Source organism: Pseudomonas piscis, from assembly GCF_009380155.1.
GTDB classification, from domain to species: Bacteria; Pseudomonadota; Gammaproteobacteria; order Pseudomonadales; family Pseudomonadaceae; genus Aquipseudomonas; species Aquipseudomonas piscis.
In genome coordinates, this window is sequence record NZ_WHUV01000006.1 from 112,614 (window position 1) to 222,962 (window position 110,349).

Genomic DNA, 110,349 nt, shown 5'->3' on the forward strand with positions numbered 1-110,349 from the left:
CCGCGGTAGTCAGGGGCTAAGGTTATCGTTTCCGGCGTCCTGCGCACACCAGCCACAGGCAAAGGGCCGGCCTATTTTTTCTGCCCGCCGCGCCGGGTCCAGGACCCAGGCGCGTGACTGCCATGGTGGCTGGTGGCGCAGGTGCTGGGTGTGGCCGCACGACAGTTCGACCACCCAGTGGCCGTCCTCGTCCTGGTGGAAACCGCATATTGTCGGGGGCTGCTGCATATTCCGTTTGTCCGGGTTCCGTTCGCTTTCGCGCGATTGCTTCGCTAAACTTGGACGTTCTTCATTCTTATGCAAAAGGTCTCGCCCCATGCTGATCGCCGCCAATAAGGCTGTCTCCATCGACTATACCCTCACCAACGACGCTGGTGAGGTCATCGACAGCTCTGCCGGCGGCGCCCCGCTGGTCTACCTGCATGGCGCAGGTAACATCATCCCAGGCCTGGAAAAGGCCCTGGAAGGCAAGCAGGTCGGTGACGAGCTTAAGGTTGCCGTGGAACCTGAAGACGCCTACGGCGAATACGCTGCCGAACTGGTCAGCACCCTGAGCCGCAGCATGTTCGAAGGCGTCGACGAGCTGGAAGTGGGCATGCAGTTCCACGCTTCCGCTCCGGACGGCCAGATGCAGATCGTCACCATCCGTGACCTGGACGGCGACGACGTGACCGTCGATGGCAACCACCCACTGGCTGGCCAGCGCCTGAACTTCCAGGTCAAGGTCGTTGCCATCCGTGATGCCAGCCAGGAAGAAGTCGCCCATGGCCACGTCCATGGCGAAGGTGGTCATCACCACTGAGTTTCTGCGCTAAGCTCAGGATTACTCGAAAGGCGCCCGCGGGCGCCTTTTTAGTCTGCGGCTTTTGGCTGTACTGTCGAGAGGCTGTCTTCTGCAAGAACACGGGAATTTGGAGTTCGTCATGAGTGCTTTTCACGACCTTAAACTGAAAGCCCTGGATGGTCAGGAACTGCCGCTCGCGCCCTTCAAGGGGCAAGTCGTGCTGGTGGTCAACGTCGCTTCCAAATGTGGCCTGACGCCACAATATGCGGCTCTGGAAAACCTCTACCAGCAATACAAGGCCCAGGGTTTCAACGTGCTGGGCCTGCCCTGCAACCAGTTCGCCGGGCAGGAGCCCGGGACCGAGCAACAGATCCAGGAATTCTGCAGCCTCAACTACGGGGTGACTTTCCCCCTGAGCAGCAAGCTGGAGGTCAACGGCCCGGAGCGGCACCAGTTGTACCGCCTGCTGGCAGGCGAGGGTGCGGAGTTTCCCGGGGACATCACCTGGAACTTCGAGAAGTTCCTGGTAGGCAAGGATGGCCGGGTACTGGCGCGTTTCTCCCCGCGCACCGCCCCCGATGATCCCGCAGTGGTCCAGGCCATCGAGAAAGCCCTGAGCTGACTCCGCGCGCCGGGCGCTCGCCCGGCCTGCCGCGCTACCTGTCCGACGCCGCTGCATAGCGGCGTTTTTGCCTCCAGATCACTCAAATCAATAGTGCTGTGCAGTGCCTTGGGGGACGAATATTATCCTCATCATAAGTGCGCCGGGAGCTATACCCGGCGCGGCCTTGTGCGTCGATCCTCGACTCCAGTCCTTTTCTGTCGGAGTGCAGCATGCCTGTCCAAGCCTTGTTCAAACCCTTCCGCCTGGGTGCGTTGGAATTGCCGACCCGTGTGGTGATGGCCCCGATGACCCGCTCGTTCTCGCCGGGCGGCGTGCCCAATTCCAAGGTCATCGAGTACTACCGCCGGCGTGCCGCGGCAGGGGTCGGCCTGATCATCACCGAAGGCACCACCATCGGGCACCAGGCATCCAACGGCTACCCCAATGTGCCGCAGTTCCACGGCGAGGCGGCACTGGCCGGCTGGAAGAAGGTGGTGGACGCGGTACACGCCGAGGGCGGCAAGATCGTCCCGCAGCTGTGGCATGTGGGCAACGTGCGGCGCCTGGGCACCGAGCCGGATGCCAGCGTGCCGGGCTATGGTCCGTGCGAGAAACTCAAGGACGGCCAGGTGGTGGTGCATGGCATGACCCACCAGGATATCCAGGAGGTGATCGCTGCATTCGCCCAGGCCGCCAAGGATGCCCAGGGCATCGGCATGGACGGCGTGGAGATCCATGGCGCCCATGGTTACCTGGTGGACCAGTTCTTCTGGGAAGGCAGCAACCAGCGCACCGACGAGTACGGTGGCGACCTGGCCCAGCGTTCGCGTTTTGCCATCGAGCTGATCCAGGCCGTGCGTGCTGCCGTTGGCCCGGACTTCCCGATCATCCTGCGCTTTTCCCAGTGGAAGCAGCAGGACTACACCGCCCGCCTGGTAGAGACCCCAGAGGCCCTGGAAGCCTTCCTCAAGCCATTGGTGGCGGCTGGCGTGGATATCTTCCACTGCTCGACCCGGCGCTTCTGGGAGCCGGAGTTCGAAGGTTCCGAGCTGAACCTGGCCGGCTGGACCCGCAAGCTCACCGGCAAGCCCACCATCACCGTGGGCAGCGTTGGCCTGGATGGCGAGTTCCTGCAGTTCATGGTCAAGACCGACAAGGTGGCGCAACCGGCCAGCCTGGAGAACCTGCTGCAACGCCTGGATAACGACGAGTTCGACCTGGTGGCCGTAGGCCGCGCACTGCTGGTGGATCCGGACTGGGCGCAGAAGGTCCGGGACGGGCGTGACCAGGAAATCCTGCCGTTCAGCCGTGACGCGCTGACAACCCTGGTCTAACCACCGGCTCCGGGTGGCGAGGGGGGCAACCCCCTCGCCACGCCGAGCGTCTCGCTGTCGTCCTCTACCAGGCCGGTCGCCCCGGCCACGGCCTGGAGGGCCGCCGTTGGCGCCTCTTGGCAGGCGCTGCGCAATTGCTCCTCGAACTGTTCGATCACCGTTGCCCAGCCTTGGCGGCTGGCGTGTTGGCGGGCGTTGAGGCGTACCCGGCGCAGGGTCTCGGTTTCTTCCAGCAGCCAGCTGGCGGCATCGCAGAAGGCATTCTCGTCACCCGGCATCGCCAGCACGCCGTTGTAGCCGTGACGGATATGTTGCGCCGCCGCAGCCTGATCGTAGGCCACTACTGCCAGGCCTGAAGCCAGGGCCTCGAGCACCACGTTGCCGAAGGTCTCGGTAAGGCTGGGAAACAGGAACACGTCACCGCAGGCGTAATGGGCCGCCAGGGCTTCGCCGCGCTGGCTACCGCAGAACAGCGCTTGGGGCAGGCTGCGCTCCAGGCTGGCCCGTTGCGGGCCATCGCCCACCACGATCAATTTCATCTTGCGCTGCGCATAGGTCGCCTGCAGTTGTTCGAAGCAGCGCTTGAGCAGGCCCAGGTTCTTTTCCGGCGCCAGGCGCCCGACATGGATCACCGCCAGGTCATCCGGCTCCAGGCCCCAGCTGGCGCGCAGCTCATTGACCCGTTTGGCCGGGTGGAACAACTGGCTGTCGACGCCCCGGGACAACAGGGACAGGCGTTCGAAGTGGCGCCGCTCCAGCTCCAGGCGCTGGCTGGCGCTGGGGACCAGGGTCAGTTTCGAGCGGTTGTGGAACCAGCGCAGGTAGTGGGTCAGCAAGCGCGTCAGCAAGCCCAGGCCGTACTGGCTGGAGTACTGCTGGAAATTGGTGTGGAAGCCGCTGACCACCGAGATCCCCAGGCGCTTGGCCGCCCGTAGCGCGGATAAGCCAAGGGGCCCTTCGGTGGCGATGTACAGCACATCCGGGCGCTGGCGTTTCCAGCGGCGCAGCAGCTTGTGCATCGACGACTGGCCCCACTGCAACCCCGGGTACCCCGGCAACGGCCAGCCCCGGCACAGCAGCAGGGCCTCGTCGCTGCGCCGGCTCTGGTCGCAACCCTGGCGCGGGCGCACCAGTTCCACCTGATGCCCACGGGCCCGCAGGCCATCGCACAGGCGGCCAAGGGTATTGGCCACACCGTTGATTTCCGGCGGGAAGGTCTCTGTGATGAGAGTGATATGCAGGGCTGTGCTCATGGCCCCAGTGTCGGCTGGGGCCATGTCGTCATTGTGACCTTGGGATGATGGATTTATGACCGCTCAGCGCTGCGGTTGCAGGGCGTTGCGATAGTGCTTCAGGGCGGTCTCGGTGCTCCGGCGGAAAAAATCCGCATACAACTCCAGGGTCTGGCGGGTCAGTTCGGGGCCGGCCAGCTCCGGGGTGCCGACATTGAAAGGTGCGCGAGGGTGGTACTCGATGGTCAGTTCCAACAGCTTGGCGATCTGCTCGCCCCGCAAGCGAGCCAGTACCATCAACGCCGTCTCGAAGGAGCCGGTGGCAGGGCCTGCACTGTACAGTGGGCCGTCGATCACTACTTCGCCACCGCTGACCGCCGTGGCACCGAATGCTTCCAGGGTATGGGTCAGGTGCAGGTTGGTGGTCGCCCGGCGTCCTTCCAGGAAACCAGCGGCGCCCAGCAGCAGGGCGCCGGCGCAGATGGAGATGACGAAGCGGGTACGTGGGCACTGTTCACGCAGGAACTGGATCAATTGCGGGTCTTCGATCGCCGCCGTGCCCACCGCACCTATCACCAGCACATCGAGGTCGGGCGGGCATTCGTCGAACGTCGTGCTGGCATGGCAGGGGAAGTCCGGCATGGCCATGACCGGATGGCGATCCTTCCACAGCACATGCAGTTCGGTATTGGGTGCCATGCCGAACACCGAGTGGGCGCCGGCGATATCCATCAGGGCGAACCCCGGGGCGATGAGAATCCCGACTTTTAGAGGTGTTCCTGGTTCGATCAGCATCTGAGGTTCCTTGGATTGTGCCGCGGCGGGTGCCGGGCTGGACGTACCTTAATCAGCCTGCACTTGGCGTTCTTGCCAAAAATGCGACAATTCACGCCAAATCCTTCCAGGTATCCAGGTCATGTCGCAGCCGCCCAGGCTCATTCAGTTTCTGGTGTTTCCCGCAGTGAACATGCTCGATCTATCGGGCCCCCTGCGGGTGTTCGCTACCGCCAATGAGCTGCTGGCATTCGCCGGCCAAGCCGCGGCCTATGACGTCACTGTGATTGCTGCCCAGGCACCATTGCTGTCTTCCGAGGGGCTGGAGCTCACCCCGCTGCCATTACCTGATGTCCAGTCGCCCTGCGACACTTTGCTGGTGATCGGTGGCCAGGGAGTGGGGGCGGCCTGCCGGGATGGCGCCCTGCCACGCTGGATCGGACAGAGGGCGCTGGTGGCGCGCAGGTTGGTGTCGATCTGTAATGGTGCCTTTCTGCTGGCGGCCGCGGGACTGCTCGATGGTCGGCGTGCCGTGACTCACTGGAGCCGCTGCGAAGCACTGGCCCGGCGCTTTCCCCTGGTCCGGGTCGAGCCCGATTCGATCTTCGTCAACGACGGGCCGATCTGGACTTCAGCCGGGGTCACGGCCGGCATCGACCTGGCCTTGGCCCTGGTGGAAGAGGACCTGGGTCATGAGCTGGCCTTGGAAATCGCCCGCTACCTGGTGGTTTTTCTCAAGCGCCCAGGCGGCCAGGCGCAGTTCAGTGTGCCGCTGTTCCTGCAGCACCGTGCTGGCGGTTTTGCCCAGTTGCATGCCTGGATCACCGAACATGTCGCTCAGGATCTGTCGGTGGCAGTGCTGGCGCAGCGGGTGGGAATGAGCGAGCGCAGTTTCCTGCGTCACTACCGAGAGCAGACCGGCACTACGCCGGCCAAGGCGGTGGAGCGGATCCGGGTGGAAGCGGCCCGGCAACTGCTGGATGAAACCCCGTGGCCGCTCAAGCGGATCGCCCTACGTTGCGGCCTGGGTAGCGAGGCGACATTCCGTCGTGCATTCCAGCGAGTTTTCGGCATCAACGCCCAGGATTACCGCCAGCGCTTCAGCTCTCGCGATGAGGCCAAAGCGCAGGTCCTCTGAGGTGCAGGAAGGGGTCAGCGTGGTTGGCCCGGCAAGTTATCCACACCGCGCTCGCGGACCCAGAACAGGGTCGCCCCGGCCACGGCGGCGGGCATCATCAGGATGTTGACGAAGGGAATCATCAGCGCCAGGTAGACGATGCCGCCGAAGCCCAGGCTCTGCCAGCGCTTGGCCCGCAGCCAGGCGAGCATGTCCTGCCAGCTCATCTTGTGGTTGTCCGCCGGGTAGTCGATGTACTGGATGGCCATCATCCAGATACCGAACAACAGCCACAGCGGCGCGGCCACCAGGTTGACCACCGGGATCAGCGAGAGGATGAACAAGCCGATGGCCCGGGGCAGGAAGTAGCCCAGCTTGCGCATCTCCCGGGACAGGGTACGGGGGATCATCGCCAGCAGTTCGCCCCAGCTGAAGGGAGGGAAATCATCGGTGCCGCGGACCACGGTCTCGACCTTTTCCGCGAGGAAGCCGTTGAACGGGGCGGCGATGATATTGGCCAGCATGGTGAAGCTGAAGAACACCATCAGCACTACCAGCACCACGAACAGCGGCCACAGGATGTAGCTGAGAAAGCTCAGCCATTGCGGCAGGGTCGGCATCAGGGCGTCGACCCAGAGGCTGAATTGATGACCGGCGAAATAGATCAATCCGACGAACAGCACCAGGTTGACCAGCAGCGGCAAGAGCACGAACAGGCGCAGGCCGGGCGTGAGGATCAACTTGAGGCCCTCGCGCAGGTATTGCGGGCCGGACAAGACAGGGGCGGGCATAGAAGGCTCCGAGCAGAAGGAAAACGCGCCGACCTTACCGGCTTTGCACAAGGGACGAAAGTGCGGCGCATAGGGCGACATCAACGGTAACAAAGACCTCTTCATACTGGTCTTCAGAAGATAGAGACCGCCTATGAGCTGGATTGTTAAACCGTATTTCCTTAATCTTCGCCCCCTCTATACGCTGCACCCATTATTTTTTGGACGGACGAGTTTTAGCCTTCCCCAAGGTTTCGCCGTCCTTTTTTATTCCAGCCGGCAATCCGGCGTTCCGCGCCAGGGCAGCCGGGCCGGTCGATAGGAGTGAGTCATGTCTGATGTACGTCATTCGCGTGTGATTATTCTCGGTTCCGGCCCTGCCGGTTACAGCGCCGCGGTCTATGCCGCCCGCGCCAACCTGAAGCCACTGCTGATCACCGGCATGCAGGCCGGTGGCCAGCTGACCACCACCACCGAAGTCGACAACTGGCCGGGCGACGTGCACGGCCTGACCGGCCCGGCGCTGATGGAGCGGATGCGCGAGCACGCCGAGCGCTTCGAAACCGAAATCGTCTTCGATCACATCAATGCCGTGGACTTCGCCGCCAAGCCCTACACCCTGACCGGTGACAGCGGCACCTACACCTGCGACGCCCTGATCATCGCCACCGGCGCCAGCGCTCGCTACCTGGGCCTGCCATCGGAAGAAGCCTTCATGGGCAAGGGCGTTTCCGCCTGCGCCACCTGCGACGGTTTCTTCTACCGCAACAAGCCAGTGGCCGTGGTCGGTGGTGGCAACACCGCTGTCGAGGAAGCCCTGTACCTGGCCAACATCGCCAGCAAGGTCACCCTGATCCACCGTCGCGATACCTTCCGCGCCGAGAAGATCCTGATCGACAAGCTTCACGCCCGGGTTGCCGAAGGCAAGATCGAGCTCAAGCTCAACGCGACCCTGGACGAAGTGCTGGGCGACAACATGGGCGTGACCGGTGCCCGCCTGAAGAACAACGATGGCAGCTTCGACGAGCTGAAAGTCGACGGCGTGTTCATCGCCATCGGCCACACTCCGAACACTTCGCTGTTCGAAGGCCAGCTGGCGCTCAAGGACGGTTACCTGGTCGTGCAGGGCGGTCGTGAAGGCAATGCCACCGCTACCAGCGTCGAGGGCATCTTCGCCGCCGGCGACGTGGCTGACCACGTCTACCGCCAGGCCATCACCTCGGCCGGTGCCGGTTGCATGGCGGCCCTGGACACCGAGCGTTACCTGGACGGCCTGCAGAACGCTTCGTTCTGATCGTCCTGAAATGAAAAAACCGGCGCAAGCCGGTTTTTTTATGGGTGATGGTCTTGCCGGTGTGGATCAGCGGCGGGTCAGCGGCTGGGCGTTGAACTTCACTCCGGCCAGGCCATGGGCGATCAGGGCGCGGATGTTGCCGTGGTCGCTGCCTTGCGGGGTGGCCAGCACCGAGCGATAGTGCTCGCCGAATGCCAGCAATGCTTCGGCGTCGCTCAGGCCTTCCAGCAGGGCCAGGCCCAGGGTCTTGCACGAGCCTTCGTTCTGCCCGGCGGCGTTTTCCACGCCACCATTGTTGAACGCCTGGGGCTGGTAGTCATAACCGGCGGCGATGAACGCCAGGGTGTCGGCAAAGGCGTGTTCGCCGCTGTTGAGGCTGGCGCGCAGGGTGTTCAGGTCAGTCATGGGGTTTTCCTTTGGCGAACGCCGCTTGCTGCTCGGCGCTGGCTTCTTTCTGATAGAGATTCTTCCACTCGGCGTAGGGCATGCCATACACCACTTCACGGGCGTCATCGAGGCTGACCTCGATCTGGCGCTGGTCGGCTTCGGCCTTGTACCACTTGGACAGGCAGTTGCGGCAGAACCCGGCAAGGTTCATCAGGTCGATATTCTGCACGTCCTTGCGGTTGTCCAGGTGGGCCACCAGGCGGCGAAAGGCCGCCGCTTCCAGTTCCAGGCGTTGTTGTTCGGTCATGGGATTCTCCGAGGGGGGACAAGCTCCTGGGGGGATATGGAGCTTGTCGCTTGAGGCGGTGGTCAGGCTGGATCGCGACTTGCCGCTAACGTGATGGATACCGATTCGGCAAAGCGCAGGGCGTGGGGTTTGTCCACTTCGACCTCGGCGTACTGCACCGAGGCGTTGCTCATCACCAGGTCCAGCAGTTCCTGGGTCAGGCGCTCCAGCAGGGCGAAGCGGTTGCCCTCGACGTGGGCGATGATGGCCTTGGTGATGGTGCGATAGTTCAGCGCGTGATCGATGTCGTTGTCGCGCACCGCATCTTGGGCGGGATACAGGATGGTCAGGTTGATCAGGACATCCTGCTTGTTGAGGATTTCTTCCTCGTTGATTCCGATGTAGGTCCGCAGGAGCAGGTCCTTGACTCGGATACGAGCCATTCCTGGCTGAAGTTGTGGCATTTACTTGCTCCGTCCAATCAATTGCAGGAATTCCTGGCGAGTGGTGCTCGATTCGCGAAAGGCGCCGAGCATCACCGAGGTATGCATGGTGGAATTCTGTTTCTCGACACCGCGCATCATCATGCACATGTGCTTGGCTTCGACCACCACGGCGACGCCGGCGGCCTGGGTCACGCTCTGCACTGCGTCGGCGATCTGCCGGGTGAGATTTTCCTGGATCTGCAGGCGCCTGGCGAACATGTCGACGATGCGCGCGATCTTCGACAGCCCCAGCACCTTGCCCGTGGGAATATAAGCCACATGGGCCTTGCCGATGAAGGGCAGCAGGTGATGTTCGCACAGGGAGTACAACTCGATGTCGGCCACTATCACCATCTCGTCGTTGTCGGAGGCGAACAGCGCGCCGTTGACGATTTCCTCCAGCGACTGCTCGTAGCCATGACACAGGTACTGCATGGCCTTGGCGGCACGCTTGGGCGTATCGAGCAGACCCTCGCGCTCGGGGTCTTCGCCGAGACCCTTGAGGATCTCGCGGTAGTGCTGGGGCAGGGAAAGGCTCATGCAAGGTCCTCGCGGGGCCGGTCTATTTGACGTGCCGCCCGCCGTTGACGGTCAGGGTGGTGCCGGTGACATAGGGATTGTCCAACAGGTAGCGCAGGCTCTGGTAGATCACTTGCGCGCCGGGCTCGATGCCCAGTGCGGATTTGGCCAGGGTCTTGGCGCGGTACGCCGCGTCGTCGTCGGGATTGAACAATAGCAGGGCCGGTGCGATGCCGTTGACCTTGATTGTCGGGGCGTACTTGGCGGCGAAAGACAGGGTCAGGCTGTCCAGGCCGGCCTTGCTGGCGCAGTAGGCGATGTGCTTGGCGCTGCCCTTGCGGGTCACGTCGTCGCTGATGTGGATGATGTCCGCCGGGCTGCAGGCCTGCAGCAATTGGGCGCAGTGCAGGTTGATCAGGTAGGGCGCCAGCATGTGCACGCCGAACATCCGGGCGAAGGCCTCGGTTTCCTGGCCCGGGCTTTCCTCGAGCCATTCCGAGGCGTTGTGGATGATCGCCCGCAGGCTGTCGGTGTGGGCCTTGAGCTCGGTGATCAGGGCCATGATCCCGGCCTCGCAGGACAGGTCGGCGAACAGCAGGGTCGCGCCCTGCTCACGCAGTGTTTCGAGCCCCGGGCGCTGGCTGCGGTAGGTGACGATCAGCCGATGCCCGTCTTCGAGCAGGCGCAACGCGCAGTGCAGGCCGACACGCTGGCTGGCGCCGGTGATCAGGATCGGTGCGGAGGAAGCGTTCATGGCGGGCTCGCGTCGGCGGGTAGGGCAGAACTATACCAGCGGGGGCGTCCGAGCGTGGGATGGATCGGCAGCAAGCCGGCACCGCTCCGTGGTAGGCGGTGGCCGGCTTGGGCGAGGCTCAGGAGTTCTGCGTCGAAGGCGCCACGGGCAGCCGGCGGGGCGGGGCGGCGTTGAGCCAGTTGGCCAGCAGCCGGGTGGACAGCGGGATGAAGAAGTAGACCATCAGTGGAGTCAGGGCCAAGGTGCTGACGAACACCCGGGGCAACATGCCCAGGTCGTTGAGCAGCGGGCCGAGGACGAAGTTGAACAGCAGCGAGACCGGGAAGAACGCCAGCCAGATCGCCACGGCCTGCTTCCAGCGCGGCGGACGCTGTCCGGCGGCGCCGAACCAGCCATCGATACCGCTGACCCGATGTTCCAGTGGATGGGCGAACAGATCGCTGCCCCGGGCCAGCCAGGCGGTACGCGAGGCGGAGTGTTCCCAGGTGTGCAGGGTCTGTTCGTCGGCGAAGCGGAAGATGATCTGGAATTCATCGTCGCCGGGCGGAGGGGCCAGGACGCCGGAGCCCAGGTAGCCGGGAAAGTCGGTGGCCAGTTGCTCGCCTTCGCGCAGCCAGGCGATCAGGTCCTGGTAGCGACCATCGGCAACGCGCCGGGCCACCATCAGGGTGACGGGTGAGGTAGACATCATGTATCTCCGTAAAACCAATACGCTGCCTGGGTAAGGCAGTCGTTGACGGGGCACCGGGGTGTCGGGCCGCACCTTGGACAAGCAAGGATTATTCCTGATTGGCACGGATGTACCAATGACAGTGGTCGGATATTCCCGCCCTTGAAGCTTCGGCACCCTGGGAGAGTAGAATGACGGCCATTTTGTCCATCGGTGTTCTCTCCCCCAGATGCCCGCCACCATTGCACCTTCCGTCACCCACCAGGCTCCGGACGCCCTCGCGCAGGACGAGCTGTTCCCGATCCGCGAGGTTTCCCGCCTGACCGGCATCAATCCCGTGACCCTGCGGGCCTGGGAACGACGCTACGGTCTGATCCAGCCGACGCGCACCGAAAGTGGGCACAGGTTGTATTCCATGCACGATGTTGAGGCGGTGCGCGAGATCCTCGGCTGGATCGAGCGCGGCGTGGCGGTGAGCAAGGTCGGGCGGATCATGGCCAAGAACCGCGCCGTCCAGACCCAGCTCAAGGCTTCGGCCGACGATGGCCAGCAGGATGAATACGCCCAGTGGCGCGATCAGTTGAAGCTGGCGGTCAATACCTTCGATGAAGAGCAGTTGGAGCGGATCTACGGCCAGGTGTTCTCCAGCTATGCCCTGCCGGTGGTGTTCCAGGACATCTTCCTGCCGTTCTGGAAGCAGCTGCTGCAGCAACGCGACACCTTCGGCCATACCAGCGAATGGCTGTTCCTGGATGCTTTCCTGCGCTCGCGAATCAGCCAGCGCCTGTTGTTGCAGCGCACAGACTCGCAGCCGCTATTGCTCACCGCATTCAACCAGCAATGCCGTGAGCTGGAGCTGCTGGTGGCGGCGCTGCTGCTGGGGCACGACCAGCTCGGCGTACAGGTGCTGGGGCCGGGAGTACCGCTGGAGGAATTGACCCTGGTCTGTGAAAAGCTCAAGCCCCAGGCCCTGGTGGTGTTCTCCAACCATGCGCCGACGGCCGAGCTGCCCAAGCGTCTCAAGCGCCTGGCGCTGACCCTGGATTGCCCACTGATGCTGGCCGGGGATGCCGCGGACCTGGCCCAGGACAGCCTGGCGGAGTCGCCAGTGGCCTGCCTGGGTGGAGAGGGGCGGTTGATGCAGCAGCGCCTGCGGCAATTCCTCGGCGGGCACCTGGATACCTGACACCGCGCGCGGATGCCTCAGGCGTGCAGGGCGGGGTGGGAATGGCGGTGTTGCTGGAGGATGAATTGGCGCAGGCGCTCGGTTTCCTCGGCATCGTCCTGCTCCAGGCGATAGGCGTAGAAACCCGCCTCGGTCTCGCGCTCGAAGTGCCCGCGCAGGGCGATCCGCTCATATCCCGAGGGGCTGAACCACTGGGCGAACTGCCTGGGCGGCCGGGTCTTGTTGCGGACCTCCAGCAGCACCCCCTTGAACGACACTTCCCGCACCCACAGGCGCCCGGGCTGGCCCTTGGCATTCTCCAGGGCCACCGGTTCTTCCAGGCCCAGGCGCCATGGCCGCACCATGGGGCCGTCCTCGAAGATGCTCGGTACTCCCAGGCGCAGGTGCAAGGCGTGGAATTCGTCTTCGACCAGGTGCAGCGGGAAGGTCATCTGCTGATTGTCGAAATGCGCCTGGATGGTGACCTTCTCGTTGGCCGCCAGGCGTGTCAGCAAGTCACGGATCTGCGAGCCGCCGTTGACCAGCAGGCTGGATGTGGTGTCGCGCACATTAAGGTGCGGGTTGTGCTGGATGCTCCGGATGAAGTCCAGTTCATCCTGAGTGAGAAGGGCGTCGCGCTGCATGATGTTGCTCGGAAGGTGGAAGACAAGTCAGCGGGGATACCCCTACGACCACTAAACCTGCGACTTATTAGGGCCGTTGGTCGCCTTGAGGGCGGCCAGTTCAGCCCGGGCCTCGGCCAGTTGCTGCTCCACCTGCGAGAGGCGCTGCTGGGCCTTGACCTGTTCGGTGACGTCCTTTTGCACCCCGATGAAATAGTGCAGCCGGTCGCTGTCGTTGAATACCGGGGTGATCGACAGCTCGTTCCAGAAGTGGCTGCCGTCCTTGCGATAGTTGCGCAGCACCTCGCGGCACGGCCGGCCCTCCTTCAGGGCCTGGCGGACCGCCTGCAAGCCTGGCTGGTCCCGATCGCCCGATTGCAGGAAACGGCAGTCCTGGTACAGCACTTCATCGGCGCTGTAGCCGGTCAGCCGCTCGAAGGCCGGATTCACATAGATCAGTATGGTGTCCTCGCCTTCCTGCTCGGCGACCACAATCCCGTCGTTGGAGGCGTTGATCATCCGTTGCAGCAAGTGGGCGTTGATCATCCCGGAGTTCCGTCTTCGATCGGCAAGGGCTGGATTCTAAGGCATGCTGGCATTGTGTCTACAGCTGCTTTGCAGCCTGAGGGCGAGCGAAGACGGGATTTTACTCCGTAGCTGTTAATATCCCAGGCTTTTAGTCAGCTTCAGGATCAGATTGATGAAAGTCGCCATCCTTTCCGGCACGGTGTACGGCACGGCTGAAGAAGTCGCCCAGCATGCCGCCAAACTCCTCGACGCCGCGGGCTTCCAGGCCTGGCACAACCCCCGTGCGACCCTGGCCGATGTCCAGGCGTTCGCGCCAGAGGCGTTCCTGGCCGTGACCTCGACCACCGGCATGGGCGAGTTGCCGGACAGCCTGCTGCCGCTGTACTCGAGCATTCGCGATCAACTACCGGCCGCCTGGCGCGGTTTGCCCGGGGCGGTGATCGGCCTGGGTGACTCCAGCTATGGCGATACCTTTTGCGGTGGCGGCGAGCAGATGCGCGAGCTGTTCGCCGAACTGGGCGTACGCGAGGTGCTGCCGATGCTGCGCCTGGACGCCAGCGAGACCGTGACCCCGGAAACCGACGCCGAGCCTTGGCTGGCGGAGCTGGTCAGCGCACTGCGGGGCTGACTGGCTGTTCCCGTAGCAGCGCCAGCCAGGCCTGTGCGGCCTTGGACAGGTAGGCCCCTTCGCGCCAGATGAAGGCAATGTCCCAGCGCAGGTACTCCGGAGCCTTCAGGGTCAGGCGTACCACGCCCGGGCGTACCAGGGCCCGGGCCACCACGCTGGGCAGCAGCACCACGCCCTGGCCCGCCGCCACCAGCGCCGCGAGGAAGTCCGCCTGGCCGCTGCGCCCACCTTCCCTGGGAGTGAACCCCAGCTGCTGGCAGGCCTGGAGCAGGCGGTCGTTGAGCACGAAGCTGCGCTGGTACAGCAGGAACGGGGTATCGGCCAGCTCCTCCAGGCGCACCTTGGCATTCATCGCCAGCGGATGATCGGCGGGCAGCAGGGCATCCAGCGGCTCATCGCAGAACGGCTGGTAGGCGAAGGCCGGATCCTTGGGAGTCAGGCTGCCGCCCAGTTCCAGCTCGCCGCTGCGTACCGCCTGCTCGACGTTCAAGCTGCCGCCCTCGAGCAAATGCACCTGGATATTCGGATAGCGCCGCCGGTACTCGGCGAAGCGGCTGGCGAACAGCGTATCGCTGCCCAGCATCGGCAGGCCCAGGCGCAGCTCGCCCCGGGTCATGTGGCTCAGGTCGTCCAGTTCGCTGAGCAGTTCATTGCGCAGACGCAGCATGCCCTCGGCCCGTTGTAGCACCACGTTGCCAGCGGCGGTCAGGTGGATGTGCGAACCCTGGCGCTCCAGCAACGGCGTGCCCAGGCTCTGTTCCAGCTGGGCGACCTGCTTGCTCACCGCCGACTGGCTGATATGCAGGGTCTTGGCGGCCTGGGTGAAGCCGCCCTGGTGGATCACTTCGACGAAGCTGCGCAGTTGCTTGAAATCCATGGTGGTAATTCCAGTTTGGAATGGCTTCCAGTCTAACAATTCGCTTCGGTGATGAAGGGGCTTTTCATAAAATAGGTCCCCGAGAGGACCGAACCACCATGAACATTCCCACCTTGAAACGCTTGGGCCGCCTGCTTTGCGAGCTGGCGGTGCTGCTGGCCATCTATTTTCTCGGCTGCCAACTGGCTACCTGGCTGCCCTGGCCGATTCCCGGCGGGGTCATCGGCCTGGCCATGCTGTTGCTGGCCTTTGCCCTGGGCTGGGTCAAGCCGGCAGCACTGCAATTGGGCGCTGGTCTCTTGATGGCCGAGATGCTGCTGTTCTTCATCCCGGCGCTGATGAGCCTGCTGGACTACGGCGGCCTGCTGCGCCAGGACGGCTGGCGGATCCTGCTGGTGATCGGCGTCAGCACCCTGCTGGTGATGCTGGTGACCGCGCTGACCGTGGAACTGGTGTGTCGCTGGAGGATGCGCCATGAAGCTTGAGGCGATGCCGATGTTCTGGCTGGCGCTGACCCTCGGCGCCTATCTGTTCAGCCGCTGGATCTACCGGCGCACCGGGCGCTACCTGTTGTCGCCGCTGATCCTGGTGCCGGCGCTGCTGCTGGCGGTCGCGGTGCCATTGCACACCGCCTACGCCGAATATGCCGCCAATACCCACTGGCTGATGCTGGTGCTGGGCCCGGTGACCGTGGCCTTCGCCATTCCCATCTGGCAGCAGCGCCAGTTGCTGATGCGCCATTGGTCGGCACTGCTGCTGGGCATGCTGGCCGGTAGCGCGGCCTCCATCGGCAGCTCCTTCGGCCTGGCCCGGCTCTTGGCCCTGGACAGCTCGGTGACCCTGTCGCTGGTACCACGCTCGATCACCACTCCGTTCGCCATGCCCCTGGCCCACGACCTGGGTGGCGTGCCTGAGCTGACGGCGGTATTCGTGATGTTCACCGGGGTCTTCGGCGCCATGCTCGGCGGCGTGCTATTGCGTTGGCTGCCCCTGCGCAGCGCCCTGGCCCGGGGTGCGCTGTTCGGGGTCGGCGCCCATGGCGCCGGGGTCAGCCGGGCCCACGAAGTCGGGGGCGAGGAAGGCTCGGTAGCGGGGCTGGTGATGGTGCTCACCGGGCTGTTGAACCTGTTCGCCGCGCCTTTGCTGGCGTCGTTGCTTTGACGTGAAGGCCCGGCGGCGCGGCTCGGCCGCCGGCTGACCCGCTCGGCCATCAAGCTGGCTGCCAAGGCGACTCCGTGGTGCGCCAGGGGTGTCTAGACTCCGAGGGTCCTCCTTCCAATAAAAGCCAACATGAGGTCCCAGCCGTGAGCCTAGCCCCCGTTCAATCCACTGCGAGTGTCAAGGACCAGGTCAGCGCCCTGGAATGGCAAACCCGCCTGGACCTGGCCGCCTGTTATCGCCTGGTGGCGATGCATGGCTGGGATGACCTGATCTTCACCCACATCTCGGCCAAGGTGCCGGGCACCGACGAGTTCCTGATCAACCCGTTCGGCATGATGTTCCATGAGATCACCGCATCCAGCCTGGTGAAGGTCGACCAGGCCGGCAACAAGCTGATGGACAGCCCCTACGAGATCAACCCGGCGGGCTACACCATCCACAGCGCGGTCCATGCGGTGCGCCACGATGTGCTTTGCGTGCTGCATACCCACACCGCGGCGGGCGTGGCGGTGTCGGCGCAGCGGCAGGGCGTGTTGCCCATCAGCCAGCAGTCGCTGTTCGTCCTTGCCAGCCTCGGCTACCACCCCTACGAGGGCGTGGCCCTGAACCCCGAGGAGAAGGCCCGGCTGCAGGCTGACCTGGGCGACAACAATTTCCTGATGCTGCACAACCACGGCCTGCTGACCTGTGGTGCGAGCATCGCCGACACTTTCCTGATGATGTTCATCTTCCAGCGTGCCTGTGAAATCCAGGTGCTGGCGCAGAACGGCGGTGCCGAGCTGATCGCCATTCCCGCGCCGGTGCTCAGCGGAGCCAAGGCGATGATCGCCGGGGTCACCCGCAGCGCCCAGGGCATGGGCGGGGTGTTGGCCTGGCCGGCCCTGCTGCGCAAGCTCGAGCAACTCGACCCGGGGTACAAAGCCTGATGCCTCTCGCCGAGATTCCCCTGAGTGTCTGGCGCACCCATGGGCAGGACTTGCAGTTTCGCGGCCAGGCCGTTCGTTACTGGGTGGCCGGGCAGGGCGAGCCGCTGTTGCTGATCCATGGCTTTCCCACCGCCAGCTGGGACTGGCACTACCTGTGGCAACCCCTGGCGCGGCGCTACCAGGTGATCGCCTGCGACATGCTCGGCTTCGGTGATTCGGCCAAGCCCCTGGATCACGACTACAGCCTGCTGGAACAGGCGGACCTGCAGCAGGCGCTGTTGGCGCATCTGGGGATCGCGGGGCCGCTGCACGTGCTGGCCCATGACTATGGCGACAGCGTCGCCCAGGAACTGCTGGCCCGGCATTACGAGGAGCGCATCGAGATCGCCAGTTGCGTGTTCCTCAATGGCGGCCTGTTCCCGGAAACCCATCGTCCGGTGCTGAGCCAGAAACTGCTGCTCAGCCCATTGGGCTGGATGCTCGGGCGCGTGTTCAGTCGCGAGGGCCTGGCCAGGAACCTGCAGCAGGTGTTCGGTCCGCAGAGCCAGCCCAGCGAAACGGTGCTGGACGACTTCTGGAGCCTGGTGCAGAGCAACCAGGGGCCGCGCATCCTGCACAAGTTGATCGGCTACATCCCGCAGCGGCGCCAGCAGCGCGAGCGCTGGGTCGCGGCCATGCAGCACGGCGAGGTGCCGCTGCGGGTGATCGATGGCGCCCAGGACCCGATCTCCGGGGCGCATATGGTCGAGCGCTATCGCCAACTGATCCCGCAGCCGGACACCGTGCTGCTGCCGGGCATCGGTCATTACCCGCAGATCGAGGCGCCGCGGGCGGTGCTCAAGCACTACCTGGCCTTTCGCGATGCACTACAGGCTCCGGTCAGCCGCGCCGTAGGCTCCTGAACCCTGCGGGGCACAGCCTCGCTGCGGCCCCGGCTCGACTATCCCGCTGTCTTATCGCGCACCATTCAGCTGCGGCCCTGTTCGTTGTAGGCCCCGGCCGGCTGGCCGACACTCGGATTCTTGTCCATTGGCCCTGCTGGAGTTCGGTATGAGTGAGTCTGTGCGCTTGGAAGACAAAGTGGTGATCATCACCGGGGCCGGTGGTGGCCTGGGGCGCGCCCACGCCTTGTTGTTCGCCCGCCACGGCGCCAAGGTGCTGGTCAATGACCTGGGTGGTTCGGCCCAGGGCGAGGGCGCCAGTGCCTCGGCGGCCGATCGGGTAGTCGCGCAGATCCGCGAGGCGGGCGGCATCGCCGAAGCCAACCACGACTCGGTGACCGACGGCGAGAAGATCGTGCAGAACGCCCTGGATGTCTTCGGCCGGGTCGACGTGGTGGTCAACAACGCCGGAATCCTGCGGGACAAGACCTTCCACAAGATGGACGACACCGACTGGGACCTGGTGTACCAGGTGCACGTCGAGGGGGCCTACAAGGTCACCCGCGCCGCCTGGCCGCACCTGCGCGAGCAGGCTTATGGGCGGGTGATCTTCACCGCCTCCACTTCGGGCATCTACGGCAACTTCGGCCAGTCCAACTACGGCATGGCCAAGCTGGGGTTATATGGCCTGACCCGGACCCTGGCGCTGGAAGGGCGCAAGAGCAATATCCTGGTCAACGCCATTGCCCCCACCGGCGGCACGCGGATGACCGAGGGCCTGATCCCGCCCCAGGTGTTCGAGCAGCTCAAGCCGGAACTGGTCAGCCCGCTGGTGGTGTACCTGGGCAGCGAGCAGTGCCAGGAAACCTCCGGCTTGTTCGAGGTCGGTGGCGGCTGGATCGGCAAGGTGCGCTGGGAGCGCAGCCTGGGCGCCGGCTTCGATCCGCGCCAGGGTTTCTCGCCGGAGGATGTCGCGGCCCATTGGCGAGAGATCTGCGATTTCGACGGCGCGGTCCATCCCAAGGACAACCTCGAGGCCCTCAAGGAGATGATGCAGAACCTGCAAAAGTACGCGATCTGATTGCGTCCGGCCGCCGCTTCGAACGCTTTCTCCCGGGCCATGTCCGAGCCCTGGAGCGGCGGCCGCAACTACCCTTCACGGGCGTCCTGCCCGGCCATTTTCCCAGGCATAAAAAAGGCCGCTGCAAGAGCAGCGGCCGAAGTAAGACGTTAGATCAAGGAGCTACAAAATCAACGTCAGTGAACCTGGGTGGGCGGCTTGGATCGAGTCGCTTCAAGCCTGCCGGAATCGGTTGCCGAGAAGCCCTGCACAGCACTTGTCTCGGTGGTGGAGCCAGGCTGTTTGCCGTGACTGCGAAAGAAGAATAAGCCCTGGCCGACCCCGGAAAAATAGCGATTCAGGACAAGGACTGTTACAGCCAGAGCAATAGTGTGCATTGATGCTCGCCTTGGTTATGAGCCTTGTATCGATGCCCGTGGACACTCTCGCGGTAGATCGACGAAGACCGCAGGCTGGTGGCCTTGGAGGGGCACCACGATGGTCGTGGCTATGTAATGGGGCACAGGGCGTGCGTGGGCTATCGCGACCAGTAGAGCCGGGCCCCAGTCGCCTTGCTCTCCGGCGCGTTGCACTAAGTGGCAGGCATTTGAAGCTGCACTTTCCATGGCCTGCTGAGCGCACTGACCAGAAGACAGCAGTGGTTTTAACGAACTCTTGGGGAAGCTCCCCGCGCACAGTAAGACAAGAGGGAATGGGCTGTTTGATGGTTGTCAGACGCTAATGGCCGCCCGCTGAGTCATAGGCCGTTTACCGTACGGCTGAGCGGAGTTTCGCCTTAGGCGCGAGGTAACCGGAATGTGCAGTAGATCTTATCGACCTTCCAACGTTGACAGATTAAACTCGCAGGCTTAAGAGGCCAGGGGTGGAGTGGCCGCTTGACTTGACAAAGCCAAGGTAAACCAATAGGGCGGATATTTTGTGCAAATTGTAGTTCCGATGTCGGGCTTTGGAGAGCGATTTCGTAATGCCGGATACTCTATCCCCAAGCCATTGATTGAAGTCGATGGAAAGCCCATCGTGGCCCATGTCATAGATATGTTTCCTGGCGAATTGAATTTCATCTTCATTTGTAACCAAGAGCATCTAGATGAGCCCGCTTATCGCATGAAAGACATTCTGAAGGAGTTCTGTCCTTCAGGGCGAATAGTCGGGATTGCACCTCACAAACTTGGCCCGATCAATGCTGTACGCCAGATAGAACATCTGCTTGACCCTAACGAGCCTGTGGTGGTCAATTACTGTGATTTCACTTGTTATTGGGATTGGCATCACTTTCAGCAATACGTCGTTGACACTGCTTGTGTAGGGGCTATACCCGCTTATAAAGGGTTTCATCCGCACTCACTAGGCAGCACGAACTACGCTTATATACGTGAAGTAGATGGTTGGGTTCACGATATTCAGGAAAAGCAACCCTATACAAGCAATCGAATGGAGGAATATGCCTCCAGTGGTACTTATTATTTCTCTTCAGCGCAAGTGATGCTTGATGCATTTCGCTTTGTGGTGGAGCAGGATCTGAATATTGGCGGTGAATATTATGTCAGCCTCGCCTACAAGTCACTTTTTAATGGTAAAGAGCCTGTAGTCGTTTACCCACTTCAGCACTTCATGCAATGGGGGACACCGGAAGACGTTGCTGAATACAATGTTTGGTCGAGTGCCTTCAAGGAATTGGCCACTCAGCCCGTAAACAGTACGGTGCCACAAGGAACTCTGGTCATTCCCATGGCAGGCCTGGGGCAACGTTTTGTTAATGAAGGATATGTGCAGACCAAGCCACTCATTCCCGTTTCTGGAGTGCCAATGGTCGTCCAGGCGACTCATGACTTACCGCCTGCCGAACAGCATGTCTTTGTATTGCGCAAGGATATGGTGGGATATGAGGGGCTGGCTCATGAGCTAAGAGAACTCTATCCAAGCGCGAACATAAAAACCATTGATCATGTGACTGAAGGACAAGCCTGCACAGCATCGATGGGGTTAGACGGATTGGAGTATAGAGGGGGGGAAGTGCCTGGCCCGATCACGATAGGTGCTTGTGACAATGGTGCGCTTTACAGCGCCGATGAATTCAACAGGCTTGTCAGTGATCCGTCAGTAGACATTATAGTCTGGGGCGTTCGAGGTTATCCTAATGCTTGCCGTCACCCAAAGATGTTTGGATGGATCGAGGCCGAGGGCAGCTTGATTCACTCGATATCTGTCAAGGCTCCATTAGATAAGCCTACGGTTGACCCCATTGTCTTGGGGACGTTTACCTTCCGTAAGGCAGAGTATTTTCATCGTGCCTTAGAACGGCTCATTGCCCGCGAAGGTCGAGTCAATGGTGAGTTCTACATAGACTCCTTGATTAATGATGCAATTGAGTTGGGCATGCGCTGTCACCTCTTCGAAGTGAGCAGTTACCTGTGCTGGGGTACGCCAAATGATTTGCGTACATTTGAGTATTGGCAATCCTGCTTCCATAAATGGGCTGGTCACTCCTACCGTTTGGAGCAGGATCGACGAGTTCCACGAGAGCAAGTTAGTGTGCTTGAGGAAAAGTATCAAAAGATGGTGCCTGAGTTGCCAAAGAGGCATGCATGATCAAGCGTGAGCTAGGTGTGTTTCTAGTTGTTGGTATCTTGAGTGTCCTGATCGATTTTTTCAGTTACCACGCTTTGCTTGGGCTCGATGTAAATATCGCAAAAACGGTAGGTTTTCTGAGTGGCGCATTGTTTGCCTACTTTGCCAACCGCTATTGGACATTCGGTTATAAGCCTCATGTGCCTGGTAGTATCTGGCGCTTTGCAATTTTGTATGCCAGTACTCTCGGGGCTAATGTCCTAGTCAACTATCTGGCATTGAAGTGGTTCTCCAATATATCTGCCCCCGTCCTGCTGGCTTTTCTTGTTGCGACAGGGGTTTCTGCTGGACTTAATTTTCTGGGTATGAAGATTTTTGTATTCAGAGCTCGTACTGCTTCGGAGCTTCAATGAGGCTTTCACTTGTTATCCCTTGTTATAATGAGGCAGCAAATTTGCCTCTATTGCTTGAACGTTGTAAGGAAGTGGTGTCTGGTTCGGATGTTGAAGTGATTTTAGTCGATAACGGCTCCACGGATAGCACTCCTGATGTTCTCGCCAAGTTGCTTCCTCAGTATCCAGGTTGCCGAAGCATTCGTGTCGAAAACAACAAAGGGTATGGTTTTGGAATTGTGTCCGGCTTGAAGGCTGCCAAAGGGCAAATTTTAGGTTGGACGCACGCAGACATGCAAACCGATCCGCAAGATGCACTTAGAGGACTGCTTCTGTTTGAGAAGTATGGCGATAATATATTTGTGAAGGGGCGGCGTTATGGGCGTCCCTTCATGGATGTCGTCTTCACTATCGGTATGAGCCTTTTTGAAACGGTTCTATTGACTAAACCGATGTGGGATATAAATGCCCAGCCGACAATGTTCTCTCGGGATTTTTTTAGCAGGTGGAGTGCGACTCCTGATGACTTCTCCTTGGACCTCTATGTCTATCATCATGCCCGACTGCAGAAACTGAAAATTTGTCGATTCCCTGTGAGATTCAGCGAGCGAGCGCATGGTGTTTCGCACTGGAATGTGAATTGGGCGGCGAAGTGGAAGTTCATTAAAAGAACCATTGGTTTTAGTCTTGAATTAAAAAGGAAGCTTTCAAAGTGAAACTAATTTCTCATCGCCGTAATACTATCGCTGAATTACAGGCAACTGATAGAAAATATGGCGTTGAAGTGGATATTCGCAGCAGTGGCCATGAGCTTATTATACATCATGATCCATTTGTTGTTGGTGAGTGCTTTGAAAAGTGGCTGGATTCTTACAAGCATGGAACCTTGATTCTCAATGTCAAAGAGGAAGGGCTCGAGGGGCGCTTGATTGATCTCATGGCATCGAAAGGTATTGAAGAGTACTTTTTTTTGGATCAGTCTTTTCCTTTTCTCATCAGGTGGTCGGGCAAGTGCGAACATCGCTGCGCTGTACGGGTATCAGAGTTTGAGTCGATCGAGACAGCATTAAGCTTGGCAGGAGTAGTGCGTTGGGTTTGGGTCGACTGTTTCACCAAGTTTCCGCTAAGTGAGGCTGATGCTGTACGTCTCAAGAGTGCTGGGTTCAAACTCTGTATAGTTTCTCCAGAATTGCAAGGGCGTGATGCCGAGACGGAAATTCCTGCCTTGGTAAAAGTTATGAATGCGCTGGCTATTGTGCCGGATGCGGTTTGTACGAAGCGCCTTGATATTTGGGAAAGTCTGGTAGTTACACAATGAGAAAAATGTGTTGGCATCCATTATTTTTCCTGGGACTTGCAATTCGTTTAGCTCTCATAGCCACTATGGCTCCTCTTGCAGTCTCCGACTGGTATGTTCCATTCTTGGGTGACAGCACTACGTCATTGACTATCGATCCTTGGTCAGTATGGGTCGCGGGTGGGGGAGAAGCGGGAGCCTTTCCTTATGGATATGCGATGTGGCTGGTTTTTTTGCCGATGGTATTTGTCAGCAAACTAATTGGTATTCCTCTGCAGTATGGCTACGAGTTGACATTGCTCATTGCCGATTTCTGCCTGTTCATTACATTGCATAATCTCCTGCCTGGGCGCCATCGGCTTTTACTTGTCGCCTATTGGCTTTCACCGATCGTCATTCTTGCGAGTTACATGCTAGGGCTGAATGACCTTGTTCCTGCTTTGTTTTTGACGCTGTCAATATTGTTTGTCCGGAAAGTCGAGCTAAAGAAGGCTGGGGTTTTTTGTGCAGCGGCTATTTCCGCTAAATTGAGCATGATCGTCGCACTGCCGATATTTATGATCTATCTGTACAACAATAAAGCTTTGCGGCAGCATATTTTAAAGTTCTTTTTTGGGTTCGCTGGTTGTGCATTGATTCTTGGTGTTCCATTTGCTTTTTCTGACGCCGGTATTCAGATGTTGTTCGGAAATCCAGAAATGGGAAAGGTTTATCGAATAGCACTGAATTTGGGTGGCGGAGTCTCTATTTATATAGTTCCGTTGATTTACCTGGTTATGTTGTATCTGGTATGGCGAGTTAGGCGTCTTAACTTTGATCTATTTCAGATAATTGTGGGAATGTCCTTTTTTCTGATTGTATTGATGGTTCCTGCCTCTCCTGGATGGTTCGTGTGGAGCTTGCCGTTTCTTGTTCTTAACCAAGCTACGAGTGGGCGTCTCTCTATGCTGTTGATAGGGGGGTTTTCTGCTTTATATGTAATAAGTACCCTTCTTGTCACACCACTATTGTTCTTCAATGGGGGCAGTTTCGATTTGAGTCAAATGCTCCATGTGACAGGGCATTCGGAAAATATGGCAGCCTCACTGCTGCATACCGCCATGGTGGCGATTGGCATGGTATTGGCTATCCGGATACTGCGTGAAGCAGTTACCCGCAATGACTTCTTCAGATTAAGTCGTAAGCCTTTTGTCATAGGAGTGGCGGGCGACTCCGGAGCTGGTAAAGATACCTTTGCTGATGCAATTACAGGTCTTTTCGGAGCCCACTCAGTCGTGAAGCTTTCTGGTGACGATTATCACCTCTGGGACAGACAGAAGCCGATATGGCAGGTGATGACTCATCTCAATCCCATGGCCAACGATTTGGAAGGCTTCTGCAGTGACCTTGTATCCTTGACCGACGGGAAGCTCATCCAGTCCAGGCATTACGACCATCAAACAGGAAAAATGAGTAAGCCGTTTCGAATTGCCAGCAACGATTTTATCCTGGCCAGTGGTTTGCATGCGCTGTATATGCCGATCCTCAGAGATTGCTGCAATCTGAAAATTTATCTTGATATTGACGAAGGCTTGCGGCGCTACTTCAAGTTGAAGCGGGATGTGCATCAGCGAGGTCATACTATTGAGCGGGTACTATCTTCTTTTGATAAAAGAGAGCCTGACTCCGAACGGTTCATTCGACCTCAATCGAGTCATGCCGATCTGATATTTGCATTACAACCGATTCATCCTCGGATGCTCGAGAGCTTTGATGACGAGCGCCCCTTGCGCTTAAAATTGATGGTTAAAACACGACATGGTTTCAATGAGCTTTGGTTGAACCGGATTTTAGTCGGTGTTTGTGGGCTGCATGTTGATATGGACGTCAGTAGTGATGGAGCAGAAGTTCAAATGACGATAGAGGGGGAATCATCTGCAGCAGATATGGAATTTGCCGCAAGTATGCTTAGTCCTCACGTCCTTGAGTTTCTAGATATCTCACCTGAGTGGCAGGATGGCATGGTCGGTTTGATGCAGTTGATCACCCTGTCACATATTGGCCAAGCACTTACAAAGCGATTTATATAATGAAAATAAATAATCAAGAGCGGTTTGCCCGCCTGCCTGATGCTATTTTGTTCGATACGGATAATACTCTATATCCTTATGATCCGGCGCACGCGGCTGCCCAAGCGGCAGTTCGGAATAAAGTTGTAGAGATGTTTTCTATTCTGCCGGAAGAGTTTGATAAGGCTTTTGATCAGGCTAGGGGGCAAGTTAAGGCACGTTTAAAGCACACTGCGTCTTCCCATAGCCGGCTGCTTTACCTTCAACGGATGCTAGAGATCATGGGCTTGGGGTCTCAGGTACTTCTAGCCTTGGACTTCGAGCAGACTTATTGGAGAACTTTTCTAAGTAATGCCATTTTGTTCGATGACGTAAAAGAACTATTGGACGATATTCGGCTTCTGGGAATTCCCGTCGCGATCGTCACCGATCTGACTGCGCAAATACAGTTCAGGAAAGTTGTGTATTTTGGGCTTGATCACTGTTTTGATTACATTGTCACCAGTGAAGAAGCCGGTTTTGACAAACCGCACGAAGCTCCTTTTCAGATTGCGTTGGAAAAAATCAGGCCAAAGGGTGACTGTATTTGGATGATTGGAGATAACCCAATAAATGACATTCGTGGTGCTAAAGAGCAAATCAAGGCCACTACCATTCAGAAAATACACAAAGGTGTAGTTGAAGGGGAGCGGGATTGCCTTCCAGATGCGAGTTTTGCAGAGTTTTCACAACTTAGAGAGGTTGTTCGGAGGCTGGCAAGATAATGGGTATTTCGCAAAGCCGCATTACGCGGGGCTTGGAGCGGGCTGCCTGCTTTCTACAGAAACATATTGGCATTCTGGCATGGATCGTAGGCGGGCTATTTCTCTTTTCCCTTTTTACGCAGGGGATTGCTAAAGGTGGGCGATGGGACCTTTATGAGGCCATTGCCATGGCAGATCAACTATCAGGTAAATTTGGTTATAGCCAAGGCTCTATAGACTGGTTCAAGCCTTCGACGCCTTACTTTCCAGGTGTATCATTTTTAGCTGCTCTCACTCGAACGTTTGGCGGTTATCAGGTCGAGATGCTGTTGTTCGCTGCGTCTGCATGTGTGGTTTTTCTGCTTTACTTATTGTTCTTCTTGTACAGAAGTGGAGGAGGGAGTTGGCCTCTTGCCCGCTTCTTTGTATTTTCGGTCGCGGTTTCTTATTTCTTTCTTCCTTCTTGGCTTGATTATGCAAAGGAGTTCAAGCCAGATGCTATATCGCTTGTGTTTTTTGTTGCGGGATCTTTAGCACTTCTAAAGCTTGAGCGAGGAGTGAATAGGGCAGTTCTGGTAGTTTCTCTGCTGGCTATTTCATTGCTGTTTAAACAGCAGATCGTCGCGCCGATGTTTGGTTTGTCATTGGTAAGCTTCTTGAAGCACGGCTCATATTTCGAAAAGATCAAGGATTTTACGTACATATGCTTGGGAGGAATCCTGGGATTAGGGATTGCTATAAGTGTCGAAGGAGGTCTTTTTTACGCGGTTTTATCTCATGTGGGAAGAGGTAGGGTATCTGTTGTAGATAAAGAGCATCTCCAGCTTTTTCTCGAAGTATTCGGAGTCGTTTTTTTTGCTTTAGCTGTTTTGGGTTTTAATTCCTTCAAGGAAAGACTGGCGGCTCTTGTTAGTAATGGAGCTGTTTTACTAATTCCCGCTATTTTTTGGTTTCTCGCCTGTTTTTCTGGGGCAATGAACTATGGCGGGAACATCGGAAATACTGCTGTTGGGATGGTTCTTTTCATACCCGCGGCGGCGATGTTCTATCAAAAAATAAATCCAGTGGTCATTTCTGGGCTTGCAGTTGTATTGATATGTTTAATCTCAACGGATGTCGCGACTAGTCATTGGTTGGAGGAGTATAGGGAAAGACTATCGCTCGATGCTGAAGTCGCCGAGAAAGTAGCGGACTATAAGCCTGAGTCTATTCTTGTGTCGGGTGATAGCTATATTTCGGTGCGGAATCTGGAGGTGGGAAGAATCTCGGAGATTGATACGTGGGCGCACATTCATCAAGGTGTAAATAGAAAGGAAGTTGCACCGGATGGAGGCTCTTTGATCGATTTTTTGAAACCCGACGCAATAGTCTGCGTACAAGGATGTTCGGTATTCGAGAAAGATTATTCCTTTCGGCCGCTTGATCATGGTTATAGGGAGGAAAGGATAGTTTCAGGTGGTAGAGATAAGGTTCTGTTTTTCAGGAGTGATTTGACTTCGGCTGCTCATCAATAGATGGCTTAGGTCTTTATGAGGGGTTTGGTTGCCTCAATGTATACCTATAGTTATCAAGGCTGGGGTTGCGAATAAGATGCACTTTGGCCTTGGAGTTGTTGAATTTCTGGAGAGAAGTGAGGATGTCAATGTTATCGATGGCTGAGCAGGTGAAAGCATATTGCGCTCGAGTAGGCGAAGACCCATTGCTAGTCCAGGGGGCAGGAGGGAATGCTTCTTGGAAGGAAGACAATTTACTTTGGGTTAAAGCATCTGGCACATGGCTGGCAAATGCTGAGAAGGAAGATATTTTCATTTCCGTTGATTTAGCTGACCTACGCGAGAGAGTCTCTAGTGGTGACTTCTGCTTGGTTCCAAAAGTCGTTGGTCAGTCAACGCTGAGACCCTCAATTGAAACAATTCTACATGGTCTGATGCCGCATAATGTAGTTGTGCATCTTCATGCAGTTGAAGTTCTGGCGTATCTGGTGAAGGAATCGGCTTTTGAAGAGCTGAGCGCGCGGCTAGGAAGCTCCTTGAAATGGTTGTTTGTCAATTACTTCAAACCCGGTGCAGACCTTGCCCGGGCTGTTCATGAACAGCTTGAAATGCATCCTGATGCCGATGTTGTTTTCCTCAAGAATCACGGGGTTGTGATTGGCGGTGCAAATACTCGTTCTGTTGAGCAGACGCTCGAAGAACTAATCTTGTATTTGCAAGTGAAGGCTATTCAAGCTACGGGAGATAGTCTATCGCCGACGCTTGAATTGACGTCTTTACCTAGTGGTTATGTTCGTTGTGTTGATGAAGAGATCAATCAGTTAGCAATAAACTCCAGATTGTTTTCCCGGCTGAAAAACGCTTGGGCGCTTTACCCGGATCACATAGTATTTTTGGGGGCGGAGGCATCTATTGTTGAGGCCGCGAGCGATTTTGTTTCTCTACAAGATACCTCGACCAGGCCACATTATATTTTCATTGCGGGCCATGGTGTGTTTGCAAATGAGTCGGTCGCTGAATCGCACCAGGTGCAGTTGCGTTGTTATTACGATGTGCTTGTCAGACAGTCGGAGTTTGAGGAACTGAGTTCGCTCACCTCTTCTCAAGTCGCTGAGTTACTTGGTTGGGATGCCGAGAAGTACCGGCAGTCTTTAGCTGTCTGAGCGATACCAAGAGCTCTGTAGGAGTGCAGGCTGACTTCCACGTTTGTCGTGTGGAGGGGAGCGCGCTTGAGTATGGGAGAGAGCGATGCATTTACATCTAAAAACGTATGGTATGAAAATTTCCCGTTGTTGGTTTACGAATGCTGCTTGCAATTACCACGATGTTCCGTTGTCCAGAGCCTCGCTCGTTTCTTCAGCATTTTTCCCTAGTCACCGGAGCCCTACCCTTGCTGGCTTTTGGGACGGCAAGCATTCTGCCCTGGGTGCGCGCCAATAATAGTGGCAGGATCGCGCCGCTCACCCGCTTGATTCAGACGCAGCAACCGGCCAGATAGTTTCGCCACAGCCGTGAGACCATTTGCTGAGTCACGACCACGGACCCAATGTGTGCTGGGGGGCGGCCTACCCAGAAGATGACTCAGGTCCGGCCTCAATGAGCTGAACGCTAGCCATTAGTTACTTCACCTGGGGCTGATAGCCCATGCGCCAGCTCACCGTACGACAGGCCGCCAGCAGGCGTTGCGCCGCCGGGCCGTTTTCGTCGGCATGGAACATCGAGGCCGGTCCGACCACCGTCAGCACCGCGGCGATCTTGCCGGTGGCATCGAACACCGGCGCCGACAGGGCATCGACCCCGGGCATCAGCAGCCCGTGGATGTGGTGCAGGCCGCGCTGGCGGATCTGCTCGGCCAGGGCATCGTGAACCTGGCTCTCGGCCAGGGGATGGGCGTCGGCCTCGGCCAGTTCCTCCTGGCGCAGGTCGAGGGTTTCCCGCAGCGGCAGGTAGGCGTTGAACACCAGCCCGGTGGACGAACTGAGCAGCGGCAGCACCGAGCCCAACTGGGTGACCACGGTCATCGCCCGCACCGCGGGCTCGATGTGCACCACGGTGGCGCCCTGGTTGCCCCACACCGCGAGGAAACAGGTTTCGTTCAAGTCATCGCGCAGCTCGGCCAAGGGCAGGGCGGCGACTTTCAGCACATCCATGCTGCCCAGCGCCGCGAGGCCCACCCGCAAGGCTTCGCGGCCCAGGCCATAGTGGTTGGTGGCGGTGTTCTGCTCGGCGAAGCCGCTGGCGATCAGTGCCTGCAAGTAGCGATGGACTTTGCTCGCAGGCATCTGCACATGCTCGGCCAGGCGCGAGAGGGACGTGGACGGCGAGAGTTCGGCAAGAGCCTTGAGGATGTCGGTGCCGACCTCGGCCGAGCGGACTTTCTGTTTACCGTTGCTGTCGCTGGTGCTGCGCGGCTTTTCCATGGAGGTGTAGGGGTCCCGTGACAAGTGGCGGTCTTTATAGCTTGACGCTCCTGGGCAATCAAATTACGTTATGCGTAATTGGATTACGATAAAAATAACCCAGGCGTGCCGATAACTCTTGCGAAGGAGTGGTGGGCCCCTGCCTATTCCAACTTCCAGGAGGCTCCATGAACCTCGATTCTTCGGCGTCCGCCCTCAGCTACCAATCCGGCTTCGGTAACGAATTTTCCAGCGAAGCCCTGCCAGGCGCACTGCCCGTCGGCCAGAACTCCCCGCAGAAGGCCCCCTACGGCCTGTACGCCGAATTGTTCTCCGGCACGGCCTTCACCATGACCCGCAGCGAAGCCCGGCGCACTTGGATGTACCGCATCCAGCCTTCGGCCAAGCACCCGTCCTTCACCCGTCTCGAACGCCAGTTGGCGGGCGGCGACCTGGGACAAGTGACGCCCAACCGCCTGCGTTGGAGCCCGTTGTCGATCCCGGCGGAGCCTACGGATTTCATCGATGGCCTGGTGGCCATGGTGGCCAACTCGCCGGCGCAGAAACCGGCCGGCATCAGCGTCTATCACTACCGCGCCAACCGCTCCATGGAGCGAGTGTTCTTCAACGCCGACGGCGAGTTGCTGCTGGTGCCCGAGCTGGGCCGCCTGCGCATCCTCACCGAACTGGGCGTGCTGGAGCTCGAACCGCTGGAGATCGCCGTGCTGCCGCGTGGCCTGAAGTTCCGCGTCGAGCTGTTGGACCCGCAAGCCCGTGGTTATATCGCCGAGAACCATGGCGCGCCGCTGCGCCTGCCCGACCTGGGGCCGATCGGCAGCAACGGCCTGGCCAACCCCCGGGACTTCCTGGCCCCGGTGGCCCATTACGAAGACCTGCGCCAGCCCACCGCCCTGGTCCAGAAGTACCTGGGTGAGCTCTGGGGCTGCGAGCTGGATCACTCGCCGCTGGATGTGGTGGCCTGGCACGGCAACAACGTGCCGTACAAATACGACCTGCGCCGTTTCAACACCATCGGCACCGTCAGCTTCGACCATCCGGACCCGTCGATCTTCACCGTCCTGACCTCGCCCACCAGCGTACCGGGCATGGCCAACCTGGACTTCGTGATCTTCCCGCCGCGCTGGATGGTGGCCGAGAACACCTTCCGTCCACCATGGTTCCACCGCAACCTGATGAACGAGTTCATGGGCCTGATCCAGGGTGCCTACGACGCCAAGGCCGAAGGCTTCCTGCCCGGCGGCGCTTCGCTGCACAGTTGCATGAGTGCCCATGGCCCGGATGGCGAGACCTGCACCAAGGCGATCAACGCCCAATTGCAGCCAGCCAAGATCGACAACACCATGGCCTTCATGTTCGAGACCAGCCAGGTGCTGCGCCCGAGCCGTTTCGCCCTGGAATGCGCCGAACTGCAGAACGACTACGATGCTTGCTGGGCTTCGCTGCCCGTCACCTTCAACCCGAATCGGAGATAACCCATGACCTTGTCCACCATCACCCGCAGCTGGGTCGAGTCTGCCAACGGTCACCCCGACTTCCCGTTGCAGAACCTGCCCCTGGGCGTCTTCAGTACCCAGGGCTCGGCACCTCGCAGCGGCGTGGCCATCGGCGAGCAGATCCTGGACCTCGAGGCCGCGCTGGATGCCGGCCTGTTCGAAGGCCCGGCCAAGGCCGCGGTGGAGGCTACCCGTGGTGGCCAGTTGAACGCCTTCTTCCAGCTCGGTCGCCCGGCCCGCGTGGCCCTGCGTGAGCGCTTGCTGGAACTGCTGGCCGAAGGCAGCAGCCTGCAAGGCAAGATCCAGGCCCTGGGGGCGAAGCTGCTGCCCCAGGCCACCGATTGCCAGATGCATGTGCCGGCCAGGATCAATGACTACACCGACTTCTACGTGGGCATCGAGCATGCGCAGAACGTCGGCAAGCTGTTCCGCCCCGATAACCCCCTGCTGCCCAACTACAAGTACGTGCCGATCGGCTACCACGGCCGGGCCTCGACCATCCGCGCCTCCGGTGCCGACGTGCGCCGGCCCAAGGGCCAGACCCTGCCGGCCGGGCAGAGCGAGCCGACCTTCGGTCCTTGCGCGCGCCTGGACTACGAGCTGGAACTGGGGATCTGGATCGGCCAGGGCAACGAGCTGGGCGAGTCGATCGCCATTGGCGACGCCGCCGAGCACATCGCCGGTTTCTGCCTGCTCAACGACTGGTCGGCGCGGGATATCCAGGCTTGGGAATACCAACCGCTGGGGCCATTCCTGTCCAAGAGCTTCATCACCAGCATCTCGCCCTGGGTGGTGACCGCCGAGGCCCTGGAGCCCTTCCGCAAGGCCCAGCCGGCGCGCCCCGAAGGCGACCCGCAACCACTGCCGTACCTGCTGGACAAGCGTGACCAGGCCAGTGGTGGTTTCGACATCGAGCTGGAAGTGCTGCTGCTGACCAGGACCATGCGCGAGCAGGGCTTGCCAGCCCATCGCCTGACCCTGAGCAACAGCCAGTACATGTACTGGACCGTGGCGCAGATGGTGGCGCACCACAGCGTCAACGGTTGCCAGTTGCAGGCCGGCGACCTGTTCGGTTCGGGCACCCTGTCCGGCCCGCAGAGCGGCCAGTTCGGCAGCCTGCTGGAGATCACCGAGGGCGGCAAGAAACCGGTCGAGCTGGCCACTGGCGAAGTGCGCAAGTTCCTCGAGGACGGCGACGAGATCATCCTGCGCGGGCGTTGCCGCCGCGAAGGCTTCGCTTCCATCGGCTTCGGCGAATGCCGGGGTACCGTCCAGCCAGCCCGCTAGCAGGCTGTTGAAAAACGTAGGCGAGGCAGCCAGCGCAAGGCAAAAACAGGCAAAAGCGCAGTTTACGAGTGGTAAATGAGCATTTTGAGTCTGTTTTTAACGCAGCGATGACAACGCAGGTAGATTTTCAACGGCCCGCTAAGGGGAGTGCAGTATGGAGCTTTATACCTATTACCGTTCCACCGCGTCCTACCGGGTGCGGATCGCCCTGGGCCTCAAGGGCCTGGACTACCAGGCCATCCCGGTCAACCTGCTGGTGCCCAAGGGCGGCGCCAACCGCCTGCCGGAGTACCTGGAGATCAACCCCCAGGGCCGGGTTCCGGCCCTGCGTACCGACCAGGGCGACCTGCTGATCCAGTCGCTGGCGATCATCGAGTACCTGGAGGAGCGTTATCCACAGGTGCCGCTGTTGCCCGAGGATCTGGTCGGCCGTGCCCGTGCCCGGGCCGTGGCGTCCATCATCGGTTGCGACGTGCATCCCTTGCACAACTCCAGCACGCAGAACCTGCTGCGTGAATGGGGCCATGAGGAGGCGCAGTTGCTGGTGTGGATCGACCACTGGATCAGCCAGGGCCTGGCAGCCCTGGAACAACTGATCGGCGATGCCGGCTTCTGTTTCGGCGAGCAGCCGGGACTGGCCGATGTGTTCCTGATCCCGCAGCTGTACGCCGCCGAGCGCTTCAAGGTGTCGTTGGAGGCCTACCCGCGGATTCGCCGGGTGGCCGCGCTGGCTGCCGAGCATCCGGCGTTCCAGGCCGCGCACCCGGCCAACCAGCCCGACACTCCGGCCTGACCCTGGACGCCCTGGCCCAGGGCGCACCCGGCCCCTGCAGCCGCTTTGGAGCTGCTGCAGGATCTTGAGTCCCACCACCAGAGGATCTGCCCAGGCGCCTCTCGCATCACCCTCCATAACCATAAGAAACCGAACAGGTACCTTGCGATGCAAAACCAGATTGCCAGCTTTCGCGCTGCGCTCGACGCCCGCCCGGTGTCCGGCTATCAGTGGTCGTTGTTGTTGCTCCTCGCCTTGCTGCTGGTCACCGATGGCTACGACGCCCAGGTCCTGGGCTACGTGGTACCGGCCCTGGCCCAGGACTGGGGCCTGGAGAAAGCCGCCTTCGGCCCGGTGTTCAGTGCCAACCTGCTGGGCCTGACCCTGGGCTCCCTGGCGGTGACGCCCCTGGCGGATCGTTTCGGCGTGCGCCGGATCCTCCTGGGCTGCGTGCTGATCTACGCCAGCCTGACGGTGTTGATGGTGTTCAGCCAATCCCTGGACAGCCTCATGGCCGCGCGCTTTATCTGCGGTATTGGCATGGGTGGGGCGATGCCCAGCGCCATGGCGCTGATGTCCGAATATTCGCCGCCGCGCCTGCGCACCCTGATGGTGACCCTGGCCGCCTGCGGTTTCTCCTTCGGTGGTGCGGCCGGCGGTTTCGTCGCGGCCGGCTTCATCGATCGCTTCGGCTGGGAGGCGGTGTTCCTGGCGGGCGGCGTGACCCCGTTGCTGCTGTTCCCGTTCCTGCTCTGGCGCTTGCCCGAATCCCTGCCACGCCTGCTGCGCGATGCGCCACCCTATGCGCGCCTGCGCAAGCTCAGCGCGCGCATGCTGCCGGACTGGCAGCCGCCAATGGCGAGCGGCGATGAGGGCCAGCAACAAACCGGTGGCAAGTTCACGGTGGTGGAGCTGTTCCGCCAGGGGTATGCGCGGCCGACGCTGCTGATCTGGTCGACCTTCTTCGTCAGCCTGATCCTGCTGTATTTCATGATCAGCTGGCTGCCGACCCTGCTGCTGGAAAGCGGCCTGGCCTTGAAGCAGGCCAACCTGGTGACTTCGATGTTCCTGTTCGCCGGAACCTTGGGGGCGATCTGCATGGCCTGGGTCGCCGATCGTCTCAAGCGCAAGGTGCGGCTGTTGTCCGCAGTGCTCGCCCTGGCGGCGCTGTGCACCGTGCTGCTGGGGTTGAACCACGACAACCCGCGGTACCTGGTGGTGTTCGTGTTCGCCGCGGGCTTTTGCATCATCGGCGGGCAGCTGACCCTGAATGCCTTTGCCAGCAACTTCTATCCGGCCCAGGTGCGTGCCACCGGTACCGGCTGGGCGCTGGGAGTGGGGCGCTTCGGTTCGATCCTCGGGCCGCTGCTGGGCAGCATGTTGCTGGCGATGCATATCCCGGTGCAGCAGATTTTCTTCTTCTGCGCGGTGCCGGCCCTGCTGGCCGCGTTGCTGATCATCCGGGTGCGTGCACCCTCCGAAGGGAGCGACGGCGGCACAGGCGCGGCGCAGCCGTTGCAGGCACCGCTCAAGTCCTGAGGGGAGAGCGGGTCAGCAGGCCAGGTGCTTGATCATCGGCACACAGGCCAGGGTCAGGCCCCGGGGTGACTGGTACTGGGCGACGCGCTCGCCGACGAAGCCGCACTGGCGGTAGAAGTCCGCGGCATTCAGGGTCGAGTCCAGGATCAGGTGCGACAAGCCGGCCTGCAGGGCCTGCTGTTCGAGGTAGTCCATCATCTGCCGGCCGATCCCGCGGCCCATGTAGGCCGGGTCGACGAAGACCGCATCGACCTGGCCTGACTCAAGGTCGAGGATGGCACTGGCGGCGACCTGGCCGTCGATGACCGCCACGTGCCCGTTGCTTTCCAGCCATTCGATGAAGGACTGGCCAAGGTTGCCAGCGGTCCACACTTGCAGGTCGGCAGCCGGGTAGTACCCCGCGCATTGATGGTTGATGGCCTGGTTACGTATGTCGAAGACTCGTTGCGCGTCGCCGCCGTGGGCTTTTCTGATCAGCATGCTCGGTCCATTCCTTGGAGTGGGCCGGCCATCATGCCTGGGCGCCAAAGGCGCTGTCATGCCTTGCCGTGCTCAGTGCACCACTTTGTTCGCCGGCGGCAGGTGCCCCAGGCGCTCGGTCAGGCGCAGGCGCTGGATCGGGTCCTCACTGAGCAACAGGGCGCGCTCCAGGTCGAAGCGTTCGGCATTGGGGCATTCCAGGCGCTGGTAGAGGCTGGCCCGGGCCAGGTAGTCGGCGGCGTTGCCATCGCCCAGTTCCAGCACCCGCTCGGCGTCGACCAGGGCGCCGAGCAAGTCGTCATGGGCCAGGTGCAACTGGCGCAGGTTGCGCGACAGACGCTGGAACATCTGTCGTGGTTCGGCGCTGGCCAGGTGTTCGGCCTTGAGCTTGAGGTGATCGCCGTATTGGCGTTGCAGCAGTTCGCGGCAGTCGTTGGGGTACAGGCGGCGCCCGCCGCAAGGGTCCAGCAGGTGGTCGGCGCCGGGCACCCGCAGCAGGAAGTGGCCGGGAAAATTCACCCCCACCAGGGGAATATGCAGCCGCTGCGCCAGTTCAAGGGCGATCAGGGCCAGGGCCAGGGGCTGCCCGCGACGCCGTTCGAGAACCTTGTCCATCAGTGCTGCCTGGGGCCGCAGCGGCAGGTACTCGTCCTGCTGGAATTCCAGGTCGTTCATCCGCCGCAGCAGGGGCTGGCCCAGTTCGCTGGCAGGCAGCGACGGCAGGCTGCCGCCGATCTGCTGCTGGATATGCTTGAACTCCTCCAGCAACTGGCCCGGCACCAGTTGTGGTTCGTGTTCGGCGGCGATCCATAGCGCGGCTTCCAGCAGGGCCGGTGGCGAGCGGTGCAGGCAGGCGAAAAAGGCTTGGCGCGGGTTCATGGCAACCTCCGGCGAATGCCTCGTTTTAGCCCCGTCCCGGCGCTTCGTCCAGTGTTGCGACCATCGCCATTGGTTATTTCCCCAAGGTTGCAAAGCCGGGCGGCTTATTCCTGCGCGGCGCAGCAATTTTCAGGCGCAAGCCTATACTGGCGACTACAAGAAGTGATTCGGGAGCCCGTCGATGTTCGCTCTCATGCACAGCACCCGCCTTGAATCGCTGCATCTGAGTATCGACCCCGCGACCGGGTTGAAAGCAGTGATCGCCATCCACGACAACCGCCTGGGGCCTGCCTTGGGCGGTTGTCGTTATCTGCCCTATCCCGACGATGCCAGTGCCGTGGCCGATGCCGCGCGCCTGGCCCAGGGCATGAGCTACAAGGCGGCGCTGGCCGGCCTGCCCCAGGGCGGTGGCACCGCCGTGATCATTCGCCCGGCCCATGTGGAAAATCGTGCAGCGCTGTTCGAAGCCTTCGGCCGTTGCGTCGAGCAACTGGACGGACGCTACATCACCGCCATCGATAGCGGCACCTCGGTGGCCGACATGGACTGCATCGCCCAGCAGACTCGTTACGTCACCAGTACCAGCGCCGCTGGCGACCCGGCGCCCCATGCGGCCATGGGGGTGTTCGCCGGTATTCGCAGCACTGCCATGGCACGCCTGGGCAGCGATAACCTCGAGGGCTTGCGGGTGGCGATCCAGGGCCTGGGCAATGTCGGTTATGCCCTGGCCGAGCAGTTGCATGCCGCTGGCGCCGAATTGCTGGTCAGCGACATCGACTCCGGCAAGGTCCAGCTGGCCATGGAACAGTTGGGCGCGCATCCGGTGGCCAACGACGCCTTGCTCAGTACCCCTTGCGACATCCTCGCGCCCTGTGGCCTGGGTGCGGTGCTCAATAGCCGCAGCGTGGCGCAGTTGCGCTGTTCGGCAGTGGCCGGTTCTGCCAACAACCAGCTGACCAACCTGCAGGTCGCCGACCAGCTGGAGCGGCGTGGCATCCTCTACGCTCCGGACTACGTGATCAATTCCGGAGGGCTGATCTACGTGTCGCTCAAGCACCATAACGAGGAACTGCCGGTGATCACCGCCCACCTGTCGCAGATCAGCCTGCGCCTGACCGAGATCTTCGCCCATGCCCAGGCGGAAAAGCGCTCGCCGGCACGCATCGCCGACGAACTGGCGGAGCGGGTGCTCTATCGCTAGGCAGCGGTAACCTGATGCTGGTTTTATGTAACATCGGTATCTGCAGCGGTTGGCGGGCAATGGCCAACCATTGCTGCGGCCGACCACACGGGGAATGTATTGGACGATGGCTGAAGTGCTCGACGACGGATTGGATCAACAGCTGACCCGGGTGCTGCACAGCGCTCTGGATCTTCAGGCGATCCGCCAGGTCCTGGTGTTGTACAGGGAGCGCGGGTTTTCAGCGCAGGTTGTATACGACCGTCTTGCCCACCTTCGGCTCGAGGCAGTTGGCGCTGAAGAAGACCGCATCCTCGAGGCCATGGACATCGCGTCCGGGTATTGCCCGGCACGGTGCAGGGTGTGGGAACCTGCTCCGTGAGCGTGGCGAGTACGCAAAGGCGTTACAGGGCAAACGCCATCGGATGGCAACTCCATTCCCAGGCATGAAAAAAAGCCCTGTGTCGTGGACGCAGGGCTTTTTGATCGGGGCAAGCCTATTTCGCGGCCTTGGCCGCTTTCGCCGGCTTGGCTGGCGCCTCCACCTCGACGGGCTGCTCCTTCTCGACCGGCGCCACGGCTGGCGCCGCCTCGCTGAGCAGTTCGTTCAGCGCATCCGGCTGGCTCTTGAAGGCCTTGGCGAATACATCGCGATTCTTGGCCATGTAGATGCCGGCTTCTTCCACTTGTTGCTCGGTCAGCGACGGCACCGCTTTTTGCAGCACCTGCGCCAGCACTTCAGCCAGTTCGAGCATCTTGTCATGACGGTCAGCTTCGGCTTTATCCATGAACAAGCGCTCCAGATCTCGGCTGCTGCGGTATACCACTTCGACGGCCATTCACCACCTCACATGCCTTCACGATAATGGGTCGGTACAAATACTGTATCGATATACAGGCTCGAGAGAATAGGCGAAACCTTTTCCCTTGGATAGTGGCTTTTCAATGTAGACGGATTTTTTTCCCCGGCCATTGATCCCAGCAGTAGTTGCTGTCGGGTACGTGCCTCGCTGGCAATGCTCGCCATCTCAATGACGTGCCCCTGGCCTTTTTTCTGCATGCAGGACAACCGTCACGTCCCTCGCGCATCATCCGGTCGAAACGACCTAAGGAATAACCATCGTGAAAATCAATTGGGCCGAAAACCTGCGGCAGAACGTCCATCAGTTGGCCGAGTCCCTGGGCAACCTGTTCGTCGAATCGTTCCACTACCTGGCGCTGTTCGCCATCGGCGCGGTGACCGCCTGGGCGGCGGTGATGGAATTCCTGCAGATGCTCGAGGAAGGCCACATCAAGATCGACGACATCCTGCTGCTGTTCATCTACCTGGAATTGGGCGCGATGGTCGGTATCTACTTCAAGACCAACCACATGCCGGTGCGTTTCCTGATCTACGTGGCGATCACGGCATTGACCCGGCTGCTGATCTCCAACGTCTCCCACCACAATCCGCCGGACCTGGGGATCATCTACCTGTGCGGCGGCATCCTGCTGTTGGCCTTTGCCGTGCTGGTGGTGCGCTACGCGTCCTCGCAATTTCCCTCGGTGAAGATCGAACACCCGCAACGCAAGGTCGGCGAGGGTTCCAGCGAGCATCCGGAAGTGGAGAAAGGCGAGATCTAGTGAGGTCGCGCCTGCGCCTGCGCTGCCTGGTTTGCCGGCGGCGGCAGGGGTAGGCGGTCGCCGTTGGTCATGGCCTGGAGGATCGCCATGGCGCTGTGGCCTTGCTCGATGGCGATACCGAACTGGATGCTCTGCACCAGGCGTTCGATGCGTTGCGGGTCGCTGCGCTGGGCCGAGCTGATCAGGCGCTTGGCCACCACCTGGCCGGCCTGGGACAGGGTCAGCATCATGCTGCCGTCCAGGCCCTGGATGCTCAGGTTGACCTGGTACTGGGGAGCGAAAGTGTCGGTAATCAATTGCAATGGGTTGTCCATGTCGCGTCACCGCCTGCTGGGATCGTGCAGACATTGACCGGCCGGGTGCGAGATTAGTTCGCAATTGCGGACCGCTGGCCGGTCGTTCGTCGAGGCTTGCCGGCATCCGTGCGCCTCTCGGGCGATCAAGCAAGGGGCATGCCGCGGCCGGCGCCGACCAATGAATCCGGGAGCAAAAAAAAGCGGACCGCAAGGTCCGCTTTTTCGTTGTCGCCCCGTTTCAGGGCAGGAAGGAGAAGATGATCGCCGACAGTGCGATCAGCCCGATCAGTACCACGAACAGGTTCGACAGCTGGCCCGAGTACTGGCGCAGCGACGGTACGCGCTGGATCGCATACATCGGCATCAGGAACAGCAGGCAGGCGATCACCGGGCCGCCCAGGGTCTCGATCATGCCCAGGATGCTCGGATTGAAGGTCGCCACTGCCCAGCAGCTGAGCACCATGAACAACGCGGTGAGCTTTTCCAGGTGGCTGGAGGACAGGGCGCGGCCGCGACCGCGCAGGCTTTTCACGATCAGCCCCTGGAAGCCTTCGCTGGCGCCGATGTAGTGGCCCAGGAACGACTTGGTAATGGCTACCAGCGCGATCAGTGGCGCGGCGTAGGCGATGACCGGGGTCTGGAAGTGGTTGGCCAGGTACGACAGGATCGAGATGTTCTGCGCCTTGGCTGCAGCCAGGTCCGCCGGCGACAGGGCCAGCACGCAACTGAAGCAGAAGAACATCACCGTCAGCACCATCATGGCGTGGGCCATGGCCAGGATGCCGCTGCTCTTGCGTTCAGCCTGCTGGCCATAGTGGCGCTTCTGGTCCACGGCGAAGGCCGAGATGATCGGCGAATGGTTGAACGAAAACACCATCACCGGGATCGCCAGCCACAGGGTCTTGAGGAACAGCGGCATGGACATGCCGTCGCCGGCGGAGGCGAAGAACGCGCCGTTCCAATTGGGGATCAGGCTCAGGGCCAGCAACAGCAGGGCGGCGACGAAAGGGTAGACCAGCAGGCTCATGGCCCGCACGATCACGCCCTGGCCGCAGCGCACGATGGCCATCAGGCCCAGGATCAGCAACAGCGACAGCACCGCCCGCGGCGGCGGGGCCATGTGCAGCTGGTGTTCCATGAAGCTGCCCAGGGTGTTGGTCAGGGCCACGCTGTACACCAGCAGGATCGGGAAGATGGCGAAGAAGTAGAGCAAGGTGATCAGCTTGCCGGCGCCGACCCCGAAGTGTTCTTCCACCACCTCGGTGATGTCCCCGGAGCGCCCGGACAGGACGAAGCGGGCCAGCCCACGGTGGGCGAAGAAGGTCATGGGGAAGGCCAGCAGCGCCAGCACGATCATCGGCCAGAAGCCGCCGACCCCGGCGTTGATCGGCAGGAACAGGGTGCCGGCGCCGATGGCGGTGCCATACAGGCCGAGCATCCAGGTGGTGTCGTGCTTGCTCCAGCCCCGGGAGGCTGGCGCGCTGTCGCGGGGTGTCGCTACGGCAGGATTTTGAGTAGCAGGTGTGGGTACATCGGTCATCGGTATCGCCTCGTTATTATTCTTGCTCGGGCTCACGTGTTACGGACGGTCAGGGAAGGCTCCTCAGCATTCCACCCAGCTCACCGCCAGGCCGCCCCGTGAAGTCTCTTTGTATTTGTCATGCATGTCGGCGCCGGTATCGCGCATGGTGCGGATCACCCGGTCCAGGGAAATGAAATGCTGGCCATCGCCGCGCAGGGCCATCTGGGTGGCGTTGATCGCCTTCACCGCGGCAATCGCGTTGCGCTCGATGCAGGGCACTTGCACCAGGCCGCCCACCGGATCGCAGGTCAGGCCGAGGTTGTGCTCCAGACCGATCTCGGCGGCGTTTTCCAGTTGTTCCGGGGTGGCTCCCAGGACTTCCGCCAGGCCGGCTGCGGCCATGGCGCAGGCCGAACCCACCTCGCCCTGGCAGCCGACTTCGGCGCCGGAGATCGAGGCGTTCTTCTTGCACAGGATGCCCACTGCGGCGGCGCCGAGGAAAAAGCTCACGACATCGTCGTCGCAGGCTTGCGGGTTGAATTTCATGTAGTAGTGCAGCACCGCCGGGATGATCCCTGCCGCGCCGTTGGTGGGGGCGGTGACCATGCGCCCGCCGGCGGCGTTCTCTTCGTTCACCGCCAGGGCGTAGAGGTTGACCCACTCCATGGCCGACAGGGTCGAGGTGATGACGTTGGGCTTGCCGATCTCCAGCAGGTTGCGATGCAGCTTGGCGGCGCGGCGTGGCACGTCGAGCCCGCCGGGCAGGATGCCTTCGTGGCTCAGGCCCTGTTCCACGCATTCGCGCATCACCGACCAGATGTGCAGCAGGCCGCTGCGGATCTCGGCGTCACTGCGCCAGGCCCGCTCGTTGGCCATCATCAACTCGCCGACCCGCAGGTTGTGGGTCTTGCACAGGGCCAGCAGCTCGGCGGCGCTGTTGAAGTCGTAGGGCAGTTGCACGCTGGCGCCAGCTTCGGTCCCGGCCTCGACCTGCGCGGCCTCGACGATGAAACCACCGCCCACCGAGTAGTAGGTCTGTTCCAGCAGTGCGCCGTGTTCGCCCAGGGCGACCAGGGTCATGGCGTTGGGATGGTAGGGCAGGCTCTCGTCCAGCAGGAGCAAGTCCTGCCGCCAGTCGAAGGCGATGCTCGAGCGGCCGCCCAGCAGCAACTGGCCGCTTTCTCGCAGTTGCTGGATGCGTGGACCGATGCTGCGCGGATCGATGCTGTCCGGCCATTCGCCCATCAGGCCCATGACGCTGGCGCGGTCGGTGGCGTGGCCGACACCGGTGGCGGAGAGGGAGCCGTAGAGGCGGATCTGCACTCGCCGCACCTGCTCTTGCAGGCCCTGCTCGAACAGCGCCTGGGCAAAGGTCGCGGCGGCGCGCATCGGGCCGACGGTATGGGAACTGGACGGACCGATGCCAACTTTGAACAGATCGAAAACACTGATAGCCATGCTAAAGCCTTACAAGCAATGGAAGGTAGATCGCTGCCATTTTTTGTAGGCCAAGCGCAATGTCGGCGATACTGCCAACCTCGGTCAGCAGTGACCAACGAAATTTCCTAAGAGATCATTTAGCAGGACTAAACGATGAGTCGTCAGTTTCATGCCCAGACCTATGTCTGGCTGCATGTGTTTTCCTGTGCCGCGCGGCACCTGTCCTTCACCCGCTGTGCCGAGGAGTTGCACATCACTCCCGGGGCGGTGAGCCAGCAGATCCGCCAGCTCGAAGAGCGCCTGGGGTTTCGCCTGTTCCACCGCCGGGCCCGGGGTGTCGAACTCAGCGCCGAGGGCCAGCGCCTGGCCCTGACAGTGAGCGAGGCCTACGGCAGCATCGACGCCGAATTGCGCCGCCTGGATGCGGGCATGATCGGCGGCACCTTGCGCCTGCGCTCGATCCCGTCGTTCCTCGGCAAGTGGCTGACTCCGCGTCTGCCGCGCCTGCAGCAGCGCTATCCGGAGATCCAGTTGCGGCTGGTGGCGGAGGACAGCAGCGTGGCGCTGCATGAGGGTGACTTCGACCTGGCCATCGACCTGAACGACGGCAGCTATCCGGGCCTGCAATCCACCGCCCTGCTGGACGAGCAGATCTTCCCGGTGTGCGCGCCGAGCCTGCTGCGCGGGCGGCCACCGTTGCACGGTCCGGCGGACCTGGCGCACTTTCCGCTGCTGCACGACATCACCGCCTGGCGCGGCAGCTACGAATATGCCGAATGGGAGTTCTACCTCAATGCCATCGGCTTCGAAGGCGCCGATGTGCGTCGCGGCCATACCTTCAACCGTAACCACCTGACCATCGAAGCGGCGATCGCCGGCATGGGCGTGGCGATCGCCCGGCGCACCCTGCTCAACGACGAGCTGGAGCGCGGCACCCTGATCGTGCCGTTCGGCCTCGCGGTGCCCAATCACAAGCGTTACGTGCTGCTTTATGCGCCAGGCGCACTGAGCCACCCCGGGGTGCGGGCGGTGCATGACTGGCTGGTGGAGGAAGCGGAGATATTTCGCGGCCTGCACCCCCTGGGAGAGGGGCAGGAATGAGCTGTTTCAAGTCGTGTCGCAAGCGCGGCTGACTCCCCACACTAACAGCGCCCTGGCGGTTTGTCCGGCTTTATTTGCGTATGAATATTTATATTTTTCCAGGGGTTGAAATGTTCTTCGCCGTGCCTAATTGTGTAATCAAGAGGTCACGAAATGCTGGTCAAAGCCAGGTTCCAGGCCTCTTGCGAGCAAGCTGAAATAAGGGAAGAACTATGCAAATCCAAGTCCATAGCGATAACCATATTCAAAGCAGCCTTCGGATGGAGGAGTGGGTGCGCAGCACCGTTGAAAGCACGCTCGAACGTTACGAGGAAGACCTGACCCGGGTGGTGGTCCATCTACGTGACGAGAATGGCGGCAAGTCGGGTCCCGATGACCTGCGTTGCCAGCTCGAGGCCCGGCCCAAGGGGCACCAGCCGATTTCCGTGACCCACAAGGCCGATACCCTGGAGCAGGCCATCGACGGCGCCACCGTCAAGCTGGAAAGTGCCCTGGAGCACATGTTCGGCAAGTTGCGCGCCAAGCGCCCGGCAGTAGTGTCCGACAATGACGGCAGCGAGGCGGATGCCCTGCTCGAAGAAGAATTCCTGGAAAACCAGCAGGCTGCGCTCAATAGCTGATAGCTGGATTTTCCCTCGACCCGACGGGCCTGCATTGCAGGCCCGTTTTCTTTTGTGGGGCCTTAGAACGCGACCGACGTCTGCACGTACAGGGTCCGCGGCTCGCCCACGTACTTGCCCTTGTTGTTGTCGTCGAAGGAGCGGGTGAAGTACTGGTGGTTGAAGATGTTCTTCACCCCCACCGCCACGTTCAGGTCCGACAGTTGCGGCCCGAAGTCATAGCCGGCGCGGGTGCTGAACAGCATGTAGCCGGGAATGCGTCCATTGCTGCCGTCGAGGCTTTCGCGGGAGGTGTTGGCGTTGTCGGCGAACTGGCTGCTCTGGTAGCTGCTGTCGAAGTTGAGCTTCCACGGACCTTCGGTGTAGCTCACCCCCAGGGTGCCCTTGTGCTTGGACGAGAAGGGCACGCGATTGCCTTTGTTCGGCCCGTCCTCGCGGATGGTGGCGTCGACGTAGGCATAGGTGGCATAGACATTGAACCCGGCCAATGCCGGATCCAGGCCGTCGAGGGCGTAGTTGATGCTGTTCTCGATGCCCTGGTGCCGCGTTTGCCCACGGGCGATCACCGTATCGTTGGTCTGGTTGCTGTCGTACTGGTTGTCGAAATTGATCACGAAGGCGCCCAGCTCGGCGCGCAGGGTGCCATCGTCGTAGCGAGTGCCGATTTCCCAGGTGCGGGCCTTTTCCGGCTTCACCTCACCGCTGGCCACCCGGTTGGGCATCTGGCTGTACTGCACGCTGCCGAACGAGCCCTCGGTGTTGGCGTAGAGATTCCAGTTTTCGTCGACGTGGTACATCACGTTCAATGCTGGTAGCGCGGTGTTGTAGTTGCCCTTGTACTTGACGTTGCTGAGGTTGTTGCTTTGCTGCGACTCGATCATTTCGTAGCGGATGCCCGGGGTCAGGGTCCACTTGCCGATATCGATGCGGTCATCGACGAACAATGCGTGGGCCTCGGTGCCGCCACGGGTGTCGCGGTCGTTGCGGCTGTTGCTGGTGGGCAGCTGCTGGTTGGCGCTGATGGGCGTGCGGTAGCGCAGCTCGTGCCCGGCTTCGTTGATGTAGCGATAGCCGATCCCCACTTCGTGGCTACTGTTGCCCAGGTCGAAGCCCTGGGCGAGGCGCGTCTCCAGGCCGCGCACCCAGTATTCCCGGGGCGACAGGGAGAGGAAGCTGCCCTGGTCCAGGTAGCCGCTGCGCAGGGTCTTGGTGAAGAAACTGTTGACGGTGAATTCGCGGCGATCCTCCTGGTAGCGATAGCCGAGGTTGAACATCGTCCGCCGGCCCCAGAACTTGTCGTAGGGGCGGGTCGATTGATAAGGGTTGGCCTTGTAGTCCGCAACGTTGAGGCCGCCGGGCATGTCGGCCTCGCCTTCATAGTATTGGGCCATGGCGTTGAGGCTGTTGGCTTCGTCGAGCTGGTACTTGCCCTTGAGGATCAGGTCGTCGATCCGCGTGCCGCTGTGTTCGCGCCAATCGCCGCCGCGGGTGCCGGAGTACAGCAGCGCGCCGCCCAGGCCATTGTCGGCAGTGCCGCCAGCCAGCAGGTTGGCGCTGGTCTTGAAACCGTCATGGCTGGAGGAGGGGCTGGTCTCGGTCTGGAAGCCGCCCTTGAAGGTCGGCGTCTCGGGAATCGCCCGGGTCACGAAGTTGACGATGCCGCCGACGTTCTGCGGGCCGTAGCGCACGGCACCGCCGCCACGCACCACGTCCACGGCGTCCATGTTGCCCATGCTGATGGGTGCGAACGACAGCTGGGGCTGGCCATAAGGGGCGAACGGCACCGGGATGCCATCCATCAGCACCGTGGAGCGCGAAGCCAGGCGTGGGTTGAGCCCGCGGATGCCGAAGTTCAGCGCCATGTCATGGCTGCCGGTGCCGTTGTTGTCCGGTGCGTTGACCCCGGGAATCCGGTTGAGCACGTCCCGCGCCTGGGTGGCGCCCTGGCGCTCGAACTCTTCACGGCGGATCACGTCCCGCGCCCCGGCATGCTCGAAGACATCGACCTGGCGGGCATCGCCCAGCCAATCGCCGACCACGCTGGAAGCACCCAGTTGCAGGGTGGCTGCTGCCCCGGGTGTTGCCGGTTGCAGGCTGAAGGCATTGCCGCCCTCGGCCCGGGCTTGCAGGCCAGTACCCTGCAGGAGGATCTGCAAGGCCTGTTCGGTGCTGTATTGCCCATCCAGGCCGTGGCTCTGCACACCACTGGTGAGTTGCGAGCCGAAGGAAATCAGCACGCCTGCTTCACGGCCGAACTGGTTCAGCGCGCTTTCCAGGGACATCGGGGCGATGTGGTAGGACTTGCCCGCCACCTCGGCGGCCTGGAGCTGGGACAGGCTGGCCAGGCCCAGGCTGGCCCCCAGCAGCAGGTGACGCAGTGAGCGGGCCAGGGGCGTGGGGCGAGAGGGTTGCTGAGTCATCGATGGCGATCCTGAGAAGGAAGAATCAAGGTGGCTTTCCCTTCTTGTCACCCGAGCCTGGCAAAACGGCTCATGTCTCATCAAAAAAATGTTCCAGTGGTGTACAGACGGGTTGTCTATCGCTTCGTGTAGCCGCTGCCGCAGGCTGCGCACGGTTGGGCACGAGCCGCTGGATCTGGCGGCCGCTGCGCGCCTGTGTGCTACCTCGTCGGGGCTCGACAGCGGCTACAGGGGTCAGGCGCGAGCCTCGACGTTGACCCAGTAACGGGTGAAGCGGCGCACCCGGACTGGCAGGCTGACCTGCAACAGGTCGAGGATCCGTTCGCTGTCATCCAGGGGGTAGCTGCCGGAAATCAGCAGGTCCGCCACTTGGGCATCGCAGTGCAAGCGGCCCCGGCGATAACGTCCCAGCTCGTCGAGGAAGTCCGCCAGGCGCATGTGGGCCGCCACCAGCATGCCCTCGCTCCAGGCGCCGCTGCCGGCCTCCAGGGCGCGGGGAGCGTCCCAGCCGTCGCGGCGAAAGTCCAGCTGCTGCCCGGCCGCTACCTGGGGAGGCGCGGCGCTGTAGGTCCCGGGCTCCACACGGGCGGCGCCGGCATACACCGCCAGTTGGCTGTGGCCGCTGAACTGGCGCAGGTTCAAGCGTGCGGCGCTGGTCTTCACCAGGCCCTCGGCGCTTTGCACCACCAGTGGCCGTGGGTCCTTGCCGGCGCTGAGCATGATTTCGCCTTCCAGCAGGCGGATCAGCCGTTGCTGGCTGTCGAAGCGCACATCCACCGCGCTGCTGGTGTTGAGCTGCAACTGGCTGCCGTCGCTAAGCTGCAGCTTGCGCCGCTGGCCCCGGGCGCTGCTGTAGTCCGCCAGCAACGGCGGTAGCGGGTTGTGCTCGCGCAGGTTCCAGGCCGCCGCGGAACCGACCCCCAGGACCAGCAGCAGCTTGAGAGCCTGGCGCCGGCCGCTGGACCTCGGGGCATTCAAGGCGGCATGGGCCAGGGGCGAGGGCAAGCCGCGCAAACGCTGGTTGACCCGCAGGATATGGGCCCATGCCCGCTGATGTTCGCTGTGGGCGTCGTGCCACTGCTGCCAGGCCTGCTGCTGGCGCGGATCCAACGGGCCGTCCTGCATCTCGATCAACCAGTGCACCGCCTGCTCGGCGACCTGGTTGCTGAACTCAGCTTGGGCATTGAGGTGGGGATTCATCGGCGCTCTCAAAGGGCGAAGTAGCAGCGCATGGCCGCCTTGTTCAGGTGGCGCTTGACCGTGGCGATGGAAATACCCAGCTCGCGGCCGATCTCGGCGTAGCCCAGGCCATCCAGTTGGCACAGCAGGAACGCACGCTTGACCTGGGGTGGCAGGCCATCGAGCAGGCTGTCCAGCTCCTGCAGGGTCTGCAGGATGATCGCCCGTTCTTCTTCCGAAGGCGCGACCTGCTCGGGCAACTGCGCCAGGGCTTCCAGATAGGCGCGCTCCAGGTCCTGGCGCCGGTAGTGATTGCACAGCACGCGCTTGGCGATGGTGGTGAGGAAGGCCCGGGGTTCGACGAGGAGCGGGGCTTCCCGGGCGCCCAGCACCCGGATGAAAGTGTCCTGGGTCAGGTCGGCGGCACTGTCGGGGCAGCCGAGGCGGCGCCGCAACCAGGTGTTCAACCAACTGTGATGGGCCAGGTAGAGACCTTCGACGGTAGCGGAATGGGACAAGCCGGACGCTCCTGCACTGACAAGACGCATAAGGTAACGAGAATTGTTCGCATTGTAGTGGGGCGATATGAGCTTCGGCAATTGGCGCGGATGGACGGGCAGGGCGATGACTCTCAGTGCTTTTTGCGTATGAGAATATTTATCATTAATATTGTCCGCCTTCTGTGCCCGGGCATGCGCCCCGGGCTTTCTTTTGCTGCAAGGTCCGAACATGAAAAGCAAGGCCGGCGGAATTCCCGCTTCCTATCGTCTGGCAGTGGCATCAAGGGTCTGCGCCGCGGTCCTGGGCGGCTACCTGCTGGCGGCGCTGGCCTGCGCCTGCCTGACCTTGCTGCTGCCGTTGTCCAAGGTCGACGCGGTGCTCAGCGCGATGATGAGTTCGTTCCTGTTCTACCTGCTGGCGGTGATCTGGTGCTTCGCCTGCCGCAGCGCCTGGCATGCCTGGTTCGGCTTGCTCCTGCCTTGCCTGGTGCTGGCGTTGGTGGCTGGCAGCGCCTATTGGGCGGCCCTGCCATGAAAGAGGGTTTGCGCCAATCCATGGCCTGGTTGCACACCTGGAGCGGATTGCTGTTCGGCTGGCTGCTGTTCGCCATCTTCCTCACCGGGACCCTGTCCTATTTCAAGCACGAGATCAGCCACTGGATGCAGCCCGAGATCCCGGCCCGGGCCCTGGACGCCGAGGCCAGCCTGGGCCTGGCCCAGCGCTACCTGGAGCAGCATGGCCAGGGCGCGCAACGCTGGTTCATCGGCCTGCCCGACGCCCGTGAGCCGGCCCTGTCGGTGGCCTGGCAGGCACCGGGCAAACCCGGCGAGCGCGGCGACTTCAGCGAGAAGCTGCTGGACCCGGCCACGGGCAGCGAGCTGCATGCGCGAGATACCCGGGGTGGCGAGTTCTTCTATCGCTTCCACTTCCAATTGCAGATGCCCTATCCGTGGGGTCGCTGGCTATCGACCATGGCGGCCATGGTGATGCTGGTGGCGCTGGTCAGCGGGATCATCATCCACAAGAAGATCTTCAAGGACTTCTTCACCTTCCGCCCGCGCAAGGGCCAGCGCACCTGGCTCGACGGGCACAACGCATTGGGCGTGCTGGTGCTGCCGTTCCACCTGATGATCACCTACAGCAGCCTGGTGATCTTCATGTCCATGGTCATGCCGGCGGGCGTCTTGATCGCCTACAAGGGCGACAACAATGCCTTTTTCCAGGACCTGCAACCGGCAGCCCGCAACACCCCGGCTGCCGGTGAGCCAGCGCCGCTGGCGCCCTTGCAACCGATGCTCAGGCAAGCCTTGCAGCACTGGTCGGGTGGGCGTGCGCAGCGGGTGGTAGTGAACAATCCCGGGGATGCGAACGCCTCGGTGCAGGTCATGCGCCATGGGGCCGACCAGGTGGCCCGCAACTTCGGCAGTGCGCTGGCGTTCAACGGCGTCACCGGCCAGCCCTTGTCGGAAAGTCCCGGGCAGTCTCTGCCCAAGGCCATCGGCGGCAGCTTCTATGGGCTGCACATGGGGGTGTTCGCCGGGCCGGTGCTGCGCTGGTTGTACTTCATCTGTGGCCTGGCCAGCACCGCGATGATCGGCACCGGGCTGGTGATCTGGCTCGGCAAGCGCCAACTCAAGCACGCCAAGAGCCCGGTCATGCCCTTCGAGCTGCGCCTGGTGGAGGTGCTGAACATCGCCAGCATGTCCGGGCTGGTGCTGGCGGTGGCGGCGTTCTTCTGGGCCAACCGCCTGCTGCCGGCCGGCTTCGCCGAGCGTGCCGACTGGGAGGTCAACAGCTTCTTCAGCGCCTGGGGCCTGGGCCTGTTGCATGCGGCATTGCGTCGTGGGCGCCGGGCCTGGATCGAGCAGTTGGCGCTGGCGGCCTTGTTGCTGGCCGGCATTCCGCTGCTCGATGCCTTGACCGCGCCGAACCTGGCCGATGGTTTCCTCAGTCGTGGGGACTGGACCCGGGCCGGCTTCGACCTGGCTTGCCTGGCCAGTGGCCTGTTCCTGGCCTGGGCCGCGTACAAGATGCAACGCGCCGCCCGGGCTCCTGTCGCCAACCAGTCCCGGGCCCGCTCTCGGGCCGCTGAAACCGAGGTGGATTGAATGCTCCTGGCCCTGTTGCTCTGTTATGCCGGCTTCACCGGTTTGTGCCTGTCCCTGGATCGGCACCACGGTGAGGTGCTGGGCAGCAAGCCCAGCGCCCGCCGTCGCCAGGGCCTGCGCCTGGGCGGCTGGCTGCTGCTGGGGCTGTCGCTGGTGGCCGCAGTGCAAGACACCGGCTGGAGCCTGGGGCTGGTGCAGTGGTGCGCGGTGTTGATGTGCAGCGCCTTGCTGCTGGTCTGGCTGCTGCCGTACCGCCCGCGCCTGGTGCTGTCCATGGCGGGCGCGAGCCTGTTGGCCAGTCCGCTGGCGGCCCTGGCCCAATTCTGAGTGCTGCGCCTGCGATGAATATCCTGCCGCCGGAACCCACAGAGCTGGATCGCTCCGACCCGCAGGGCACTCGTGCGCATTTTCTCCAGGTGTTCCTGTCCCAGCGGGCGCAGATGGAGGCCCTGGTCAGTCGCCGGGTCGGTTGCCGGGCCACCGCTGCGGACCTGGTGCAAGAGTTGTTCCTGCGCTTCTGGCGCCGGCCCCTGGTCCAGGTCGAGGAACTGAGCACCTACCTGCTGCGCTGCGCCGGCAATATCGCCATCGACCACCTGCGTAGCGAAGGAGCGCGAGTCCGGGTCAGCGCCGGCTGGGTGCCGGAGCAGCAAGACCAGCACGCTCTCGAGCCCCAGGCCGTGCTGGAGGCCGGTAACGATCTGCGCCATGTGGAGGCGGCCTTGCGCGGCCTGCCCCAGCGTACCCGGCAGATCTTCCTGCTCAATCGTATCCATGGGCGCAAGTACGCCGAGATCGCCAAGGCGATGGACCTGTCCCAAAGCGCCGTGGAAAAACATATGATGCGCGCCCTCGAAGCCTGCAAGGCCAGCCTGCGGGAGCCCTCGACCACGCGTACGCCAAGGAATGCCCCGTGAACCAGCGCTCCACCGTCACCCCGACGCCCGCTCAGGAACAGGCCGCCCTGGCCTGGCTGAGCCTGCTCCACGACCAGCCCAGCAGTGGCGACCAGGCGACTTTCAGCCAATGGCTGCAAGCCGACCCGGCCCATGTCGAAGCCTATGCCCAGGTCCAGGTGCTATGGGAGTTGAGCGAGCAGCCGGCGCGGACCCTGGCCGCCGAAGAGGACCAGGCCCTGCAAGGCTTGCTGCGGCAGATGGACGGGGCCAGGGGGCGGGCCCGGCGCCGCTGGTCGGTGGGCCTGGCGCTGGCTGCCAGCTTGTTGCTGGCCGTGACCCTGGGCGCCGGGTGGCAGCCGGGGCGCTGGGTCGACGACCTGGGCGCCGACTACGTGTCGGCCCCGGGCCAGGTGCGCACCGTGACCCTGGCCGATGCCAGCCAAGTGACCCTGGACGCCGACAGCGCCATCGCCGTGGACTTCAGCCATGGCCAGCGGCACGTCCAACTGCGCCGTGGCGCCGCGTTCTTCCAGGTCAGTCATACCGGCGAGTCTTTCGTGGTGAGCGCCGAGCAAGGCGAGGCCCGGGTCCTGGGCACCCAGTTCGAAGTGCGCCTGCAACCCCAGGGCGCCCAGGTCACGGTGCTGTCCGGGCGGGTCGGGGTCACGCCGGCCGAGGGCGCGCCCCAGCAAGTGCTTGGCGCCGGCCAGCAAGTGGCCTATGGCCAGGGCCAGGCCGCGCCGTTGCATGGGACCGACAGCGAAGCGCAACTGGCCTGGCGCCAGGGTTGGCTGAACTACTACCACGCACCATTGGCCGAGGTGGTCGCGGACCTGCGGCGTTATTTCCCGGGGCGCATCCTGTTGCTCGACTCGCAATTGGCCCAGCGCCGAGTCAGCGGCAGCTTCTCCAGCAAGGACCCGCAAGCGGTCCTCGACTCCCTGCAGGCAGTGCTGGGTTTTCGCCAGCACAAGATGTTCGGCAGGCTGCTCGTCCTGCGCTGAGAAGCCTGTTCCAGAGCTCCCGAACATTCATCGATATCACTTCGTTCTGTCACTAAACCGTTACACGAGGCGCGGATGATCTGCGCATTCCTGAGCACATGGTCAGGATCGGAGAGGGTTGTGATTCAGCTCTCGTAGGGGAGGGATGGCTGAAGCAGGAGCAAGTCGATGCGCAGCTGGGATGTAGCTAAAAAGAAAAAAGCCCATATCGAAATCATCCCGATGATCGATGTGATGATGTTTCTCTTGGTGTTCTTCGTACTCATCAGTCTCAACGTGATCCCGGCCGTGGGGATCAAGACGCAGTTGCCGGTCGCCAGTACCGCGCAACAGTTGAAACCGCAAAACAAGGCGGTCATCACCCTGGGCCTGCAGGAGCGCCTGCAACTCGATGGCCAGGACCTGGATGAAGGTGCCCTGCTGGCGCAACTCAAGATGCTCAATACCGGCAGCGAAAAGCTGGTGATCATCATCAACAGCGACCAGGGCGTGGAGGTCAAGCGCCTGGTAGCGGTGATGGACCTGCTCAAGGGCAATGGTTTCTCGTCCGTCTCCATCGCCACGCGCAAGTCCTGACGCCATGTTCAGTCTCTATCGAACCCGCAAGCTGCTGGCATGCCTGCTGCCGGCCGGCCTTCTGTTGCTGGTGATCTACAGCAGCCAGTTGCAGCGATTGCAGATCACGCCGGTGTACGACGAAAGCACCGTGGAAGTGGCCCTGGTGGATGCCAGCGAACTATTGGCCGTGGCCGAGCCGCCACCGCCCGAGCCGGAGCCGTTGCCCCTCGAGCCCGAGCCGCCGGTGGTGGTGCCGGATGAAGAGCCCCTGGTGATCGAGCCGCCCAAGCCCAAGCCGGTGGTCAAGCCCAAGCCCGTGGTACCCAAGCCGCTGGTGGCCAAGCCCGAGCCAGCCAAGCCCGTGGCGCCTAAACCGGCCCCGGCACAAGTGGCCAAGAGCACCCCGGCGCCGCAGCCCATCGTGGCCGAGGCGCCAAGACCCCCGGTGGCGACACCGGCCCCAGCACCGGCTCCAGCACCCGCGGCGCCGGCCAGTGCCATCAAGGAAAGCCTGTACACCGCCGCTTTGCGCAAGGAACTGGAAAAGCACAAGCAATACCCCAGCGGCCGCGAGGCCTCGTTGCAGCGTCCCCAGGGCGATGTGGTGATCTGGCTGGAAGTCGATCGGGCCGGCAACGTGCTCGACAGTGGCATCGAAAACAAGGCGCCGAACATGTTGCTCAACCGTGCCGCGCAAACCAGTTTGCGCCGCGTGGAAAAAGTCTCGCCGTTCCCGGCGGACGCCTTCTCGGGCAAGAACAAGCAACGGTTCACCGCGACCTTTAGCTACAACGTGGAATAACCCATCACCTATTAACGAAAGTTGTAAGCAAGGGATTGACCCGTGAAGATCAATAAACTTTATGCCCTGCTTCTGGCATCGGGCCTGGGCAGTTTTGCGCCATTGGTTCTGGCCGACGATACCGTGGACGTCGGTGCGGTGAACGTTGCCGGCAAACAGTCCCTGGGCAATGGCCACATGATCAAGGAAGAAAGCGCCAAGGCGCGTTCCACCGTGACCAAGGAAGCCATGGACCAGATGGCGCCCACCGCCAACGCCGTGGACAAGCTCAAGTACACTCCGGGGATCAACGTCTCCAGCACCGATGCCACGGGCCTGAGCGGCACCAGCTTCACCATGCGCGGGATGAACTCCGACCAGGTGGGCCTTTCTTCCGATGGTTTCCCGATCAACGACTCGGGTGACTACTCCATCTATCCGAACCTGATGGGCGATTCGGAAAACTTCAGCGAAGTGTTCGTCACCCAAGGCTCGTCCGAGGCCGACGGTCCGCACATCGGTTCCAGCGGTGGCAACATCGGCCTGGTGACCATACGCCCGACCAAGGACTTCGGCGTGTTCGTCAAGCAATCGGTGGGTTCGAACAACCTGCGCAAATCCTTCGCCCGGCTGAACACCGGCGACCTGGGCGGCTTCAAGACCTGGGTCTCGGCCTCCCACACCGAAGGCGACAAGTGGAAGGGCAAGGGCACCTTGCGTGCCGACAAGATCGAGTGGAACACCCTGTTCGAAGACGGCAACGGCAACTCCACCAACGCCATCTTCAAGTACAACAAGCAGGAGAACTACAACTACAACAGCGTCAGCAAGGCCCAGTTCCAGAACCAGGGCCGGCGCGTGGACTACTCGGAAAGCACCGTGTTCAAGAACGGCAGCGTGTCCCAGTCCTACAAGCTCAACCGCAACCCCTTCGAAAGCCTGACGGCTTCGGTGACCCAGCGCTTCCAGCTGCGTGACGACCTGAGCCTGACCTTCAACCCGTACTACGTGTGGTCCAACGGCGGCAGCTTCAGCGGCCAGACTGCCACTACCTTGTCCAGTTCCTCCAGCAAGGCTGGCAACTATGACCTGACGGGCCTGCCCGCCGGCAGCTACTACCGGCCCTCCTGGACCGAGACCTGGCGCCCGGGGATGACCACCAAGCTCAAGTGGGACCTCAACGAAGAGCACAGCCTGGACTTCGGCTACTGGTACGAGCGCGCCCGCCAGCGCCAGACCCAGCCCTTCATCGGCATCAAGGGCAATGGCGCGCCGGAGAACGTCTGGGGCGACTACAACGGTTCCGACCAACTGGTGGATCGCAATGGCGCCACGGTCCAGGGCCGGCACCAGTACACCGTGACCCCGGCACAGAAGCTCTGGGTGCAAGACACCTGGCAGGCGACCCCGGACCTGACCCTGACCGGGGCCCTGGCGTACCAGCATGTGGAGCGTGACGGCAACAACCTCGGCAGCCTGACCGACAAGCCGGAAAAGCGTAATGCCCGCTATCACCAGTTCCTGCCCAGCTTCAACGCCAAGTACCAGATCGATCCGAACAACCAGGCGTTCTACAACGTCACTCGCAACATGCGCACGCCACCCAACTACGTGCTCTACAACAAGGGCGATGCCATCAGCCTGAAACCCGAGTTGAGCTGGAACCAGGAGTTGGGCTGGCGCTACAGCGAAGACAACATGGCCCTGAGCGCGACGCTGTTCTACATCACCTTCAAGGACCGGCAGATCTCCACCACCGACGTCAATGGCGACTACGTGGTGGCCAACGTCGGCGAGGTGAAGAACCGCGGCCTGGAGCTGGAGTGGAGCGGGCTGCTGCCGCACAACTTCAACTACTACGCCTCGTACACCTACACCAAGTCCGAGCAGATGGACGACCTGACCAACAAGAACGTGCTGCTGCCGACCTCCGGCAAGCAACTGGCCAACGTGCCGGAGAACATGTTCAACCTGAGCCTGGGCTACGACGACTCGCGCTACTACGGCAACGTCGTCGGCAAGTACGTCGGCGCCTTCTACGGCGACCTGACCAACGACGAGAAGATCTCCGGGCGCACCGTGTTCGACCTCAATGCCGGTATCCACCTGCCGGTGGACAAGAAGGTGCTGAAGTCCGCGACCCTGCGTTTCTCGATGCTCAACGTGTTCGACAAGGAATACCTGGCCTCGACCCGCACCGTGTCGTTCAACTCGGTGAGGACCAATGGCCTGGCGCCGAGCACCGCCTACTACAACGTCGGCGAGGAGCGGACCGCGATGGTCTCCCTGGAAGCTGCGTTCTGATTCGTTTCAGGTACAAGAGGACATGACGATGGACATGAATCTGCTGCACGACATCACCTTCTACACCATGTACGGTGCGGCCGCGATCGCCTCCTTCATCGCGGTGGAGCGGGGCATCTACTTCAGCTTCAGCCTGCGCCAGGCAAAGAAACTGGAGACCGTGCTCAACCCGAAGATGCACAGCGTCGACGACTTGCCGGCGCAGCTGCGCGAGCGCAACAGCCTGCCGCTGGAGATGGTCGCCGAGCTGTTCGCCCACAAGCAGGGACTGGCCAGCCACAAGGACCTGGAAGACCTCAGCGAGTCGATCTACATCGCCACCCGCAGCAAGCTGATGCATGGCCTGTGGCTGCTGGAAACCGTGGTCACCGCGGCGCCGTTGCTGGGCTTGCTGGGGACCATCCTGGGGATCATCGACACCTTCAAGGCCCTGGCCGAGACCGGTGTCTCCGACCCGGGCGAGGTCTCCAAGGGTATCGGCACCGCGTTGTACGCCACGGCACTGGGGATCGCCATCGCCCTGGGCAGCATGATCTTCCACAACCACTTCCAGGATCGGGTCGAACGCATCACCGACCACCTGAAGATCCTGCTGCTGCGCGCCGGCATGGGCACAGCCCTGAAAGCCCCGGCGGCGCAAGCGGTGCATGGCACCCTGCAACCTGCCTGATAAGCTACGCGCCGTAGCCGCTGCCCAAGGCCGCGGGCGATGACCGGGCGGGCGCTCCCACAGCGTCCGCCAGGCTCGCCGCGCCGCCTGCGCCAGCGGCTTTTTCTTGCCGACAATACAAGGACTTTTCAATGTCGCGTCTTCGTCCCGTACCCTTGTTGCTGGGTGCGCTGACCCTGGCCCTGGCCACCCTGGCCGGTTGCAACTCGGTCTCCCACGAACCGCAACCGGTGGCGGTGAATATCGTCGCCATCAACGACCTGCACGGTAACCTGCAGGCCAACCCCTTCAGCTTCAAGGACCCAACCGCCCCCGGTGGCGTGCGCAAGCTCCAGGCCGGCGGCATCGCCACTCTCGGCGGCATGCTCGGCCAACTACGCCAGGAAGATCCACAGCTGTTGTTCATCGGCGCCGGTGACCTGGTGGGCGGTAGCCCGCCGCTGTCGGCCATGTGGGCCGACGAGCCGACCCTGGACGCCCTGCGCCAGATGGGCCTGAAGCTCAGCGCCATCGGCAACCACGAACTGGACCAGGGCAAGGCCGAGTTCCTGCGCCAGGTCAACGGTGGCTGCCAATCGCCACGACCGGACAAGGCCTGCCAGTTCCGCCCGGACTACGCAGGCAGCGGCTTTCCCTACCTGGCCGCCAACCTGATGGACAGCGACACCGGCAAGCCGTTGCTGCCGGCCTATCGCATCGAGGAGGTACGCGGGGTCAAGGTGGCCTTCGTCGGCGCGGTACTGCGCGACGTGGCGGCGATGGTCAGCGCCAAGGGCATGCGTGGCCTGCAAGTGGCGGATGAAGCCGATTCCATCAATAAACTGATTCCCGAGCTCAAGGCCCAGGGCGCCAACGCCATCATCGCCGTGGTGCACCAGGGCGGCGCGACCCCCGAGCCGTTCGACAAGCCCGACTGCTCGCAACTTGGCGGCGACATCATCGACGTGGCCAAGCGCCTCGACCCGGCGGTGGACGTGCTGGTCAGCGCCCATTCGCACCAGGGCTACCTGTGCAAGGTCGGTTCGCTGCTGGTGACTCAGGGCAATTCCTATGGTCACCTGCTGACCCACCTGACCCTGCAAGTGACCCCGGGCCAACACCGGGTCACGGACATCAAGGCAGTCAACCTGCTGGCCGACCCGGCGCGTTATCCACAGGACCCGGCCCTGGCCCGGTTGCAGCGCGACGTCGAGGCGCGCAGCAATGAGGTGCTGCTCAGCCCGGTGGCGGCGATTGGCGCCCCGTCCATCACCCGACGCGCCGATGGCGCCGGGGAAATGCCCCTGGGCGACCTGATCGCCGATGCCCACCTGGCCGCCGGCCAGGCCAATGGCGCGAAGATCGCCTTCATGAACACCGGCGGCATTCGCAGCGACCTGGCCCTGGAGCCCGGGCAGGCCAAGCTCAACTACGGGCAACTGGCGACCTTGCAACCCTTCAACAACGCCCTGGTTGCCTTCGACCTCACCGGCCGGCAGTTGCAACAGGTGCTCAACCAGCAGTGGAAGGGTACGGACGATGCCAACATCCTCCAGGTCTCCCGGGGCTTCAGCTACCGCTGGGACGCCAAGCGCCCGGTGGGGGATCGCGTGGTGCCGGGCAGCTTGCGCCTGGATGGCCAGCCGCTGCGTGCCGATGCCCGTTACCGGGTGGTGATGAACGCCTTCCTGGGCGAGGGCGGTGATCGCTTCAGCCTGTTCAAGGACGGCACCCAGCGCAGCGACCTGGGCATCAGCGACCTGGACGCCATGTTGCAGTACCTCAAGGACATGGAGCACCAGGGCAAGCCGGCCGGCTCCGCCACCAGCGCAGGAAGGATCCAGCGCAGCAACTGAGGTGTCCGGGCGGCCGCTGCGCAGCGGCCGCCGATCGGGCGCCGAAGATCCTGCGGACCTTGTCGCAGCTTCGCAGGCTCAGCAGCGGCTACAGGTGCGTGCGTTCGCTCGCTTCGTGTAGCCGCTGCCGCAGGCTGCGCCCGGTCGCGCAGCGGCCGTAGATCCGGCTTGCCAGGTCCGCTCGTCGACTCACTCCAGCGCGGCTGAAAATATTTTCAAAAAATTGCTGAGGTCTTTGCCCTCGACATCCGTGTAGTGCTTGAAAGTGCGATCAATTCGCATTCAATGTGCTCCTACACACGAGTCTCAAGCATGAAGTCCAGGGCAAATTCGGCGGCAAACGCTTCGGTAAAACGTTGGTTCGGCGCATCCGCGCTGATGGTGTCGGGGTTGGCATTGCTGCCTCTGGGCGTGGCCCTGGCGGCCGAATCCGGCAGTGCCCAGCACAGCACGCTGTTCAATTTCGCCATCGCGGCCAAGCCACTGCCCCAGGCCCTGAGTGATTTCACCCGGGTCACCGGTATCAGCGTGGTCTACACCTCCGAGGCGCCCTATGGCCTCAAGGCCCCGGCGCTCAATGGCCAATTCAGCGCCGAGCAGGCCGTGCAGCGCCTGCTTGGCAACTCCGGCTTCAGCTACCGGCGCAGCGATGCCCATACCCTGGTCCTCGAGCCATTGCCCCAGGGCGCAGCCTTGAACCTGGGCGCCACCAGTGTCACCGCCGTGGGCGCCGACGACAGCACCAGCTACCAGCCGCCGGCCACCACCTCGGTGGCGCGCAGCCAGGCGCTGAACCAGGAAATCCCGCAGATCATCAACGTGGTCCCGGCCCAGGTCCTGAAGGACCAGACCCCGCGCAACCTGGACGACGCGCTGAAGAACGTCAGCGGCATCACCCAGACCAACACTCTGGGCGGCACCCAGGATGCGGTGCTGCTGCGGGGTTTTGGCGACAACCGCAACGGCTCGATCATGCGCGACAGCATGCCGGTGGTGCAGGGCCGCGCCCTGAACGCCACGGCCGAGCGGGTCGAAGTGCTCAAGGGGCCGTCATCGCTGCTCTACGGCATCCAGGACCCGGGTGGGGTGATCAACGTGGTCAGCAAGAAGCCCGAACTGCAGCAATCCACCGCGCTGACCGTGCGCGGCTCGACCTACGGCTCGGGCAAGAACGGCAGCGGCGGCAGTCTCGACACCACCGGGCCGATCGGCGATTCCGGGTTGGCCTATCGCTTGATCGTCGATCATGAGGACGAAGATTACTGGCGCAACTTCGGCACCCATCGCGAATCCCTGGTGGCGCCGTCCCTGGCCTGGTATGGCGAGCGCACCAAGGTCCTGCTGGCCTACGAGCATCGCGAGTTCCTGACCCCGTTCGACCGTGGCACGGCCATCGATCCCAAGACCAACCATCCACTGGACATCCCGGCCACCCGGCGCCTGGACGAGCCGTTCAACAACATGGAAGGGCGCTCGGACCTGTACCGCTTCGAGGTCGACCACGAACTCGGCGACGACTGGAAGGCCCACTTCGGCTACAGCTGGAACCGCGAGACCTACGACGCCAGCCAGGTGCGCCTGACCGCAGTGAATGCCAACGGCACCCTGACCCGGACCATGGACGGCACCCAGGGCGCCCTGACCACCGACCGCTACGCCACCGCCAGCCTCGAGGGCAAGGTGCAGCTGGCCGGCATGCAGCACGACCTGGTGTTCGGCCTCGACGACGAGTACCGCAAGATCTATCGCGCCGACCTGATTCGCGGCAAGAACACCAGTTTCAACTACCGCAACCCGGTGTATGGCCAGCAGGTGGCGGGCACCAACGTCAGCGCCCCGGACAGCGACCAGACCGATCTGCTGCGCAGCGATTCGCTGTTCTTCCAGGACGCCATCCACCTCACCGACCAGTGGATCCTGGTGGGCGGTGGACGCTTCCAGGAGTACGACCAGTACGCCGGCAAGGGCCGGCCGTTCCATGCCAACACCAACAGCAACGGGCAGAAGTTCGTGCCCCGTGCCGGCCTGGTGTATCGCTACACCGACCAGCTGTCGTTCTATGGCAGCTATACCGAATCGTTCAAGCCCAACTCCAGCATCGCCCAGCTGGCCGGTGGCACCGCGGTGCTGGACGGCTCCATCGAGCCTGAAGAAGCCAAGTCCTGGGAGCTGGGGGCCAAGCTCGATATTCCCGGGCGCATCACCGCCAGTGCGGCGCTGTTCGACATCACCAAGCGCAACGTGCTGGTGTCCACCGCCACGGCGACCGAGACGGTCACCAGCGTGGCCGGCGAGGTGCATTCCAAGGGCCTGGAGCTGGACCTGACCGGCCAGCTCAGCGACCAGTGGAGTCTGATCGGCAGCTATGCCTACACCGATGCCGAAGTGACCAAAGACACTAAGTACAAAGGCAAGCAATTGCAGAACGTGGCCAAGAACAGCGGCTCGCTGTCGGCGGTCTACGACTTCGGCAGCCTGCTGGGCGGCGATCGCCTGCGGGTCGGCGCCGGTGCCCGTTATGTCGGCGAGCGCGCCGGCGATGCGCCCAACAGCTTCGACCTGCCGGGCTACACCGTGGCCGACGCCTTCGCCACCTACGACACCAAGCTCGAAGGGCAGAAGGTCAAGTTCCAGCTCAACGTGAAGAACCTGTTCGACAAGACCTACTACACCTCGTCGGTGAGCAAGTACTTCGTCTCCCTGGGCGACTCACGGCAAGTGTCGCTGTCCAGCACCCTGGAGTTCTGATGAAGATCCGTCACCTGTGGTTCCTGGCCCTGGGGTTCTGCCACCTGGCCCTGGCGGCGCAGCCCGAGGGCGCGGCGGCCGATGCCCGCTTGTATCACCGTGAGCACCAGGCGCTGTTGCCGGGCGCCGGTTCGAGCTGGGGGTTCATCGCCCTGGACCCGGTCCGGCCGTACCTGTTCCTGGCCCGGCGCGACAACGGCCTGAGTGTGTTCGATGTGGACAAGCAGCGCCCGCTGCGGACCCTGGAGCAGTCGGCGGGGGCCAATGGCGTGGTGTTCGTGCCCGAACTGGACCGGCTACTGGTGCTCAACACCGATGGCAGCCTGGGCGTGGTGCAGTTGTCCACACTCAAGCCGCTCAAGCGCATCGTCGTGACCCAGAGCAACCTCAACAGCGCGGTGTACGAGCCGAAAACCGGCCAGGTGATCATCGTCAGCGGGCGTCGGGCCGATCGCTCGACGCTGTTCGTCTTCGATCCGCAGCAGGAGCGGATCGTCGCCGCCCATGACCTGGCGGTGAAGAAGATCGACCCGCTGCTGCTCAAGGGCGATGGCAGCTTCTTCTTGCCGATGCGCGACGAAGGCGTGCTGGCGCGGCTGTCGTCCAGCAGCTTCGAGGTCCTGGATCGCTGGCAGTATCCCGATTGCCAGCGACCCAGTGCCCTGGCCCAGGATGAACAGCGTTCGCGGTTGTTCGTCGCCTGTCGTGGTGAGCGCCCACGGTTGCTGGTGCTCGATCGCGACAACGGCGCGCTCAAGGCCAGCCTGCCGATCACCCGGGACGTCAATGCCCTGGCCTACGACCCGCAGTCCCGCCGGGTGCTGGTGGCCAGCGGGGTGGACGCCAACCTCAGCCTGATCGCCCAGCTCGATGCCGACCACTATCAGGCGCTGGGCAGCGTCAGCACCCAACCCATGGCCTATAACATGGCGTTCGACCCGCGTAGCCGGAAGGTCTACCTGGCGGCGATGGACTTCACCCAGCCGGCGTCGGTCCCGGGTGAGCCGAAGGCGGATCCGTTGTTCCACGCCAATACCTTCAGCGTCCTGACCCTGGCGCCCTGAGGCCAGGGTCAGCCGGCGAAGGCCTGGCGGTATTCGCCCGGGGTGCCGCCCAGGGCCTGGCGGAAGCGGTTGGTGAAGTGGCTGGCGCTGGCGAAGCCGCAGGCCAGGGCGATGTCCCCCAGGGGCCGGGCGCTGCTGCGCAACAGCAGGCGCGCCCGCTCCAGGCGCCGGGCCAGCACATATTGGTGCGGCGGCAGGCCGAAGCTTTCACGGAACATCCGCGCGAAGTGGTACTCGGAGAGGGCGCACAAGCCGGCCAGTTGGCCCAGGCTCAGGGGCGTGTCGAGCTGGCTGTCGATGTAGTCCGCCAGCAGGCGCCGTTGGTGGGCGGCCAGGCCGCCCTTGAGGCGCAGGCCCTGGCGCAGGCCGGCCTGGTTGAGCAAGGCGTGGCCGAGCATTTCGTGGGCCAGGCTGCTGGTCAGCAAGCGTTCGCCGGGCTCGTTCCAGTTCAAGCGGATCAGTTGCTGGAAGTGCCGGGTCTGCTGCGGGTCGTCGAGGAACACGCTCTCGCGCAGTTGCATCTCCCGGGGTTCGCGGTCCAGCAAGGTGACGCAACCCAGGGCGAACTGCTGTGGGCTGAAGTACACGTGGGCCAGGCGAATGTCGCCATTGATCACCCAGGCCGACTGGTGCTCGGCGGGCAGGATGCACAGCTTGCCCGGGCCGCCCATGGTCCCGGGCCGGTCGCGGCGGAAGGTACCGGTGCCGCCGGCGATGTAGCAGGACAGGGTGTGGTGGCTCGGCGCGGCATATTCCTGGGCGTCGTGATGGTTGCTCCACATGGCCGCCCACAAGCCGTCGCCCAGTTCGGCGCTGTGCTCCAGGCGCGCGTTGGGCGAGCGGTTCAGGGCTTGGAAGACTTGCAGGCTATCCAGTGCGGACATGATGGTCGAATCGCGAGGTTCGTGTGCCGATGTTGCGCATCCTACTCCGTCGTGTCCGGGCTGCCAGCCGGTTGCCGATAAAAACCGCAAGTTTGTGCAAGCGCAGGCCGGGTTCCGGGCGCGAGACTGTGTTCCTTATACGAGGAGCCGTGCCATGAACCTGTCGTTGTACTTGTTGACCGTGCTGATCTGGGGCACCACCTGGATCGCCCTGAAGCTGCAGTTGGGCGTGGTGGCGATTCCGGTATCCATCGTCTATCGCTTCGCTCTGGCGGCCCTGGTGCTGTTCGTCCTGCTCCTGGTCAGCGGCAAGCTGCAGGCGATGAACCGCCGCGCCCACCTGATCTGCCTGGCCCAGGGCCTGTGCCTGTTCTGCCTCAACTTCATGTGTTTCCTGCATGCCAGCCAGTGGGTGCCCACTGGCCTGGTGGCGGTGGTGTTCTCCACCGCGACCTTGTGGAACGCCCTCAATGCGCGGGTGTTCTTCGGCCAGAAGATCGCCCGCAACGTGCTGTTCGGTGGCGGCCTGGGCCTGCTGGGGCTGGGGCTGCTGTTCTGGCCGGAGCTGGTAGGGCATAGCGCCAGCCCGCAAACCCTGCTCGGCCTGGGGCTGGGCCTGTTGGGCACCCTGTGTTTCTCGGCCGGCAACATGCTCTCCAGCCTGCAGCAGAAGGCCGGGCTCAAGCCCATGACCACCAATGCCTGGGGCATGGCCTACGGGGCGACGATGCTGGCGCTGTACTGCCTGGCCCAGGGCATCGCCTTCGATGTGGAGTGGAGCACGCGCTATATCGGCTCGCTGCTGTACCTGGTGATTCCCGGCTCGGTGATCGGCTTCACCGCCTACCTGACCCTGGTGGGGCGCATGGGACCGGAGCGGGCGGCCTATTGCACGGTGTTGTTCCCGGTGGTGGCGCTGAACGTCTCGGCGGTGGTGGAAGGCTACCAGTGGACCGCCCCGGCCCTGGCCGGCCTGGTGCTGGTGATGCTGGGCAACGTGCTGGTGTTTCGCAAACCCAGGGCCTTGGCGGCAATTCCCGGGAAGCTGGCCTGATTCTCCACGCCGGCCTGTCGCTGCCGGCGGAGGGCGATCACGTCGGTGGGAGCGTTACTGGCAAGGATCGGACCCATAGTCCTGATGGCCCCGGCCTGGGTAGCATTTCACCTGGGTCGTCTTGTCGGTCACGGTCCAGCGCTCGTTCTCGATGGACAGGTTGAATATTGTCTTTTGCGCGAACACCGAGTCATCCAGCAACCCTGACTCCTCGATCTCGACCACCGCCTCGGTCGGGGACTCGCCGGTGACTTTCTGATTCACCATCACGTTGCTGGGTTCTTGCTGGAAGTGGCTGCCCATGGACTCCAGGGCCACTATCAGCGGCGATTTGGCCGTGGGGCTGGTCGCCTGTGCTGGTGATTGCTGATCGCAGGCCGCGAGGAAGAACGCCGGGGCCAGGAGTAGATACTTCAACTTCATGCAGGATCTCTCTGAGACAGTGGCCAGCCTGCGGGCATTGCCTTGGCAGGGCAGGTTGGCCAAGCGGGCTTGGCCATCTGACTGGTGGCGCAGGTTTTCGTTCATCGCCCGCCGGCTGTGCCTGGCTATGCGGTTGTGGGCGCGAAGTGGGCCGGGGGTATCGTTTACCGGCTGTTACTGGGCCTTCCACACCTGCGGGTTGACCAGGTCCTGGGGGCGCTGGCCCAGCAGGGCGCTGCGCAGGTTGCTCATGGCGCGCTCGGCCATGGCGTCGCGGGTCTCGGTGGTGGCCGAGCCAACATGGGGCAGGGTCAGGGCGTTGGACAATTGGAACAGCGGCGATTGCGCCAGCGGTTCCTTCTCGTACACGTCCAGGCCGGCACCGCGGATCTGGCCGCTTTGCAGGGCTTGGACCAACGCCGGCTCGTCCACTACCGGGCCACGGGAAATGTTCACCAGGATCGCGCTGGGCTTCATCAGCGCCAGTTCGCGCTGGCCGATCAGGTGCCGGGTCTGCTCGCTCAGCGGCACCACCAGGCAGACGAAGTCGGCCTCGGCCAGCAACTGCTCGAGGCTGCGGTACTGCGCCCCCAGCTCCTGTTCCAGGGCGCTCTTGCGGCTGTTGCCGCTATAGAGGATCGGCATGCCGAAGCCCAGGCGACCGCGGCGGGCGATGGCCGCGCCGATATTGCCCATGCCGACTATCCCCAGGGTCTTGCCATGCACATCGCAGCCGAACAACGCCGGGCCGACGCTGGCCTGCCACTGCCCGGCCTTGGTCCAGGCGTCCAGCTCGGCGACCCGGCGCGCACTGCCCATGAGCAGGGCGAAGGCCAGGTCGGCGGTGCTTTCGGTGAGCACATCGGGGGTGTTGGTGAGCATCAGCCCGCGTTCGTTGAAGTAGTCCAGGTCGTAGTTGTCGTAGCCCACCGAGATGCTTGACACCACTTCCAGCTGCGTCGCGTGTTCCAGCTGCGCGCGCCCCAGCTTGCGGCCGACGCCGATCAGGCCGTGGGCCCGGGGCAGGGCTTCGTTGAATTGGGCGGCGATATCCCCCTGCTTGGGATTGGGCACTATGACTTCGAAGTCCTGTTGCAGGCGTTCGGTCATCTGGGCAGTGATGCGGCTGAAGGCTAGTACGGTCTTTTTCATCGCGAAGCGGCTCGTCAGGCGGGGGAAAATGCTTGGCACGCTAACATCAAACAGCCCGTTCCATGGGCTTTTTCTGGCCTGGCCCCCGCGCCAGGGACCGGTTGTTCAATGCCCGGAGCGGGCGCTGGCCAGGGTGCCGCTCAGCTCATAGGACGCCAGCTCGGTCTGGTTCGCGGCGAGGATCTCGGGCAACGAACCGCGCAGGTACTCGACCCAGGTCTTGATCTTGGCGTCCAGGTACTGGCGCGAGGGGTAGATGGCGTAGAGGTTCAGCTCCTGGGAGCGGTACTTGGGCATGACCCGCACCAGGGTGCCGTTGCGCAAGGCCTCGATGGCGGCGTACACCGGCAGCACGCCGATGCCCATGCCGCTGATGATCGCGGCCTTCATGGCGTCGGCCGAGTTCACCAGGAACGGCGAGCTGTTGATGGTGACCATCTCCTGGCCTTCCGGACCGTCGAAGGCCCACTTCTCCAGGGGAATCACCGGACTCACCAGGCGCAGGCAGGCATGGTGCAGCAGGTCGCTGGGCTTCTGCGGGCAGCCGTGGGCCTTCACGTAGGCTGGCGAGGCGCAGACGATGCTGTAGGTGATCCCCAGGCGCTGGGACACGAACCCCGAATCGGGCAGCTCGCTGGCCAGGACGATGGACACGTCGTAGCCCTCGTCCAGCAGGTCCGGCACGCGGTTGGCCATGGTCAGGTCGAAGGTCACGTCCGGGTGCGACTTGCGATAGCGGGCGATGGCGTCGATCACGAAGTGCTGGCCGATGCCGGTCATGGTGTGGACTTTCAACTGGCCGGCGGGACGGGCATGGGCATCGCTGGCCTCGGCCTCGGCTTCCTCGACGTAGGCCAGGATCTGCTCGCAGCGCAGTAGGTAGCGCTTGCCGGCCTCGGTCAGGGCGATACGTCGGGTGGTGCGGTTGAGCAAGCGGGTTTGCAGGTGCGCCTCGAGATTGGAGACGGCACGCGAGACGTTGGCCGTGGTGGTGTCCAGTTGCACGGCAGCGGCGGTGAAGCTGCCGGCTTCGGCGACACAACTGAAGGCACGCATGTTTTGCAAGGTGTCCATGGGGTGCTCTCAAAGGAGATTGCAAATTGTGACACGAAGTTTCTGTTTTTACAGGCGTCTGGGGATACGACCAAGGGATTATCGCGTTTACGGTAACAAAGATTCACAGGAATCCCAGCTTATCGCCGAACCGACCGCCCCCTAGAATTGCGCCGATCCGCAGGAGCCTTGCCGACGAAGCGCCGTCCGACCCGATATCCGGGCCTGGACCGTTGGCCTGCCGGCACCTGCGAGAGATTTGCCTTCCCCCTCGATCTCAGGAATTCGCAGCAGTGCCGCGTCGCATCAGCAGAGGGTTCAAGACCCTCAGTGTTTGGGCTTTATCGTTAGCAATCAGCGGCTGCATCGGAACCGGAGGCATTGCCCCACAAGGCAAGACACTTCCCGCTAATACATTGGCCACCGACGAGGCGATCCAGAGCGCCGCGCGGGATGCCCACTGGCCCAGTGCCCAGTGGTGGCAGGCCTATGGCGACCCGCAGCTGAACCGTTGGATCGACCTGGCCATACAAGGCAGCCCGAGCATGGCCATGGCCGCCGCCCGGGTGCGCCAGGCCAAGGCCATGGCCGGTATCGCCGAGTCGGCCGAGTCGCTGCAGGTCAAGGGCGACGCCACCCTCAAGCGCCACAACTGGCCCACCGACCCGTTCTACGGCCCCGGGGCGCTATCCAACAGCACCACCTGGGACAACAACGCCGCCCTGGGTTTCAGTTATGCGCTGGACCTGTGGGGCCGGGAAAGCAACGCCACCGAGCGCGCCGTGGACCTGGCCCACATGAGCGTGGCCGAGGCCCGCCTGGCCCAGTTGGAGCTGGTGAACAACGTGGTGCGCAGCTATATCCAGCTGTCCCTGCACTTCGCCCAGCGCGATATCGCCCTGGCTACCCTCAAGCAGCAGCAACAGATCCTCGAGCTGGCGCAACGGCGCCTGGACGCTGGCATCGGCACGCATTTCGAGGTGAGCCAGGCCGAGGCGCCACTGCCGGAGACCCATCGCCAGATCGACGCCCTGGATGAAGAAATCGCCCTGGCCCGCAACCAGCTGGCGGCCCTGGCCGGCAAGGGGCCCGGGGAGGGTGCACAATTGCAACGGCCGAGCCTGGCCCTGGGCGTCGCGCTGAAACTGCCTTCGGCCCTGCCCGCCGAACTCCTGGGCCAGCGCCCGGACGTGGTGGCCAGCCGTTGGCAGGTGGCGGCCCAGGCCCGGGGCATCGATGTGGCCCATGCCGGGTTCTATCCCAACGTCGACCTGGTGGGCAGCATCGGCTTCATGGCCACCGGCGGCGGGGCCCTGGAGTTCCTCACCGGCAAGAAGCTCAACTACAACGTCGGCCCGGCCATCAGCCTGCCGATCTTCGATGGCGGGCGCCTGCGTTCGCAGTTGGGTGAAGCCTCGGCCGGCTACGACCTGGCCGTGGCCAAGTACAACCAGACTCTGGTGGATGCGCTCAAGGGCATTTCCGACCAGTTGATCCGTCGCGAGTCCATGGACAAGCAGCAGTCGTTCGCCGCCGAGTCGGTGGCCGCCGCGCAGAAGACCTACGACCTGGCCACCGTGGCGTTCCAGCGCGGCCTGACCGACTACCTCAATGTGCTCAATGCCCAGACCCTGCTGTTCCATCAGCAACAAGTGCAGCAGCAAGTCCAGGCCGCGCGCCTGAGCGCCCAGGCCGACCTGGTGACCGCCCTGGGCGGTGGCCTGCAAGCCGGTCGCGACGCGCCCTCCGACAAACAGATCCAAGCGCCCAAGACCCCGGCGGCCCTGGCCGTCTTTGATCACTGAAGCAGGTTTCGATGACTTCCTTGCCCGCACCCTTGCGCTGGCTGTATTCCCTTGAGTGGCGCCGGGGTTTCTTCGACTGGGCACGCAGCGATGGCGTGACCTGGGTCTATATCTTCAAGGTGCTGGCGGCGGCGTTCCTCACCCTGTGGCTGGCCATGCGCCTGGAGTTGCCGCAGCCGCGCACGGCGATGATCACCGTGTTCATCGTCATGCAGCCGCAGAGTGGCCAGGTGTTCGCCAAGAGCTTCTATCGCTTCCTCGGCACCCTGGCCGGCTCGGCGGTGATGGTGGCGCTGATCGCCTTGTTCGCCCAGAACACCGAGCTGTTCCTGGGCTCGCTGGCGATCTGGGTCGGTATCTGCTCGGCTGGCGCTGCGCGCTATCGCAACTTCCGCGCCTATGGCTTCGTCCTCGCCGGCTACACCGCGGCCATGGTCGGCCTGCCGGCCCTGGCCCACCCGGAAGGCGCCTTCATGGCGGCGGTCTGGCGGGTGCTGGAGATCTCCTTGGGGATTCTCTGCTCGACCCTGGTCAGCGCCGCGATCCTGCCGCAGACCGCCAGTGCCGCCATGCGCAACGCCCTGTACCAGCGCTTCGGGGTGTTTGCGATGTTCGTCACCGATGGCCTGCGCGGGCGCAGCCAGCGCGACATTTTTGAAAGCAGCAACGTGCGCTTCATCGCCGAGGCGGTGGGCCTGGAAGGGCTGCGCAGCGTCACCGTGTTCGAAGACCCGCACATGCGTCGGCGCAACGGTCGCCTGAGCCGCTTGAACAGCGAGTTCATGGGCATCACCACGCGCTTCAACGCCCTGCACCAGTTGCTCGAGCGCCTGCGCAGCAGCGGTGCCGATCACGTCGTGGCGGCGATCAAGCCTGGGCTCTACGACCTGGCTGAGCTGCTGGACGGGTTCTCCGGCCGGGCCCTGACCAGCCCCGACGCGGCCCGCCTGGCCACGGCGCTGGCGGTTTATAAAGGCGAGCTGCCGGCACGGGTGCGCAGCCTGCGCGCGGCGTTCCAGGAAACCGCCCCCAGCGATGCCGAACAGCTGGATTTCCATACCGCCTACGAGCTGCTGTACCGCTTCGTCGACGAACTGCACAGCTACGCCCAGACCCACGCCTCCCTGGCCGAGCACAGCCATGAGCGCGAGCGCTGGGACGAACCCTACACCCCGCAGACCAACTGGCTGGCCTCGGCCGCCTCGGGGATTCGCGCCGCCTTCGTCCTGGTGGTGCTGGGCAGCTACTGGGTCGCCACCGCCTGGCCCAGTGGCGCCACCATGACCCTGATCGCAGCCGCCACCATCGGCCTGTCGGCCGCCACCCCCAACCCCAAGCGCATGGCGTTCCAGATGGCCTGCGGCACCTTCATCGGCGCCGTGGTGGGGTTCGTCGAGATGTTCTTCGTGTTCCCCTGGCTCGACGGCTTCCCGCTGCTGTGCCTGACCTTGGCGCCAGTGATCGTGCTGGGCTCGTTCCTGGCCTCGCGGCCCAAGTACGCCGGGGTCGGCCTGGGCTTGCTGATCTTCTTCAGCACCGGCTCGGTGCCGGACAACCTGACGATCTACAACCCCTACACCTTCATCAATGACTACATCGCCATGGTCATGGGCATGCTGGTCTGCGCCGCGGCCGGGGCGATCATCCTGCCGCCCAACAGCCGCTGGCTGTGGCGCCGCCTGGAGCAGGACCTGCGCGGCCAGGTGGTGTATGCCATCAGCGGCAAGCTCAAGGGCCTGGCGTCGAGCTTCGAAAGCCGCACTCGCGACCTGCTGCACCAGGCCTATGGCCTGGCGGTGGGCCAGCCCAAGGTGCAGAGCGAGCTGCTGCGCTGGATGTTCGTGGTGCTGGAGGTCGGCCACGCCATCATCGAGCTGCGCAAGGAGCAGGCGATCCTCCCGGTGCACCCGGCCTATGCCGAATCCCAGCCCTGGCGCCAGGCGATCCGGGTCATGGGCCGTTCCCTGGTGCGGCTGTTCCTGCAGCCTAGCCAGAGCAACCTGGAGCGCGGGCTGATCGCCGTGGACCATGCCATCAGCCGGGTCCAGGCCACCGACGAACCCTTCGCCCCGCACTTCGACACCTCGGCCCTGCGCCGGGTGAAGAGCTACCTGCATTTCATCCGTACTTCATTGCTCGACCCGCAATCGCCGCTGGCGGCCTATGCCGTGGCCAAGCCGGCGGTGCCTGCACCCCAAGGACCTGCACATGCCTCGTGAAATCGCCTTCCATGGCGTTTACATGCCGACCATGACCCTGATGTTCTTCATCGCCGCGGCCCTGGCCTGGGCCCTGGACCGGTTCATCTCCGGTTATGACCTGTATCGCTTCTTCTGGCACCCGGCGCTGCTGCGCCTGAGCCTGTTCTGCTGTCTGTTCGGCGCCATGGCGCTCACTGTCTACCGTTGAGACCCCCGCAATGAAAAAGTTCTTCAGCCTGCTCGCCACCCTGCTCGTGCTGGCCCTGGCCCTGTGGATCGGCCGTACCCTGTGGGAGCACTACATGTACACCCCCTGGACCCGCGATGGACGAGTGCGCGCCGACGTCATCAATGTCGCCGCCGACGTCACCGGCGAGGTGGTGGACGTACCGGTCAAGGACAACCAGCTGGTGCACAAGGGCGACTTGCTGATGCAGATCGACCCCGAGCACTACCAGATCGCGGTCAAGCAGGCGCAATCGCTGGTGGCCTCGAAAAAGGCCACCTGGGAGATGCGCAAGGTCAACGCCCGGCGCCGCGCCGACCTGGACAGCCTGGTGATCTCCAAGGAAAACCGCGACGACGCCGGCAACATCGCCGACTCGGCCCTGGCCGACTACCAACACGCCCAGGCCCAGCTGGAAGCCGCCGAACTCAACCTGGCGCGCACCCAGGTACGGGCGGCGGTGGACGGCTACGTCACCAACCTCAACGTGCACCGTGGCGACTATGCGCGCGTCGGTGAACCGAAGATGGCGGTGGTGGACATGAATTCGTTCTGGGTCTACGGCTTCTTCGAGGAAACCAAGCTGCCCCACGTGCGCGTGGGCGATAAAGCCGACATGCAGTTGATGAGCGGCCAGGTACTCAAGGGCCATGTGGAAAGCATTTCCCGGGGGATCTACGACCGTGACAACCCCGAGAGCCGCGAGCTGATCGCCGACGTCAACCCGACCTTCAACTGGGTACGCCTGGCCCAGCGGGTGCCGGTACGCATCCATATCGACGAGGTGCCCGAGGGCGTGCTGCTGGCGGCGGGCATCACCTGCACCGTGGTGGTCCGCCAAGACCCGCAGGACTGAGCCGCCAGCCGCCGGCGAAACAGCGGCTGGCGCGGGAGTGCGCTACTTGTAGTGCTTGTCGAGGATGACCTGGGCCTTGTCCAGGATCTGCGCCACCGTCAGGTCGTCGTTGCCCAGAAGGGCGACGATCTGCTTGTTCTGCAGCACGTCGGCGTTGGCTTGCTTGAGCTGCGCCCGACGGCTGATGACCATGTAGCTGGTGATCTGGCGGCGGTTGTGGATGTACGGCAGGTCGATGCCCTTGAGCATGGCCTGGCGGACGAAATCCCGGCGTTCCTGGCTGGCCATGCCACGGAAAGTGTCCGGGTAGGCCTGCTGGATGGTGGCCGAGTAGCGGCCGATATCTTCTTCCCGGGCTTGGGCGTACATCGCATCCTTGCTGGTGACCTGGCCCAACAACTGGTTGTAGTGCTGCTCGGCGGCCAGCAGTTGCTCGGGGCTCAGGCGTGCCTTGAGTGCTTCGCGCTCACCGCTGGCATTGCGGTCGTCGATGATCTTCGACCAGGCATAGGCGCTTGCCAGGTCACCTTGTTCCTCGTGGATCTGGACCAGGGCCTGTTGCGACACCGGATAGCCGTGCTGGGCCGAGCGTTCCAGCCAGCGCTGGGCCAGGGCCCGGTCCGCGGTCATGCCCTTGCGGCCGAAACGGTACACCTGGTACAGCCCGTATTCGGCGCACCAATCGTTCTGGCTGGCGGCGTAGGCCAGGTAGTCGAACGACTGGCGGTTGGGCGTGGCATCGCTGGCGTCGCTTTCCTGTTCGGCGATCATCGACAAATAGCAGAACGCCCGGTGCTGCTCGGGGGCGGCCAGTACCAGGCAGCTCTTGGCCGCCGGATAGTCGTTGTCGTTGAAGTGCGCCATGCCGATGCCGTAGAGCACATCGCTGTCCATCTGGCGGTTGCAGTCCTGGGTGTCGGGTACCTGCGGCAGCAGGGTCTGCAAGCTCAGCTTGGGCAGGCTGTCATTCAGGTCCGGGACCTTGGGCGCGGCAGGTTGCGGGGTTTCGGGAGAGCATGCGGCCAGTACGGCGAGCAAGATCAGTGGCAATGCCTTGAGCAATTTCAAAGGATGTTCCCTGGTCGGTGATGGAGAAAAGACAATGGCGCCGTGCAGCCTATGAGCCGCTTGGCGCAAGGATCGCCAGGGCCTGGGTCACGGTCGGTTCCAGGTCCAGGTCGGGGTTCTGCAACAGGGCCAGGACCTGGGGGTTTTGCAGGATGTCCAGTTGCGGGTCCCGCAGCTGCGCCTGGCGGGCGATGATCGCGTAGGTATAGAGCTGCAGCCGGTTGGTGAACGCAGGGAGCGCGCTGACCCGGCTCAGGGCCCGGTCCATGAAGGCATGGCGCTCGGCTGCCGGCATGCCCTCGAAGGCCGTGGGGCGCAGTTGATAGACGCCCGCTGTATACAGCGCGATGTTCTGTTCGCGGTTTTGCTGGCGCACGCTGTCCTGGCTGGTCAGCTGTGGGCTCAGCCGCTGGTACTCCTGCTCGCCTTCGCCCAGTTGCTGCGCGCTCATCTTCTGCTTCAGGGCCAGGATCTTCTGCTGGTCGTCCAGGGCCCTGGCCCAGCTGTAGGCCAGGGCCAGGTTGCCCTTGTTGGTATGCAGGCGCACCAGGGTCTGCTGGGCGTCGGTGTCGCCATGGCGCGCCGAGCGCTCCAGCCAGCGCAGGCCCAGGGCGGTGTCCGGGGTTTGCCCGCGCATCCCGAAGGTGAAGTTCTGGAACATGCCGAATTCGGCGCAGGAGTCGTTCTTGCGTGCCGAGTAGGCCATGTAGCCAAAGGCCTCGCGATCACGCTCGGCACTGTCCTTGGTGCTGTCTTGCTCCGCGATCTTCGCCAGGTAGCACAACGCCCGGTCGTAGCTGGGCGCGGCCATGATCAGGCAACTGCGCGCCAGCTCGGGTTGGTCGTGGTCGTACAGCTGGTAGCCGAGGCCGAACAGCAGCTCGCTGTCCAGCTGGGTGGTGCAGTACTGGTTGGGCGTGGCTTGGGGCAGCAACTGGTCGAGGCCGACCTTGGGCAGGGTCGCGTTCAGCGCTTCGTCCGGCGACGGTTCGCCACAGCCGATGAGCAAGGTGGCCAGGGCCAGTGGCAGCAAGTGTTGGGGCTTCAATGACGGATTCCTGGTCTGCTTTGGGCGAAGTAGCGCATGGGCGGGCAGGAAAGGGCGGGAGGGGCAGCTTCAGCAGTTCCGTGCTTGAGACGCCAGCGATTCCATGCGGCTTGATCGAGGCCCGGGGCCTTGAGTGCGCGCATTCTACTAAGATTGCGCCGGGCTACAACCTGGACCGTCGCACTCGGAGTTTGCGTGCGGCCTGAAGGGCATGGGGCATTTGCCTCGCCATGAGGCGGATCTATATATTCGCCACCCTTTGGTGCCGGTTCTTGAGTGGAAAGAGGGCCGGCAGATCGAACGAGCAAGGAGTGCGCGGGTGCGTTATGTCGGCAAGGTGTTGATCTTCCTGGTGATGCTGGCCTGTGGGGCGGGTGCCTATGATTCGGGCTGGGATTATTTTGCCCTCAGGGTGACCGGTGTCTATGCCCCTGCCCAGGTAGTCGGCGTCAGCCGGTCACGGATGGTCGGGGTGCAGAGCGGTCACAGCTATCACTCGACCCGAACGGTGTCCTATGTGGTCGCCGATGGTAGTGTGCTGACCCACACGTTCGGCAGTGAATTTTCCGACTCCCAGGTGGGCGATACGGTGGGGGTGTTCTATAACCCCGCCAACCCCGCCGAGGTCATCCCCGATACCTGGACCCAGCTGTACTTTGCCTCGTTGCTGAGCATTGGGACCCTGGTGGCGCTGGGCATGTTATTTGGCCTCTGAATGGCCTGCGGCCGCGGCGTTGTCGGGGTTGCGCTTGGCCAGGATGGCCAGGCCCCGGGCCACGGTGTCCTCCAGGCCGAGTTTTTCGTTGACCAGCAGGGTGTGCAGCGCCGGGTCTTGCCACAGGTTCACGGCGGGGCCCGTGAGGTTGGCTTGCCGGGCAATCAGTACGTAGGCGTAGAGCTGGCGGCGCTTCTGGAAGTCCGGATTGGGCTCCAGGGCATCCACCACGTTGGCCATGAACTGCCGACGCTGCAAGGGCGACAGGCCCTCGAATGCCTGGGGGTGGTTCATGTAGACGTCGGCCATGTGCAGGGCGATCAGCTCCTTGCGATCGGCCTTTTTGCGCAGCTCCAGTGGTGGCAACTGAGCGAGTAGCTGCTGGTAGTGCTGCTCGCCTTCGGCGATTTGTGCCGGGCTCATGGCCTGCTTCAGCGGCTCGAGGTTCTCGGCATCGCCCAGCACCCTGGCCCAGGCATAGGCCAACGCCAGCTTGTTCTGCTTCTTGCTCTGGCTGAGCATTTCCTCCTGCGCCTCGAGTGCGCCGTGCCGCGCCGAGCGTTCGAGCCAGGCCATGGCCAGGGCCTTGTCGGGTGGCTGCTTCAATTTGCCGATGCTGTAGATGTCGTACAGCGCCCACTGCGCGCAGCCTTCGTTTCTCTTGGCGGCATAGGCGATGTAGTTGAACGCCTCGCTTTTGGCATAGACGTTGGGGCGCTCGGCGGTGACCATGGCCAAGCTGCAAAGGCTGCGGGTGTAGCGGGGGGCGGCCATGGCCAGGCAGCTCCTGGCCATTTGCACTTCTTCGCTGGCGAACTGGGTGCGCAGCACGCCATGGCTTTCCTGGTCTTCATCGATCAGCAGGCGGCCGATGCCGAACAGCAATTCGCTGTCCATGTCCGCCGTGCAATACGCATTGGCCTCGGCCTTGGGCAGGATCTGCTCCAGGCCGAGATCGGGCAGGCTCTGGTCCAGTTTTTCGTCTGGCGAGGAGAGTTCGCAGCCGGTCAGCAAGGTGAACAGGGCCAGCGGCAGGGCACTACGACAGTTCAATGGCTAGTCTCTGGGGGATCGATCAAGGGCATGGCGTGTCCTGGCGCGTGGCTGGTACGCACAAGCGCCGGGTGAGTTGTTAAGACTCGGCAGCGTCAGAGCTTGGCGGCCAGGCCGAAGCGCTTCATCAGCCCCTTCTCCAGCAAGCCCTTGGGCAAAAGGTTGGCCAGTAGCGGCAGGGCGCGGCTGCCGTTGCCCAGGCGGACCAGGCGCGGCGGGTTGGGCTGTTGCACGGCCTTGAGCAGGCCGGCGGCGAACTCGCTGGCCGGGGTCGGCTTGTCCTGAGAGGCCTTGGCCCGGGAGCGGATGCCCTCGCGCAGCGGCCACCAGGGCGATTGTTCGTTGAGCAGTTGTTCGGCTTCATGCCCGGCGTTCTTGGCAAAGCTGGAGGCGATGGCCCCGGGCTGCACTTCCATGACCTTGATGCCGAACGGTGCCAGCTCCATGCGCAGGGCATCGCTCAAGGCGTGCACCGCGGCTTTCGAGGCGCAATAGGCGCCGGCAAATGGCGTGACCAGCACCCCGGACACACTGCCGATATTCACCACCAGGCCACGGCTGCGGCGCAGCACCGGGAACAGCGCGCGGGTCACCCCGACCACTGCGAACACGTTGGTTTCGAACTGGCGCTGCATGGCCTCCACGCCGCCATCGAGCAGCGGGCCCATGGCGCCGTAGCCGGCGTTGTTGATCAGCACATCGAGGCCGCCGTGCTGTTGGTTGATGTCCTCGGCCAGGGCGGCCAGGGCCGCGCCGTCATTCACGTCCAGCTGCACCGCGTGGAAGCCGGCGGCTTGCAGGGCGGCGACGTCCTCGGCCTTGCGGGCGCTGGGCAGGACGGTGTAGCCGGCCTGTTTGAAGGCATCTGCCAGGGCGCGGCCGATGCCGCTGGAACAACCGGTGATCAACGCTACGGGCATGGCGCGGTCCTTGTGCTGGGCGATGGGAAGGGGATCAGCGAGAGAAACTACCCTGTAAACGCTCGGCGCGAAACTCCAGGGTTTGCGGGCGATAGCCCGGGCGTAGCGGTGGCAGGGGCAGGCAGTCCTGCCAGCTAGCGCCGGCCTGCAATTCTCCGGGGCCGCGATAGCGTGGGGCGCTGTACTGGTTGTCGGCGAGGTTCACCGTGTCGCCCGGGGCGTAAGCGGCGACGCGCCAGCGCAGTTCGGTCAGGGGGACTTTGTTGCCGTTGTTGAGCTTGACCTGTAGCGGGCGGTCGGCGGGGCAGTGTTCGGGGGCGTAGGTCAGGCGCAGTTCCAGGCGCGCCAGCTGCTGGGCTTCGCGGTTGTCCAGCCAGACCACCCAGCCGGCCACCAGGGCCAGGCCGCAGGCGGCGGCCAGGGACACCGGGACGGCCTTGGCGGGGTAGCGCAGGAGCAGGACCAGCCAGGTGATGATCAGCAGAACGCCGATGAACATGACGCGAACCTCTGGGGAATGTGGGTGCATCCTACCTAAGCGTAGGTGGGGTTGGCGATGGTGGGGGTTGTGGGGCGGGGCGGCCTGATAGCCGGCCCGGGCTCTTTGGGTTTTGTGTACATATCCGTTGCTGCGGGTGTGGCGGCTGGCGGTTTCGCCCTTACGGCGAGTCCCTTTTGTCAGTCGCCCGGGGTGCCGGCCCAGACAAAAGGAACCAAAAGGTCTTGCCCCCACGTCCGGCCGCTCGCTGCGCTCGGGTTCCCTCGTTCCGGTACTTCTCAGGGGGCATCGCTTCCAGCGATGTCCTCGACTGCGTCGAGGGGCGCTGCGCGCCATTCCCCTGATAAGCACCTGCACTCGGCCTCCCCAGGGGGCGGGTGGGTCAAGATCACCAGCCCCACGGCGCGCCCTACCGGGCGGCGCATCGCGGGGTGTGGTGCGCTTCGTGTAGCCGCTGCCAAAGGCTGCGTACGGGCGCGTAGCGGCCGTGGGGCGTGGGGGTGGGAGGCTCGGGCTAGAGCCTTTGTCCGGTGCATTTGTCTGTGGGCGTCGGGGTATGTCGTAAACGCATCTTTGCGTGGCGTCCATAGGCATCTGGGCTCTGCGTGGCGGTCATACCATCGCATCCAAAGGGCGCAGCTTCAGGGCTGGCCTCACCGAGACGAAAGGCGCAGCGCCGCCGCTGGGAGAGACGTGATGTTCAGCAAGCAAGACCAGATCCAGGGCTACGACGATGCACTGCTGGCGGCGATCAATGCCGAGGAGCAGCGCCAGGAAGACCACATCGAGCTGATTGCGTCGGAGAACTACACCAGCAAGCGAGTGATGCAGGCCCAGGGCAGCGGCTTGACCAACAAGTACGCCGAAGGGTACCCGGGCAAGCGCTACTACGGCGGTTGCGAGCATGTGGACAAGGTCGAGGCCCTGGCCATCGAGCGGGCCAAGCAGTTGTTCGGCGCCGACTACGCCAACGTCCAGCCGCATTCCGGTTCGTCGGCCAACAGCGCCGTGTACCTGGCCTTGCTGCAGGCTGGCGACACCATCCTCGGCATGAGCCTGGCCCACGGCGGGCACTTGACCCACGGGGCCAAGGTGTCGTCCTCGGGCAAGCTGTACAACGCGGTGCAATACGGGATCGACACCAACACCGGGCTGATCGACTACGACGAGGTCGAGCGCCTGGCCGTGGAGCACCAGCCGAAGATGATCGTCGCCGGCTTCTCGGCCTATTCCAAGACCCTGGATTTCCCGCGCTTCCGGCAGATCGCCGACAAGGTCGGGGCGCTGCTGTTCGTCGACATGGCCCACGTTGCCGGGCTGGTGGCTGCCGGCTTGTATCCCAACCCGATCCCGTTCGCCGACGTGGTCACCACCACCACCCACAAGACCCTGCGCGGTCCCCGTGGCGGGCTGATCCTGGCCAAGGCCAACGAGGAGATCGAGAAGAAGCTCAACGCCGCGGTGTTCCCCGGCGCCCAGGGTGGCCCGCTGATGCATGTGATCGCCGCCAAGGCGGTGTGCTTCAAGGAGGCCCTGGAGCCTGGCTTCAAGGCCTACCAGAAGCAGGTGATCGACAACGCCCAGGCCATGGCCGGCGTGTTCGTCAAACGTGGCTACGATGTAGTGTCCGGCGGCACCGATAACCATCTGTTCCTGGTCAGCCTGATCCGCCAGGGCCTGACCGGCAAGGATGCCGATGCCGCCCTGGGCCGCGCCCATATCACCGTGAACAAGAACGCCGTGCCCAACGACCCGCAGTCGCCGTTCGTCACCTCCGGCCTGCGCATCGGTACCCCGGCGGTCACCACCCGTGGCTTCAAGGTCGCCCAGTGCACCGAGCTGGCCGGCTGGATCTGCGACATCCTCGATCACCTCGGCGATGCCGATGTCGAGGCCAATGTCGCCCGCCAGGTGGCGACCCTGTGCGCCGATTTCCCGGTCTACCGCTGAGAGCCGCCATTGGAGCAATGACTATGCAACGCTACTCGGGCTTCGGCCTCTTCAAGCACTCTCTCAGCCACCATGAAAACTGGCAGCGCATGTGGCGCACGCCGACCCCGAAGAAGGTCTACGACGTGGTCATCGTCGGCGGTGGCGGCCATGGCCTGGCCACGGCCTATTACCTGGCCAAGGAACACGGCATCACCAACGTCGCGGTGGTGGAGAAGGGCTGGCTGGGCGGCGGCAACACCGCGCGCAACACCACCATCGTGCGTTCCAACTACCTGTGGGATGAGTCGGCGCAGCTCTACGAGCATGCGATGAAGCTCTGGGAAGGCCTGTCCCAGGACCTGAACTACAACGTGATGTTCTCCCAGCGCGGGGTCTACAACCTGTGCCACACCCTGCAGGACATCCGTGACTCCGAGCGCCGGGTCAGCGCCAACCGCCTCAACGGCATCGATGGCGAGCTGCTCAACACCCAGCAGGTGGCGGACGAGATTCCCTACCTGGACTGCTCGAAGAACACCCGTTATCCGATCCTCGGCGCTACCGTCCAGCGCCGTGGCGGCGTGGCCCGTCACGATGCCGTGGCCTGGGGTTTCGCCCGGGCCGCCGACGCCCTGGGCGTGGACCTGATCCAGCAGACCGAAGTGATCGGCTTTCGCAAGGAAAACGGCGCCTGCATCGGCGTCGAGACCACCAAGGGCTTCATCGGGGCCAAGCGCGTGGGCGTGGTCACCGCCGGTAACTCCGGGCACATGGCCAAGCTGGCGGGCTTTCGCCTGCCGATCGAGTCGCACCCGCTGCAAGCGCTGGTATCGGAGCCGATCAAGCCGATTATCGACAGCGTGATCATGTCCAACGCGGTGCACGGCTACATCAGTCAGTCCGACAAGGGCGACCTGGTGATCGGCGCCGGCATCGACGGCTGGGTCGGTTATGGCCAGCGCGGTTCCTATCCGGTGATCGAGCACACCATCCAGGCCATCGTCGAGATGTTCCCGATCCTTTCCCGGGTGCGCATGAACCGCCAGTGGGGCGGCATCGTCGATACCAGCCCGGACGCCTGCCCGATCATTTCCAAGACCCCGGTGCCGAACATGTTCTTCAACTGTGGCTGGGGTACCGGCGGCTTCAAGGCCACCCCGGGCTCGGGCAACGTGTTCGCCGCCAGCCTGGCCAAGGGCGAGATGCATCCGCTGGCCGCGCCGTTCTCCATCGACCGTTTCCACAACGGCGCCCTCATTGACGAACATGGCGCTGCGGCCGTCGCCCACTAACTAAAGGCCCCGTGAAAACTACTGCGCTCGGCAATACCGCGTTAAAAACAGGCTCGAAATGCTCACTTAGTAAACTAAGCTCCGCTTTCTCCCCTGTTTTTGCCTTGTCTTGCCTTCGCTCGCTACGTTTTCACGGCGCTTTAGAGGAGAAACCCCATGTTGCACATCTTCTGTCCTCACTGCGGCGAGCTGCGCTCCGAAGAGGAATTCCATTCGTCCGGCCAGGCCCATATCCCTCGGCCGCTGGACCCCAATGCCTGCACCGACGAGCAGTGGGGCGACTACATGTTCTTCCGTGACAACCCCCGTGGCCTGCACCACGAGCTGTGGATCCATGCCGCCGGGTGCCGCCAGTACTTCAACGCCACCCGCGACACCGTGACCTACGAAATCCTCGAAACCTACAAGATCGGTACCAAGCCGCAATTCACCGCCAAGGCCGCGGGAGAGAAGGTATGAGCCAGACCAATCGCCTGTCCAACGGCGGACGCATCGACCGCAACAAGGTCCTGACCTTCACCTTCAACGGCCAGAGCTACAAGGGCTTCGAGGGCGACACCCTGGCCTCGGCGCTGCTGGCCAACGGGGTCGATATCATCGGCCGCAGCTTCAAGTACTCGCGGCCCCGGGGCATCTTCGCCGCCGGTTGCGAGGAGCCCAACGCGGTGCTGCAGATCGGCGCCACCGAAGCGACCCAGGTCCCCAACGTGCGGGCCACCCAGCAGGCGCTGTACCAGGGCCTGGTGGCCACCAGCACCAACGGCTGGCCCAGCGTCAACAACGACATGATGGGGATTCTCGGCAAGGTCGGCGGCAAGCTGATGCCGCCGGGCTTCTACTACAAGACCTTCATGTATCCGCAGTCGTTCTGGATGACCTACGAGAAGTACATCCGCAAGGCCGCAGGCCTGGGCCGCTCGCCCACCGAGAACGATCCGGACAGCTACGACAACATGAACCACCACTGCGACGTGCTGGTAGTCGGTGCCGGGCCTGCGGGCCTGGCCGCCGCCCTGGCCGCCGCTCGCAGCGGTGCGCGGGTGATCCTCGCCGATGAGCAGGAAGAGTTCGGCGGCAGCCTGCTGGACAGCCGCGAGAGCCTGGACGGCAAGCCTGCCGCCGAGTGGGTGGCCAGCGCCCTGGCCGAGCTCAAGGCCCTGCCGGAAGTGATCCTGCTGCCACGGGCCACGGTCAACGGCTATCACGACCACAACTTCCTGACCATTCACGAACGCCTCACCGACCACCTGGGAGACCGTGCGCCCATCGGCCAGGTGCGCCAGCGCATCCACCGGGTGCGAGCCAAGCGTGTGGTGCTGGCCACCGGCGCCCACGAGCGGCCGCTGGTGTACGGCAACAACGACGTGCCGGGCAACATGCTCGCGGGCGCGGTTTCCACCTACGTGCGTCGCTACGGCGTGGCCCCGGGCAAGAAGCTGGTGCTGTCCACCAACAACGACCATGCCTATCGCGTGGCCCTGGACTGGCTCGACGCCAGCCTGCAAGTGGTGGCCATCGCCGATGCCCGGCACAACCCCCGTGGCGCCCTGGTGGAGGAAGCGCGGGCCAAGGGCATTCGCATCCTGACGTCCAGCGCGGTGATCGAGGCGCGCGGCAGCAAGCACGTGACCGGCGCCCGGGTGGCGGCCATCGACGTCAAGGCGCACAAGGTCACCAGCCCCGGCGAGTGGCTCGACTGCGACCTGATCGCCAGCTCCGGCGGCTACAGCCCGGTGGTGCACCTGGCTTCGCACCTGGGCGGCAAGCCGGTATGGCGCGAAGACATCCTCGGTTTCGTGCCGGGCGAAGCGCCGCAGAAGCGCGTGTGCGTGGGCGGCATCAATGGTGTCTACAGCCTGGGCGACTCCCTGGCCGATGGTTTCGAAGGCGGCGTGCGCGCGGCCAGCGAGGCTGGGTTCCAGGTAGTCGAGGGTGTGTTGCCCAAGGCCCTGGCCCGGCATGAAGAACCCACCCTGGCGCTATTCCAGGTGCCCCATGAAAAAGGCACCGCACGGGCGCCCAAGCAGTTCGTCGACCTGCAGAACGACGTCACCGCCGCCGCCATCGAACTGGCGACCCGCGAGGGCTTCGAGTCGGTGGAGCACGTCAAGCGCTACACCGCCCTGGGCTTCGGCACCGACCAGGGCAAGCTGGGCAACGTCAACGGCCTGGCCATCGCCGCCCGTTCGCTGAACGTCAGCATCCCGCAGATGGGCACCACCATGTTCCGCCCGAACTACACGCCGATCACCTTCGGCGCCGTGGCCGGGCGTCATTGCGGGCATATCTTCGAGCCGGTGCGCTTTACCGCGCTGCATGCCTGGCATGTGCAGAACGGCGCCAAGTTCGAGGACGTCGGCCAGTGGAAGCGGCCCTGGTACTTCCCGAAGAACGGCGAAGACCTGCATGCCGCGGTCAAGCGCGAATGCCAGGCGGTGCGCGACAGCGTCGGCCTGCTGGACGCCTCGACCCTGGGCAAGATCGATATCCAGGGGCCGGATGCCCGTGAATTCCTCAACCGCATCTACACCAACGCCTGGACCAAGCTCGACGTGGGCAAGGCCCGCTACGGCCTGATGTGCAAGGAAGACGGCATGGTCTTCGACGACGGCGTCACCGCCTGCCTGGCCGACAACCACTTCCTGATGACCACCACCACCGGTGGCGCGGCCCGCGTGCTGCAATGGCTGGAGATCTACCAGCAGACCGAATGGCCGGAGCTGAAGGTGTACTTCACCTCGGTCACCGACCACTGGGCCACCCTGACCCTGTCGGGCCCCAATAGCCGCAAGCTGCTCAGCGAAGTGACCGACATCGACCTGGACAAGGACGGCTTCCCGTTCATGACCTGGAAGGAAGGCCTGGTGGGCGGCGTGCCGGCCCGGGTGTTCCGGATTTCGTTCACCGGCGAGCTGTCCTATGAGGTCAACGTCCAGGCCAACTACGCCATGGGCGTGCTGGAGCAGATCGTCGAGGCGGGCAAGAAATACAACCTGACCCCTTACGGCACCGAGACCATGCACGTGCTGCGGGCCGAGAAGGGCTTCATCATCGTCGGCCAGGACACCGACGGCTCCATGACCCCTGACGATCTGAACATGGGCTGGTGCGTGGGCCGTACCAAGCCGTTCTCGTGGATCGGTTGGCGCGGGATGAACCGCGAGGACTGCGTGCGCGAGGAACGCAAGCAACTGGTGGGCCTCAAGCCGCTGGACCCGACCCAGTGGCTGCCCGAGGGCGCGCAGCTGGTGTTCAACCCCAAGCAGGCGATCCCCATGAGCATGGTCGGTCACGTGACTTCCAGCTACGCCCACAACTCCCTGGGGTATTCCTTCGCCCTGGCGGTGGTCAAGGGTGGCCTCAAGCGCATGGGCGAGCGGGTCTTCGCGCCCCTGGCCGATGGCCGGGTGATCGAGGCGGAAATCGTTTCTTCGGTGTTCTTCGATCCCAAGGGCGATCGGCAGAACGTCTAACCAGATCCCGTAGGAGCGAGGCTTGCCCGCGAAAAGGTAAGCGCGGTGCCTCAGCCAGAGCGCGATGTGCTCATCGCCGGCAAGCTCCGCCCCTACGGGTGTGATGCAAGAATTTGCAGATAGGTGCTCTATGACCGCAGTCAACGTTTACCAACAGCGCCCGAACGACGAAGCCAAGGCCCAATCGCCATTGCACCACGCCGACCTGCCGGGTCTGGTGGGCAAGGGCCGCAAGAACGCCGGGGTGATCCTGCGCGAGAAGAAATTCCTCGGCCACCTGACCCTGCGTGGCGATGGCCATGACCCGGCCTTCGCCGCGGGGGTGCACAAGGCCCTGGGCCTGGAACTGCCGGCCGCTTTGACCCTGGTGAGCAAGGGCGAGACCAGCCTGCAATGGCTGGGACCGGACGAGTGGCTGTTGATCGTGCCCGGTGGCGAGGAATTCGCCGCCGAGCAGAAGCTGCGCGAGGCCCTGGGCGAGTTGCATATCCAGATCGTCAACGTCAGCGGTGGCCAGCAGATTCTCGAACTGTCCGGCCCCGATGTGCGGCGGGTGCTGATGAAGTCCACCAGCTACGACGTGCACCCCAGCAACTTCCCGGTGGGCAAGGCGGTGGGCACGGTGTTCGCCAAGTCGCAGCTGGTGATCCGCCGCACCGGTGAGGAAACCTGGGAACTGCTGGTGCGCCGCAGCTTCTCAGACTACTGGTGGCTGTGGTTGCAGGATGCCGCCGCCGAATACGGCCTCAGCGTTCAGGCCTAGCAGCCTGCTAAGCCCTTGTCGCGGGCACGCCTCGCACCTGCGGCGGGATTGTAGGAGCGAGGCTGCCCGCGATTCGACCGCGTAGCGGTTGCCTATCAAGAACAGGAGTTGTCCAGCATGAGCCGCGCCCCCGACACATGGATCTTGACCGCCGACTGCCCCAGCGTGCTCGGCACGGTGGACGCGGTGACCCGCTTCCTGTTCGAGCAGGGCTGCTACGTCACCGAGCACCACTCCTTCGACGACCGGCTCTCGGGGCGGTTCTTCATTCGCGTGGAGTTCCGCCAGCCCGATGGCCTCGACGAGCAGGGCTTTCGCGAGGGGCTGGCCGAGCGCGCCAGGGCTTTCGAGATGAACTTCGAGCTGACGGCCCCGCATTACCGGCCAAAGGTGGTGATCATGGTCTCCAAGGCCGATCACTGCCTCAACGACCTGCTCTATCGCCAGCGCATCGGTCAGTTGCCCATGGACGTGGTGGCGGTGGTGTCCAACCACCCGGACCTCAAGCCCCTGGCCGACTGGCATCAGATTCCCTATCACCATTTCCCCCTCGACCCCAACGACAAGCCAGGCCAGGAGCGCCAGGTGTGGCAGGTGATCGAGGCGTCCGGCGCCGAATTGGTGATCCTCGCCCGCTACATGCAGGTGCTGTCGCCGGACCTGTGTCGCAAGCTCGACGGCAAGGCGATCAACATCCACCACTCGCTGTTGCCGGGGTTCAAGGGTGCCAAGCCCTACCACCAGGCCTACAACAAGGGCGTGAAGCTGGTGGGGGCCACCGCCCACTACATCAACAACGATCTGGACGAGGGCCCGATCATCGCCCAGGGCGTGGAGGTGGTGGACCACAGCTACTATCCCGAGGACCTGATCGCCAAGGGCCGCGATATCGAATGCCTGACCCTCGCCCGGGCGGTGGGTTACCACATCGAGCGCCGGGTGTTCCTCAACGGCAACCGCACGGTAGTGCTTTAAACCAAGCCTCAAGCTGCAAGCGAGAGGCGATAAGCAAAAAAGCGACACGCTCCAAGCCGCAAGAACGCGGTGTGTACTCTTCTTGCGGCTCGAAGCTTGCCGCTTGAAGCTGGCTCCACTTTCGTCACAACAACAACTACAGAGGTGACAAGCATGTCTGGTAATCGTGGTGTGGTGTATCTGGGCAGCGGCAAGGTCGAGGTACAGAAGATCGACTATCCGAAAATGCAGGACCCACGCGGCAGGAAGATCGAGCACGGTGTCATCCTGCGCGTGGTTTCCACCAACATCTGCGGTTCGGACCAGCACATGGTCCGTGGCCGTACCACCGCCCAGGTCGGCCTGGTGCTGGGCCATGAGATCACCGGCGAGGTGATCGAGAAGGGCAGCGACGTCGAGAACCTGAAGATCGGCGACCTGGTCTCGGTGCCGTTCAACGTGGCTTGCGGGCGCTGCCGTTCCTGTAAGGAGCAGCACACCGGGGTCTGCCTGACCGTCAACCCGGCCCGCGCCGGCGGTGCCTATGGCTACGTCGACATGGGTGACTGGACCGGTGGCCAGGCCGAGTACGTACTGGTGCCTTATGCCGACTTCAACCTGCTGAAGCTGCCGGATCGCGACAAGGCCATGGAGAAGATCCGCGACCTGACCTGCCTGTCCGACATCCTGCCTACCGGCTACCACGGCGCGGTGACCGCCGGTGTCGGCCCCGGTAGCACTGTGTATGTGGCCGGTGCTGGCCCGGTGGGCCTGGCAGCGGCGGCTTCCGCGCGCCTGCTGGGGGCGGCAGTGGTGATCGTCGGTGACGTCAACCCGGTGCGCCTGGCCCATGCCAAGGCCCAGGGCTTCGAGATCGCCGACCTGTCCAAGGACACCCCGCTGCACGAGCAGATCGCCGCCTTGCTGGGCGAGCCGGAAGTGGATTGTGCGGTGGATGCGGTGGGCTTCGAAGCCCGTGGCCATGGTCATGCCGGTGCCCAGCACGAGGCTCCGGCCACCGTGCTCAACTCGCTGATGGGCGTGGTGCGGGTGGCGGGCAAGATCGGTATTCCCGGGCTGTACGTCACCGAAGATCCGGGCGCGGTGGATGCCGCCGCCAAGCTGGGCAGCCTGAGCATTCGCTTCGGCCTGGGCTGGGCCAAGTCCCATAGCTTCCATACCGGCCAGACCCCGGTGATGAAGTACAACCGCCAGTTGATGCAAGCCATCATGTGGGACCGGATCAACATCGCCGAAGTGGTGGGCGTGCAGGTCATCAGCCTCGACGACGCGCCACGTGGCTACGGCGAGTTCGATGCCGGCGTGCCGAAGAAATTCGTCATCGACCCGCACAAGCTGTTCAGCGCGGCCTGAACCCTGCGATAGCGACAAAGGGCGACCCACGGTCGCCCTTTTTCGTTGCCGAACCCTGTAGCCGCTGTCGAGCACCAGCGAGGCTGCGTACGGGGGCGCAGCGCTCGCCAACCACCCCTACGTTGCATCAGTCACACCCTGGACTCCGGCCTGGCGGCCCGTGCCGTGCGCGGCCTGCGGCAGCGGCTACACGAAGCGAGGTTGTCGCCAGTTCATTCCGGCCACAGGATCAATAGCCTTGGCCGGGATAGCTGAACCAGTGCTGTCCGTTGAGCACCTGGCTGACGAAGGCCGGGTCATACAAGCCCGGTGCATCGCGCTGGAAACGCGAACGCCATTGCGGCAGCCACCAGTAGTCGAGCGCCGTACTCCTTGGGAACACCACCAGCTGCATGACGGCCTGGCCGATGGCGCCACGCTGGTACAGCCCGTGGGTGGCGTCCATCCAGCCCAGGTAGTAATCGATGGGCAGCGCGAGCATCAAGGCCGTGGCATGCACCTTTTGCGTCTCGCTGCGCTGCGGGTCGGCCAGCAGCGCCAGCGCTTCGCAGTAGTGGGCCGCGGGCCGTTGGACGATCGCCTGGGTCGCCGGGTCTTGAAGAATACCTAGGGGCCCGCCGTTGTCTCGCCAGTCGGCGCCCTGGCTGTCGTTGACATACTGGTCGATGAATTCGCTCAAGGGGCCGGAGGCCACGGGCGACCCCGGGCAGGAGGCGCTATCGACCGGGGTGCCGATGCGCCAGATGGCCACGCATGCCGTGAGGGCTAGCAGGATGCAGCAATAGAGCATGGGTTTCATTGGGCGCTTCCGTGCGGCGTTGGCCAGTCTGGAACCAGGCACATGGAACCATGGCCTTGGTTTTGGCGTGCGAAGTGTACCGTGCGCCGTTTTGCTGGCAAGCCGGATGCAGCAAGGGGCCCTGTCAGTACAGGGGCACGTCAGAGCGCTGCCAACTGCCCCTGGTACAGCACCGGTCCGGTCGGTTGCCCGGTAGGTGAACCACCGGAGGGCTCAAGGCTCACGGCCAGGGCAATTGGCGCGCCCAGCAGAGTGCGCTTGGCTTGGTCCAGGTTGATCCTGCCCTTGCCACCCACCGGCACCACGCCAAGGGAGATTGGCTTGCCGTCGGCGGTAATCGCCCACAGCTCCAGGCTACGATCCAGACCCAGCGCCGGGAGGGTCAATGGCTCGACTTGCAGGTACTGGGCGTGGGCCAGGATGCGCAATGCCGGTTGCTGCTCGGCACTGAGCAACGTGGCGCTGTAGCGCACCTGGTCGTGCTGCTGGATAAAGCCGATGTACAAGGTTGCCAGCACGGCACAGGTGGCAAGAGCCAGGCGCAGGCGCTTCCACAATGGATTCTTGTCCGGCAGGTGCAGTACCTGTGGTTCGATGCGTGCCTGGATGTTGTGCCACACACGCTCCGGCACATCCTTCTCCGGCAAGGCGTCTGTTAGCACGCCCAGGCTTTCCTGCCATTTCGCCAGCTCTTGGCGCAGTGCCGGATCGTCCAGCAACAGCGTCTCGAAACGCCGTCGGGCGGCGCCACGCATCAGGCCAATGGCGTAGTCGGCAGCCAGGGCGCGACGTCGCGCAGGGGTTTGATAATTCATGATTCCAGGCACCGGCGCAGGCGTTCCATGCCACGGCGAATCCAGGACTTCACCGAGCCCAGGGGCGCAGCCAGGTACTCGGCCAGCTCCGAGCTGGACAGGCCCCGGAAATAGGCCACGGTAATGGACTGGCGCTGCATCCCCTCTAGGCTTTCCAGGCAGCGGTTCAGGGCCTTGGCTTGCCGGGCACTGTCCAGTTGTTCGTGGGCTGAGGCCGTCTCGTCCAGCAACTGTTGTTCTTCGTGATCCTGCAAGGGGCGTTCACGTTGTTTACGCAGCTGGTCGATGGCCTGGTTGCGAGTGATGTTGATCATCCAGGTCATGGGGGCCGAGAGATGTGGTTGGTAGTGACTGGCGTTGTTCCAGATGCGTACGAAACTTTCCTGAAGAACCTCCTCGGCCAGGTCCCGTCGCCCCATGAAGTGCAGCGCAATGCCATGCAGGCGCGGGGCAACGCTGTGGTACAGAGCCTCAAAAGCGCGGCGATCTCCCAGTGAGCACTGGGCCAGCAAGTGTCTGAGAGGATCTGGGTCGAGACTGGAAATGGCGGTTCTCCAGGCAGGCAGGAAGGGGACGAATGACGACCGACGACAGGGCATGCAGCCTGAGGTTAGTCCAGGGTCGGTCGTTGTTCCATTCACCTTCGTCCACCTCATGGCTGTACCGGTCCCGACGGACGGGGCCGGCACTCAGGACTCAGCCTTTGGGCAAGAGCACCCTGTCGATCACCTGGATCACACCGTTGGACTGGTTGACGTCATAGGTGGTGATGTCGGCGACACTCCCTTTTTCATCCTTGATCTGGATGTTGTGCGGGCCATTCATCATCAGCCACAGCTTGCCGCCGGACACGGTAGTCAGTTCGGCCTTGCCGCCGCCCGCCTGGATCCGCCTGGACAGCTCCATCATGTCCAGCTTGCCGGCGACCACGTGGTAGGTGAGCACGTGGGTCAGGGCTGCCTTGTTCTCCGGCTTGAGCAGGGTGTCGACGGTGCCGGCAGGAAGCGCGGCAAAGGCTGAATTGACAGGGGCGAACACGGTGAACGGACCTTTGCCCTTCAAGGTCTGGACCAGCCCGGCGGCTTTCACCGCTGCTACCAGGGTGGTGTGATCGGCGGAATTGACCGCATTGTCGATGATGTCCTTGGTCGGCAGCATGGCCTGGCCGCCAACCATGACGGTGTCGTGGTTCATTTCGGCGGCCTGGACGCTGGCCAGGCCCATGGCAGTGCCCAAGGTCAGGCTCAACAGGCTGGCAATCAAGGGGGCTTTGATCGAGTTGCGCTTCATGATGGTGATCCTTGTGAGAGTACGGCCAGACAATTTCTGTCCGTGTGGGGTATACGCAGACCACCGGCTCTTGGATGCTTTTTTTTTCGACTAGATTTCAAGCAACCGGGGATCTTGCGGTCCCTCGGAACATTCGTCTGCGCCATGAGTCCAACGACTGTTTTCCCGCCACCCGATTCCGGGTGGTTTCTCGCCCCATGAGGTTGTTTCGATGAATATTCCACGCGGTTTCGCCCTGGCTACCCTGATGACCCTGGCAGCCGGTTCGGCCCTGGCCGGCGGTTTCAGCCTGAACGATGCGGCCAATGCCATTTCCGGCATGCAGGGTGGCGACAAGGCTGCCGCTGCGGCACCGACCTCGCAGACCGCCGGCCTGCTCGGCGCCCTGGGTTCGCAGCTCAATGTCACCCCCCAACAAGCCATCGGCGGCACCGGCGCCATGCTCGGCCTGGCGAAGAACCAACTGAGCGGCTCGGACTACTCGCAACTGAGCAAGAGCGTGCCGGGCCTGGACAAACTGTCGGGCAGCAATGCCCTGGGCAGCCTCGGTGCCTTGGGCGGCCTGCTCGGCCAGTCGTCGGGCCAGAACGCCGGGCTGGACAACGCCCTGGGTAACGTCAAGAACACCAGTGACCTGAACAATGCGTTCGGCGCCCTGGGCATGGACAGCGGCATGGTCGGGCAATTCGCCCCGGTGATCCTGCAGTACCTGGGCCAGCAAGGGGTGGGCGGCTCGCTGCTGCAAAGCCTGAGCAGCATCTGGGGCGTGGCCAAGTAAGGCGACGGCCCCGGTGCCATGGCGCCGGGGCCAATCCTCCAGTGTTCGGCGAATCGGGCCTGTGATATATCTCGCGCCCCGTTTTCCAAGGAAGCCCGAACGCGATGTTCATGGATGCACTGAAGATGTCTCTGCCCGCCAATGCGGTGCTTGGTTTTACCCTCTACATGCTGGGCGCGGCTCTGGTTTTCGCCCTCTACGCTTTCATCTACACCCGCCTGACGCCCCATAACGAATTCGCCCTGATCCGCCAGGGCAACAGTGCGGCGGCCATCGCCCTGGCCGGTGCCTTGCTGGGCTTCGCGATCCCGGTGGCCAGTGCCATTTCCCACTCCATCTCGATCATCGACTTCCTGCTCTGGGCGGCGATTGCCGCCGTGGTGCAGTTGCTGGCGCTGTTGGCCGTGAGCCTGACGCTCAAGGGCTTGTCCCGGCGCATCGTCGACCAGGAGAACGCCGCGGCGATCCTGGTGGCTGCGGTTTCCGTCGGTGTCGGCCTGCTGAATGCGGCCTGCATGACTCCATCGACCTGAGGGCGCAGCGATGAAACGCAGTAGAAGCGTGCGCCTGGTACTGCTGGGCAGCGTGCCGTTCGCCCTGGCGGCCTGTGATGGCCAGCCCCAGGCGACCCGGGTCGTGCGCCAGGTCCAGCATTTCAGCACCCCAGAGGAGTGCGCCCAGGCGCAGGTTCCCATGGATATCTGCCTGGACGCCCGTCACGATGCCTGGGCATATGGCCAGGAGGAGGGGCCGCGTTATTGGGACCTGAAGCGTTGCGAGGCGGATTTCCTGCCGGGTGCTTGCACCATCTCCAGCGATGGCCGGGCCTATGTGCCGATGTTCTATGGGTTCGCCCTGACCACTGATCGCACGGTGCCGGTTACTCCAGAGGACGAGCAGCAGGCGGCGACCGATAGTTCCAACAGCAGCTCCAGTAGCACCGGTTCCAGTAGCGGCAGTAGCTCGGTCAGTGGTGGTGGTGGTGGTGGTGGTGGTGGTGGTGGTGGTGGTGGTGGTGGTCACAGTTCGAGCTCTTCGGGTTCGAGTTTCTGGCGCTGGATCGGCCTGGATTCGACGCCTGAGCCACGCTACTTCACCGAAGGCCTGTACAAGGAGCGTGACGCCCAGGGCGGTGAACGCTTGAGTACCCTCGGCCAGCAGGTCGAGGGCGGCAAGAGCTTCCCCGGCGCCAGCAGCGGCCGTTTCGCTATCTCCAGCCCCGAGCACTTCACCAGCACGGGCAGTTCCTTCTCCGGTGCCCATGAGGTGGTCAGTCGCGGCGGTTTCGGCTCCAGCTCCAGCTCCGGCCACAGCAGCTGGGGGTTCGGTTCTTGAAGCGGGTCCACAGCACGCCGCGCCCGGACTGGCAGGCCACGGCGCAGCGACTGGGGTTCGCCTTCCATACCTTCGATGGCGAGCCCTATTGGGACGAGTCGGCCTACTACCAGTTCAGCCTGCGGCAGATCGAGGAGCACCTGGAGGACCCGACCCAGGCGCTGCATGAGTTGTGCATGGAGCTGGTGGCCGAGGTGGTGGAGAGCGAGGAACTGCTGCAGCGCCTGGCCATTCCCGAGGCGTTCCACGAGCTGGTCCGCAGCTCGTGGAAGCGCCGCGACCCACACCTCTATGGCCGCATGGACCTGTGCTACGACGGCCACGGCCCGGCCAAGCTGCTGGAGACCAACTACGACACCCCGACCTCGCTGTATGAGGCCAGCTTCTTCCAGTACGTCTGGCTCGAACAGCAGATGCAGCGTGGCCAGCTGCCGGCGCGGTGCGACCAGTTCAACAGCATCGAGGACAAGCTGCTGCAAGCCTTCGTGCAGGGCGGTTTCGGCTCGCCGTTGTACTTTTCCTCGGTCCGTGGCTCGGTGGAAGACCGGGGCACCGTCGAATACCTGCGCGACATCGCCCGCCAGGCCGGCCTGCGCACGCGGATGATCGATATCGAGGACATCGGCCTCGATGCTGGCGGGCGTTTCGTCGACCTGCAGGGCACGCTCATCGACAATCTGTTCAAGCTCTATCCATGGGAGCAGATGTTCAACGAAGACTATGGCCGGGCCATCGCCGCTAGCCGCACCGGCTTCGTCGAGCCGCCATGGAAGGCGATCCTCTCCAACAAGGGCGCCATGGCCCTGCTCTGGGAACGTCATCCGGGGCATCCGAACCTACTGCCGGCGTTCATCGACGAGCAGCCGGCCGGCGACCTGCAACCGGGCTGGGTACGCAAGCCGTTCTTTTCCCGGGAGGGCGCCAATGTGCAGATCCGCACAAACGCTGGCGAACGGTTGAGCGAGGCCGGGCCCTACGGCGCGGGCCCGAGCATTCGCCAGCAGTTCCAGCCGTTGCCGAACTTCGCCGGCAACCACACCGTGATCGGTAGCTGGGTGATCGGCGACCGGCCGGCGGGGATCGGCATTCGCGAGGACAACTCGCCGATCACCAAGGACAGCAGCCGTTTCCTGCCCCATGTGATCCTCGACTGAACCCTATCCGATACCGCCTCGCAGGGGGCGTGTCGTCGTTTACAAAAAAATCCCCGCTAAGCCTGGCGCTGCAAGTGCCGGGCTAGAGGGTTCTTTTTGGCATGGGCCGATCCTGCTGGCGCGCCGGGGGTTGCGCGGTGCTTGACAAGGTTTCTGGCGCGGCGCTTAGATAAGCCCCATCAGGAAAAGCGCATCAGCGTCGATGTCGCCGATCCACCCAGGTCGTACATGCCAAAGAGCAAATGAGCTCTCCCGGGGTTATCCCCGGGAGGGCTTTTTTTCGTCCGCAAAAAATAAAAAAAGAGGTATCAGATATGCGTCATGGCGATATTTCCAGTAGCAACGATACCGTTGGCGTCGCAGTGGTGAACTACAAGATGCCACGCCTGCACACCCGCGCCGAGGTCCTGGCCAACGCGCAGAAGATCGCCGACATGGTGGTCGGCATGAAGCAGGGGCTGCCGGGCATGGACCTGGTGATCTTCCCCGAGTACAGCCTCCAGGGGATCATGTACGACCCCGCGGAAATGATGGAAACAGCGGTTGCCATTCCTGGCGACGAGACCGAGTTGCTGGCCCGCGCTTGTCGCAAGGCCAACGTCTGGGGAGTGTTCTCGCTGACCGGCGAGCGCCACGAAGAACACCCGAACAAGGCGCCGTACAACACCCTGGTGTTGATCGACAACAAGGGCGAGGTGGTCCAGAAGTACCGCAAGATCATCCCCTGGTGCCCGATCGAGGGCTGGTACCCCGGGGGCCAGACTTTCGTCAGCACAGGGCCCAAGGGCATGCAGATCAGCATGATCATCTGCGATGACGGCAACTATCCGGAGATCTGGCGCGATTGCGCGATGAAGGGCGCCGAACTGATCGTGCGCTGCCAGGGCTACATGTACCCGGCCAAGGAACAGCAGGTGCTGATGGCCAAGGCCATGGCCTGGGCCAACAACACCTACGTGGCGGTGGCCAATGCCGCGGGCTTCGATGGCGTCTATTCCTACTTCGGCCACTCGGCGATCATCGGCTTCGATGGCCGTACCCTCGGTGAATGCGGCGAGGAGGAAATGGGCATCCAGTACGCCCAGCTGTCGATCTCGCAGATCCGCGATGCCCGGGCCAACGACCAGTCGCAGAACCACCTGTACAAGATCCTCCATCGCGGCTACACCGGCTTGAACAACTCCGGCGAGGGCGATCGTGGCCTGGCCGAGTGCCCCTTCGAGTTCTACAAGACCTGGGTGACCGACGCCGAGAAGGCCCGGGAAAACGTCGAGAAGATCACCCGCTCGACCTCGGGCGTTGCGCAGTGCCCGGTGGGGCGGCTGCCCTACGAGGGTGTGGAGAAAGAGGCCTGACCTGCGCGGCAGGTTGAACGGCGGGCTGCCGCAGCCAGGCGGCCCGCGTCCTTTTTCTTCCCTGCGCAAGATGGAGTCATTCCCATGCCCTTCCTGACCGACATGCTGGAGCAGTCGCAGCGTCGCCAGGCCCAGGACCAGGCCCTGGCCAGCGAGAACCGCGCCGATGCGCCGCTGGTCCAGGCCCACCTGGCCAGCCAGGCGGCGCTGCACAGCCGTTACCGTTTCGATATCGAGGCCATCATGGCCAGCCTGCGCGCCGAGATCCTCGGCCAGGACCAGGCCTTGCACAGTGTCCAGGACATGCTCCGGGTGGTGCGCGCAGACATCACCGATCCACGCCGCCCGCTCTACACCGCGTTGTTCCTGGGGCCCACCGGGGTGGGCAAGACCGAGATCGTGCGGGCCCTGGCCAGGGCCCTGCATGGCGATGCCGATGCCTTCTGCCGCATCGACATGAACACCCTGTCCCAGGAGCACTATGCCGCCGCGCTCACTGGCGCGCCGCCCGGCTACGTGGGGGCGAAGGAGGGTAATACCCTGTTCGACCAGGACAAGCTCGACGGCAGCCTCGGGCGTCCCGGCATCGTGCTCTTCGACGAGCTGGAAAAGGCCAGCCCGCAGGTGGTCCAGGCGCTGCTCAACGTGCTGGACAACGGCATGCTCACGGTGGCCTCGGGCGAGCGCAGCTACAGTTTTCGCAACAGCCTGATCTTCATGACCAGCAACCTCGCGGCCCGGGAGATCCAGGGCTACGACCAGCGGCGCAAGGGCTGGCTGGGCTGGTTGCTGCCCTCCACCGCGGCTTCACGGCATCGGGCGGTGGAGAAGCTGGTCAGGGCCCGCTTGCTCAAGGCCTTCGCCCCGGAGTTCGTCAACCGTATCGACAACATCATTACCTTCAACTGGATCGAGCACGGCCTGGTGGAGCAGTTGGTGGCGCTTGAGGTGCAGCGGCTCAACCGGCGCCTGGAGAAGCATCGCTGCAGCCTGGTGGCCACGCCCCAGGTGCTGGCCCATGTGGCCCGTGCCGGTTTCGACCGGCAGTTCGGCGCCCGTGCGTTGCGCCGCAGCGTGCGCCAGCATCTGGAAGTGCCCCTGGCCGAATTCCTCCTGGAGTACCACGCTCCGGTCATGGGCGAGCCACCGGTGGTCTATGCGGCGCACGTGGCGCAGGGCAGGATCGGGTTCAGTCGCCAGTAGGCCGCGTCGAACAAGGAGCAGTCATTCATGGTTTTACATCCGGACCAGCCCCAGATCGGGCTGCTGTTTTCCGAGACCGGCGTCACCGCCGACATCGAGCGTTCGCAGCGCTACGGCGCCTTGCTGGCCATCGAGCAACTGAACCGCCAGGGCGGCGTGGCCGGCCTGCCGATCCAGGCACTGGCGCGGGACCCCGGCGGTGACCCGGATCGCTATCGGCTGTACGCCGATGAGTTCATCCGCAACCACGGGATACGCCTGCTGGTGGGCTGCTACATGTCCCACACGCGCAAGGCGGTGATGCCGGTGGTGGAGCGCACCGACGCGCTGCTCTGCTACCCGACGCCCTACGAGGGCTTCGAGTATTCGCCGAACATCATCTACGGCGGCCCGGCCCCGAACCAGAACAGCGCGCCGCTGGCGGCCTACCTGATCCGTCACTACGGGGAACGGGTGGTGTTCATCGGCTCGGACTACATCTACCCCCGGGAGAGCAACCATGTGATGCGCCACCTGTACCGCCAGCACGGCGGCACGGTGCTGGAGGAAATCTACATCCCGCTGTATCCATCGGACGAGGACCTGGCGCGAGCCGTGGACCTGATCGTCAAGGCCCAGGCCGACGTGGTGTTCTCCACCGTGGTGGGCACCGGCACCGCCGAGCTGTACCGGGCCATTGCCCGGCGCTATGGCGACGCGCCCCGGCCCCGGATCGCCAGCCTGACCACCAGCGAGGCGGAGATCGCCAAGATGGGCAGCGAGGTGGCCGAGGGGCATGTGGTGGTCGCGCCGTATTTCTCCAGCATCGATACCCCGGCCAGCCGCGAGTTCGTCCGCGCCTGCAATGCCTTCTTTCCCGAGGACGTCAGCATTACCGCGTGGACCGAGGCGGCCTACTGCCAGACCCTGATGCTCGGCCGGGCCATGCAGGCGGCCCAGGGCTGGCGGGTGGAGCAGGTGCAGCCCGAGCTTTACCGCCAGCGCCTGGACGCCCCCCAGGGACCGATCTGGGTGGAACAGCAGAACAACCACAGCCACTTGACCTCGCGCATCGCCGAAATCGATTCGCGCGGGACGTTCCAGGTGCGCTGGCAATCCCCCGAGCCCATCCGGCCGGACCCCTACGTGGTGGTGCACAACCTGGACGACTGGTCCGCCAGCATGGGCGAGGGCTCGCACCGATGAGCGCCAACTCGATCCTCGGTTCCCTGCGCGAGCTGCAGGTGATGGTGCTGAACCCGCCCGGGGCCTTGAGCGATGCCCTGGTGTTGCAGCTGATCCGTATCGGTTGTTCGGTGCGCCAGATCTGGCCGCCACCCAAGCACTTCGATGTGCCGGTGGACGTGATCTTCACCGGCATCTTCCAGAACCATCATCACGAGCAGATCAGTGCGCTGGTCGGCAGCGGCTCGCCGCGCACCACCGTGGTGGCCCTGGTGGAGTACGAGAGCCCGGCGGTGCTGTCGCAGATCATCGAGCTGGAGTGCCACGGGGTGATTCTCCAGCTGTTGGACGCGCACAAGATCCTGCCGGCGCTGGTCGCCGCGCGCCGGGTCAGCGAAGAGCTGTTCAAGCTCAAGCAGAAGCACGCGCAGTTGCAGGAACGCCTGGCCAGCCAGGTGGATATCAACCGGGCCAAGGTGCTGTTGATGCAACTGCATGGCTGGGAGGAAGGCCAGGCCCATGGGTTCCTCTGCCAGGAGGCGATGAAGAGCCGGGAGCCGATTCTCAAGGTCGCCCAGGACCTGCTGCGCCAGCACCCGGACAAATGAGCCAAGAACAACAATAACGCGAGGGTATCGTCATGCTGCTTGGATTGATTCTGCTGTATGTGGGCGCCGTGCTGTTCGTCAACGGCATCTGGCTGATGGAGCGCATCAGTGGCAGGGAGGTCGCGGTGATCAATGCCCTGGTCGGCAGCCTGAGCCTGCTGGTGGCCCTGTACATGATCTTTCTCGCCGGCGAGGTGCGGGGCGGGGCGCTGACCCTGCTGTTCGCGTTCACCTACCTGTGGGTGGCGGCCAACCAGTGGCTGGGCAACGACGGTCGCGGGCTGGGCTGGTTCTGCCTGTTCGTCAGCCTCACCGCGGCTACGGTGGCGATCCAGGCGCTGGGCGATCTGGGCGGGGCTTTCGGGGTGTGGAACGCGCTCAACTGGCTGGCCTGGACCCTGCTGTGGTTCACCTTCTTCCTGCTGCTGGGGCTGTCGCGCAAGATCCAGCGCCAGGTGGCGTTGTTGACCCTGGCCTGCGCGATCGGTACCGGCTGGATTCCCGGGCTGCTGATCCTCGGGCAGGTGCTCAAGCCCTAGGGGCGGCGCCCCCAGGGTAGCGGGATGGGGCTCAGTCGGCCCCGGCCAGCAGCGCGTCGATACGCTGGTCCTTGTCGGTCCACAGCTGGTTGACCCAGTCCTGGACCTGCTGGCGGAACGCCGGGTCGTTCTCGTAGTCGCCGTGCCACAGGGCCGGGTCCAGCTCGCGGGTGCGGATATCGATGATCACCTTGGGCACGTTGCCGCTGATCAAGTCCCAGAAGCCGGGAATGCGCTCCTGGGGGTAGACCACGGTGACGTCCAGCATGGCGTCCAGCTGTTCGCCCATGGCGGCCAGGACGAAGGCCACGCCGCCAGCCTTGGGCTTGAGCAGGTGGCGCAAGGGCGAGGCTTGCTGCTCGCGCTTGGCCGGGGTGAAGCGGGTGCCTTCCAGGTAGTTGACCACGGTCACCGGCTGGCGCTTGAACAGCTCGCAGGCGGCCTTGGTGATCTCCAGGTCCTTGCCTTGCAGTTCCGGGTGCTTGGCCAGGAAGGCCTTGCTGTAGCGCTTCATGAAGGGGTAGTCCAGCGCCCACCAGGCCAGGCCCAGGAACGGCACCCAGATCAGTTCCTTCTTGAGGAAGAACTTGAAGAACGGCGTGCGCCGGTTGAGGGTCTGGATCAGGGCCGGGATGTCGACCCAGGACTGGTGGTTGCTGACCACCAGGTACGAGGTGTCTTCACGCAGGCCTTCGCCACCGCGAATGTCCCAGCGGGTGGGGATGCAGGTGGCGAAGATCAGCTTGTCGATCTCGGCCCAGGTCTCGGCGATCCACATCACCGCGCCGGAGGCATAGTCCCGCAGGCGGCCCGGCAGGACCAGCTTGAGCAGGGCGAACACCATCAGGGGCCCGAACAGCACCAGGGTGTTGAGCAGAAGCAGCAGGGTGACGAGACAGCCGGTGAGCAGTCGGCGCATAGGGCACTCTTCAGATTTTTCGGGGCGCGCAATGATAAGCAGCTTCGGCGAGCAGGCCAAATTCTAGTGTGCTGACGAATGTTTCACCTGCGCTGTGACAAGCTTTTTACAAGTGTCCTGCAGACTGGTTGCGGCAGCGTCCGAACCAATCGCCCGGCGGCGGTCTAAAATCCCGCAGCCCCTTTCCTCGAGGAATCCATCGTCGTGAAATCCGTCCTTGCACTGCTGTCTCTTGTGGCGTTGCCGGTCCTGGCCGCCGAGCCGACCCTGTACGGTCGCTATGAATACATCCGCCTGCCGGAAATCGGCGAAACCCTGGCCGCCAAGATGGATACCGGGGCCCTGACCGCGTCGCTGTCGGCCAGGGACATCCAGACCTTCACCCGCGATGGCGAGAACTGGGTGCGCTTCCGCCTGGCCACCAAGGATGCCGGCGACAAGGTCTACGAACACAAGGTGGCGCGGATCAGCAAGATCAAGAGCCGTTCCGACGAAGACGACGAGCGCGACGAGCCCCAGGCCGCCAAGCGCCCGGTGGTGGAGCTGGAAATGTGCCTGGGCAACGTCAAGCGTACGGTGGAGGTCAACCTCACCGACCGCAGCAGCTTCAACTATCCGCTGCTGATCGGCGCCAAGGCCCTGCGCGAATTCGGCGCGGCAGTGAACCCGGCACGGCGCTACACCGCCGACAAGCCTGACTGTTGATTGGGCTGCCGCGCGGCGCAGGCGGTGGTGCAAGCTCCGATTGACTGTCCATAAGGCATCCGGCACCGTTCGCCCATTGAATTTACGTGCCTGGATGCCATGCCCCATATCCTGATTGTCGAAGACGAAGCGGCGATTGCCGACACCCTGGTTTTTGCCCTGCAGGGCGAAGGCTTCAGCACCACTTGGCTGAGCCTGGGACGCGCGGCCCTGGAGTACCAGCAGGCGACCCCGGCGGACCTGGTCATCCTCGATATCGGCCTGCCGGATATCAGCGGTTTCGAAACCTGCAAGCAACTGCGGCGCTTCAGCGAGGTGCCGGTGATGTTCCTCAGTGCCCGGGACGGCGAGATCGACCGGGTGGTGGGCCTGGAGATCGGCGCCGACGACTACGTGGTCAAGCCCTTCAGCCCGCGGGAGGTCGCGGCCCGGGTCAAGGCCATCCTCAAGCGCATGGTCCCGCGCCCGGCACCGGAGCCGGAAGCGGCGACCTTGTTCACCATCGATCCCGAGCGGGTGCAGATCAGCTATCGCGGCCAGGCCCTGAGCCTGACCCGGCATGAGTTCCGCCTGTTGCAATGCCTGCTGGAGCAACCCGAGCGGGTGTTCAGTCGCGAGCAGTTGCTCGATGCCCTCGGGGTGATGGCGGACGTGGGTTACGAGCGCAACATCGACAGCCATGTGAAGAGCCTGCGGGCCAAGCTGCGCCTGGTGGCGGCCCAGGCCGAACCGATCCAGACCCATCGCGGCCTGGGCTACAGCTACAGCCCGAGTCACGCCTGATGACCCTGGGCCTGCGGATCTTCCTGGTCTACCTGCTGTTCATCAGCTTCACCGGTTATTTCGTGCTGAGCACGGTGATGAAGGAGATCCGCCCCGGGGTGCGCCAGTCCACCGAGGAAACCCTGGTGGACACCGCCAACCTGCTGGCGGAGATCCTGCGCGACGACTTCAAGGCCGGCACCCTCAGCGAGAACCGCTGGCCGCAATTGCTGCGGGCCTACGGCGAGCGCCAGCCGGCCGCGACCATCTGGGGCCTGCCGAAGAACCAGGTCAACCACCGGATCTACGTGACCGACGCCCGGGGCATCGTGGTCCTGGACTCCAGCGGCCTGGCGGTGGGTCAGGACTACTCGCGCTGGAACGACGTCTACCTGACCCTGCGCGGGCAGTACGGCGCGCGTTCGTCACGGGCGGTGGCCGATGACCCGAATTCTTCGGTGATGCACGTGGGCGCGCCGATTCGCGACAACGGCCAGATCATCGGCGTGGTGACGGTGGCCAAGCCCAACAGTTCGTTGCAGCCCTATGTCGACCGCACCGAGCGGCGCTTGCTGTGGTACGGCGCCGGGCTGATCGCCATGGGCTTGTTGTTCGGCGCTTTGCTGTCGTGGTGGTTGAGTGCCGCGCTACGGCGCATGACCGGTTATGCGCTGGCGGTGAGCGAAGGGCGGCGGGCCGAGTTGCCGCATTATCGCGGCGGCGAGATGGAGCAACTGGCCACGGCGGTGGAGCGTATGCGCACCCAGCTGGAGGGCAAGGCCTATGTCGAGCGCTACGTGCATACCCTGACCCATGAGCTGAAAAGCCCGCTGGCGGCGATCCGTGGCGCGGCGGAACTGCTCCAGGAAGACATGCCCCAGGCCCAGCGCCAGCGCTTCGTCGGCAATATCGACAGTGAAAGCGCACGCATGCAGCAGCTGATCGAGCGCCTGCTGAACCTGGCCCAGGTGGAACAACGCCAGGGCCTGGAGGAGCGGGTCAAGGTGCCGCTGGCGCCCCTGGTCCAGGACTTGCTCGACAGCCAGCACGGGCGTATCGAAGGCAAGCAGTTGCAGGTGGAGCAACAGGTGCCGGCGGACCTGGCCTGGTCCGGCGAGCCCTTCCTGCTGCGCCAGGCCCTGGGCAACCTGCTGGCCAATGCCCTGGACTTCAGCCCGCCCCAGGGCTCGCTGCGATTCTCTGCCCGGCAGACGGAAGGCGGCGTGGAGCTGGAGCTGTTCAACCGGGGCGAGCCGATTCCTGATTACGCCCTGCCACGCCTGTGCGAGCGTTTTTATTCCCTGCCGCGCCCGGACAGCGGGCGCAAGAGTACTGGCCTGGGGCTGAACTTCGTCGATGAGGTGGTGCAGTTGCATGGCGGCCAACTGCGGATCGACAACGTGCCCGGCGGCGTCCAGGTGACGTTGCGCCTGCCTTGACCTGCGGATGTGGCGAGGGAGCAAGCTCTCTTGCCACAAAGGCCTTGGGGATTCTCCACAGAGTCTCCACACGGGCTCCATAAAACCCCCATGGCGGCGCCCCAGACTCTCCTGCATTCACACAGGGAGAGCCCCATGAACCGAAATCTGTCCTTCAAGCTCGGGGCCATTGCCCTGTTGATCATCTTGTTGATGATCCCGCTGCTGCTGATCAGCGGCCTGATCGGCGAGCGCCAGCAACTGCGCGATGGCGTGCTCGAGGATATCGCCCGCAGTTCCAGCACCCAGCAGCAGCTTCGCGGCCCGGTGCTGGTGGTGGATTACCGCAAGACCGTGCGCACCTGGAAAACCGACCAAAAGACCAAGAAGCGCTATCAGGAGGTGGGCGAAGAGCAGGGGCGCATGTTCTTCCTGCCGGAGCAGTTCGAGCTGGACGGCAAGGTGCAGACCGAGCTGCGCGCCCGGGGTATCTACGAGGCGCGGCTGTTCCACGCCGACAACCACATCAGTGGCCAGTTCGTGGTGCCCGAGCAATACGGGATCAAGGAGGATTTTGCCGACTACAAGTTCGACCAGCCATTCCTGGCCGTGGGTATCAGTGATATCCGTGGGATCGAGAATGCCCTGCAACTGCAGCTCAACGGCCAGGTCCTGGATTTTGCCCCGGGCACTTTCGTCAGCTGGCTGGATGAAGGGGTGCATGTGACGTTGCCACCCCTGGACCTGAGAAAGGCCAGTCGCCTGGACTTCGCCTTCGACCTGCGCCTGCAGGGCACCGGCCAGTTGGCGGTGCTGCCGGTGGGCAAGACCAGCAAGGTCCTGCTGACGGCCAACTGGCCGCACCCGAGCTTCATCGGCAACTACCTGCCGGTACGTCGGGAAGTTACCGAGAAAGGTTTCTCGGCCATCTGGCAGACCTCGTTCTTCTCCACCAACCTGGAACATGCCATGCAGCGTTGCGCATTCGGCAGCCAATGCCAGGGCTTCAACAGCCGCAGCTTCGGCGTGAGTTTCATCGATCCGGTGGACCAGTACCTCAAGAGCGACCGGGCGATCAAATACGCCTTGCTGTTCATCGGCCTCACCTTCGCCGGCTTCTTCCTCTTCGAAGTGCTCAAGAGCCTGGCGGTTCACCCGATACAGTACGGCCTGGTGGGCGTGGCGCTGGCGTTCTTCTACCTGTTGCTGCTGTCGTTGTCCGAGCACCTGGGCTTCGAGTTGGCCTATGGCGTGTCGGCCACGGCCTGTGTGGGGTTGATCGGTTTCTATGTCAGCCATGTGCTGCGCAGCTGGCGTAACGGCGCGATGTTCGCAAGCGCCCTGGCTGCCTTGTATGGCCTGCTCTACGGCCTGTTGAGCGCGGAGGACTACGCGCTGCTGATGGGCTCGTTGCTGCTGTTCGGCCTGTTGGGCGTGTTCATGGTGCTGACCCGCAAGCTGGACTGGTACGGCGTTGGCCAGCGCAAGGAGACGCAACCGCTTAACTTCGACCTGGGGGTGATCCGTGAGTAGGTCGTTGGGGTTGCGTGAGGATCAGCGCCAGCGAGAGAACCTGGCGCTGCGGATTGCCGGCTTGTTTCCAGCCGATGCCTGGTGGTTGCTGCGCCAGCCGGCCGGTCCCGGAAAACCGCTCGGGCCAAGCACGGCGCGGCGCCCCGGGCCCGACCGGTTGACCGACTAGACCGGCGGCTGGGTCGCCAGCAACGAGGCGCGCTGGCTGGCCTCGGCATACCAGTCGGCGAGCCGGGGCTGGGCCTGGCGCCATTGCAGGTCCGGGTGGCGAAAATCCAGGTAGCCCAAGGCGCAGGCGACACTGATGGCGGCGATGTCGAAGTGGCTGGCCAGTTCGGCGATGGCTTCGGCTTCCAGTTCCGCCAGGGCACGGCGGATCTTGTCGCGCTGGCCTTCGAGCCACGCTTGCGATTGGGTTTCGGGGGTGCGCAGGGTCTGTTCGTAGCGCACCAGCACCGAGGCATCCATGATGCCGTCGGCCAGGGCCGCGAGGGTCAGGCGCCGCCAGCGGGCCGAGCCCTCGCGGGGGAGCAGCGGGTTGCCGACGTGCTGCTGGTCGAGGTACTCGAGGATCACCCGGCTGTCGTACAGCACTTGGCCGTTGGCCAGGCGCAGGGCGGGGATCTTGCCCAGGGGGTTGTCCTGGTTCAGCGCGGCATCCGGCTTGATCGGGGTCAGCTGGCAGTCATGCAGGGCGACTCGATCCAGCTGCCCGGTTTCGTGCAGCAGCACCATGACTTTGCGCACATAAGGTGATGCCGGGTTGTGGAACAGCGTCATGCTGGGGATGGACATGAATATTCCTCGGATAAGGGGAGCGACAGCTCTCGCCCGAGGATCTTAGCGCAGCCGGTGGCACAGGCCACAGTTGCGCATGGATATGGACCAGGAGTAGTGGATGCGCAGTTCTTATCTTCGGCATGGGCTGATCAGCCTGGCCCTGACCTTGCTGGGGGCCCTGACGGTGTACCTGGCCTTGCAGTACGAGTTTCGCCGCAAGGGCGAGGGCGAGCCGGAGCTGATCATGGCGTTCGCCTACATGGCCTGGTACTGGGCCCTGCCGGCACTGGCGCTGCCGGCCCTGGGCTGTGCCCTGCTGGGCCTGCGCGGTCCGGCTCGGGTGCCCCGTCCCTGGCGCTGGGCGCTGGCCGCCAGCTACGTACCGTTGCTGGGGCTGGCGCTGTTCAGCGTGCTGGTGGCCATCGAGGCGCTGCTGGAAAACCGTGGGTTCATCCCGGTGATGCTGGTCGGCCTGGTGCTGTCCATGTACCTGTGGCGCGGTTTTCCTCCCGCCGGGGTCAAGCCGCGCCCTGGCGCTTGAACAGGCCGCGCAGGGCGATCAGCGCCGGCAGGCCCAGGCCGATCCAGCTGAGGCTGTCCCACAGGCCGTCGCCCAGCAATGCCGCGAACAGCCCGACGGCGCTGAGCAGGCCGATGGCCAGGGGCGCGGCGAAGACCTTCCAGAAGCTCGCTTGACGGCGTTTCATGGGCGCACCTCCGGTGACGGCCTGGCGGCTCGACGGCGGACGATCCACAGGTACAGGCCGCTGCCCAGGACGATGATGGTCAGCACGTCCATCACGGCCCACAGCACCTTCATCGGCATGCCGCCGTAGTCACCGAAATGCAGCGGTTGCGACATGCCCATGGCATCCATGTACCAGGGGCGGCCGGCCACGGCGGTGACTTCCAGGGTGCTGGCGTCGATCAGCACCGGAGTCAGCAGGTGCGAGGTCAGGTGGCTGTCGCCCTTGAGGAACACCGCATAGTGATGCTCGCTGGAGAAGCGCGTGCCGGGGAAGGCGATGAAGTCCGGTTGCATGCCCGGAGCCGCGTCCCGGGCGATGTCCAGCAAGCGACTGGCCGGCGCCAGCGTTTGCAGCGGCGGCGCATCGCGGTAGGGCGCGACCATTGTCGCGAGGCTGTCGTTGCGCCAGGCGGCGATGATCAGGTCGGCGCAGGCGCTGATCACCCCCGTCACCCCCACCACCAGGGCCCAGGTCAGGGTCACCACGCCGATCAGGTTGTGCAGGTCGAGCCAGCGCAGGCGGCGGGACTTGTCCTGGCGCACGGTGGCGAATTTCAGGCGGCGCATGAACGGCAGGTAGAGCACGGTGCCGGAGATGATCGCCAGCACGAACAGCACGCCCATGAAGGCCAGCAGCAACTTGCCCGGCAACTCGGCGAGCATGTCCACGTGCAGGCGCAGGATGAACATCATCAGGCCGTCGTTGGCCGAGGGCGTCTCCAGTGCCTCGCCGGTACGGGCGTCGAGCATGAAGGTATAGGAGAGGTTGGGATCGGTGCCGGCGGTCTTGGCCATGATGGTGGTCACGCCGTTGGGCTCGTCTTCGTCCCAGCCGAAGTACTGCAGGACCTCGCCCGGCCGATGGGCCTCGGCGGCCTTGACCAGTTGCTGCAAGTCCAGGCGCGGTGTATCGGCAGGCATCTCACGCAACTCGGGGGCGTTGCCCAGCAGGTGGTCGATCTCGTGGTGGAAGATCAGCGGCAGCCCGGTGAGCGCCAGCATCAGCAGGAACACTGTGCAGATCAGGCTGGTCCAGGTGTGGATGAAGGACCAGCGGCGGATGGTTGTGCTTTTCATGGAGCATCCAGATGCAAAAGGGCCACGGCAGTGCCGTGACCCTTGTTTCAACGGGTAGTGATCAGCCGATTACCACTTGTAGTTGACGCTGGCCATGACGTTGCGGCGGTCGCCGTAGTAGCAGTAGGTGCCGTCGCAGGTCGACATGTATTCCTTGTCGAACACGTTGTTGGCGTTCAGAGCCACGCTGGCGCCCTTGAGCGAATTGCTCAGGCGTCCCAGGTCATAGTGCACGGCGGCATCGTAGACGGTGTAGGAGTCGGTATGACCGTCGGATTTGTTGGCGACATAGGGCAGGCTGCCCGCAGGGATATTGTTGGTCTCACCGATGTAGCGGGCACCGAAGCCTACGCCAAAGCCATCCAGCAGGCCGTTGTGCCAGGTGTAGTCAGCCCAGACCGCTGCCTGGTTCTCCGGGGTGATGGGCAATGGACGGTTCTTGTCCTGAGGGTCGCCGACCTTGGTCATCTTGCTGTTGGCATAGGTGTAGGAGGCGGTCAGCTTGAGGTTCTCGTTGACGTTACCCACGGCCTCCAGCTCGAAACCACGCACCTTGACCTCACCCAATGGCCGGCTGACGCCCAGGTTGTCGGTAAGCACGATGTTCTGGCGGGTCAGGTCATATACCGCAGCGGTGAACAGCATCTCGCTGCCTGGGGGCTGGTACTTGAGGCCCAGTTCGTACTGCTTGCCGGTGCTGGGCTCGAAGGCTTTGCCGGTGCTGCTGCCACCGGCTTCGGATTGGAAGGACTCGGCGTAGGAAACATAGGGCGTGAAGCCTGAATCGAAGACATAGCTCAGCGCCGCGTTGCCGGTGAAGGCGTGGTCGTCGCGTTTGTCACGGGGCTGGTTGTCGATGTTGTAGAACTTGGTATCGGTGTGCAGCCAGTCCTGGCGGCCGCCAAGGGTCAGGCGCCAGTTGTCCAGAGCCATCTGGTCTTGGAGGTACAGCCCGGTGCCCTGGCGCTTCTGGTTGTAATCGTTGAACGCGGAATAGCTGACCTTGCTGAAGTCCTGGTCGTAGATCGGGCGGATGATGTTGCTGGTGGGGGCCTCGCCGTACAGCCACTTGTAGTTGGTGTTGATGCGTTGGTGATCGAGGCCTAGCAACAACGTGTGCTTGAGTTCACCAGTGTTGAAGTCGGCCTGGAAGTTGTTGTCCACGGCGAACTGGCTGATGTCTTCGTTGACGATGTTGGCCCCACGGCGGACCGTGCCATCCGGGCTTACAGCCTGGTCGGGCTTGTTGGGCCAATAACCGCCGCCAGCGGTGATGCCCTGGAACGACAGGTCGCTCTTGGTGTAGCGCAGATTCTGACGGAACTGCCAAACGTCATTCATGCGGTGCTCGAAGGCATAACCCAGCGCGTAATAGGTCTTGTCGTAGAACTCCCAGCTCGGATCGCCGAGGTTCTTGTGGTATTTGATTTTGCCTGCGGGGGTCGCCAGCTTGGTGCCTTGCAGTGGCAGGAACTGGCTGGTGATACCGGTATCGTCACGGTTGAACTGGCTGAGGAAGGTCAGCTTGGTGTCTTCATCGATGTTCCAGGTCAGGCTGGGAGCCAGGTTGTAGCGTTTGTCCTGGTTGTGTTCGATGGCGGTGTTGGCATCGCGGACTACACCACTGACGCGGTACAGGAAGCGGCCTTCGTCATCGATGGGGCCTGTGCTGTCGAAGCTGATCTGTTTGCGTTGATAGCTGCCGATCTGCAATTGCACTTCGTGGCTGGCGATTTCTTCAGGGCGACGGCTGACCATGTCCAGCAAGCCTCCCGGAGGCGTCTGGCCGTAGACCGACGACGCCGGCCCACGCAGCAGGGCTACTCGTTCAAGGTCCCAGGTTTCCATCTTCGGCATGGTGTAGGTGCCCTTGGGGAGCGGCAAACCATCGAGGAATTGGGTGGGTTCGAAGCCTCTTACGGTCAGCCACTCTGCACGGCTGTCGCTGCCATAGCTGCTGGCGGTGACGCCGGGCATGTAGCGCACGGCGTCATCGAGGTTTTGCACGGCGCGGTCAGTCATCTGCTGACGGGTGGCGACGGAAATCGAGCGTGGCACTTCCCGCAGTTCCGTGTCGGTCTTGGTTCCCGCTGCGGTACGAGTGGCGGCATAACCTTCCACGGGGCCCCAGGCGGTTTCATAGCTGCCTTGGCCACTGATATTGGTTTCCGGCAGGGCCACGACGCCGTCCGGTGCGGCCACCAGGCTGTAGGTGCCGGCGCTGCTGTGCTGCAGTTGCAGGCCAGTGCCGCGCAAGGCTTCGCGCAGGGCGCCGGCGGCGTCGAACTGGCCCTGGACCGGGGCCGAGGTCTTGCCGGCCGCCAGGGACGGATTCAGGCTCAGGGCCAGGCCGGCCTGGCTGGCGATCTGGTTCAGGGTGCTGGCCAGGGGCGCCGCCGGCAGGTTGTAGGCGCGCACGCTGGAGGACTGCTCGGCCGCCATCAGCAACGGGCTGGCCAGGGGGGCGCTCAGGGCAATGGCAATGGCCAGCAGGCTGGGGCGCAACAGGGTGTCTAGGGGGCGGGACATACGGCGGCTCCTGGATGGAAATGTTTCGCAATTGCCTATGAGCCGGACGAGATTCGAAAAGTGATAGGGCGAATTGAAAATAATTTAGATTTGCGAAAGAAGGGCAGTCGCCCACCGGCTCCAAGGCAAGTTGGAGTCGGCGGGCAAAGGAGGTGTCAGGGCTTGAGATCGGCCTTGGCGACGACGTTGACCCACCAGTCGGTGCGCCGCTCGATCTGTACCGGCAGGGTCGGCAGCAGGGCGTCGAGCGCCAGGTCGGTGTTGTGCAGCGGGAAGCTGCCGGTGATGCGCAGGTCGGCCACTTCGGGGGCGACGCCCAGGTAGCCGTGGCGATAACGGCCCAGCTCCTGGATCAGGTCGCCCAGGCGGGCGTTGTCCACCACCAGCATGCCCCGGCTCCAGGCATCGGCGCCCAGGGCCAGGGCCTGTGGTGCTTGCAGGCCATCGCGCTGCATCAGTACCTGCTGGCCTTCCTTGAAGACTTTTTCGTCCTGGCCGTCCTGGGGCCGTGCGGCCACCGCCGATTGCAGCACGCCCAGGCGCGTGCCCTGGTCTTCGCGCTTGACCAGGAACCGGGTGCCCAGGGCCCGTAGCCGGCCGTCGCGGGTTTCGACGATGAACGGGCGACTGTCGCCGTGCCCGGTTTCGATCAGGACCTCGCCTTCCTGCAGGATGATGCGCCGCTGCTTGTCATCGAACCGCACGTCCAGCGCGCTGTGGGTATTGAGGTTGACCAGGGTGCCGTCGGACAGGCGCAGCATGAGCTGCTCGCCGGTCCCGGTGCGCTGGTCGGCCAGCCAGTAGTCCAGCGGCAGGTAGTGCTGCTCGAGGAACAGCGCCAGGCCTCCCACCAGCACCACGCTGGCGATCCCGCGGCCAAGCTTGCGCACGCGCCGGCGCAGGCCTTCGCGCGATTGCGCCAGGGCATTGCGCGCCGGGCCAGGAGCCAGGTTGAAGCGTTGGTCGAGCATGCCCAGTTGGCGCCAGGCGCGGGCGTGTTCTTCATGGGCGCAGTGCCATTTGGCGAACTCTTCGTGCTCCAGGGCACTGCCGCCGCCGTCCAGCGACAGCTGCCAGGCGATGGCGGCATCCAGCACTCGGGCGGACACCGGTTTGGAACTGATGGGGGTCATGTCGGCTCCCCGTAGAGGGCGATATAGCATTGGCGGATGCCCTGGGCCAGATACTGGCGGACCCGGGGCACCGAGACCCCGAGACGGGTGGCGATCTCGGCGTGGCCCAGGCCATCGAGGCGGTTGTAGAGAAAGGCCGCGCGGGCCTTGCTCGACAGTTTATCGAGCAGGCGGTCGATAGTCTTGAGGTCTTCGAGGATCATCTGCTGTTCTTCCGGCGAGGGCTGTTCGGTCTCGGGGATCAGCAACAGCTCGTTGAGATAGGCCTGCTCCAGGGCGGCGCGGCGGAAGTGATCGAACAACAGGCCCTTGGCCACCGCTACCAGGAAGGCCCGGGGCTCGCGGGGGGGCTTGAGTTCTTCGCGGCCCAGCAGGCGCACGAAGGTGTCCTGGCTCAGGTCTTCGGCGCGTTGGGCGCAGGCCACGTTGCGTCGCAGCCAGGCCAGCAGCCAACCACGATGGTCGCGGTATAGCGCACCAACCAACTCATTGCGGGGGCTTGGGACTGACGACAACGGGAATCACCCAGGGAGAAGTTTCAAATAACGAGAATTATTCGCGATTGTGGCAGAGGCGAAACAGTGGCGCAATTCACGCTGGTCGGCTGTCTTGTCGCTGAGGATCGCGGGTGCTCAAGGCAAGGTTCTTGTTGTGGCGAGGGCGCAAGCACGCCCAAGGCGTTGTGCCAGCTAGCCCCGGGACTCAGGTGCTACGACCGCTGCGCGACCGAGCGCGAGCACGCTCCCTCGCCACAGTAGGGTGGATCAGAACGAGGGGGCCTGCTGCCGGCGCTTCCACTGGCTGAGGCGCTGTTGC

The 110,349-nt window shown here is 63.2% G+C and carries 112 protein-coding genes and 1 pseudogene (1 of these 113 cut by a window edge); 68 read left to right on the forward strand and 45 right to left on the reverse strand.

Annotation, left to right across the window (positions count from 1 at the left end; all coding sequences use genetic code 11):
• Nucleotides 1-9: 9 nt before the first annotated feature.
• Complete coding sequence (locus GDH07_RS27835; protein ID WP_083456939.1) at nt 10-348, reverse strand: DUF3565 domain-containing protein; 339 nt, start codon at nt 346-348, stop codon at nt 10-12.
• Here GDH07_RS27835 and GDH07_RS27840 point away from each other — a divergent pair.
• The 3 genes from GDH07_RS27840 to GDH07_RS27850 all read left to right on the forward strand — a co-directional run bounded on the left by GDH07_RS27840 (nt 317) and on the right by GDH07_RS27850 (nt 2,722).
• Nucleotides 317-802, forward strand: coding sequence for an FKBP-type peptidyl-prolyl cis-trans isomerase (locus tag GDH07_RS27840; protein WP_022642345.1), 486 nt, complete (start codon nt 317-319; stop codon nt 800-802). The two genes, GDH07_RS27835 and GDH07_RS27840, sit on opposite strands and share 32 nt — an antisense overlap.
• Before the next feature lie 121 nt (nt 803-923).
• Nucleotides 924-1,406 (forward strand): glutathione peroxidase, encoded by a 483-nt coding sequence (locus GDH07_RS27845; protein WP_053134161.1) that lies wholly within the window; start codon nt 924-926, stop codon nt 1,404-1,406.
• Between the two features lie 212 nt (nt 1,407-1,618).
• Nucleotides 1,619-2,722, forward strand: coding sequence for an NADH:flavin oxidoreductase (locus GDH07_RS27850; RefSeq protein ID WP_152896652.1), 1,104 nt, complete (start codon nt 1,619-1,621; stop codon nt 2,720-2,722).
• Here GDH07_RS27850 and GDH07_RS27855 read toward each other — a convergent pair.
• Both GDH07_RS27855 and GDH07_RS27860 read right to left on the reverse strand, forming a co-directional pair.
• The gene (locus GDH07_RS27855; protein WP_152896653.1) at nt 2,719-3,999 is read right to left on the reverse strand and encodes a glycosyltransferase family 4 protein; all 1,281 of its coding nucleotides are present in this window, start codon (nt 3,997-3,999) and stop codon (nt 2,719-2,721) included. The two genes, GDH07_RS27850 and GDH07_RS27855, sit on opposite strands and share 4 nt — an antisense overlap.
• 39 nt (nt 4,000-4,038) lie before the next feature.
• Nucleotides 4,039-4,749, reverse strand: coding sequence for a DJ-1/PfpI family protein (locus GDH07_RS27860; protein ID WP_022642349.1), 711 nt, complete (start codon nt 4,747-4,749; stop codon nt 4,039-4,041).
• A gap of 121 nt (nt 4,750-4,870) precedes the next feature.
• Here GDH07_RS27860 and GDH07_RS27865 point away from each other — a divergent pair, with 121 nt between their 5' ends.
• Nucleotides 4,871-5,866 carry a GlxA family transcriptional regulator gene (locus GDH07_RS27865; RefSeq protein ID WP_152896654.1) on the forward strand — a complete coding sequence of 332 codons (996 nt, stop codon included), beginning with the start codon at nt 4,871-4,873 and terminating at the stop codon, nt 5,864-5,866.
• Nucleotides 5,867-5,880: 14 nt separating this feature from the next.
• On the opposite strand, the gene cysZ is transcribed toward GDH07_RS27865, so the two are convergent.
• On the reverse strand, nt 5,881-6,636 hold the full coding sequence (gene cysZ, locus GDH07_RS27870) for a sulfate transporter CysZ (RefSeq protein ID WP_022642351.1): 756 nt from the start codon (nt 6,634-6,636) through the stop codon (nt 5,881-5,883).
• 310 nt (nt 6,637-6,946) lie between these two features.
• Between cysZ and trxB the strand changes: the two genes are divergently transcribed.
• Nucleotides 6,947-7,909, forward strand: a complete 963-nt coding sequence (trxB, locus tag GDH07_RS27880) for a thioredoxin-disulfide reductase (protein WP_053134173.1) — start codon at nt 6,947-6,949, stop codon at nt 7,907-7,909.
• A 66-nt stretch (nt 7,910-7,975) separates the two neighbouring features.
• Here trxB and GDH07_RS27885 read toward each other — a convergent pair whose 3' ends face one another.
• The 6 genes from GDH07_RS27885 to GDH07_RS27910 all read right to left on the reverse strand — a co-directional run bounded on the left by GDH07_RS27885 (nt 7,976) and on the right by GDH07_RS27910 (nt 11,028).
• Entirely contained in the window at nt 7,976-8,314 is a 339-nt protein-coding gene (locus GDH07_RS27885) for a HopJ type III effector protein (RefSeq protein WP_022642352.1), read from the reverse strand.
• Complete coding sequence (locus GDH07_RS27890) at nt 8,307-8,603, reverse strand: DUF1244 domain-containing protein (protein ID WP_022642353.1); 297 nt, start codon at nt 8,601-8,603, stop codon at nt 8,307-8,309. The genes GDH07_RS27885 and GDH07_RS27890 overlap by 8 nt, the downstream gene beginning before the upstream one ends.
• A 62-nt stretch (nt 8,604-8,665) precedes the next feature.
• Nucleotides 8,666-9,046: a dihydroneopterin triphosphate 2'-epimerase gene (gene folX / locus GDH07_RS27895; RefSeq protein WP_031320912.1), complete on the reverse strand. Its 381-nt coding sequence runs from the start codon at nt 9,044-9,046 to the stop codon at nt 8,666-8,668.
• Complete coding sequence (gene folE / locus GDH07_RS27900) at nt 9,047-9,607, reverse strand: GTP cyclohydrolase I FolE (protein WP_022642355.1); 561 nt, start codon at nt 9,605-9,607, stop codon at nt 9,047-9,049.
• Nucleotides 9,608-9,629: 22 nt separating this feature from the next.
• Nucleotides 9,630-10,340, reverse strand: a complete 711-nt coding sequence (folM, locus tag GDH07_RS27905; protein ID WP_152896655.1) for a dihydromonapterin reductase — start codon at nt 10,338-10,340, stop codon at nt 9,630-9,632.
• A 118-nt stretch (nt 10,341-10,458) separates the two neighbouring features.
• The gene (locus GDH07_RS27910; RefSeq protein WP_053134180.1) at nt 10,459-11,028 is read right to left on the reverse strand and encodes an antibiotic biosynthesis monooxygenase; all 570 of its coding nucleotides are present in this window, start codon (nt 11,026-11,028) and stop codon (nt 10,459-10,461) included.
• A 211-nt stretch (nt 11,029-11,239) separates the two neighbouring features.
• Between GDH07_RS27910 and GDH07_RS27915 the strand changes: the two genes are divergently transcribed.
• Nucleotides 11,240-12,196, forward strand: coding sequence for a MerR family transcriptional regulator (locus GDH07_RS27915; protein ID WP_152896656.1), 957 nt, complete (start codon nt 11,240-11,242; stop codon nt 12,194-12,196).
• A gap of 17 nt (nt 12,197-12,213) precedes the next feature.
• Here the strand turns inward: GDH07_RS27915 and GDH07_RS27920 are convergent, their stop codons facing one another.
• On the reverse strand, nt 12,214-12,819 hold the full coding sequence (locus GDH07_RS27920; protein ID WP_152896657.1) for a hypothetical protein: 606 nt from the start codon (nt 12,817-12,819) through the stop codon (nt 12,214-12,216).
• A 51-nt stretch (nt 12,820-12,870) separates the two neighbouring features.
• The gene (locus GDH07_RS27925; RefSeq protein WP_022642361.1) at nt 12,871-13,344 is read right to left on the reverse strand and encodes a PAS domain-containing protein; all 474 of its coding nucleotides are present in this window, start codon (nt 13,342-13,344) and stop codon (nt 12,871-12,873) included.
• A gap of 154 nt (nt 13,345-13,498) precedes the next feature.
• Between GDH07_RS27925 and GDH07_RS27930 the strand changes: the two genes are divergently transcribed.
• On the forward strand, nt 13,499-13,954 hold the full coding sequence (locus GDH07_RS27930; protein ID WP_152896658.1) for a flavodoxin: 456 nt from the start codon (nt 13,499-13,501) through the stop codon (nt 13,952-13,954).
• On the opposite strand, the gene GDH07_RS27935 is transcribed toward GDH07_RS27930, so the two are convergent.
• On the reverse strand, nt 13,935-14,831 hold the full coding sequence (locus tag GDH07_RS27935) for a LysR family transcriptional regulator (protein WP_022642364.1): 897 nt from the start codon (nt 14,829-14,831) through the stop codon (nt 13,935-13,937). The genes GDH07_RS27930 and GDH07_RS27935 overlap by 20 nt on opposite strands.
• 98 nt (nt 14,832-14,929) lie before the next feature.
• Here GDH07_RS27935 and GDH07_RS27940 point away from each other — a divergent pair, with 98 nt between their 5' ends.
• The 13 genes from GDH07_RS27940 to GDH07_RS28000 all read left to right on the forward strand — a co-directional run bounded on the left by GDH07_RS27940 (nt 14,930) and on the right by GDH07_RS28000 (nt 28,584).
• Nucleotides 14,930-15,316 (forward strand): CidA/LrgA family protein, encoded by a 387-nt coding sequence (locus tag GDH07_RS27940; RefSeq protein ID WP_022642365.1) that lies wholly within the window; start codon nt 14,930-14,932, stop codon nt 15,314-15,316.
• Nucleotides 15,306-15,992 (forward strand): LrgB family protein, encoded by a 687-nt coding sequence (locus tag GDH07_RS27945; protein WP_053134186.1) that lies wholly within the window; start codon nt 15,306-15,308, stop codon nt 15,990-15,992. Before GDH07_RS27940 ends, GDH07_RS27945 begins: the two co-directional genes overlap by 11 nt.
• 143 nt (nt 15,993-16,135) lie before the next feature.
• Nucleotides 16,136-16,918 carry a class II aldolase/adducin family protein gene (locus GDH07_RS27950; RefSeq protein ID WP_022642367.1) on the forward strand — a complete coding sequence of 261 codons (783 nt, stop codon included), beginning with the start codon at nt 16,136-16,138 and terminating at the stop codon, nt 16,916-16,918.
• Entirely contained in the window at nt 16,918-17,820 is a 903-nt protein-coding gene (locus GDH07_RS27955) for an alpha/beta fold hydrolase (RefSeq protein WP_152896659.1), read from the forward strand. Before GDH07_RS27950 ends, GDH07_RS27955 begins: the two co-directional genes overlap by 1 nt.
• A 148-nt stretch (nt 17,821-17,968) precedes the next feature.
• Nucleotides 17,969-18,880, forward strand: a complete 912-nt coding sequence (locus tag GDH07_RS27960) for an SDR family oxidoreductase (RefSeq protein WP_022642369.1) — start codon at nt 17,969-17,971, stop codon at nt 18,878-18,880.
• Nucleotides 18,881-19,798: 918 nt separating this feature from the next.
• The gene (locus GDH07_RS27965) at nt 19,799-21,469 is read left to right on the forward strand and encodes a sugar phosphate nucleotidyltransferase (protein WP_218584724.1); all 1,671 of its coding nucleotides are present in this window, start codon (nt 19,799-19,801) and stop codon (nt 21,467-21,469) included.
• Nucleotides 21,466-21,861 carry a GtrA family protein gene (locus GDH07_RS27970; protein WP_152896660.1) on the forward strand — a complete coding sequence of 132 codons (396 nt, stop codon included), beginning with the start codon at nt 21,466-21,468 and terminating at the stop codon, nt 21,859-21,861. The genes GDH07_RS27965 and GDH07_RS27970 overlap by 4 nt, the downstream gene beginning before the upstream one ends.
• A complete protein-coding gene (locus GDH07_RS27975) occupies nt 21,858-22,556 on the forward strand; it encodes a glycosyltransferase family 2 protein (protein ID WP_152896661.1) in 699 nt (232 codons plus the stop codon). The genes GDH07_RS27970 and GDH07_RS27975 overlap by 4 nt, the downstream gene beginning before the upstream one ends.
• Entirely contained in the window at nt 22,553-23,158 is a 606-nt protein-coding gene (locus tag GDH07_RS27980) for a phosphatidylinositol-specific phospholipase C/glycerophosphodiester phosphodiesterase family protein (RefSeq protein ID WP_218584725.1), read from the forward strand. Before GDH07_RS27975 ends, GDH07_RS27980 begins: the two co-directional genes overlap by 4 nt.
• A gap of 125 nt (nt 23,159-23,283) precedes the next feature.
• Nucleotides 23,284-25,206, forward strand: coding sequence for a nucleoside/nucleotide kinase family protein (locus GDH07_RS27985; RefSeq protein ID WP_218584726.1), 1,923 nt, complete (start codon nt 23,284-23,286; stop codon nt 25,204-25,206).
• The gene (locus tag GDH07_RS27990) at nt 25,206-25,949 is read left to right on the forward strand and encodes an HAD family hydrolase (RefSeq protein ID WP_152896663.1); all 744 of its coding nucleotides are present in this window, start codon (nt 25,206-25,208) and stop codon (nt 25,947-25,949) included. Before GDH07_RS27985 ends, GDH07_RS27990 begins: the two co-directional genes overlap by 1 nt.
• Nucleotides 25,949-27,442: a hypothetical protein gene (locus GDH07_RS27995; RefSeq protein ID WP_152896664.1), complete on the forward strand. Its 1,494-nt coding sequence runs from the start codon at nt 25,949-25,951 to the stop codon at nt 27,440-27,442. The genes GDH07_RS27990 and GDH07_RS27995 overlap by 1 nt, the downstream gene beginning before the upstream one ends.
• Before the next feature lie 122 nt (nt 27,443-27,564).
• Nucleotides 27,565-28,584 (forward strand): class II aldolase/adducin family protein, encoded by a 1,020-nt coding sequence (locus GDH07_RS28000; protein WP_152896665.1) that lies wholly within the window; start codon nt 27,565-27,567, stop codon nt 28,582-28,584.
• 456 nt (nt 28,585-29,040) lie between these two features.
• Here the strand turns inward: GDH07_RS28000 and GDH07_RS28005 are convergent, their stop codons facing one another.
• Nucleotides 29,041-29,841: an IclR family transcriptional regulator gene (locus GDH07_RS28005; RefSeq protein WP_152897300.1), complete on the reverse strand. Its 801-nt coding sequence runs from the start codon at nt 29,839-29,841 to the stop codon at nt 29,041-29,043.
• A gap of 167 nt (nt 29,842-30,008) precedes the next feature.
• On the opposite strand from GDH07_RS28005, the gene hmgA reads away from it, so the two are divergent.
• From hmgA to GDH07_RS28030, 4 genes are all read left to right on the forward strand, one after another.
• A complete protein-coding gene (gene hmgA / locus GDH07_RS28010; protein WP_022642371.1) occupies nt 30,009-31,313 on the forward strand; it encodes a homogentisate 1,2-dioxygenase in 1,305 nt (434 codons plus the stop codon).
• 3 nt (nt 31,314-31,316) lie between these two features.
• Nucleotides 31,317-32,621, forward strand: a complete 1,305-nt coding sequence (gene fahA, locus GDH07_RS28015) for a fumarylacetoacetase (RefSeq protein ID WP_022642372.1) — start codon at nt 31,317-31,319, stop codon at nt 32,619-32,621.
• Between the two features lie 154 nt (nt 32,622-32,775).
• A complete protein-coding gene (gene maiA, locus GDH07_RS28025) occupies nt 32,776-33,414 on the forward strand; it encodes a maleylacetoacetate isomerase (protein ID WP_022642373.1) in 639 nt (212 codons plus the stop codon).
• A gap of 147 nt (nt 33,415-33,561) precedes the next feature.
• Complete coding sequence (locus tag GDH07_RS28030) at nt 33,562-34,932, forward strand: MFS transporter (RefSeq protein WP_022642374.1); 1,371 nt, start codon at nt 33,562-33,564, stop codon at nt 34,930-34,932.
• Between the two features lie 12 nt (nt 34,933-34,944).
• Here the strand turns inward: GDH07_RS28030 and GDH07_RS28035 are convergent, their stop codons facing one another.
• On the reverse strand, nt 34,945-35,412 hold the full coding sequence (locus GDH07_RS28035; RefSeq protein WP_152896666.1) for a GNAT family N-acetyltransferase: 468 nt from the start codon (nt 35,410-35,412) through the stop codon (nt 34,945-34,947).
• A 72-nt stretch (nt 35,413-35,484) separates the two neighbouring features.
• Entirely contained in the window at nt 35,485-36,291 is an 807-nt protein-coding gene (locus GDH07_RS28040) for a SirB1 family protein (protein WP_022642376.1), read from the reverse strand.
• Nucleotides 36,292-36,472: 181 nt separating this feature from the next.
• On the opposite strand from GDH07_RS28040, the gene GDH07_RS28045 reads away from it, so the two are divergent.
• Both GDH07_RS28045 and GDH07_RS28050 read left to right on the forward strand, forming a co-directional pair.
• Nucleotides 36,473-37,492, forward strand: coding sequence for a Glu/Leu/Phe/Val dehydrogenase family protein (locus tag GDH07_RS28045; protein WP_031320914.1), 1,020 nt, complete (start codon nt 36,473-36,475; stop codon nt 37,490-37,492).
• A 106-nt stretch (nt 37,493-37,598) separates the two neighbouring features.
• Nucleotides 37,599-37,853, forward strand: a complete 255-nt coding sequence (locus GDH07_RS28050) for a hypothetical protein (RefSeq protein WP_152896667.1) — start codon at nt 37,599-37,601, stop codon at nt 37,851-37,853.
• Nucleotides 37,854-38,055: 202 nt separating this feature from the next.
• Here the strand turns inward: GDH07_RS28050 and GDH07_RS28055 are convergent.
• Both GDH07_RS28055 and GDH07_RS28060 read right to left on the reverse strand, forming a co-directional pair.
• Nucleotides 38,056-38,310: pseudogene (locus GDH07_RS28055) on the reverse strand (YebG family protein); the annotation flags it as partial.
• 8 nt (nt 38,311-38,318) lie between these two features.
• A complete protein-coding gene (locus GDH07_RS28060; RefSeq protein WP_152896668.1) occupies nt 38,319-38,531 on the reverse strand; it encodes a hypothetical protein in 213 nt (70 codons plus the stop codon).
• A 62-nt stretch (nt 38,532-38,593) separates the two neighbouring features.
• Here GDH07_RS28060 and GDH07_RS28065 point away from each other — a divergent pair, with 62 nt between their 5' ends.
• The gene (locus GDH07_RS28065; RefSeq protein ID WP_022642380.1) at nt 38,594-39,094 is read left to right on the forward strand and encodes a phosphate-starvation-inducible protein PsiE; all 501 of its coding nucleotides are present in this window, start codon (nt 38,594-38,596) and stop codon (nt 39,092-39,094) included.
• Here GDH07_RS28065 and GDH07_RS28070 read toward each other — a convergent pair.
• From GDH07_RS28070 to GDH07_RS28080, 3 genes are all read right to left on the reverse strand, one after another.
• Nucleotides 39,091-39,408 (reverse strand): DUF3509 domain-containing protein, encoded by a 318-nt coding sequence (locus GDH07_RS28070; RefSeq protein WP_085596274.1) that lies wholly within the window; start codon nt 39,406-39,408, stop codon nt 39,091-39,093. The genes GDH07_RS28065 and GDH07_RS28070 overlap by 4 nt on opposite strands.
• A gap of 220 nt (nt 39,409-39,628) precedes the next feature.
• A complete protein-coding gene (locus GDH07_RS28075; RefSeq protein WP_152896669.1) occupies nt 39,629-40,930 on the reverse strand; it encodes a serine/threonine transporter in 1,302 nt (433 codons plus the stop codon).
• Nucleotides 40,931-40,993: 63 nt separating this feature from the next.
• Entirely contained in the window at nt 40,994-42,370 is a 1,377-nt protein-coding gene (locus GDH07_RS28080) for an L-serine ammonia-lyase (protein ID WP_022642383.1), read from the reverse strand.
• 135 nt (nt 42,371-42,505) lie between these two features.
• Here GDH07_RS28080 and GDH07_RS28085 point away from each other — a divergent pair, with 135 nt between their 5' ends.
• Nucleotides 42,506-43,453, forward strand: a complete 948-nt coding sequence (locus GDH07_RS28085) for a LysR substrate-binding domain-containing protein (RefSeq protein ID WP_053134202.1) — start codon at nt 42,506-42,508, stop codon at nt 43,451-43,453.
• 212 nt (nt 43,454-43,665) lie between these two features.
• Nucleotides 43,666-44,073: an HPF/RaiA family ribosome-associated protein gene (locus GDH07_RS28090; protein WP_152896670.1), complete on the forward strand. Its 408-nt coding sequence runs from the start codon at nt 43,666-43,668 to the stop codon at nt 44,071-44,073.
• A gap of 62 nt (nt 44,074-44,135) precedes the next feature.
• Here GDH07_RS28090 and fecA read toward each other — a convergent pair whose 3' ends face one another.
• The 3 genes from fecA to GDH07_RS28105 all read right to left on the reverse strand — a co-directional run bounded on the left by fecA (nt 44,136) and on the right by GDH07_RS28105 (nt 48,190).
• A complete protein-coding gene (gene fecA, locus GDH07_RS28095) occupies nt 44,136-46,493 on the reverse strand; it encodes a TonB-dependent Fe(3+) dicitrate receptor FecA (protein ID WP_152896671.1) in 2,358 nt (785 codons plus the stop codon).
• A 234-nt stretch (nt 46,494-46,727) separates the two neighbouring features.
• Nucleotides 46,728-47,693: a FecR domain-containing protein gene (locus tag GDH07_RS28100; RefSeq protein ID WP_022642387.1), complete on the reverse strand. Its 966-nt coding sequence runs from the start codon at nt 47,691-47,693 to the stop codon at nt 46,728-46,730.
• 8 nt (nt 47,694-47,701) lie between these two features.
• Nucleotides 47,702-48,190, reverse strand: coding sequence for a sigma-70 family RNA polymerase sigma factor (locus tag GDH07_RS28105; protein ID WP_152896672.1), 489 nt, complete (start codon nt 48,188-48,190; stop codon nt 47,702-47,704).
• Between the two features lie 211 nt (nt 48,191-48,401).
• On the opposite strand from GDH07_RS28105, the gene GDH07_RS28110 reads away from it, so the two are divergent.
• The 12 genes from GDH07_RS28110 (at nt 48,402) to GDH07_RS28165 (ending at nt 62,144) form a co-directional block, all read left to right on the forward strand.
• Nucleotides 48,402-48,707 (forward strand): DUF3649 domain-containing protein, encoded by a 306-nt coding sequence (locus GDH07_RS28110; RefSeq protein ID WP_152896673.1) that lies wholly within the window; start codon nt 48,402-48,404, stop codon nt 48,705-48,707.
• On the forward strand, nt 48,704-50,281 hold the full coding sequence (locus GDH07_RS28115) for a PepSY-associated TM helix domain-containing protein (RefSeq protein WP_152896674.1): 1,578 nt from the start codon (nt 48,704-48,706) through the stop codon (nt 50,279-50,281). The genes GDH07_RS28110 and GDH07_RS28115 overlap by 4 nt, the downstream gene beginning before the upstream one ends.
• Entirely contained in the window at nt 50,282-50,608 is a 327-nt protein-coding gene (locus tag GDH07_RS28120; RefSeq protein ID WP_022642391.1) for a DUF3325 domain-containing protein, read from the forward strand. It begins immediately after the preceding gene.
• 14 nt (nt 50,609-50,622) lie between these two features.
• Nucleotides 50,623-51,198: an RNA polymerase sigma factor gene (locus tag GDH07_RS28125; protein ID WP_022642392.1), complete on the forward strand. Its 576-nt coding sequence runs from the start codon at nt 50,623-50,625 to the stop codon at nt 51,196-51,198.
• A complete protein-coding gene (locus GDH07_RS28130; protein ID WP_343038123.1) occupies nt 51,195-52,184 on the forward strand; it encodes a FecR family protein in 990 nt (329 codons plus the stop codon). The genes GDH07_RS28125 and GDH07_RS28130 overlap by 4 nt, the downstream gene beginning before the upstream one ends.
• A 168-nt stretch (nt 52,185-52,352) precedes the next feature.
• A complete protein-coding gene (locus GDH07_RS28135; RefSeq protein ID WP_152896676.1) occupies nt 52,353-52,760 on the forward strand; it encodes an ExbD/TolR family protein in 408 nt (135 codons plus the stop codon).
• 4 nt (nt 52,761-52,764) lie between these two features.
• Nucleotides 52,765-53,544: an energy transducer TonB family protein gene (locus GDH07_RS28140; protein ID WP_152896677.1), complete on the forward strand. Its 780-nt coding sequence runs from the start codon at nt 52,765-52,767 to the stop codon at nt 53,542-53,544.
• Nucleotides 53,545-53,586: 42 nt separating this feature from the next.
• Entirely contained in the window at nt 53,587-55,827 is a 2,241-nt protein-coding gene (locus GDH07_RS28145; RefSeq protein ID WP_343038124.1) for a TonB-dependent receptor family protein, read from the forward strand.
• A gap of 28 nt (nt 55,828-55,855) precedes the next feature.
• Nucleotides 55,856-56,497 carry a MotA/TolQ/ExbB proton channel family protein gene (locus GDH07_RS28150; protein WP_152896678.1) on the forward strand — a complete coding sequence of 214 codons (642 nt, stop codon included), beginning with the start codon at nt 55,856-55,858 and terminating at the stop codon, nt 56,495-56,497.
• Between the two features lie 131 nt (nt 56,498-56,628).
• A complete protein-coding gene (locus GDH07_RS28155; protein ID WP_053134222.1) occupies nt 56,629-58,332 on the forward strand; it encodes a bifunctional metallophosphatase/5'-nucleotidase in 1,704 nt (567 codons plus the stop codon).
• Between the two features lie 312 nt (nt 58,333-58,644).
• Nucleotides 58,645-61,080 carry a TonB-dependent siderophore receptor gene (locus GDH07_RS28160; protein WP_152896679.1) on the forward strand — a complete coding sequence of 812 codons (2,436 nt, stop codon included), beginning with the start codon at nt 58,645-58,647 and terminating at the stop codon, nt 61,078-61,080.
• A complete protein-coding gene (locus GDH07_RS28165; protein WP_152896680.1) occupies nt 61,080-62,144 on the forward strand; it encodes a WD40 repeat domain-containing protein in 1,065 nt (354 codons plus the stop codon). The genes GDH07_RS28160 and GDH07_RS28165 overlap by 1 nt, the downstream gene beginning before the upstream one ends.
• A gap of 8 nt (nt 62,145-62,152) precedes the next feature.
• Here the strand turns inward: GDH07_RS28165 and GDH07_RS28170 are convergent, their stop codons facing one another.
• Entirely contained in the window at nt 62,153-63,028 is an 876-nt protein-coding gene (locus GDH07_RS28170; protein ID WP_152896681.1) for a helix-turn-helix domain-containing protein, read from the reverse strand.
• 154 nt (nt 63,029-63,182) lie between these two features.
• On the opposite strand from GDH07_RS28170, the gene GDH07_RS28175 reads away from it, so the two are divergent.
• Nucleotides 63,183-64,082, forward strand: a complete 900-nt coding sequence (locus GDH07_RS28175; RefSeq protein WP_152896682.1) for a DMT family transporter — start codon at nt 63,183-63,185, stop codon at nt 64,080-64,082.
• Between the two features lie 54 nt (nt 64,083-64,136).
• Here GDH07_RS28175 and GDH07_RS28180 read toward each other — a convergent pair whose 3' ends face one another.
• The 3 genes from GDH07_RS28180 to GDH07_RS28190 form a co-directional block, all read right to left on the reverse strand.
• Nucleotides 64,137-64,505, reverse strand: coding sequence for a hypothetical protein (locus GDH07_RS28180; protein ID WP_143494538.1), 369 nt, complete (start codon nt 64,503-64,505; stop codon nt 64,137-64,139).
• A 174-nt stretch (nt 64,506-64,679) separates the two neighbouring features.
• A complete protein-coding gene (locus GDH07_RS28185) occupies nt 64,680-65,657 on the reverse strand; it encodes a 2-hydroxyacid dehydrogenase (RefSeq protein WP_152896683.1) in 978 nt (325 codons plus the stop codon).
• Nucleotides 65,658-65,762: 105 nt separating this feature from the next.
• On the reverse strand, nt 65,763-66,731 hold the full coding sequence (locus GDH07_RS28190) for a LysR family transcriptional regulator (protein WP_022642418.1): 969 nt from the start codon (nt 66,729-66,731) through the stop codon (nt 65,763-65,765).
• Between the two features lie 272 nt (nt 66,732-67,003).
• On the opposite strand from GDH07_RS28190, the gene GDH07_RS28195 reads away from it, so the two are divergent.
• From GDH07_RS28195 to GDH07_RS28210, 4 genes are read left to right on the forward strand one after another with little or no spacing between them, the layout of a single operon-like run.
• Entirely contained in the window at nt 67,004-68,515 is a 1,512-nt protein-coding gene (locus tag GDH07_RS28195) for an efflux transporter outer membrane subunit (RefSeq protein WP_343038127.1), read from the forward strand.
• An 11-nt stretch (nt 68,516-68,526) separates the two neighbouring features.
• Nucleotides 68,527-70,734 (forward strand): FUSC family protein, encoded by a 2,208-nt coding sequence (locus GDH07_RS28200; RefSeq protein WP_152896684.1) that lies wholly within the window; start codon nt 68,527-68,529, stop codon nt 70,732-70,734.
• The gene (locus tag GDH07_RS28205; protein WP_007930063.1) at nt 70,724-70,924 is read left to right on the forward strand and encodes a DUF1656 domain-containing protein; all 201 of its coding nucleotides are present in this window, start codon (nt 70,724-70,726) and stop codon (nt 70,922-70,924) included. The genes GDH07_RS28200 and GDH07_RS28205 overlap by 11 nt, the downstream gene beginning before the upstream one ends.
• A gap of 10 nt (nt 70,925-70,934) precedes the next feature.
• Nucleotides 70,935-71,798 carry an efflux RND transporter periplasmic adaptor subunit gene (locus GDH07_RS28210; RefSeq protein ID WP_152896685.1) on the forward strand — a complete coding sequence of 288 codons (864 nt, stop codon included), beginning with the start codon at nt 70,935-70,937 and terminating at the stop codon, nt 71,796-71,798.
• Nucleotides 71,799-71,840: 42 nt separating this feature from the next.
• On the opposite strand, the gene GDH07_RS28215 is transcribed toward GDH07_RS28210, so the two are convergent.
• Nucleotides 71,841-72,866 carry an SEL1-like repeat protein gene (locus GDH07_RS28215; protein WP_085596255.1) on the reverse strand — a complete coding sequence of 342 codons (1,026 nt, stop codon included), beginning with the start codon at nt 72,864-72,866 and terminating at the stop codon, nt 71,841-71,843.
• Between the two features lie 49 nt (nt 72,867-72,915).
• Entirely contained in the window at nt 72,916-73,914 is a 999-nt protein-coding gene (locus GDH07_RS28220) for a hypothetical protein (protein ID WP_152896686.1), read from the reverse strand.
• A gap of 319 nt (nt 73,915-74,233) precedes the next feature.
• Between GDH07_RS28220 and GDH07_RS28225 the strand changes: the two genes are divergently transcribed.
• Nucleotides 74,234-74,629, forward strand: coding sequence for a DUF3592 domain-containing protein (locus GDH07_RS28225; RefSeq protein ID WP_022642423.1), 396 nt, complete (start codon nt 74,234-74,236; stop codon nt 74,627-74,629).
• Here GDH07_RS28225 and GDH07_RS28230 read toward each other — a convergent pair.
• From GDH07_RS28230 to GDH07_RS28240, 3 genes are all read right to left on the reverse strand, one after another.
• Nucleotides 74,615-75,682 (reverse strand): sel1 repeat family protein, encoded by a 1,068-nt coding sequence (locus GDH07_RS28230; RefSeq protein ID WP_152896688.1) that lies wholly within the window; start codon nt 75,680-75,682, stop codon nt 74,615-74,617. The two genes, GDH07_RS28225 and GDH07_RS28230, sit on opposite strands and share 15 nt — an antisense overlap.
• Before the next feature lie 95 nt (nt 75,683-75,777).
• Entirely contained in the window at nt 75,778-76,602 is an 825-nt protein-coding gene (locus tag GDH07_RS28235) for an SDR family oxidoreductase (protein WP_022642425.1), read from the reverse strand.
• Between the two features lie 34 nt (nt 76,603-76,636).
• A complete protein-coding gene (locus tag GDH07_RS28240; protein WP_152896689.1) occupies nt 76,637-77,101 on the reverse strand; it encodes a multidrug transporter in 465 nt (154 codons plus the stop codon).
• A 696-nt stretch (nt 77,102-77,797) separates the two neighbouring features.
• On the opposite strand from GDH07_RS28240, the gene GDH07_RS28245 reads away from it, so the two are divergent.
• The 7 genes from GDH07_RS28245 to fdhA all read left to right on the forward strand — a co-directional run bounded on the left by GDH07_RS28245 (nt 77,798) and on the right by fdhA (nt 86,889).
• Nucleotides 77,798-79,051, forward strand: a complete 1,254-nt coding sequence (locus GDH07_RS28245) for a serine hydroxymethyltransferase (protein WP_103325741.1) — start codon at nt 77,798-77,800, stop codon at nt 79,049-79,051.
• 23 nt (nt 79,052-79,074) lie between these two features.
• Complete coding sequence (locus tag GDH07_RS28250) at nt 79,075-80,325, forward strand: sarcosine oxidase subunit beta (protein WP_022641501.1); 1,251 nt, start codon at nt 79,075-79,077, stop codon at nt 80,323-80,325.
• A gap of 156 nt (nt 80,326-80,481) precedes the next feature.
• Nucleotides 80,482-80,784, forward strand: coding sequence for a sarcosine oxidase subunit delta (locus tag GDH07_RS28255; protein ID WP_022641500.1), 303 nt, complete (start codon nt 80,482-80,484; stop codon nt 80,782-80,784).
• Entirely contained in the window at nt 80,781-83,798 is a 3,018-nt protein-coding gene (locus tag GDH07_RS28260; RefSeq protein ID WP_152899513.1) for a sarcosine oxidase subunit alpha, read from the forward strand. The genes GDH07_RS28255 and GDH07_RS28260 overlap by 4 nt, the downstream gene beginning before the upstream one ends.
• A gap of 130 nt (nt 83,799-83,928) precedes the next feature.
• Nucleotides 83,929-84,561: a sarcosine oxidase subunit gamma gene (locus GDH07_RS28265; protein ID WP_022641498.1), complete on the forward strand. Its 633-nt coding sequence runs from the start codon at nt 83,929-83,931 to the stop codon at nt 84,559-84,561.
• Nucleotides 84,562-84,678: 117 nt separating this feature from the next.
• Complete coding sequence (purU, locus tag GDH07_RS28270) at nt 84,679-85,536, forward strand: formyltetrahydrofolate deformylase (protein ID WP_053134093.1); 858 nt, start codon at nt 84,679-84,681, stop codon at nt 85,534-85,536.
• A 153-nt stretch (nt 85,537-85,689) separates the two neighbouring features.
• The gene (gene fdhA, locus GDH07_RS28275; RefSeq protein ID WP_031320644.1) at nt 85,690-86,889 is read left to right on the forward strand and encodes a formaldehyde dehydrogenase, glutathione-independent; all 1,200 of its coding nucleotides are present in this window, start codon (nt 85,690-85,692) and stop codon (nt 86,887-86,889) included.
• Nucleotides 86,890-87,118: 229 nt separating this feature from the next.
• Here the strand turns inward: fdhA and GDH07_RS28280 are convergent, their stop codons facing one another.
• The 4 genes from GDH07_RS28280 to GDH07_RS28295 all read right to left on the reverse strand — a co-directional run bounded on the left by GDH07_RS28280 (nt 87,119) and on the right by GDH07_RS28295 (nt 89,793).
• Nucleotides 87,119-87,688, reverse strand: a complete 570-nt coding sequence (locus tag GDH07_RS28280; protein WP_152899514.1) for a hypothetical protein — start codon at nt 87,686-87,688, stop codon at nt 87,119-87,121.
• Nucleotides 87,689-87,828: 140 nt separating this feature from the next.
• Nucleotides 87,829-88,503, reverse strand: a complete 675-nt coding sequence (locus GDH07_RS28285) for an anti-sigma factor (protein ID WP_152899515.1) — start codon at nt 88,501-88,503, stop codon at nt 87,829-87,831.
• Nucleotides 88,500-89,144: a sigma-70 family RNA polymerase sigma factor gene (locus tag GDH07_RS28290; RefSeq protein WP_425502164.1), complete on the reverse strand. Its 645-nt coding sequence runs from the start codon at nt 89,142-89,144 to the stop codon at nt 88,500-88,502. The genes GDH07_RS28285 and GDH07_RS28290 overlap by 4 nt, the downstream gene beginning before the upstream one ends.
• Nucleotides 89,145-89,199: 55 nt before the next feature.
• Nucleotides 89,200-89,793: a fasciclin domain-containing protein gene (locus GDH07_RS28295; protein WP_152899517.1), complete on the reverse strand. Its 594-nt coding sequence runs from the start codon at nt 89,791-89,793 to the stop codon at nt 89,200-89,202.
• Nucleotides 89,794-90,004: 211 nt separating this feature from the next.
• Here GDH07_RS28295 and GDH07_RS28300 point away from each other — a divergent pair, with 211 nt between their 5' ends.
• The 9 genes from GDH07_RS28300 (at nt 90,005) to GDH07_RS28340 (ending at nt 97,929) form a co-directional block, all read left to right on the forward strand.
• On the forward strand, nt 90,005-90,571 hold the full coding sequence (locus GDH07_RS28300; RefSeq protein WP_022641494.1) for a DUF2780 domain-containing protein: 567 nt from the start codon (nt 90,005-90,007) through the stop codon (nt 90,569-90,571).
• A gap of 104 nt (nt 90,572-90,675) precedes the next feature.
• Nucleotides 90,676-91,104: a DUF350 domain-containing protein gene (locus GDH07_RS28305; RefSeq protein WP_022641493.1), complete on the forward strand. Its 429-nt coding sequence runs from the start codon at nt 90,676-90,678 to the stop codon at nt 91,102-91,104.
• A gap of 10 nt (nt 91,105-91,114) precedes the next feature.
• Entirely contained in the window at nt 91,115-91,906 is a 792-nt protein-coding gene (locus GDH07_RS28310) for a DUF1190 domain-containing protein (RefSeq protein WP_152899518.1), read from the forward strand.
• The gene (locus GDH07_RS28315; RefSeq protein ID WP_152899519.1) at nt 91,903-93,060 is read left to right on the forward strand and encodes a glutathionylspermidine synthase family protein; all 1,158 of its coding nucleotides are present in this window, start codon (nt 91,903-91,905) and stop codon (nt 93,058-93,060) included. The genes GDH07_RS28310 and GDH07_RS28315 overlap by 4 nt, the downstream gene beginning before the upstream one ends.
• 314 nt (nt 93,061-93,374) lie before the next feature.
• Nucleotides 93,375-94,415 (forward strand): aliphatic amidase, encoded by a 1,041-nt coding sequence (locus GDH07_RS28320; protein WP_022641490.1) that lies wholly within the window; start codon nt 93,375-93,377, stop codon nt 94,413-94,415.
• A gap of 84 nt (nt 94,416-94,499) precedes the next feature.
• Nucleotides 94,500-95,618, forward strand: coding sequence for an AAA family ATPase (locus GDH07_RS28325; protein WP_152899520.1), 1,119 nt, complete (start codon nt 94,500-94,502; stop codon nt 95,616-95,618).
• 27 nt (nt 95,619-95,645) lie between these two features.
• Nucleotides 95,646-96,803, forward strand: a complete 1,158-nt coding sequence (gene amiC, locus GDH07_RS28330; RefSeq protein ID WP_152899521.1) for an aliphatic amidase expression-regulating protein AmiC — start codon at nt 95,646-95,648, stop codon at nt 96,801-96,803.
• Nucleotides 96,800-97,390 (forward strand): ANTAR domain-containing response regulator, encoded by a 591-nt coding sequence (locus GDH07_RS28335; protein ID WP_022641487.1) that lies wholly within the window; start codon nt 96,800-96,802, stop codon nt 97,388-97,390. Before amiC ends, GDH07_RS28335 begins: the two co-directional genes overlap by 4 nt.
• Nucleotides 97,391-97,422: 32 nt before the next feature.
• Nucleotides 97,423-97,929, forward strand: coding sequence for an AmiS/UreI family transporter (locus GDH07_RS28340; RefSeq protein ID WP_022641486.1), 507 nt, complete (start codon nt 97,423-97,425; stop codon nt 97,927-97,929).
• A 31-nt stretch (nt 97,930-97,960) separates the two neighbouring features.
• Here the strand turns inward: GDH07_RS28340 and GDH07_RS28345 are convergent, their stop codons facing one another.
• A complete protein-coding gene (locus tag GDH07_RS28345) occupies nt 97,961-98,848 on the reverse strand; it encodes an acyltransferase (protein ID WP_152899522.1) in 888 nt (295 codons plus the stop codon).
• Between the two features lie 204 nt (nt 98,849-99,052).
• Here GDH07_RS28345 and rloA2 point away from each other — a divergent pair, with 204 nt between their 5' ends.
• From rloA2 to creD, 4 genes are all read left to right on the forward strand, one after another.
• Nucleotides 99,053-99,553: a retropepsin-like aspartic peptidase RloA2 gene (rloA2, locus tag GDH07_RS28350; protein ID WP_085599067.1), complete on the forward strand. Its 501-nt coding sequence runs from the start codon at nt 99,053-99,055 to the stop codon at nt 99,551-99,553.
• Between the two features lie 99 nt (nt 99,554-99,652).
• Nucleotides 99,653-100,336, forward strand: a complete 684-nt coding sequence (creB, locus tag GDH07_RS28355) for a two-component system response regulator CreB (RefSeq protein ID WP_152899523.1) — start codon at nt 99,653-99,655, stop codon at nt 100,334-100,336.
• A complete protein-coding gene (gene creC / locus GDH07_RS28360) occupies nt 100,336-101,754 on the forward strand; it encodes a two-component system sensor histidine kinase CreC (RefSeq protein WP_152899524.1) in 1,419 nt (472 codons plus the stop codon). Before creB ends, creC begins: the two co-directional genes overlap by 1 nt.
• Nucleotides 101,755-101,889: 135 nt before the next feature.
• Complete coding sequence (gene creD, locus GDH07_RS28365; RefSeq protein WP_152899525.1) at nt 101,890-103,266, forward strand: cell envelope integrity protein CreD; 1,377 nt, start codon at nt 101,890-101,892, stop codon at nt 103,264-103,266.
• Between the two features lie 165 nt (nt 103,267-103,431).
• Here creD and GDH07_RS28370 read toward each other — a convergent pair whose 3' ends face one another.
• On the reverse strand, nt 103,432-104,061 hold the full coding sequence (locus GDH07_RS28370; protein ID WP_152899526.1) for a glutathione S-transferase N-terminal domain-containing protein: 630 nt from the start codon (nt 104,059-104,061) through the stop codon (nt 103,432-103,434).
• Nucleotides 104,062-104,164: 103 nt separating this feature from the next.
• Between GDH07_RS28370 and GDH07_RS28375 the strand changes: the two genes are divergently transcribed.
• Nucleotides 104,165-104,587 carry a hypothetical protein gene (locus tag GDH07_RS28375; protein WP_022641478.1) on the forward strand — a complete coding sequence of 141 codons (423 nt, stop codon included), beginning with the start codon at nt 104,165-104,167 and terminating at the stop codon, nt 104,585-104,587.
• Here GDH07_RS28375 and GDH07_RS28380 read toward each other — a convergent pair.
• The 6 genes from GDH07_RS28380 to GDH07_RS28405 form a co-directional block, all read right to left on the reverse strand.
• A complete protein-coding gene (locus GDH07_RS28380) occupies nt 104,565-104,753 on the reverse strand; it encodes a hypothetical protein (RefSeq protein ID WP_152899571.1) in 189 nt (62 codons plus the stop codon). The genes GDH07_RS28375 and GDH07_RS28380 overlap by 23 nt on opposite strands.
• Nucleotides 104,750-105,871 carry a PepSY-associated TM helix domain-containing protein gene (locus tag GDH07_RS28385; RefSeq protein ID WP_152899527.1) on the reverse strand — a complete coding sequence of 374 codons (1,122 nt, stop codon included), beginning with the start codon at nt 105,869-105,871 and terminating at the stop codon, nt 104,750-104,752. Before GDH07_RS28385 ends, GDH07_RS28380 begins: the two co-directional genes overlap by 4 nt.
• A gap of 69 nt (nt 105,872-105,940) precedes the next feature.
• Nucleotides 105,941-108,400, reverse strand: a complete 2,460-nt coding sequence (locus tag GDH07_RS28390; RefSeq protein WP_152899528.1) for a TonB-dependent siderophore receptor — start codon at nt 108,398-108,400, stop codon at nt 105,941-105,943.
• 155 nt (nt 108,401-108,555) lie between these two features.
• Nucleotides 108,556-109,533: a FecR family protein gene (locus GDH07_RS28395; RefSeq protein ID WP_022641474.1), complete on the reverse strand. Its 978-nt coding sequence runs from the start codon at nt 109,531-109,533 to the stop codon at nt 108,556-108,558.
• The gene (locus tag GDH07_RS28400) at nt 109,530-110,048 is read right to left on the reverse strand and encodes an RNA polymerase sigma factor (protein ID WP_152899529.1); all 519 of its coding nucleotides are present in this window, start codon (nt 110,046-110,048) and stop codon (nt 109,530-109,532) included. Before GDH07_RS28400 ends, GDH07_RS28395 begins: the two co-directional genes overlap by 4 nt.
• Before the next feature lie 249 nt (nt 110,049-110,297).
• A protein-coding gene (locus tag GDH07_RS28405; protein WP_152899530.1) for a 3'-5' exonuclease crosses the window boundary here: on the reverse strand, nt 110,298-110,349 show its 3' portion. The gene runs 656 nt beyond the window's last position; only the last 52 of its 708 coding nucleotides appear in the window; its start codon lies beyond the right edge, outside the window; it ends in the stop codon at nt 110,298-110,300.

Bases quoted from the DNA above. Each gene is read 5' to 3' on its own strand.
- GDH07_RS27840 (WP_022642345.1), top strand. From the start codon at position 317: ATGCTGATCGCCGCCAATAAGGCTGTCTCCATCGACTATACCCTCACC.
- GDH07_RS27835 (WP_083456939.1), bottom strand. From the start codon at position 348: ATGGAGACAGCCTTATTGGCGGCGATCAGCATGGGGCGAGACCTTTTG.
- GDH07_RS27845 (WP_053134161.1), top strand. From the start codon at position 924: ATGAGTGCTTTTCACGACCTTAAACTGAAAGCCCTGGATGGTCAGGAA.
- GDH07_RS27850 (WP_152896652.1), top strand. From the start codon at position 1,619: ATGCCTGTCCAAGCCTTGTTCAAACCCTTCCGCCTGGGTGCGTTGGAA.
- GDH07_RS27855 (WP_152896653.1), bottom strand. From the start codon at position 3,999: ATGGCCCCAGCCGACACTGGGGCCATGAGCACAGCCCTGCATATCACT.
- GDH07_RS27860 (WP_022642349.1), bottom strand. From the start codon at position 4,749: ATGCTGATCGAACCAGGAACACCTCTAAAAGTCGGGATTCTCATCGCC.
- GDH07_RS27865 (WP_152896654.1), top strand. From the start codon at position 4,871: ATGTCGCAGCCGCCCAGGCTCATTCAGTTTCTGGTGTTTCCCGCAGTG.
- cysZ (WP_022642351.1), bottom strand. From the start codon at position 6,636: ATGCCCGCCCCTGTCTTGTCCGGCCCGCAATACCTGCGCGAGGGCCTC.
- trxB (WP_053134173.1), top strand. From the start codon at position 6,947: ATGTCTGATGTACGTCATTCGCGTGTGATTATTCTCGGTTCCGGCCCT.
- GDH07_RS27885 (WP_022642352.1), bottom strand. From the start codon at position 8,314: ATGACTGACCTGAACACCCTGCGCGCCAGCCTCAACAGCGGCGAACAC.
- GDH07_RS27890 (WP_022642353.1), bottom strand. From the start codon at position 8,603: ATGACCGAACAACAACGCCTGGAACTGGAAGCGGCGGCCTTTCGCCGC.
- folX (WP_031320912.1), bottom strand. From the start codon at position 9,046: ATGCCACAACTTCAGCCAGGAATGGCTCGTATCCGAGTCAAGGACCTG.
- folE (WP_022642355.1), bottom strand. From the start codon at position 9,607: ATGAGCCTTTCCCTGCCCCAGCACTACCGCGAGATCCTCAAGGGTCTC.
- folM (WP_152896655.1), bottom strand. From the start codon at position 10,340: ATGAACGCTTCCTCCGCACCGATCCTGATCACCGGCGCCAGCCAGCGT.
- GDH07_RS27910 (WP_053134180.1), bottom strand. From the start codon at position 11,028: ATGTCTACCTCACCCGTCACCCTGATGGTGGCCCGGCGCGTTGCCGAT.
- GDH07_RS27915 (WP_152896656.1), top strand. From the start codon at position 11,240: ATGCCCGCCACCATTGCACCTTCCGTCACCCACCAGGCTCCGGACGCC.
- GDH07_RS27920 (WP_152896657.1), bottom strand. From the start codon at position 12,819: ATGCAGCGCGACGCCCTTCTCACTCAGGATGAACTGGACTTCATCCGG.
- GDH07_RS27925 (WP_022642361.1), bottom strand. From the start codon at position 13,344: ATGATCAACGCCCACTTGCTGCAACGGATGATCAACGCCTCCAACGAC.
- GDH07_RS27930 (WP_152896658.1), top strand. From the start codon at position 13,499: ATGAAAGTCGCCATCCTTTCCGGCACGGTGTACGGCACGGCTGAAGAA.
- GDH07_RS27935 (WP_022642364.1), bottom strand. From the start codon at position 14,831: ATGGATTTCAAGCAACTGCGCAGCTTCGTCGAAGTGATCCACCAGGGC.
- GDH07_RS27940 (WP_022642365.1), top strand. From the start codon at position 14,930: ATGAACATTCCCACCTTGAAACGCTTGGGCCGCCTGCTTTGCGAGCTG.
- GDH07_RS27945 (WP_053134186.1), top strand. From the start codon at position 15,306: ATGAAGCTTGAGGCGATGCCGATGTTCTGGCTGGCGCTGACCCTCGGC.
- GDH07_RS27955 (WP_152896659.1), top strand. From the start codon at position 16,918: ATGCCTCTCGCCGAGATTCCCCTGAGTGTCTGGCGCACCCATGGGCAG.
- GDH07_RS27960 (WP_022642369.1), top strand. From the start codon at position 17,969: ATGAGTGAGTCTGTGCGCTTGGAAGACAAAGTGGTGATCATCACCGGG.
- GDH07_RS27970 (WP_152896660.1), top strand. From the start codon at position 21,466: ATGATCAAGCGTGAGCTAGGTGTGTTTCTAGTTGTTGGTATCTTGAGT.
- GDH07_RS27975 (WP_152896661.1), top strand. From the start codon at position 21,858: ATGAGGCTTTCACTTGTTATCCCTTGTTATAATGAGGCAGCAAATTTG.
- GDH07_RS27990 (WP_152896663.1), top strand. From the start codon at position 25,206: ATGAAAATAAATAATCAAGAGCGGTTTGCCCGCCTGCCTGATGCTATT.
- GDH07_RS27995 (WP_152896664.1), top strand. From the start codon at position 25,949: ATGGGTATTTCGCAAAGCCGCATTACGCGGGGCTTGGAGCGGGCTGCC.
- GDH07_RS28000 (WP_152896665.1), top strand. From the start codon at position 27,565: ATGTCAATGTTATCGATGGCTGAGCAGGTGAAAGCATATTGCGCTCGA.
- GDH07_RS28005 (WP_152897300.1), bottom strand. From the start codon at position 29,841: ATGGAAAAGCCGCGCAGCACCAGCGACAGCAACGGTAAACAGAAAGTC.
- hmgA (WP_022642371.1), top strand. From the start codon at position 30,009: ATGAACCTCGATTCTTCGGCGTCCGCCCTCAGCTACCAATCCGGCTTC.
- fahA (WP_022642372.1), top strand. From the start codon at position 31,317: ATGACCTTGTCCACCATCACCCGCAGCTGGGTCGAGTCTGCCAACGGT.
- maiA (WP_022642373.1), top strand. From the start codon at position 32,776: ATGGAGCTTTATACCTATTACCGTTCCACCGCGTCCTACCGGGTGCGG.
- GDH07_RS28030 (WP_022642374.1), top strand. From the start codon at position 33,562: ATGCAAAACCAGATTGCCAGCTTTCGCGCTGCGCTCGACGCCCGCCCG.
- GDH07_RS28035 (WP_152896666.1), bottom strand. From the start codon at position 35,412: ATGCTGATCAGAAAAGCCCACGGCGGCGACGCGCAACGAGTCTTCGAC.
- GDH07_RS28040 (WP_022642376.1), bottom strand. From the start codon at position 36,291: ATGAACCCGCGCCAAGCCTTTTTCGCCTGCCTGCACCGCTCGCCACCG.
- GDH07_RS28045 (WP_031320914.1), top strand. From the start codon at position 36,473: ATGTTCGCTCTCATGCACAGCACCCGCCTTGAATCGCTGCATCTGAGT.
- GDH07_RS28050 (WP_152896667.1), top strand. From the start codon at position 37,599: ATGGCTGAAGTGCTCGACGACGGATTGGATCAACAGCTGACCCGGGTG.
- GDH07_RS28060 (WP_152896668.1), bottom strand. From the start codon at position 38,531: ATGCAGAAAAAAGGCCAGGGGCACGTCATTGAGATGGCGAGCATTGCC.
- GDH07_RS28070 (WP_085596274.1), bottom strand. From the start codon at position 39,408: ATGGACAACCCATTGCAATTGATTACCGACACTTTCGCTCCCCAGTAC.
- GDH07_RS28075 (WP_152896669.1), bottom strand. From the start codon at position 40,930: ATGACCGATGTACCCACACCTGCTACTCAAAATCCTGCCGTAGCGACA.
- GDH07_RS28080 (WP_022642383.1), bottom strand. From the start codon at position 42,370: ATGGCTATCAGTGTTTTCGATCTGTTCAAAGTTGGCATCGGTCCGTCC.
- GDH07_RS28085 (WP_053134202.1), top strand. From the start codon at position 42,506: ATGAGTCGTCAGTTTCATGCCCAGACCTATGTCTGGCTGCATGTGTTT.
- GDH07_RS28090 (WP_152896670.1), top strand. From the start codon at position 43,666: ATGCAAATCCAAGTCCATAGCGATAACCATATTCAAAGCAGCCTTCGG.
- fecA (WP_152896671.1), bottom strand. From the start codon at position 46,493: ATGACTCAGCAACCCTCTCGCCCCACGCCCCTGGCCCGCTCACTGCGT.
- GDH07_RS28100 (WP_022642387.1), bottom strand. From the start codon at position 47,693: ATGAATCCCCACCTCAATGCCCAAGCTGAGTTCAGCAACCAGGTCGCC.
- GDH07_RS28110 (WP_152896673.1), top strand. From the start codon at position 48,402: ATGAAAAGCAAGGCCGGCGGAATTCCCGCTTCCTATCGTCTGGCAGTG.
- GDH07_RS28115 (WP_152896674.1), top strand. From the start codon at position 48,704: ATGAAAGAGGGTTTGCGCCAATCCATGGCCTGGTTGCACACCTGGAGC.
- GDH07_RS28120 (WP_022642391.1), top strand. From the start codon at position 50,282: ATGCTCCTGGCCCTGTTGCTCTGTTATGCCGGCTTCACCGGTTTGTGC.
- GDH07_RS28125 (WP_022642392.1), top strand. From the start codon at position 50,623: ATGAATATCCTGCCGCCGGAACCCACAGAGCTGGATCGCTCCGACCCG.
- GDH07_RS28135 (WP_152896676.1), top strand. From the start codon at position 52,353: ATGCGCAGCTGGGATGTAGCTAAAAAGAAAAAAGCCCATATCGAAATC.
- GDH07_RS28140 (WP_152896677.1), top strand. From the start codon at position 52,765: ATGTTCAGTCTCTATCGAACCCGCAAGCTGCTGGCATGCCTGCTGCCG.
- GDH07_RS28150 (WP_152896678.1), top strand. From the start codon at position 55,856: ATGGACATGAATCTGCTGCACGACATCACCTTCTACACCATGTACGGT.
- GDH07_RS28155 (WP_053134222.1), top strand. From the start codon at position 56,629: ATGTCGCGTCTTCGTCCCGTACCCTTGTTGCTGGGTGCGCTGACCCTG.
- GDH07_RS28160 (WP_152896679.1), top strand. From the start codon at position 58,645: ATGAAGTCCAGGGCAAATTCGGCGGCAAACGCTTCGGTAAAACGTTGG.
- GDH07_RS28165 (WP_152896680.1), top strand. From the start codon at position 61,080: ATGAAGATCCGTCACCTGTGGTTCCTGGCCCTGGGGTTCTGCCACCTG.
- GDH07_RS28170 (WP_152896681.1), bottom strand. From the start codon at position 63,028: ATGTCCGCACTGGATAGCCTGCAAGTCTTCCAAGCCCTGAACCGCTCG.
- GDH07_RS28175 (WP_152896682.1), top strand. From the start codon at position 63,183: ATGAACCTGTCGTTGTACTTGTTGACCGTGCTGATCTGGGGCACCACC.
- GDH07_RS28180 (WP_143494538.1), bottom strand. From the start codon at position 64,505: ATGAAGTTGAAGTATCTACTCCTGGCCCCGGCGTTCTTCCTCGCGGCC.
- GDH07_RS28185 (WP_152896683.1), bottom strand. From the start codon at position 65,657: ATGAAAAAGACCGTACTAGCCTTCAGCCGCATCACTGCCCAGATGACC.
- GDH07_RS28190 (WP_022642418.1), bottom strand. From the start codon at position 66,731: ATGGACACCTTGCAAAACATGCGTGCCTTCAGTTGTGTCGCCGAAGCC.
- GDH07_RS28200 (WP_152896684.1), top strand. From the start codon at position 68,527: ATGACTTCCTTGCCCGCACCCTTGCGCTGGCTGTATTCCCTTGAGTGG.
- GDH07_RS28205 (WP_007930063.1), top strand. From the start codon at position 70,724: ATGCCTCGTGAAATCGCCTTCCATGGCGTTTACATGCCGACCATGACC.
- GDH07_RS28210 (WP_152896685.1), top strand. From the start codon at position 70,935: ATGAAAAAGTTCTTCAGCCTGCTCGCCACCCTGCTCGTGCTGGCCCTG.
- GDH07_RS28235 (WP_022642425.1), bottom strand. From the start codon at position 76,602: ATGCCCGTAGCGTTGATCACCGGTTGTTCCAGCGGCATCGGCCGCGCC.
- GDH07_RS28240 (WP_152896689.1), bottom strand. From the start codon at position 77,101: ATGTTCATCGGCGTTCTGCTGATCATCACCTGGCTGGTCCTGCTCCTG.
- GDH07_RS28245 (WP_103325741.1), top strand. From the start codon at position 77,798: ATGTTCAGCAAGCAAGACCAGATCCAGGGCTACGACGATGCACTGCTG.
- GDH07_RS28250 (WP_022641501.1), top strand. From the start codon at position 79,075: ATGCAACGCTACTCGGGCTTCGGCCTCTTCAAGCACTCTCTCAGCCAC.
- GDH07_RS28255 (WP_022641500.1), top strand. From the start codon at position 80,482: ATGTTGCACATCTTCTGTCCTCACTGCGGCGAGCTGCGCTCCGAAGAG.
- GDH07_RS28260 (WP_152899513.1), top strand. From the start codon at position 80,781: ATGAGCCAGACCAATCGCCTGTCCAACGGCGGACGCATCGACCGCAAC.
- GDH07_RS28265 (WP_022641498.1), top strand. From the start codon at position 83,929: ATGACCGCAGTCAACGTTTACCAACAGCGCCCGAACGACGAAGCCAAG.
- purU (WP_053134093.1), top strand. From the start codon at position 84,679: ATGAGCCGCGCCCCCGACACATGGATCTTGACCGCCGACTGCCCCAGC.
- fdhA (WP_031320644.1), top strand. From the start codon at position 85,690: ATGTCTGGTAATCGTGGTGTGGTGTATCTGGGCAGCGGCAAGGTCGAG.
- GDH07_RS28280 (WP_152899514.1), bottom strand. From the start codon at position 87,688: ATGAAACCCATGCTCTATTGCTGCATCCTGCTAGCCCTCACGGCATGC.
- GDH07_RS28285 (WP_152899515.1), bottom strand. From the start codon at position 88,503: ATGAATTATCAAACCCCTGCGCGACGTCGCGCCCTGGCTGCCGACTAC.
- GDH07_RS28295 (WP_152899517.1), bottom strand. From the start codon at position 89,793: ATGAAGCGCAACTCGATCAAAGCCCCCTTGATTGCCAGCCTGTTGAGC.
- GDH07_RS28300 (WP_022641494.1), top strand. From the start codon at position 90,005: ATGAATATTCCACGCGGTTTCGCCCTGGCTACCCTGATGACCCTGGCA.
- GDH07_RS28305 (WP_022641493.1), top strand. From the start codon at position 90,676: ATGTTCATGGATGCACTGAAGATGTCTCTGCCCGCCAATGCGGTGCTT.
- GDH07_RS28310 (WP_152899518.1), top strand. From the start codon at position 91,115: ATGAAACGCAGTAGAAGCGTGCGCCTGGTACTGCTGGGCAGCGTGCCG.
- GDH07_RS28320 (WP_022641490.1), top strand. From the start codon at position 93,375: ATGCGTCATGGCGATATTTCCAGTAGCAACGATACCGTTGGCGTCGCA.
- GDH07_RS28325 (WP_152899520.1), top strand. From the start codon at position 94,500: ATGCCCTTCCTGACCGACATGCTGGAGCAGTCGCAGCGTCGCCAGGCC.
- amiC (WP_152899521.1), top strand. From the start codon at position 95,646: ATGGTTTTACATCCGGACCAGCCCCAGATCGGGCTGCTGTTTTCCGAG.
- GDH07_RS28335 (WP_022641487.1), top strand. From the start codon at position 96,800: ATGAGCGCCAACTCGATCCTCGGTTCCCTGCGCGAGCTGCAGGTGATG.
- GDH07_RS28340 (WP_022641486.1), top strand. From the start codon at position 97,423: ATGCTGCTTGGATTGATTCTGCTGTATGTGGGCGCCGTGCTGTTCGTC.
- GDH07_RS28345 (WP_152899522.1), bottom strand. From the start codon at position 98,848: ATGCGCCGACTGCTCACCGGCTGTCTCGTCACCCTGCTGCTTCTGCTC.
- creB (WP_152899523.1), top strand. From the start codon at position 99,653: ATGCCCCATATCCTGATTGTCGAAGACGAAGCGGCGATTGCCGACACC.
- creC (WP_152899524.1), top strand. From the start codon at position 100,336: ATGACCCTGGGCCTGCGGATCTTCCTGGTCTACCTGCTGTTCATCAGC.
- creD (WP_152899525.1), top strand. From the start codon at position 101,890: ATGAACCGAAATCTGTCCTTCAAGCTCGGGGCCATTGCCCTGTTGATC.
- GDH07_RS28370 (WP_152899526.1), bottom strand. From the start codon at position 104,061: ATGTCCATCCCCAGCATGACGCTGTTCCACAACCCGGCATCACCTTAT.
- GDH07_RS28375 (WP_022641478.1), top strand. From the start codon at position 104,165: ATGCGCAGTTCTTATCTTCGGCATGGGCTGATCAGCCTGGCCCTGACC.
- GDH07_RS28380 (WP_152899571.1), bottom strand. From the start codon at position 104,753: ATGAAACGCCGTCAAGCGAGCTTCTGGAAGGTCTTCGCCGCGCCCCTG.
- GDH07_RS28385 (WP_152899527.1), bottom strand. From the start codon at position 105,871: ATGAAAAGCACAACCATCCGCCGCTGGTCCTTCATCCACACCTGGACC.
- GDH07_RS28390 (WP_152899528.1), bottom strand. From the start codon at position 108,400: ATGTCCCGCCCCCTAGACACCCTGTTGCGCCCCAGCCTGCTGGCCATT.
- GDH07_RS28395 (WP_022641474.1), bottom strand. From the start codon at position 109,533: ATGACCCCCATCAGTTCCAAACCGGTGTCCGCCCGAGTGCTGGATGCC.